Raw genomic sequence first — 110,828 nt, forward strand, 5'->3', positions numbered from 1 at the left:
ACGATCCGCAGCTTAGTAGCGGTGCGCAAGACCCTTATGAGTACTACCCACGCGAATGGGTCACACCTTATGTGGATCGCAGACGCAAAGTGGGTTGGGATCTCTACGGTCTGCTTGGGATCACTAAGGGTGACAAGCTCCGCATGCACCAACAGCACGGTCGCAACTACCGATTTTTCGATGCACCGGTAGGACTGTTATTTACCCTGGATAAAGTGCTTGAGCAGGGCAGCCTGCTCGATTACGGCATGTTCCTCCAAAGCGTGATGGTGGCCGCCCGTGGTCGTGGTTTGCACACCTGCCCACAAGCTGCATTTCTCAAGTACCACAAAGTCATCTCAGAAGTGCTAGGCATTCCAGCTGAGCAAATGCTGGTGTGCGGTATGAGCCTTGGCTATGCCGATCCTGCGTGCATTGAAAACACGTTGGTAACGGCCCGTGAGCCAGTCAGTACTTTTGCCGTTTTTCATCAAAATAATAAGGAGACCTGCCCATGATTACCGGTGCCTACGCAAACGGACTCGATCAGAGTCCAGCGAACCATGTCCCGCTGACCCCCCTCGGCTTTTTGGACCGGGCCGCTCTTGTTCACCCTGAACGCGTCGCTATCATTCATGGTGAGCTGCAGAGGACCTGGGCGCAAACGCGTGAGCGCTGTTATCGACTCGCATCAGCGCTGGTGGGCAGAGGCGTACTCCCAGGCGACACGGTCTCCATCCTTTCACCCAACACGCCGGCGATGGTCGAAGCGCATTTCGGGATTCCGTTATCCGGAGCGATTTTGAATACGATCAACCATCGTCTGGACGCTGAAGGCATCGCTTTTATTTTGCGCCACAGCGAATGCAAGTTGCTGTTGGTCGATTGCGAATACATGGCCGTTGCCTCAGCGGCACTTGATCTACTCGAATTCCGTCCGGTCGTGATCAGTATTCGCGACCATTTGGCTTCTGTGTGCGTCGATCTGGAAATACCCGACTACGAGACACTACTCGCCGAGGGCGACTCGGAATTCGAAGGGGTTTGGCCAAGCAGTGAGTGGCAGCCTATTGCCCTCAACTACACCTCAGGTACCACCGGAGACCCGAAAGGCGTGGTGGTCAGCCATCGAGGTACCTACTTGATGAGCCTATTGCAGATGACCAACTGGCCGCTCCCACGGGCGCCTCGGTACTTGTGGACGCTGCCTATGTTTCATGCCAACGGCTGGTGCTTCCCATGGGCAATTACCGCCGCAGCCGGTACACACGTGTGCCTGCGCAAGGTATCGGCTGAAACGGTGTTCGACGCGATCACCCTTCATCAGGTTGACCATTTCTGTGCGGCGCCCATTGTGATGGCCATGATCGCCAACGCCCCCCACAAGCCAGGGCTGCCCCATTCGGTTCGCGTTTTGACGGCAGGCTCACCGCCCCCCGCAGCGGTACTCGACGCCGTGGTGTCCATGGGATTCGAGGTTGATCATGTGTACGGTATTACTGAAGTGGCTGGCACACCGATCAGCTGTGTCTGGCAGGACGGATGGGATGACCTTCCCGCTCAAGAGAAAGCGAAAATACGGGTCCGGCAAGGCGCCCGCGCAGCAGCTTTCGAGGGTTTGATTGTCGCAGATGCGGAAACATTGCAGCCCGTTCCTCATGATGGCCAGACTACCGGCGAACTGCTGTTGCGCGGCAATACCATAATGATGGGCTACCTGAAAAACGAGACAGCAACGCAAAAAGCATTCGAAGGCGGATGGTTTCATACCGGTGACGTCGCCGTGGTCCATCCAGACGGATACATGCAGATAACGGATCGCTGCAAAGATGTCATCATTTCGGGTGGCGAAAACATTTCTTCCGTCGAAATCGAAGACATCCTCCATGGCCATCCGGCGGTACTTCATGCCGCAGTGGTCGCGCAACCGGATGATAAATGGGGCGAGGTGCCTTGCGCATTTATCGAACTGAAAAATGCAGATCTCTCTCCTACAGAGGCGGACCTAATCGCATATTGTCAGTCGCGTCTGGCACGCTACAAATGCCCAAGTCGAGTGATCTTCATGGAGCTCCCGAAAACGGCCACAGGAAAAATCCAAAAGTTCATCCTTCGCCAACAAGCCGGTAGCCAGGAAGCCATCTTACGATTGGCCTCTAGCGGTTAAAACGTTGTTACCGGCGGTCTTAACAGCGACCACAAATGACGCTGCGTCCAGACCGCCGATCTGAACTTGACCGAGCTCACCTTAAAAAACTGACATCGCACATTCAATCAATGTGCGGTGCACAGCCGCGTCACTCCCCCATGGGGTGGTGCGCGCTGCAGACACCAAAAACAACAACAAATGGTGCATTAGACATGTCAATAAAAAGTGTGACGTCGCTCTCGACGATCCTGTTCACGTGCGCGGCGCCCAACGCCTTCGCGGACTTTATCAGCGACGCAAAGACCAGCCTTGAACTGCGTAACTTCTATTACAACCGTGATTATCGTAACGACGAAGCCCGGCAGTCCAAACGTGATGAATGGGCGCAAGGCTTCATCTTGAATGTGCAGTCGGGGTTTACTGAGGGCACCCTTGGTTTTGGCGTAGACGCGCTCGGCCTGCTCGGGGTCAAACTGGATTCCAGTCCGGACCGAACCGGCTCCGGGCTGTTGGCTTTTGATTCGCAACGCAACGTAAACGATGAGTACAGCAAGCTAATACCCACCGCCAAGGCTCGCCTGGCCGGCAGCGAATTACGCATCGGGGGGCTCAATCCCGTCATGCCTCTGCTGTCCAGCAATAACAGCCGCTTACTCCCGCAAGTCTTCCGCGGTGGAATGCTGGTCTCCAAAGACTTTGAGCCTTTGACCTTCAGTGCGTTACGGATCAATGCTGTAAAGCAGCGTAACTCAACGGACTTTGAATCACTGACCACCTTCGGCTACAAAGCGGTGCAGGCCGACCATTACACCTACCTGGCATTTGACTACAAAGTGTTGCCGCAACTGTCGCTCAGCTACCATGTGGCCGAGTTGGAAGACCTCTACCGTTCGAATTTTTTCGGCTTGAAATTCGAACGAGCGCTGGGCCCCGGATCGGTGATTTCCGACGTTCGTTATTTTGCTGCCAGCGAAACCGGGGATGAGGCGCTGGGTGAAGTGGACAACCGGACACTCAGTACGATGTTCTCCTACCGTCAAAGCGGTCACACAATCGGCCTCGGCTTTCAGAAAGCCTGGGGAGACACGTCCTTCGCCATGGTCAACGGGACCGACACCTACCTGTTCGGTGAGTCACTGGTGAGTACCTTTACCGCTCCGAACGAGCGCGTCTGGATTGCCCGTTACGATTTTGATTTCGCTGCCGCTGGCGTACCCGGGTTAACTCTGGGCTTGAAGTATGTAAAGGGAGACGAAGTCGATCCTGCCCTTTTGGGATCATCCCAGGCAGCCAGTCTGCGAGCCCAAGGTCAGGATGGCAAAGAATGGGAGCGGGTCAGCGATATCACTTACACCATTCAAAGTGGCCCGTTGAAGAACGTGTCGGCACAATGGCGTAACTCCACAAACCGCTCCACCTACGCCGACAGCGCCAACGAAAACCGCCTGATTTTTCGATACACGTTCAAGTTCTAAGCGGCCGTCTGAACGATCGCCGCACGCAGATTCTGCGTGCGGCAAATCCCTAAATCAACACGGCTTGAATTGTGTGCAGCCACGCTGAAGTGGTTGTACCTACTCCATCAGTTTTGTAGAGAATGCAGTTCGTCGCTCCGGGTCAGTAAGCAAAGGAAATTTGTCGATTGGATATCATTAGCGGGGGGGGACACGGCAGATACCATCCTTACCGCGACCTGGGAGGCGCTGAAATCCTCCATAGGTCGGCGCGTCCCCTAGCGTGTTAGCGGTCGAACAAGTTCGTTGGCTGTTCTCTCACGAGGCAGACAGGCGCTCAAGGTGCTCTAGATCGGTGACCAGATGTGCGTAGCGTGGCATCGTATATCGGATCTCGAGCTCCAGAGCCGCTGGAGAAGACGCGGCAACACAGTCTCTCACCACCGTGACATGGAGATCTCTCTGCACGGCGTCACGCAGGGACGAGTCGAGTGTCAAGTCGGCCAATGACCCGGCCAGAATCAGATGCTCTAGGTCATGTGACTCTATCAGCGTATCGACTTCGGGCAGTCCGAAGATGCTCAGGGTCGTGGGACTCGGCAGTACGACGTCGGAAGGGGATGGACCTACGGCCGGCTGGGCCTGGGACGAGTGGGTCGTCACCGGGCGACTGTAGGTGCCCAAATCGTAATAGTCGTGCATCGACTTATCCTCTCGACCTGAGCAGGGAACCTCGCAGGAAATCCTTGCGGACCTGGAGAGCCTCGACAGTTCAAGAGGTCCAGCATACCCCGCGGTTCTGACTGAGCGGTACAGCCGACGACAGGAGGATCATTGCCGGCGTCGATAGTCACCATCAATTCAATGAAGTTCTCATAAAAAATCCGCGGCGTAACATCAGCCCCATACCAAACAACTACACCCCGGAGCACACCATCATGAAACGCCAAATCCTTCTCAGCATCGCTTTCTCGGTTTTTGCAGTTAACGCTTTCGCCGCTACATCTGCTCACCCGGTTGTCGCTGAAGGCGGCTCGGATCGTCTGATTGAAAGTCGTGTGGCTGAGGGTGGTTCCGACCGTCTGATCGAAAACCGCGTCGCTGAAGGTGGTTCGGATCGTCTGATCGAAAATCGTGTTGCCGAAGGTGGCTCGGATCGTCTGATCGAGAAACGTGTTGCCGAAGGTGGTTCGGATCGTCTGATCGAAAACCGCGTCGCTGAAGGTGGTTCCGACCGTCTGATCGAAAACCGCGCTGCATAAATGAATGGCTTTACCGAAGCACTCAACGAAAAGCCCGGCCTGACAAGCCGGGCTTTTTCGTGCACAAAATAAATCGATCCCTGCTTAATGCCTCCGCCGCACCTGTGATACATAACACCTGATTGTGAGTCCCGTACCCAATGAGGTTTGCCCATGCTCCACTCCCCACGCTTACCGCAACTGCTCACCTGCGCCGTCCTCGGTTTACTCGCCTGCAGCGCGCAGGCCGGTGCGCCCTCCCCGGCACCCGATAGCTTGCAACCGCTGCTGGTAACATTGAACGAGCGCCTGAGCATTGCTGATCTTGTGGCGCTGACCAAGTGGGACAGTGGCAAACCGATCCAGGACAGTGCCCGGGAAGCACACGTCATCGCCAACGCCAGGAAGCTGGCCGTTGAGCGCAAACTGGACCCGGACGAAGTAGCCGAACTGATCGCCGCACAGATCGAAGCCAACAAGCTGGTGCAGTACGGGCTGGTGGCCCAATGGCGATCGGCCGGAAAGGCGCCTGACACGCCGCGGCCAGACCTCGCCAATCAAATCCGGCCACAGCTCGATGAGCTGCAAAACCGCCTGTTGCAGCAATACGCCGCCTTCGCGCCCTACCGCAAAGACCCGCAATGCGCGGACTGGCTAGCCAAAGAACGATCCAGCCTGATCAAGGACGGACTGCATGGTCAGGCACTGATACGCGCCACCGGGGAACTGTGCGTCGCTGATCGATGACAAGGTAACCAAACAACAAAAATACAGGAGTTGAAAATGTCTGAACTGAAACTGCATCCCGAAGCCGCAGAATCCCTGAAACAGTGGCACGACATGATCAGCAAGGGTGACTTGAGCGCCTTGCCCGGTTTGTTGGACCCACAGGCGATATTCCGCTCCCCGATGGCTCACACGCCTTACCCGGGTGCAACCGTGGTATCGATGATTCTCAACACGGTCATCGAGGTATTTGAGGACTTTGTCTACCACCGGGAACTGTCGACCGCAGACGGGTTGAGCGTCGTCCTGGAGTTCAGCGCCAACGTCGGCGGGAAACAGTTAAAGGGCATCGACATGATCCGGTTCAATGAACAAGGAAAAATCGTCGAGTTTGAAGTGATGGTCCGTCCCTTGAGTGGCCTGCAAGCCTTGGGCGAGCAAATGGGACAACGCCTTGGCGCTTACCTGGCGGCCAGCAAAGCCTGAAGACGTTGCATCGTCTTGGGCGATGCCTCTGCTCCCGGCTTGATGTTAAATAGAGCGCGTAAAGCAGCGCAACGAGAACACCGATGAATACCCATTTTGAGATTAGTAATGTCCCTGAGCCCAACATTCAGCGCGATGGCAACATTCATTGCGTCGCCCATCAGCCGTCGGTGGTAATAGCATGATCGAGGTCACCGAAGTTTCCATTGCCGAACTGCGTGCTGCGCTCGAGTCAGGCCGAACTACTGCGGTTGAGCTGGTTCAGGCCTATCTCGCCAGGATCGATGCCTACGACGGTCCCGACACGCCCACCGCCCTCAACGCGGTGGTGGTTCGAAACCCCGAGGCGCTGAACGAGGCGCAGGCGTCCGATGCCCGTCGGGCCAAGGGCGAGACGCTGGGTCCGCTCGATGGCATTCCCTATACGGCCAAGGACAGTTATCTGGTGAAAGGGCTCACTGCCGCCTCCGGCAGTCCCGCCTTCGCGAACCTGATTGCTTATCGCGATGCGTTCACGATTGAACGGCTTCGTGCTGCTGGTGCGATCTGCCTGGGCAAAACCAATATGCCGCCCATGGCAAACGGCGGCATGCAGCGCGGGGTCTATGGCCGTGCGGAAAGCCCATACAACGCTGACTATCTCACCGCCCCATTCGCCTCGGGCTCATCGAACGGCGCCGGTACGGCAACCGCCGCCAGCTTCGCGGCATTCGGCCTCGCGGAAGAAACCTGGTCGAGCGGACGCGGCCCTGCATCGAACAATGGTCTGTGCGCCTATACGCCTTCGCGCGGGGTGATTTCGGTGCGCGGCAACTGGCCGTTGACGCCGACGATGGACGTTGTCGTGCCGTTTGCCAGAACCATGGCCGACTTGCTCGAGGTGCTCGACGTGGTGGTGGCGGAAGATCCCGACACCCGTGGCGATCTGTGGCGGATGCAACCCTGGGTGCCGATTCCGAGTGTCGCTTCGGTGCGCCCCGCTTCCTATGCCGAGTTGGCCGTGAAGTCCGATGCACTGGCAGGAAAGCGCTTTGGTGTTCCGCGCATGTACATCAACGCGGATCCCGATGCGGGCACGAGCGATGCGCCAGGCATTGGTGGTCCGACGGGGCAGCGAATCATCACCCGTCCTTCGGTGATCGGGCTCTGGGAAGAGGCGCGCAAGGCACTCGAAGCTGCCGGTGCGGAAGTGATAGAAGTCGATTTCCCGCTGGTGTCCAATTGCGAGGGTGATCGCCCGGGTGCGCCGACCGTATTTACGCGGGGCCTGGTGTCCAAAGAGTTCCTGCATCATGAGTTGTGGGACCTGTCGGCCTGGGCGTTCGATGATTTTCTGCGGGCCAATGGTGATCCCAAGTTGAACCGCTTGGTCGATGTCGACGGACCGCTGATTTTCCCCCACGACCCGGGCACGCTCCCCAACCGGGAGGACGACCTTGCCGCAGGCATGGACGAGTACGTGAAAATGGCCGAGCGCGGCATCACACCGTGGGACCAGATCACCACCGTGCCTGACGGACTGCGCGGACTTGAGCAGACACGTCGAATCGATCTTGAGGACTGGATGGATCGGCTGGGGCTCAATGCGGTGCTGTTCCCGACGGTGGCCGACGTGGGTCCGGCGAATGCCGATGTCGATCCGAAGTCTGCGGATATCGCGTGGAGCAACGGCGTCTGGGTCGCCAACGGCAACCTCGCCATCCGACACCTGGGCGTTCCCACGGTCACAGTGCCGATGGGCGTCATGCCGGACATCGGCATGCCCGTCGGGCTGACATTCGCCGGTCGCGCCTATGACGATTCGACGCTGCTGCGCCTGGCTTCGGCGTTCGAGTCGATCGGAACAAAACGATTGATCCCGCCTCGCACCCCTCCCTTGCCGGTTGGCCAACAATAGAAAGGGCGGGATTGGGGCTTTACACGCTCCAATCCCGTCCACTGGTTGACTGTCGCCCCGGAATTCAGCGCCAACGTCGGCGCAAGAGTCTCAACGTGCGTTTTTCGGCGAAACGCGACGGCCATTCCATGGCACGCCTGGCGGGGAACTTGCGGGCGATGTCCACAAAGGGCGTGACGATCAGGCTATAGAGCGTCAGGTAACGGTCGTGATCCTGTTTGCCAGTGCCGAATTGAATGGGCTCGGGCGTCGAGTGTGTGACGTAGAGCGTACCGAACATCCAGTCCCAGAGTGACAGGTTGATACCGAAGTTCTTGTTGAAGTGTCGAGGCGCGTCACTGTGGTGAATCTGGTGCTGCGCCGGGCTGTTCAGCACATGCTCGACCCTGGGCCCGAATGAAAGCCAGACATGGCTGTGACGCAAATTGGCCGCCAGGGCATTGAGGATCAGGACCATATACGTCACGCCGAACAAGGTGTACCGGCTGACCTCCCCGCCACAGGCGTACCAGAAGACACCGGCAAAAGCGCCGAGGAAGACGGTGTCACTCAGTTTCTCGACCATTTTTTCCACAAAATGAATCCGGCTTGCCGTCGCCGGCACCAGGACGGGCGCGGAATGATGGACTTTGTGGAACGCCCACAGATACCGGGAATGAAAGGCGCGATGGCCCCAGTAATGGATGAAGTCTTGCACCAGAAACACGCCCAGCCCGTAGAGCAGGGAAAGTGAGAGGTTCTCCCCCACCTGCACGCGCGCGCCCCAAAGATTGTTGAAAAACGAGATGTAGTCGCCGGAACGCAGGACGTACGGATCGACCAGGCCAACAATGGGCAGCACCAGCGCGACCTTCAGGATGGCCCGCACGAAGTAGTACCGGTAATCCAGCAGCGCCGAAGGATGAAAATGAACCCGGTGCCCGCCGATGAACTCCCAGAAAGAACGTGCGTCGGTCAGCCCGCGATATTTTCTGAAGCGGTACAGGCTGTAGGCGATGCTGTAGGACACGCAGAGAAACACGATGCTGAAGCGGCCGTTCAGATCAAAAATGCCAAAGAACTGATCCGTGACTGGCTCGATCACCCACTTCATCAGGTAGTCATACAGAAGCGCGAAAACATCCATTAACGGCCCCCTCCGTCAAAAGGGGGGGATTGTAATTCAGATCGTAACCACCGGGTGTTCCGAGCCGAACGAATGCCTTTCGAACGTCACAAAGCCCTATTGCGGCTGAAACGTCTGAAGGTACGCCAACAGATTTTCAATCTTTTCCGGATCGCTGAGCCCCCAGAAAATCATGCGGGTGCCGGGCACCACTTTTTTGGGAGCTTCGAGGTACGCAGTCAGCGTTTCGCGGTTCCAGACAATGCCGGCGGATTTCATCGCATCGGAATATTGGTAATCCGTGGTGCTGCCCGAAGGGCGTCCAAAAATGCCATTGAGCTGCGGCCCGAATGAACCGCGTGCCGACTCCCCGACCTGATGGCAGCCACCGCATATCCGCTTGAACAGTGTCGCACCCGCTTCAGCATCGCCGGCCGCGTGTGCTTGCGCGCCGCATAATCCAGCATTGAGCACCAGGGCCAAGGTGAGTACGGCGGTTTTCTGCATGTTCTGCTCCCAATCAACTGTGGCTTGGCGCAAGTGAATCAACTCGCACCCGGTTGAAACTTCCTCCTGTACGCCGCTGGCAGCAGACCCACTCGCTGGCGGAACAGTCTACGGAACGAATTACCGTCTTCGTAGCCCACGGCGTAAGTAATGCTGTCGAGTGTCATGCGGGTGGATTCAAGAAGCTGTTTTGCCTTCTCCAGACGCAGGGTTTGCAGGTAGGTAATGGGCGTGTAACCGGTGGCCTCCTTGAAGCGCCGTTTGAAGTTCCTGACGCCGAACCCGAATTGCCGGGCGACGTCATCAATCAGCAGCGGCTGTTCGAAGTGTTCCTCCAGCCAGTGTTGAACCCGCAGGATGTCGCCATCCCCATGGTTCTTCGGCAATGACCACATGACATACACCGATTGCTCGCTGCGCACAGCGTCGACCAGCAAGTACTTGCCGCACTTTTTCGCCAGTTCCAGTGAAGCGAACCGGCGCACGAGGTGCAGCAGAAGATCCATGGCGGCACTCGCGCCCCCGCACGTGATCACGCGATTGTCCTCGCAGAGGATCTGCGTCTCCTCCAGACGGACCTCGGCATACCGACGACGAAACAGGTCTGCAAAGGCCCAGTGCGTGGTAGCACGAACGCCATCCAGCAGGCCCGTTTCGGCCAGCATGAACGCCGCCGTACACATCGACGCCACCACGGCACCCTGCGCATGCTGTTGACGCAGCCATGGCCCGTAAGCTGAAAAGGCCGGCAAGGCATCCTTCAAGGTGAAGAGGAATCCGGGGATCAGCACCAGGTCGGTTCGCGGGATCTCGCCGGTGGACAGGTCCACGCGCAACGTCTGCCCTCCCCACGCGGCGACATCACCCCCCTCAAGCGAGGCGATGACCACTTCAAAAGGCGCGCCGGCCGTGTCGGCGAACAGGTTGGCGGCGCTGAGCACTTCCAGGGCCATCGTGGCGCTGGCGGCAGAACATTGATCCGCCAGTAAAAGCGTGACGTGCATATATGATCCAATTGCGCTTTTCGCATGAAAAAAGTCATTTGCGCACCTACCTTACCCGATCCTTCCTCCCTAAAGTGCACCGGTCATTCCATCATCGGCGTACTTATGAATCTCTGGTTCCGACTTTTCCTCATGCTGTTTCGTCGTCCATGGCGCAAGCCGGTTGACGCCCTGGCCACCACCATCGTCCACATGCGCGTCTGGCCGCTTGATCTCGACCTCAACCGGCACGTTACCAATGGCCGGTATTTCACCCTGGCCGATATCGGACGCATGGACTACGTGCTGCGCAGCGGTGCATTCCGGGTGGCGCTGCGTAACAAGGCCGTGCCTATCGTTGGCGATACTTGGGGCAAGTTTCGTCGTGAGCTGAAACTGTTCGAAGCGTTCGAGATTCACACCAGGATGCTTGGCTGGGACCACAAGTGGAGCTTTATGGAGCACCGCTTCGTGAGCAAGGGACGCGTGGTCGGCGTCGTGGTGATGCGGGGTCTGTTCCGCTCTGCCAAAGGCACCGTTCCACCTGGCGAGTACGCCCGGGAACTGGGCTTGGCTGAACAGTCACCGCCGATGCCGGCGTGGCTGACAGACTGGTCGCAAAGCTGCAACGACATGAGCCGTGAGCTGCGAGAGGAAGAAGGACAGCCTGCTCGACGCCCGCAGACCGTCGAATAAATTCGGCGCTCCCGCTATCCGCTGACAGCCTCAAGCGCACGCTCTATCCTGTGCACCCCGAATCTACGCTTGCCACAATTTCACCGGAGACATCAGTGCCGCCCCTGACCGCCCGCGAGGTTTACCAGCAATTGCGCGACGCCGCGCTGGAAGTTCGGCTTCTAAAGCGCCTCGACGAACAACCCGAGCCGGGCCAGGTGCAAGTCGATATCGAGGGCTGGCGTCTGACCCTCGACTTCGACGGCAATCACCTGCGCCACTGCCAACGTTGCCAAAGCCCGGACGGTCGCGAGGGCGTGCTCGACAGTTGGCAACGTTACGGCACCGATCCGGTCAGTTTGCTCAGCGTCTGGGAGCTGGCGCAGATCGAGCGCCTGAGCACAGCTCAGGTGATCAAAAGCGCGGTTTGACCGCTTTCCACTCCGGCTTGTAACGCTGCATCTGTTTCACGTCATCGCGCTGACGAATGCCGCAAGTCAGGTACTGGTCGTGCAGCTTGCCCAGTTGATCGTGATCCAGCTCCAGACCCAACCCGGGCGCGCGGGTGATCTTCACGCAGCCATCGACGATGGGTATTTTGCCGCCCTTGATCACCTCTTCATCCGGTTCCTGCCACGGGTAATGCGTGTCGCAGGCGTAATCCAGATTGGGCACCGCGGCGGCGACATGCGCCATCGCCATCAGGCTGATGCCCAAGTGCGAGTTGGAATGCATCGACACGCCAAGGCCAAAGGTGTCACACATTTTCGCCAGCGCCTGGGTGTCGCGCAGGCCGCCCCAATAGTGGTGGTCGGCGAGGACGATCTGCACGCTGTTCAAAGCAACACTGCGGCGGAACTCATCGAAATCGGTGACCACCATGTTGGTCGCCAGCGGCAGGCCGGTACGCTTGTGCAGTTCGGACATGCCGTCCAGGCCCGGCGTCGGGTCTTCGTAGTACTGCAGGTCATCGCCCAGCAGTTCGGCCATGCGAATCGAGGTTTCCAGCGACCAGTTGCCGTTCGGGTCGATGCGCAACGGGTAACCGGGGAAAGCCTTTTTCAACGCCTTGATGCACGACACTTCGTGCTCCGGCGGCAGCGTGCCGGCCTTGAGCTTGATGCTCTTGAAACCGTTGGCCTCGATCATGCGCCGCGCCTGGGCGACGATCTGTTCTTCGTTCAGCGCCTCGCCCCAACTGTCGGGTGTGTAGGGTGAGTCGACGTGCTGGGCGTACTTGAAGAACAGGTAGGCGCTGAACGGAATCTCGTCGCGAATCGCACCGCCCAGCAAGTCCACCAACGGCACGTTCAACGAGTGCGCCTGCAAATCCAGGAACGCCACTTCGAACGCCGAATACGCATTGCTCACCGCTTTGCTGGCATGGGAGCCGGGCGCCAATTCCGCTCCGGCAATGCTCGCCGGTTTGTTCGCCGCCACCGTGGCCTGCACGATGCGGCGCAGCTGATTGAGGTTGAACGGATCAAGGCCGATCAACTGGTCTTGCAGTTGCCGCTGGATCAGCAGCGCCGGAGCGTCGCCGTAGCTTTCACCCAGGCCAATGTAGCCGTTGTCGCTTTCAATCTCGATGATCGAGCGCAGCGCAAAAGGTTCGTGGATACCACTGGCATTCAGCAGTGGCGGATCACGGAAAGCGATTGGGGTGACGGTGACTCGTTTGATTTTCAAGAGGCTGCTCCCTTTGAACCTGAACTCAAAGCTTGATGACTGATGGATTTTTCAGGTGTTGCGACGTCGCCACGCGGTGCCGTGCGAGCGAAAAAGATCACCACGGCCGCGACCAGTGACGTGGCCGCCAAACCGTAGAGGCCGCCTTCGATGGAGCCGGTTTTTTGCTCCAGGAAACCGAACGCTGTCGGGGCGACGAAACCGCCGAGGTTGCCGATGGAATTGATCAAGGCGATCACCGCAGCGGCGATGCGAGCGTCCAGATAACCTTGCGGAATCGGCCAGAACAATGCCGAGGCGGCCTTGAAACCAATGGCGGCAAAACAGATGGCGACGAAGGCAAAGATCGGCCCGCCGGTGGTGGACATGAACATGCCGAACGCGGCGATCACCAGGGTCAAGGCCACCCAGGCTTGCTGGTGTTTCCATTTGCTGGCCATGGCGGCGAAGCCATACATCGCGATGATCGAAATGATCCACGGAATCGAGTTGAACAGGCCCACCTGGAAGTCGCCGAGGTTGCCCATTTTCTTGATCATGCTCGGCAGCCAGAACGTGGCGCCGTAGATGGTCAGGGCGATGGAAAAGTAGATGAAGCAGAACAGCGCGATCTGCTTGTCGGCCAGCAGCTTGAACATCGACGGCTTGACTGTCTGTGTGGCTTCGCGGGCCTGTTGTTCCAGCGCGATGGCGTCAACCAGTGCGTCCTTTTCTTCGGCGCTCAGCCATTTCGCCTCGCGCGGATGGGATTGCAGCCAGAACCACACGAACCCACAGAGCACGATCGAGGCAAAGCCTTCGATCAAGAACATCCACTGCCAGCCATGCAGGCTGAAACCGCTGACATTCAGCAGCGCGCCGGAGACAGGACCGGAGATCACCGAGGCAATGGCCGAACCGCTGAGGAAAATCGCCATGGCCTTGCCACGGTCGGTCGACGGCAGCCATTGGGTGAAGTAGTAAATGATGCCGGGAAAGAAGCCCGCTTCGGCTGCACCGAGGACAAAACGCAGCACATAGAAGCTGGTTTCGCCGCGCACAAACGCCATGGCCATCGCCGCCGCGCCCCAGGTGAACATGATGCGCGTCAGCCAGGCGCGAGCGCCGTAGCGTTGCAGCAACATATTGGAGGGGACTTCGAAGATTGCGTAACCGATAAAGAACAACCCGGCGCCCAGGCCGTAGGCGGCTGCGCCAATGCCGAGGTCGGTTTCCATGTGGCTGCGCACGAAGCCGATATTGACGCGGTCGATGTAGTTGACGATGAACATCACCACAAACAGCGGCAGCACATGGCGCTTCACCTTGGCCGCTGCGCGGGCGAGCACATTCGGGTCCGGCGGACTCTGGAGGGTATTCAAGGGGCAACTCCCGATCATTGTTTTTTTAGGGACGAGCCGATCATGGACGCGCACATTGATCCCGTCTAATCTAACTTGGCATTCGATTGATACCTGGATTAGATCAATGTTCGAACTGACTCAACTGCGCTGTTTCACCACGGTGGCGACCGAACTGAATTTCCGTCGGGCCGCCGAACGGTTGAACATGACTCAACCGCCCCTCAGTCGACAGATTCAACTGCTGGAACATCACCTGGGTGTCGAGCTGTTTACCCGCACCACCCGCAGCGTCGCCCTGACCGCCGCCGGCCGCGCCTTCTTCATCGAAGCGCAGAACCTGCTGGAGCGCGCCCAGCAAGCCGCCGTCACCGCCCGCCGTTTTGCCGAGGGCGACATCGGCTCAGTCAACATCAGCTTCGTTGGCAGCGCGGTGTATGAATTCCTGCCCAAGGTCATCGCCGAAGCACGGCTCAAACAGCCGCATGTGAAAATCGACCTGACGGAGATGAACACCTACCAGCAGCATGAAGCGCTGCGTGCGCGGCGTATCGATCTGGGCATCGTTCGAGCACCGTTGCTGGAGCCGGGATACGCCACCGAATGTCTGGTGCGCGAGCCGTTTGTGTTGGCGGCGCCGAGCAGTCATCGGCTGGCGAGCGCAGAAACCGTGTCGGTCAAAGACCTTGATGCGCAACCGTTCCTGATGTACTCCCACGCTGCCTACCCGCCGTTCAACGAACTGCTGACCGGCATGCTCCGCTCTGCCCGCGTCGCCCCGGAATACGTGCAATGGCTCGGTTCATCGTTGACCATCCTGGCGTTGGTCAACGCCGGCATGGGCCTGGCCCTGGTGCCTCGCTGCGCCACCAGCGTGGTGTTCAAGAACGTAGTATTTCGCGAAATCGATCTGGGCGAAGGTGTGCAGAGCGAGCTGCATTTGATCTGGCGCGAGAACAATGACAACCCGGCGTTTGCGATGTTGCTGGAAGGCATTCGAAGGGCTGTGCGGGAGGGATGGGGCGTTTGAGTTTGTCGTTGCCTGGCGTTTCTTTGGGCTCATCGACCACGTTGGTCAGTAGCGGCCCTTCGCGACCTACAACTATCGGCCAGAAGCTGCCGGTCATCAGCAGCTGTTACCGATTGGCCTTTTTCAGCGAATCGGGTACTAATTCACCTGCTGTCATGCAGCATTTTTTGGTTCTCGATGCCACCCGTGCCCCTCGAACATCTATGGCAAGGATTAAGGATGAAAAATCAAGCCATACTGCCGACTCCAAGTGGAGTTCTTAGAGCTCTCATTACCGTATCTGGTTATCGCCCGCTCTTCGAAAAAAATGGGTTTGATAAAGACCTCGATGACCAGGCCACGGAAAATCGGCAGGGCAAAAATTTCGATTTACTTGAGGATTGTCAGGAGCAATGGTTTAGCGCCATCCGTGAAGATACGGGTGCCGAATGGAGCATTTTGATCAAGTCGGCATGGAATAGGCACAGCAACCTATTACGCTCTTTGGCGCGCAACACCGATACCACTGGCATGCTTTCGGAGCGTGCCCAACCTGTCGTACTCAGACTGCTGGTGATCCCTGAAATTTCAGGTGCGATTCGGCGGGCGAGCCAGGAGCTACCAATGCTGGATGTACAGCAGTGGTGGGACGCCCCCCTCTACTATTGGCTAAAAGCCGCGAACCTACATAGTAGAATTCCTGAAAAGCAGTTGCTGGAGCGGCTTGCCAATCACTTGGATATAGATGAACGCTCACTAGAACGCTGGCAGCAGGGCGCCACTATTGGCAAAGGGTTGTGGCCCTATCGCGCAACGCTTAAAGCTCTGTTTGCAGGTAGCCACCTGACGGCAAGGCAGGCCGAGCGGCTCACTGGCTGGCTGGTTATGGTAGTGGCGCTGCAATCCTTGCCAGCTGAACTGCGTGATAGCGTCAAACGCGATTTCTTCATGCAAAGTCAGCAGTCACTGAGGACGGAGCAGCAGTTCATTACTTACTTGAAACGTGAAGCAGCAGATCGCCAAAGCCTTATTGAACGCGAGCAGATTGCCCCTGTGCTTAACGATCTAAATAGCTTATTTGCCGATGCAGTAGGCAGCCAACGGCTCATTCGTGATCGTCTCGACTGGCTTGGTGCGCTGTGTGAGCGCGGCACCCCCGCGACTCGCGCTGCCCATAAACATTTATGGCTGGGGTTATCCGCAAGGCTGGCCGCAAATCTTGGAGAAATAGAGCTTGCCCTCAAACTCTATGCTGCGGCATGTAAAGCTGCATGGTGGCGCGCTGGCCCTCACCAGCATGTATTTATCCATGAAGCCCTTTGCTACACCGTTGGAGTGGGTGACCAGATTCAAGCAAACCATTTCTGGGACAAATGCTTTTTGCTGGGCTTGAACGATGCGCCGAAACGGGCGTTGGATGAACAGGGAATGCGCCTTATTTCATTTGAGTTCGAGCGACTGTTTGCGTCACAGAAGGCCAAACGGAAGATTCCACCAGCCATCCGCTTCGAGGTAATGGAAAAGCCATTCGCTCTGTCATCCAGAGATATGGAGAAGCCCAACGCACTGCGCAAGCATGCCGATGGGCGAGTCCGCTATACGCCTCTGATGAATGCAGTGCTACGGGGTGAGCTTGAGCACGTCATAACACTCGTGCAGGCAGGCGGCGATCCGAATGTGTACATACCTGAGTCTGGCGAGAATGTTTTGATCATGGCCCTGCGCCGCGCCGAGGATCGGAAGGATCCTGTCATTTTGCAGTACCTGCTGACGTTGGATATCAGCCCGGAAACAGCCAATCGTCCGGCTTCGACTAAACGTGAAACACCATTGAAGATCGCCATGAATATGGCCGATGCAAAGGTTGTCGAGCGACTTATCGAGCTTGGCGCCGATGTAGAACAAGCCTGTTTCAACTCACCCAGCGCTTTGGTTTATGCCATGGCGCTGCTCAATGACAACATCCATGTGAGTGATCCAGCACAGTTGAAGGCCTATCTTGAGGGGCGTGTTCCGGCCGACGCTTTCGATGCCAAGAACGGTGCCATTCTGGATTGTGAGCTGTCTGCTCAACGCCTGGGCGTACATGCGATGCTTGCGGACCCACGAAAGAAAATGATCTTCAAGGCCGTAGCGCAGTATTACAACCGGACCGCCGATGAGCGTCTTAAGGTGGTCATGACATTGCTGACGAAGGGAGCAGATCCAAATCGACGCTATCCAGACATCAACGGCCATCGCGACCTCTGGACGCCTACCTTGTTCGCCGCACAGCTTGGTGATCTTGATGTTCTCAAGGCCATGATCGAGGCCGGGGGGAACCCCTGGCTTTCGCTAGAAGAGGACAGTCCCGGGGACGAGAAAAATGCGCTTTGGGTCGCTGTCATATACAAGCGGCAAAACGTGATCGAGTACTTGCTGACGCTGTTGCCTGAGCGCGCCACACACTGATCATGCATTTTCGGGTTTTTCTTTCGGCTGGGTGTCGGGCTTCAGCAGACGCCTCTGTTGCATCGTGCGCGCAAAGCCACGTAACAGGGGAACCACCATGTATTTCAGTAAGAACAAGGACATCAACCAACTCGTGCTGGAACTGCTCCAGCTTGGCTGGAGCTATGCCAAAGGGCGGCACTACAAGCTCTTTCCTCCCAATGGCTGCGGCATGGTTATTGTGCCGGGCACGCCTGGGGATCGGCGCGCTTTTCAGAATTTTCGCCGTGATGTGAGGCAACGCCTACGCGGCCATACCGAACGATACCGGCACGCCCGCCAGGAGCTGATGCCATGAGGCCGGTAATCTTGGTTTCACTGGATTGGCGTCGACCACAAGACGGTAAAACCGGATTAGGTAACGCCTCTATCGCTGCGGCTTTGCGCGCAGCGGATGTGCCATTTCAGATCATCGACGCGCAAGTTAATAGCCCAGCTTTCTCACTAGAGCAGGTACTCGCTAGTTTGCTGCAAGCCATCAAGCAGGCTGGCCCTGGCTGCCTGGTTGGCTTCGGTACTTTTGTATGGAACGACTCCGAGGTTCACATCCTGATTAACTTAATTCAGGGCACCGGTGCAGTGGTTATTCTTGGCGGGCCGCAGATCTCTTATATGGCCAGAGGCCAACTGGAAAACACTTACCCGCAAGCGAAGTATTTCGTTCGTGGCCAGGGCGAGATGGCCATGGTTGCACTGGCCTGCGGTACCGCACCCGATGACTGCGGTATCCATGTCGCCGGCACTCCCGATCAGGGCCGCAAGGCAGATCACGATCTGCTGACCTTACCCTCACCTTACCTGTATGAAACAGCTGAACTGCAGAGCAACATCCGCTGGGAAACTCAGCGCGGCTGCCCTTTCAAGTGCTCATTTTGCCAGCACCGCGAGCCAGGCAAGCGCCTCAAACATCAATTGTTCGATGGCCAGCGACTGGAAAAAGAGCTAGCGATGTTTGCCTCCGCGAAGGTGAAGCGCATCTCTGTGCTGGATCCGATTTTTCACAATGATGCAGAGCGCGCCATTCAGATCCTGAGCAGTATTAAAGCGGCGGGTGTAACTGCCCATCTTTCTTTGCAATGCCGCTTCGAGACATGTACCTCGGACTTTCTGGATGCACTCGTGGGACTCAATGTCACCCTGGAGTTCGGACTGCAGACCACAGTAGAGGCCGAATACCGGGCGATCAAAAGGCCCAACCACCTGGATATCGTTTGCAGCCGAATCCGTCAGTTACATGAACGGCAAATAGACTTCGAGGTTTCGCTGATTTATGGCTTGCCCAATCAAACACTGGACAGTTTCCGTAACAGCGTCGATTGGTGCTTGCAGCGGCGAGTGCCTCGGTTGAGAGCCTGGCCACTGATGCTGCTCAGGGGAACACCGCTTTACGAGCAGAAACAGCTTTATGGATTCAGGGAAAGCGACGACCAAGCTATTCCCATTGTGGTCTCCAGCAATAGTTTTTCTGATACTGAGTATGCCGAAATGGCTCGCATTGCCCAGTTGCTGGAGGCAAATTGAAATGGCGGGATTTGTTGCTATTGAGGGCCTCGACGGCGTAGGAAAATCTACGGTACTGAACCGGCTAGCCGAGCTTTTATCAGGCCACGCGATGAGTACACCAGGACCTGCGCTGCGTAGTAGCCGCCAAACAATACTGAAGGCCTTTGCCCATGATGAGCTGGCTAAAGCACTCTTCTATACAGCCAGTGTATCCAGTGAAGGGAGGCAAGCGCGACGCCTAGCGGATCGTGGTGAATGGGTTTTTATGGATCGCTACTGGGCCTCTACTCTTGCCTATGCAAAAGCTCGCGGTGTATCGGCCGACCTGGAGGCTTTGGGCAAAAGCCTGATCCAGCCAGACATCACTATCCTACTTCTGCTCGACGAGCAGGAGCGGCAAAAAAGACTTCATGCTCGTGGCGCAACTGCTGAGGATCTTGAAACCCTGGACCCAAACTTCCGTCAGTGCGTACTCAGCGAGCTAAATGCCCGCGCTGACATAGTTATCGACATTACCGACCTCGACGTAACTGGCGTGTCTAAAAAGTTAACCCAAGCCATCGAGGGGTACTGCCTCTGAGCTGAAACGCCACGAACTATCTAAGGAGCCGGATCGGCTGCTTTGGGTCGATTGGTGCCTGTCGCGAAGGGCTCCACTCGACCCATAGCAGCCTGTCAACGACCGCGGAATAGACCACGAAAACCCCTTGGATGATGGCCAGCGCAGCAGATTGCCAATCTGAACGAAGTTCAAAGAACTGATCTAAGCTCAGCTGCACTAGGGCTCAGCCCTGCAATTGCGACACCGCAGTCCAAATTCTCTGTGCCGACGAGAAAGGAGCTAGCAATGAGCAAAGGATTTCAGTCCGCACCTTTTATCGTCTTGGCGATGGTTTGGCTTGAACCTGGCGTCGCTGCTGATAGCCAGGCAGAACTAGCCAAACAATCCCTGAACCCGGTCGCTGCGCTATACAGTTTGCCGATTCAATACAACTGGAACCAGAAGCTCGGCCCCAGCGGTGAAGGGTATCAGAGCGTTACCAACATCCAGCCGGTACTGCCCTTCAGTCTTAACGAGGAGTGGAACCTGATTTCCCGCACCATCCTGCCCGTCATAGATCAGCATGGCCTAGTCCCCGGCGGGATTGCCGACAAATCAGGTGTGGGAGACACCACTCAAAGCTTCTTTTTTTCGCCTAAACAGCCCACCGCCAGCGGTTGGATCTGGGGAGCAGGCCCAGCCATATTGGCCCCCACCGGCAGCGATGACCTACTGAGCAACGAGCAATGGGGATTGGGGCCGACGGTGGTGGCGCTCAAACAAAGCAATGGCTGGACCCGCGGCATTCTGGCCAACCACATCTGGTCGCTGGAAAACAGCCCGCCGGATGACAAGGACAAGGTCAATCAGACATTCCTGCAGCCCTTCTTCAGCTTTACCACTCATACCTACACCACGTTTGGCATAAATACCGAGTCCACTTACGACTGGCAGACAAAGGAATGGTCTGTGCCGATCAATCTGTTCGTTACCCAATTGTTCAAGGTGGGTCACCAGCCCATGAGCTTACAAATGGGGCCGCGCTATTGGGTTGATAGTCCCGAAAATGGCGCCGAAGGCTGGGGATTTCGAGTCGCGTTTACGCTGTTGTTTCCCAAATGAGTGCCGTATTGAGCAGACGTTTCAAGTGGCCGCTATGGGCCGCTAATTACGATCAACTGTTCTCGAAGCCAAATGTCCCGCAACACCGCCGAGTAAATGTTACGGATACGGAACTGAATCTGACCTGCATCTCGTATTCATCGTGGCGATAAGACGCACAAATAACGGGCACGATCTTAGCTGCGCAAGGAGATGCTGGCTTATTGTGATCTACACTCCCTGGGCGTGTGAGTTTGCGCTTCGCCGCAGGATTTACTTAGTCGCTACTGAAAAAAGTCGGGAGGGTTTCAGGCATTCAGATTATTTTACCGTGGCCATGAAGGCTCACGGTGCCAGCTTGCTCAAAACTAACGAGGTGGAAATGAACAGGAAGTCTAACCGGGGCTGGACAATGGCTGCGGCGGTCGTCGTCGTGGGTTCAACGCTTTTCGCAGGGTGTGCGGGCAAGAACGATCCGATCGCGCAGGCAGACAAGGCGGATGTGGCCAAGGGTGTGCCCGCGCCGAGTCTGGAGCAAACCAAGACGATCGCCGAGGAAGGCTTTATCTACGGCTTGCCGCTGGTCATGAACTACGCCGTGATGAACGAATTCGCGGTGGACTCCAAGTCCAGCCAGTTCAAGGCACCATTTAACCAATTGCACAACGAGCATCGGGTTTCTACGCCCGCCGATACGGCCGTTATTACGCCCAACAGCGACACCCCGTACTCGATACTCTGGGCCGACCTGCGCGCAGAGCCGCTTGTGATCACCGTGCCAGCCGTCTCCAAAAAGCGCTACTACTCGGTGCAACTAATCGACGGCAACACCTACAACTACGGCTACATCGGGAGCCGGGCAACTGCCAGCGCGCCCGGGAGCTATCTGATCGCAGGCCCCGACTGGAAGGGTGCGACACCTCCAGGCATCGAGAAGGTGTTCAACGCCACGACCCCCTTCGCGCTGACGCTGATCCGGACCCAGCTGTTCAATCCGGCCGACATGCCAAATGTCGAGAAGGTGCAGGCGGGCTACAAGATCCAGCCGCTGTCCGCCTTCCTCCATCAACCCGCGCCGCCCGCTGCGCCGAAGATTGCTTTCGTGCCGGCCACCACGGATGGCATTAAGGCCAACTTCTTCGAGTACCTGTCGGCCGCGCTGCAGTATGTACCGCCTTCGGCTGACGACAAGGAAATCCGGGCCAGGCTGGCCAGCATCGGCGTAGGCCCCGGCCGTAGCTTTGAATTCAAAGACCTCTCGCTTGAGCACAAAACCGTGGTCCTGCTGGGGATGAAGGCCGGCGACGAGAAGGTCGACAAGTTTCTCTCGAGCGGAATGAAAAATATCAACGGCTGGAACGTCGGCGCGTTCTTCGGCGACCAAGCGTTCTACCAGTCCGACTGGCTGATGCGTGCCGGCGCCGCAAAGGGTGGCCTGTATGGCAACGACGCCGCCGAGGCGACGTACCCCTACACGCGCACCGACGGTACCGGCCAGACGCTCGATACCAGCAAGCGCAACTACACCCTCACCTTCCCAGCCGGCAAACTGCCGCCCGTCAATGCTTTCTGGTCGGTGACCATGTACGACGGCAAGAGCCAACTGCTGATCAAGAATCCGCTCAACCGCTACCTGATCAATTCGCCGATGCTGTCGGCCATGAAAAAGAACGCGGATGGTTCACTGACGCTTTACATCCAGAAGGATTCGCCGGGCAAGACCAAGGAGTCCAACTGGTTGCCGGCGCCTGACGACACGGCCTATCTGGTGATGCGCCTCTATTGGCCGAAGGCCACGCCACCTTCGATTCTTCCCGCTGGCGAAGGCAGCTGGCAGCCACCGGCGCTGGTGGTATCGAAGTAGTGTGACCCACTGCTGACACTCGCTGTAGGTCGATGTCGGCCAGTGCTGCCTTTTTGCCAATAGCTGCCAATCATATTGGCCGGTCGCTGCCTGAAGCCAAAGGCAAGAAAGCCCGCTCAATGGCGGGCTTCGTAATCGGCTTTTCCTATGGCTCGTGGTCAAAACTCTTGCGGAATTCGTCTTCAAAGCTTTCGACAAGTTTCTTCAATTACGCTTTTCCCGATTTCCGGGCCGGAATAGCTGTTTACTTCCTGGCGGCATAGTTCGGTGGCCTCTCGGGCCTGCATTATTTCCTTGTCTTCCAACCTGTTACTGACAAAAAAACCGAAAGCCAAGTACAAGGTGATGGCGATAATGGTTCCGACGAGGACCTTGCTGACAGGGCCCATTCTCTTTTCTGATGGTAGTGGCCCCCTGGGCGGGATTTGTATTTTCTGCCTGAGGTCGGATTGGCAGTGTTTGCATAAAATGGCTTCAGCCATGATGACTTCCGCGCAGTATGGAGTGTGTAAAAACGCTTCGTCAAAATTGAAGTTTGCGCGTCTATGCGAAATCTGAAAATTATCGGCTGCTCAGCCGAACTGGATTTTGCGTAGAAACGCGATTTTCAGTCCAACACTGGGCTCCAATCGCGCTGAAAAACGTTTTTACACAGCCTCGACCGATAGCGGACGCCCAAACGGCAGAGGAGAGTGAGCAAAATCGCGCCTCCCGCTCTTTCGCCAAGCCTGACGAGGTAGCAACCGGAGAAAATTGGCGCCGAAAGGCCTAGCACCGTTGCTAACGTGTAACCGACTTACCCGTACATGTATAAAAGGCCGTCGATCAGTTCCAGTTCCTGTTGCGTGAAGTGCACGTTGTTAAATCGCCGAATGTCTTCGAGCACACCTCTGATGGGAACTTGCTGCGATGGATCCTGAACGATTTCGATCAGACGTTCGTAATCGGGATCTATTCCCCTGAGGTATTTTTCGATTAGTTCTTTGAGTGATAAACGAGTCTGCTGGTCTGTTAGCACTTTTTATTTCTCCGGCAAAATAGTGACTTCATCCACCGTAATGACAGAGGGATTGCCCGGTTTTGGGATGAGTTGTTGCGAGTCACCCGTTCCGTATTCAGGGGGCGCTTTGGTGTTTGCGATCACTCACTATAGGTGGTGTGGCGTGCGAAACAGGCCAGAACTGTCTGGGCTCAATGTCCATATTCAACGTAGGGGTCCAAGTAGAAACCTTGCGTATCCCAGTTGATTCGATAAATCACTTCTTTCCCTGGCTTGATGTTGGCCGCGACAGTTTTGATCGCGACACCAGCACATAATCCAGACTCGGCGAGCCCGGTGCCGAGGTTCACTTCACCGGCAGGCAAAACGAAAGATGCCTTCTGGCCGGGACCAATCTTGGCTGCGCGCTGACCATCAATGTAGAACACGACGTCACATCCCGCACCGACAAACCCGTCATCACGGAGAATGGTCAGGCGTCCCGGATCTTTCGAACCCTGGCTTTTGAACGCGTACATCTCATTGGCCGGCACTGGCCGCGCTTCAGAAACCCGCATAGGTGATGTTGCGCAACCGCCCAAGGCCAGCAAGAGCGCCCCCGTTGCGATAATCCTACGCATAATTTTTCCCTCCTGAAAAAGGGCGAATGTATCAGAGCGTCATACTGCTTTGCTTCATAAAGCCATTCGCCAAAATCACCATCGCCAAGTACTACCAAGAGTGTCTGCTTTTGGTCGAAAACAGCCCCTCGCGAAGGGCCGTAATCGGCCGCTTGGGCTCTGGTGTACTCGCTTCGGCCTGCATCAGGGCCGAGGGTGTGGATGTTGAGACGCTAGCGGAAATTATCCGCGATGTCGCTGAAACTGCCTGGGATGAGCACATCACGGTCGTCGATGCTTCATACGTGGAAATGGGTAGTGCGTGACCCAAGAGTGGACGGTCGACCTTCGCTCCCGAAGCACGGGCAACTATCGGCCAAAAGCAGCTTCTGACGACGAACCCGGCCGTTGCACAGTGGTCCAAACTTTTGACAGCGTCGCGACTGATCAAAGGCCTTGGGCCTGCTTCATTCAAAAGCGACGCGTTGCAATTCACACACATCAGGGTGCGCCGGATAACGTTCAGTAGGTTCGGATCCTGTCTGGTGCAGGCGCTGACTGCTGCTCCCATCCCTGCTCCCTTACCGGAGTACGAAAATGACTCAGTCAATGCGCTTCTTCCTTTCGATCTTCCTCGCCACAGCATCGTTGGCATCAGCGAGCCTTCTGAACAATGCAGGTGCGGCAACCGCCGAGGACCTGAATGCCGACTCCCGGCAAGCGTTGCAAACGCTTTACAAGACCTCCCCATCTGCCAAAACCATTTCGCAGAATGCCAAAGCGGTGCTGGTCTTCCCGAAAATCATCAAGGCCGGCCTTGTGTTTGGTGGCAGCTATGGCGAGGGCGTGCTGATGAAGGGCTCGCAAGTAGAGAATTATTACAACTCCGTAACGGGCTCCTGGGGACTACAAGCAGGCGCCCAGTCGTATGGCTATGCGGTTTTCCTGATGACCGACAAAGCCGTGGACTTTCTACGTAAAACCAAGGGTTGGGAAGTCGGCGTAGGACCCACCGTTGTAGTGGTTGATGAAGGGGTGGCGAAGAATCTGTCCAGCACGACAGTGAAGCACGATGCCTACGCGTTCATATTCGACCAGCAAGGGTTAATGGCCGGGGTCAGCATCGAGGGAACGAAGATTTCCCTGATCAAGCGCTGAAAGCCTGTCCTTCAAGGGATCTGTCTTTAGACGCGTGCCACGTGTCCCCTCTACCAAGGCGTCTTGTGTACCAGGCAAGACGCCCCTTTTGGACAGGATGCACGGCGAAATTCCTGGATTGTTGAGCGCTATCACCGTCTCGCCAAGAGGGGGCCTGATGAACCTTCTAACCCGATGTAAGGGTGCATGTATTGCTCTGGTGCTAGGCGTGGTTGTGCTCCTGACATTTGTGATTGGCTCCAGTGCTTTGCCGAGGATAGTGCCGGACATGGCTCGCGCGCCCTCTGCGCCAGTGCAACTCGACGGGATAAACGGACCTCTGTCAGCCGAGCGCAGCAAAGCCATTCTCGACCGACTCAAGTCCACCGGCGCAGAGACCAACATCTTCGATGTGCACCTCGCCATCGAAGAATCCATCTCCGGTAGCCCGCTAACGGAAGGAAACAAGGTCGACTTGCTGCAGGACGGCCCCAGCACCTACCAGTCGATGATCAAAGCCATTGAAGCTGCGCGCGACCACATCAACATGGAAACCTACATCCTCGAAGATGATGAAGTCGGTCAGCGTTTCGCCGCCGCACTGATCGCTCAGCAACACAAAGGCGTACAGGTCAATCTGATCCGTGACAGCGTCGGAACCCGTGGAACACCCTCAGCGTTTTTCTCTCGATTGACCGAAGCGGGCATCAAAGTTCTGGAGTACAACCCCATCAATCCGGTGACGGCCAAAGCCGGCTGGGACGTGAACCAGCGCGATCACCGAAAGCTGCTGATAGTGGACGGCCGTATTGCCTTTCTCGGCGGGATCAACATCAGCAGCGTCTATTCGGGGAGCTCGTTCAGCTCACACTCGAAGACGCGTCCCAATGGTGATTTGCCCTGGCGCGATACCGACTTGCGCATCGAGGGGCCGGTGGTGGCGGAGCTGCAGAAGCTGTTCATCGGAACCTGGACGGCCCAGAAAGGTCAACCACTCGAGGCTCGTCACTACTTTCCGCCACCTGAGCGCAAAGGCACCGAGGTGATTCGCGCCATCGGCAGCTCGCCAGATGAGCCGTTCAGCCAGATCTATGCGACGTTGATTTCGGCGCTGCGTAGCGCGCAGACCGAGATATGGCTGGCTAATGCGTACTTTGTGCCCGACCCGCAGCTGCTGGCGGCACTCAAGGAGGCGGCAGCACGTGGCGTGGACGTCAAACTGGTGCTGCCCGGCAGCACCGATTCGTGGCTGGTGTTCCATGCCGGACGCGCCTACTACAACGAGCTGCTGGAGGCCAACGTCAAGCTTTACGAACGCCGTGACGCGCTACTCCACGTCAAGACTGCAGTCATCGATGGCGTGTGGTCGAGTGTCGGCTCCACCAACCTCGACTGGCGCAGCTTCGTGCACAACGATGAAGTCAACGTCGTTGTGCTGGGCACCGGATTTGGGAAAAAGATGCAGGCGGCATTCATGGCTGATCTGGCCAAGTCGAACGAAATCAAGCTGGAAAAGTGGCAGCGCCGCTCGCTCGCTTTGAGAGCCAAGGAGCAGATGGGACAACTCTGGGAATACTGGCTATAAGTCGAGTGTCGCGGTTGCGAATGAGCAACGGAGCGCTGTGTGTTGCGCAATGGAATTGCGAGTAAGGTGCAGTACCTTGTGGTTGTAACTCTCACGTTTCGCAATTCATTCAGGTTGAGAGGTGGACTTCATGAACAACATCATCTACATCGTCGGGTTAGTTGTGATTGTCGTGGTTATCCTGTCGTTTCTCGGGTTTGCATAGAGTCCAAGAGCGTCTCGATTCGTCGATTGTGATCTCGTATTGGCAAGGCTGTACCCCGCATCGCGAGGTACAGCCTGGTCGCGCTTGACCTATTTGGCCTTTAGAAACTCAACCGTTTGCGCCGTGCTCCACAGGGCATTGGCGATGTAGCGATAGTTGATCAGTGCGGCAAGGTAGCCATCACCTTCGGGGGTCGTCGGGCCGGCGGTCGCGTCCCGAACCACGGCCACTTCAAAGCCAAGCTCCAGCAGTTCGCGCAGATGCGACTCGACGCACAGGTTCGCCGCCATGCCCGCCAATATGATTTGCGACACACCGTGCTTGCGCAGCTGAAGCGCCAGGTCATTGGTTTCCGGGCCGTACACCTTGTGCGGTGAAGCAATGATGGTTTTGCCGTCGAGGATGTAGGGCTTGTACTCGGGCATGAAGTCGGCACCGGAGTTCTCGAAACCGTCGAGGGTCAACGGCCCCTTGCGATCGAACATGCAGATGCTGTGCATGACCTTCTCGAGCGGTCCGCCGAAATGCCAGTCGTGGTCACACGGATAGTAGTAGTGCGGCGAAACGGCGACGGTGATGCCGGCGGCCTTGGCGGCGGCGAACAACTCGCCAATGTGTTTGACGGTATCGTGCTCGACGATGCTCTTGCCAAATACACTCCAGCTCACGCCCTCGGGACTTAGGAAGTCGATCTGTGGATCAATGACCACCAACGCGGCCCGTGAAAGGTCAAGCTGCATGCCGGGATCCGGCAGCGCAGGCTCTGCCGGGTCTGCATACTGAGGGGCGATGGTCGTTGGATGGTTGCTCATGACAGTGGACTCCGGTCGACGATAAGAAAAACACGCTGCGCCCATGGCGCCCGGAAGGGGTCTACCATCGGCGAGAACTTCATCCTATTGCCCCGCCCTGCCCCCCTTTTGCCAGGACGTGCAGAGTCTTTACCCGGTCGTCTCTATCATGGATATCCTGTCCGAATTCTTCGAGCGCACCCACCTTCAGGGCCGGCTGTTCTTCTCCGGACGGGTGGATGGCACGCTGGTCCTCGATAAGCCGCCGGGCATGGCGTTCATCCATGTCATCAGTCAGGGCGGGATCGACATGGTTCAGCCCGGGCTACCGAAGCTGTCGATCGCCGAGCCCAGCGTGCTGTTTTGTCCGAGCAGTTGCCGTTACCAGTTGCGCTCCAGTTCGGCACAGGGCGCGGAGCTGATCTGTGCCTCGTTCCAGTTCGGGCGCAACACCCTGCACCCCTTCCCACTCGGCCTGAAGGAAACACTGGTTTTCCCGTTCAAGGAACTGGAGAACCTCACCCCCGTGATCGGCGCGCTGCTCGCCGAATTCCAGGATCAGGCCCCCGGCAGAGTTAAGGCGCTCAATCTGCTGCTCGAGTACATGTTCGTGGTGTTGGTGCGGCACGCAGTCATCGAGCAAAAGATTTCCAGCGGTCTGCTGTATGCCCTTCAGGACGGGCGCCTGAGCGCGGTGTTCAACCGGATCCACCAGGAACCTGAGGCGCTCTGGACAGTGGAGAAGCTTGCAGGCCTGGCGAACATGTCCCGATCAAAATTCTCGGCCTGCTTCACCCAGATCATGGAGATTTCACCGATGGGCTACGTCACCGCCTGGCGAATGAAAGTGGCCCAGGACATGCTCCGCGACGGGGTTCAGATCAAAGTGATCGCCGCCTCGGTCGGCTATAGCTCGCAAGCGTCTTTCTCCAGAACCTTTCTCAACGTGGTCGGCTGGCCGCCGGCCGAATGGCTGAAACGTGATGCGGGCAGGGATTTGCCGCAGGTGACGGCGTACGTGCAGCCAACCCAGCGGTAAAAAATCAACTCTGTGAGTAAGGGTCTGCAGCGTCCTGCCGATAACGCACGCGTTACCGCATCCTCACGTGCCCCAAGGCCCAAGCTGCATTCCTGCACGAGTTGAGGTAACCGGCAGCGGTTGGCTCAGCCTTGTTTCAAATCGAGGCAATAGGTGTAGTAACCCGTGTCGCGCACATAGCCCAAGGATTCATACAACCGTTGCGCGCTGACATTGTCCGTGGCCGTTTCCAGCAGCATGCCTTTGGCGCCGGTCAACAATGCAAAGGCTCGCGCGGTGTTCATCAGCAACGTGCCGACCCCTTGCCCTCGGGCGGCGGGTGTTGTGAAGAGATCGCCGAGCAGCCAGGTGCGATGCGCGTCGATGGAGGAGAACGTCGGGAACAACTGCACGAAACCCAGCGCCTCGCCGCTGGGGGCCTGGGCGAAGAAGATCGCGGATTCGTCCCGGGCAATGCGCTCGGCGATGAACTCGCGAGACTGCGGCAGGTTCGACGGCTGGCCGTAGAAGCCTCGATAGGCGTCGAACAGGCTGGCGATTTTATCGAGGTGGGATGCGTCGGCGCGCAGGGCCTGGATGTCCATGTTGATCGTTTCCTTGCGGATTGGTTTGATGAGCGGGAAAAGGGAAATGTAGATCAAAAGATCGCAGCCTGCGGCAGCTCCTACAAGGGACGGCGTACGCAGGCTGCGATCTTTTTACTTTCCTCCTTAGGCCTTTCAGTTCCGCGCAGGGGCCACCGCCGGCATTGATGTCCTGGCCAGCCCGTAATAAAGAATCCCCGGCACCACCAGACCAACGATCCAGGAAATATCGACACCGCCGAGCTGCGCGACCATCGGCCCGGAATAGAAGTGAGTATCGACGAAGGGCAACTGGATCAATACACCCACGACATACACGCTGATCCCACGCATGTTCCAGCGGCCATAACGACCCGCCGGGTCGGACAATGCCGGGATGTCATAGCGCTCTTTGTTGATGAAGTAGTAATCCACCAGATTGATCGCGCTCCACGGTGTGAAGAAGGTCAACAAAAACAGGATGAAGTACTTGAAGGTGTTGAGAAACGAGTACTGGCCCAGCAGCGCGAGCGTGGTCGATGCCGCGACAATCACCAACACAAACACCATCCGCTGGCGGGCGGAAATCTCCAGACGACTGCGGAAACCGCTGATGATGGTGGCCACGCACATGAAGCTGCCATAAGCGTTGAGCGTGGACACCGTGACCTTGCCGAACACCACGCTCAGGTACAGCAGGGACGCCATCACACCGGTGCTGCCCAACCCGACGATGGTCGCCACCTCGTGACCGCGGAAGTTCACACCGGCCAACGCCGCGGCGAACACCCCCAGGACCATGGACGCCTGAGCGCCCAACACCGTTCCAAGCCCGACGGCAGCGAACGTTTTCCAGGACGAGGTCTTGCTCGGCAGGTAGCGTGAGTAGTCAGCCACATAAGGGCCAAAGGCGATCTGCCAGGAAGCGGATAACGACACCGCCAGCAGGAAAGTACTCCAGCCGAAGTGACGGTTTTCCAGCAACAGACCGATATCGTTGAGGGTCATCAACCGGGTAAACAGATAGACGAAGGCGATGATGCCCAGCACGCTGGCCACCCGGCCGACCAGGTGGATGACCCGGTAACCGAAGATCGTCAGAAACGCGATGCACGAGGCGAAAATCAGAATGCCGGCGCTGTCGCTGACATGGATCAACTGGGCAATCGCCTGCCCCGACAACACCGCGCCGGTGGCGCTGAAACCGAGGTACATCAGGCACACCAGCACAATCGGGATGGCCGCCCCATAGACCCCGAACTGCACACGGCTGGAGATCATCTGCGGCAGCCCGAGCTTCGGCCCTTGCGCCGCGTGCAGGGCAACCACTGCGCCGCCCAGCACCTGGCCGATCAGCAAGCCGATGAGCGACCAGAACACATCGCCGCCCAGCACCACGGCCAGGGCGCCGGTGACGATCGCCGTGATTTGCAGGTTGGCACCGAGCCACAGGGTGAACTGGCTGTAGAGGCTGCCATGCCGCTCGGCCTCGGGGATGAAATCGATCGAACGTGTCTCGATCAGGGGACTTCGCTGCTGACTATCGCTGACCTTGGTCATTACGCTGTTTTCCTTTGAGGCGCTTGTTTTTAGAGTGTGGACTCGAACGCTTAGAACGCCTTGCTGGCACTGGCAACCACAGTGGCCGTGCACAGATCGCCATAACCGTACCAGCTCGTGCATTCGCTTTTCGACAGGTCGGTATCAATGTAGCTAAGGCCCCAAGTCACGCCCACGAAGTCACGGGTCAACTTGGCTTCCCACTCGGTGTAGGCATCGCGGCTTTCACCGTTGGCGGACCAGAACGCCGGGTCTTTGACATCGTTGCGACCCACACGCAGGTCCAGGCCGATCTCGGCCGGCAATTCGATTTTGTAGCTGAGGTAGGTGTAAAGGGTGTCCTGGTCCTCGCCAAAGAAGTTCGGCGTATCGTTTGAGTAGTAGGCGCCGAGCTTCACGCCATAAACGTCAAGGACGGCGTAGACCTCACTCAGGTTGAATTGGCCTTCCTTTGGATAGTCGTACTTGATGTACCCCAGATCGAGGCTGATGGCCTCGGTCGCCTGCCAGTAGTAGCCGGCGTAATACTCGAGTTCCTGCCGCGTCTTGAACTCGCCGCCGAAATCGACGTTCGAGGTCCAGGCGCCAACGTACAAGCCGCTGCTGTGCACCAGCGTGGCGCCGGCCTGAGCCGCCGGATCACCCAGGGTTTGCGAAATGCCACGGGTGCGGTAGTCGCTGAAGACTCCCAGGGTCATGTCCAGGCTGAAGTCATCGTTGAGTGGCAGTGCCTGGGTGGTCAGGGGTGCCAATACAAGAGTGGCAAGGGTCAATACTGAGCGTGCGTTCATACAAGTCTCTTATTTTTATGGAGGTGCGGGTTGTTTCAGGCATGGCGATGCCGAGCCCCTCGCCATACGAGGAGCCAGGCAGTCTTTTGCGTGGTGCGGGTGAACGGAGGGTCAGGACGCGGGCGCGTACACCTCTTTGCCGGCGAAGAAGGTCTTCAGGACCTTGGTGTCGAACAGTTCGTCATCGCTGACCTTGAAGACATCGCGGTCGAGGATGATCAGATCGGCCTGTTTGCCGGGTGTCAGCGAACCAATCTGCTGCTCCAGGCGCAGGGCTTTGGCGGCATTGAGCGTGTAGGCGTAGAACATGGTCTGGCGATCGATGCTTTCCTTGGCATTCAACACACCCAGCGGCCCTTTGCGCGTGCTGGCCTGAGCGATGGCGTTCCATGGATTGGGGCTGGACACCGGCCAGTCACTGCCACCGGCGATGACCGCACCGGCGTTATGCAGGGACTTGGCGGGATACTGATAACCGTAAGCAAACGCGCTGATATAGGGTTTGACGAGCTCGACGGTGTAACTCTCGCCGGTGGCCCACAGCAATTGCATGGAAGCGATCACGCCAAGTTGCTTGAAGCGCGGAAACTCTTTGGGGTTGACCAGTTGCAGGTGGCTGATGCTATGAGCCACCGGTGTCGGGTTGAGTTTGCGCGCGTAGGCAAAACCATTGAGTGACTCACGCACCGCACGGTCGCCAACCGCATGCATGTGCACGATCCAGTCGCGCTTCTCCGCTGCCACGACCAACTCACCGAAGTGCGCGGGGTCGATCAGCAGTTGACCGTTTTTATGGCTGTTCTTGAAGGGAACGATGACCGCTGCGGTCTGCCCCGGAAACTCGAGAACGCCGTCAGCGAATACCTTGATGCCAGGAAAACTCAGGTTGGGTACGCCCTCGAATTTCTTCATTACCTTGGCCAGCACTTCCAGATCGGCCGGTCGACTTTTCGGGTTGGCCAACAGCAGCGCGGCGACGTGGGCATTGAGCTCGCCCTTCTCTGCCAGTTCGCGGTAAAGCGGCAACACGCCGTAACTCTGCTCGGTTGCCTTGAAATCGAACAGCGAATCGCCACTGCCGGCATTCGCCGCCGCGTCCATCCAGGCGGTGACGCCGTATTGATTGTTGACCTTCACGGCCTCGCGGGCGGCTTTCAACATGATCTCGTCGCTGGGCGCGGGGATCTGGCTGCGTACCTGGTCCCAGCGCGACTCGGCAAAATAGCCATTGGGGGTGAAGTCCGTGTCGTGACCCACAAAGCTGCGGTCCTGTTCCGAGAGACCTTTTACCAGTGCCGCGTCGATCTTCAGGCGCTTGAGCATGGCGTTGTTGGCCCATCCGGTGTGCCCGTCAATCCCGCTGAGGACCACCGGTTGATCCGCCCAACGTCCCTGGTTGAAGCGCTGGCCCAGCTCACGGCTCTTGTCCCAATAGGCCGAACTGACCCCGGCGATGCTGATCACGTCACCGGCCCGCGCAATGCCCGCCTGATCCTGTTCGATAATCCACTGTTCAAGCTCCGGCAACGGCTTGACTTCATCCAGCAGATTGGCCCCCATGCTGTTGAAGGCCGCAACCACCGGGTGACTGTGGGTATCAATCATTCCCGGCATCAGCACCTTGCCCGCCAGATCGATCCGTTGCGTGCCGGTGTCGGCCAGGGCGTTGATCTCGGCATTGCTGCCCACTTTGAGAATCTTGCCGTCTTGCACGGCCACTGCCTGGACCAGTCCCTGACCGGGTTCGGCGGTAAAGACCTTGCCGTTGAACAACACAAGGTCAGCGGCGGCCATGGCTTGCACCGAAGAAAAGGCCAGGGCTGCGGCCAACAGGTTTGGAATAAATCGCTGCATCGGAACACTCTCTTGTTTTTATTGGGCAGAACGGGAGGCCGATGCCTGGGACAATGCCTTCGGATCAAGGCCAACGAACGGCGCCTTGGCCCACACGACCTGGCCGCCCACGACCGTCAGCAGCACATTGTTTCGAGCCAACTCCTCCTCGGGCACCTGCATGAAGTTCTTGTCCAGAACGATCAGGTCCGCGAACTTGCCGACCTCGACCGAACCGACGACAGCGTCCAGTTTCAGCTGCTCGGCGGCGTTCATGGTGATGGTGCGCAGCACTTCAGTGCGCGACAGCGCCGGGTCGGCATTCAGCCTGCCCGCATACTTGGGGCCGTAGCTGTGCGGGTTCAGCGGATCACCTGAGCGGGTGACACCGATCTTCAACGCCAGGAACTCGTCGAGCGGGTCGACCGGCCAGTCGCTGCCATACGCCACACGGCCGCCGGCACGAGCGATGCTGCCGGAGGGTTCCATGCGGGCAAATCGCGCCGCCCCCAGATGTTCGTTGGTACCGTCAACCGTTGACGGTGCCTGCTGGGCCCACTGGAAGGACATGTTGGCGGTCACGTCGAGCGCTTTGAAGCGCGCATAGTCGGCAGGGTCCACCGACTCGTTGTGAGTAATGGTTGGGCGGAAGCCATTGCCAGGCAGCTGCTGGCGCAGGTATTCGATGCCGTTCAGTGAGTCACGCACCGCGCGGTCTCCGGTGGCGTGAATATGCGGATCGAGGCCGGCCTGAACGGCCTTCAGCAGCAGCGGGTTGAGTACTTGCGGCGGGAAGTAAAGCTCACCGGTGTTCTTGCCTGGTGCCCACTTCGGCGACGTATCGGTGCCGGCATTGCGCAGGTACGGCGTCAACATTGCACCCGTGTCCGCCGGCGCGTTGATGATGCCGTCCATGAACAGTTTGACGTGGCGCATGCTCACACCCGGCGCCGGTTTCGCTTCGCCCTGATCGTAGGTGGTGGCCATTGCCTTGGCCTCGGCGATGGTTTTGTCCGGGTCGGCAGCCGCGGCCGCAGGGTCGAGTTTGATCGCCAGCAAGGCCCGGGCCGTCAGCTCACCCGACTGTTGCAGGGTGGTAAACGCTTTGCCGTTTTCCGGCCCCGACAAGGCATCGAAGAAACTGGTGATGCCTTGCTGGCGCATGGCGTCGAGCGCCGCGCGGGTCTGATTGAGTTTCTCTGCGTCCGTGGCGGGCGGCACCACGGCGGCCATGGCTTCGGCGGCTCCGTCTTCGCAGATGCCGTTCGGGTTGCCGGCGCTGTCGCGCACGTACTTGCCATCACCGGGATTGGCCGTGTGCTTGTTGATGCCGGCGACCGCCAAGCCGCGAGAGTTGGTCAACACCGTATGGAAGTCGGTGGAACGGACTTGAATTGGGCGATTGGTCTTGAGTGCGTCCAGCGTCGACTTGTCGGCGTCACCGTCGAGTCCGGTCATGCCAATGCGGTCCCAACTGCCCACTTCGAGCCAGACATCGGGGCCTTTGTCCTTGTCGGCATCCAGGCACGCCTGAATGGTTTCCTGGAAAGCCTTGCGGGTCATCGTCTGGTATTTCAGGTCGCACAAGGTCATGGCGCGGCCGCCATCCCCCGGATGCATGTGCGCATCAACGAAACCCGGCATCAGCATGCGGCCGGCCAGATCGATCAGCTGTGTCTGCGTGCCGATGTACGAGGCAACCCCTGCATCACTGCCGACATAAACGATCTTCCCGCCCGTGACGGCGATCGCCTGCTGCACGGAATTCTTGCCGTCGACGGTATAGACATAGCCGTTGCGCATGACCATGTCGGCGCCTGTCGAAGCGTGTGTCTGACACCCCACCAGCGCCACGCAGGAAAATGCCGTTGTCGCGGCAACGACGATAGATAGCCTGGAAAATTTCAACTGCCTCACCTCTATTTTTATAGTTGTGGAAGTGGCCCGGACAGACTGCCGTGCAAGCCCCTGATATGCAGGGCACACGATATAGAGCGCAGCAGAAGTACGGACCTCCACAAATGAGGAGGGGTCAGGCAAATACCGGTCAGTTGAGCAGCAACGCATACTTTGTAGCAGCTGCCGAAGGCTGCGTTCGGCTGCGTAGCAGTCGTGAAGTCAGACTATGCGGTGCACCAGACTCACCGCGCACTCAGGGTTTACGACTGCTGCCTCCGAACGCGGCCCGAACCGAACGCAGGCTTCGCCAGCTGCTACAAGGACTGCGTTATGGCTTAAGGCGCTGCGCTTAATTACGACGTGCAGTTTCCGCAAGCGAAGTCGGCGAACGCAGGGCTGAACCCAGCTCCACTTTGCTCTTCACGCCGAGCTGCAAGTAGCAGTTACGCAAATAGGTGCGCACTGTGGCCGGACTCAGTGCAAGGATTTTGGCAATTTCCTTATAGGAGTGACCGGCGGCGAACAGCATCGCCGCCGTGCGCTCGCGTGGCGCCAGCACCGCCCCGCGCGACTGTGATTCGAGTGACAGGATGACGTGCTCGGCGTTGGGGCTAAGTGTCATGGCAGTGCGACCCAGGCGAATCACACACGGCGCTTTTTGCAGTTGCGCGATGACATCAACGGGAAGCATTGAACCGCTCCACCCGGGCAACTCGCGCTGAATGGCGGTGCACAGACTTGCGCCCACATACAGCAGACTGCCATCCATCCGGGCGACCCCGAAGTCACTCGCCCCGTTGCCCGTGTCGCAGCGAATCATGTCCTGCACCTGAAAGCGCCACAACTGCAACAGATGGTCGCAGAACGCCGAAAACAACCCGGCCTCGCTGTCATTGAAAGCCGGTGCATGAAGGCCACGGTAGAGACAGACGAAGAACATCAAGCCGCTTTCAGGGAGCTCGAACGTGATGCACATCAGGTGGTAGATGTCGTGACGCCGTGCGAAGTCGTTCACCTCCTCACAGGGATCGGTGAACCCACTGTCGCGCACAACTACCCCGGGTTGACTTAAGGTCTCCTGGGAAAATCTGTCGCTGACCGCTACTTTGTGCCATTCGACGGCAAACGACTCAGACAGATTGATCCGTCCGTGCATCCAGCTTTTGGGCGGAGCATTGACGCCTGACGCAGACATCTCGCCCCACCATGCCGAAGCGAAGGGCACCAGTTGGCGGAAGGCCTGCAAGCCGTCGGCGATGAATTGAGATGCCCCGCGGTCTCGAGCAAGCCGACCCAGGTGCAACACGCAACGATTGAACGCTGTCAGCGTGGCCATCGACGCCTTGGCGCCGACCTCATCACCCTCCTCCATTGTTTTTATCCTGTTTACTACATGGCGTATTTTTTCGACGATGCCATAGGCGCGGTTATGGGTCCAGCGAGCGCTATTGTTCCGGCTGTCAGCAAGAATGACTCAAATGCGCTAATTCCGCTAAACCGACCCAAGGGCCGGCACAACACCATCTAATCTGAATAGAGTACAACCACAAACAAGCCACTAGCCTCTTGATACAGGGGAGATGGGATGACCGGAAAAGCAGCGCGCCAATGCTCGTCATGGATCCTGTTCTCCCTGCTCGCCATCAACCTGGCGCTGGCAGCGGGATGTGCAGGCAAAGCTGCGACAGCTCGCTATTCGGCCATAGGTGACAGCTGCTATGCAAAAGCGCTACCCACTGCCGGCGAGGGCGGCCTGGCTTGGGGCTCCACCTTGAACATGGCTCGCAAAAAATCCCTGAATAATTGCATACGCTATGCCGGCCGATCCGGTGGCACGCCCGATACCTGCAAAGTGGTATTGGCGGAGTGCAAAAATTAAAAGGGCGGCAGTGAAGCGGGCCGTTCGGTTCACGGTCAACCACAATGGCTCGACAAACTCCAGGCTACCGGCTGCCCATTATTGATAGCTACCCCGGTACCGAGGATTTTTGCGCTCCGACACTGCCCGCCCTGGCGGCGACTGCAAGTGCCACGCAACACGCCAGTAACGAGAATGCGGCGAATGCGCCCATCACATGTAGATAAGGCAACACGTGATTCCAGGCTCGAGCCACCCCCAGGAAAGCGGCGAATAGCCAACCGCTCATGGAAAGCGCACCCAACAAGGCGAGCCGCGTGCGGCCTGCACTGCGCAGTGCGACGAAGGGAGCCTTTTGCAGCAACGGGAAGCCGACTCGATGCAACAATGCGCCGTTGAGGCTAAGCAGCGCGACGACAGTTACCTTGGCCCAGAGTTTCTGATTGAGCAGATACGCGTCGCCTTCATTGAGATACCCCTCAAGCACCAGCAACAGTCCGCTTGCCCAAAGGGCCAGCAGTGCGAGGCTGACGATCCTCTGAGTTTCATCAAGGTACTCACGCCTCGCCTGGTCCAGTATTTCCTTGCGCCAACTCCAAAGTTTGTGATCTGCCTGCAACACCCTCCCCAGGGCAATACACGTAGCGAGCAGATGACCGTATACGAGAAGCATTTTGAGCATTGCCTTGACCTTATTATTGTTTTGGCGCGGCGTTCCCTGCTTCGCTGAATTGAAAACGAATGATACAAATTTGCAATTGCATTTTCAAGATGAGCATTAATTCATAGGCTGGCACCGACCGTGATATCGGTCTGATTCGGCTTGCTCGATACATATGGATAACCGTATATTCGGATAACCACATGTAGTGAAGACACTTCCATGCTGAACCCTGCCGCCGTATTCAAATGCCTGTCCGACGAAACTCGCACACGGGCCACCTTACTGATCACCCGTGAGGGAGAGTTATGCGTCTGCGAACTGGTCTGCGCCCTGAACGACAGCCAGCCGAAAATCTCCCGCCACCTCGCGCAACTCCGGGCATGTGGCCTGCTGCTGGACCGCCGCCAGGGTCAGTGGGTGTATTACCGGCTCAACCCCGAACTGCCAAAGTGGGTTCGCAGCATTCTTGAGACAACCCTGGAAGCCAACGCCGACTGGCTTGAGGAAAACAGCACTCGACTCAAAGTGATGGGCGACCGGCCTATCAACACTGCCGCCTGCTGCTGACCCATCACCCGTCGAGACTGCTCATGTTTACTGCGTTCGCCATTTTTCTTGTCACCATTGTGTTGGTCATTTGGCAGCCCAAGGGATTGGGTGTCGGCTGGAGCGCCTCCTTGGGGGCTGCCCTTGCACTGATTGCAGGCGTCGTGACGCTGGACGATATTCCACTGGTGTGGGGCATTGTCTGGAACGCCACCGCTACGTTTATCGCGGTCATCATCATTAGCTTGTTGCTTGATGAGGCAGGCTTCTTTCAGTGGGCCGCCCTGCATGTAGCACGCTGGGCCAAGGGCGATGGTCGTCGCCTGTTCGCTTTCACGGTGCTACTGGGCGCAGCCGTTTCCGCCCTGTTTGCCAATGACGGTGCGGCACTGATACTGACCCCCATCGTCATTTCGATTTTGCTCGCCCTGCGCTTTTCCCCAGCGTCCACCCTGGCGTTTGTCATGGCAGCCGGCTTTATTGCCGACACGGCCAGCCTGCCTCTGGTGGTGTCGAACCTCGTCAATATCGTTTCAGCCGACTACTTCGGCCTGGGTTTCAGCGAGTACGCTTCAGTCATGGTCCCGGTCAATTTCGTTGCCGTGGGCTCCACCCTCGGAGTGCTGTATTGGTTTTTCCGTCGTGACATACCCGAACGCTATTCACTGGATGACCTACAAGACCCACGACGTGCCGTGCGAGACCCACTGACCTTTCGCGTCGGCTGGATTGTCCTGGGTTTGTTGCTGATTGGGCTGTTTGCGCTGGAGCCTCTGGGCATTCCGATCAGTGTCATTGCGGCGGTCTGCGCCGCGATGCTGTTCGCCGTTGCGGCGCGTGGGCATGTGATTTCAACCCGACGTGTGTTGCGCGAAGCGCCATGGCAGGTCGTGACCTTTTCGCTGGGCATGTACCTGGTGGTTTATGGGCTGAAAAACGCTGGCCTGACAACCTATCTGACAGTGGCCCTGAACTACTTTGCCGAATTAGGCATCTGGGGCGCCGCGTTGGGGACTGGTTTTCTCACGGCGTTGCTGTCATCCGGCATGAACAACATGCCGACGGTGTTGGTGGGTGCGCTGTCGATCCAGGCCAGTGACGCCACCGGCGTGGTGCGTGAGGCCATGATCTACGCCAATGTCATCGGCTCTGATCTGGGCCCGAAAATCACCCCTATCGGTAGCCTGGCAACACTGCTCTGGCTGCATGTTCTGGAGCGCAAGGGCATCCGCATCACCTGGGGTTACTACTTCAAGGTGGGTGTCGTTCTGACGCTGCCGATTCTGTTCATCACCTTATCTGCCCTGGCCTTGCGCCTGGGCGTTTAGCACCTGCCCGTCTGGAAAGAGGAGTCGCCATGCGCGTTCTATTCATGTGTACCGCCAATAGCTGTCGCAGCATTCTGTCCGAAGCGATGTTCAATCATCTCGCACCGCAAGGTTTCCAGGCGATCAGCGCCGGCAGCTTCCCCAAAGGGCAGGTTCTGCCGCGCAGCCTGACCACGTTGCAAGAGGCCGGGATTGCGATCGACGGGTTAAGCAGCAAAGGCAACGACGCCTTCGAGGCCAACCCGCCGGACATTGTCATCACCGTCTGCGACAAGGCCGCCGGTGAGGCCTGCCCGGTCTACTTCGGGCCGGCCCTCAAGGCCCATTGGGGATTGGAGGATCCATCCGAGGTGAAGGGCGATGAGACGGTCGTCGCCGCTGCATTCCACTCGACGCTTGCACGCATCGAAACACGCTGCCGGGCGTTCCTCGCCCTGCCCTTCGCCCAACTTGACCGCGATGCTCTGAAGCGCGAACTCGACCGCATCAGCACGCTGTAACGGGAGCCCCCATGACCAATCCACTGCCTAATCTCGACGCATCATTGATTCAGCCCATCGCCAGTGACGACGGCAAACACAAGCCACGAATCCTGTTGTTGTATGGGTCAACCCGCGCACGGTCATTCAGTCGGCTGCTGATCGAAGAAGCAGCCCGCCTGCTCGAACACTTCGGTGCAGAAACGCGGATCTTCAATCCATCGGGACTACCGCTACCGGATGACGCACCCGGCGATCACCCGAAAGTTCAGGAATTGCTTGAGCTGATGCAATGGTCTGAAGGACAGGTCTGGTGTTCACCCGAGCGCCACGGCGCCATGTCTGCCGTATTCAAGGCGCAGATTGACTGGGTGCCGCTGGCCCTGGGCGCCGTTCGCCCGACCCAAGGGAAAACACTCGCCGTCATGCAAGTCAGCGGCGGTTCCCAATCCTTTAACGTGGTGAATCAGCTTCGCGTGCTGGGACGCTGGATGCGGATGTTCACGATCCCTAATCAATCGTCCGTGCCGAAGGCTTATCTGGAGTTTGACGAAGGCAACCGCATGAAACCGTCCTCGCTGTATGACCGGGTGGTCGACGTCATGGAAGAACTGGTGAGGTTCACGTTGCTGCTGCGCGAGCGCCCGGATCTGGTTGACCGCTACTCCGAACGCAAAGAGTCAGCGGAAGAACTGACTCAGCGTGTGAATCAACGGTCGATTTGAAAGCAGGGTGTCCGCACCTTGGTAACTAAATGAAGTAATGATTTAAAGCGTTATAACCCGTTGCGACACCGGAGCACGGGTTAACAACCGTCGGTCTGTAAAACCCCCGCCAGAAAGCCCGCGAAAACTTCGTGATCTAGTCTGACTGCACGTTCGGCAGGAGATTTCTCATGTCATTGGCTGAAGAACGAAAACCTCAGCGCCGCAAGGAAACCCGGCTGTTTCTCTTTCTTGTCGTCTGCCTCTTTCCGCTGCTGTCGGTCGCTTTCGTCGGCGGTTACGGTTTTATCGTCTGGTTTTTCCAGATGCTGTACGGCCCACCGGGACCACCCAACTAACTAATAGCCTTTTCTGAAAGCCTATTGGAGCCAGCGCATGGACAAAGCTCTGCATATTGCCAGTCTTGTCGTACTTGCCCGACCTGAATTGTTCGACGCCGTTAAAGCCAACCTGCGTCTGTTGGACGGCTTGGAACTGCATCAGGAAAGTGCGGCGGGAAAACTGGTGGTGGTCCTTGAAGCTGTACACGAAAGTCAGATCCTTCAACGCATCGAACAGATCAACAACTTGCCCGGCGTACTTAACGCGGCGTTGATCTATCACGAACTCCTCGAACCCGAAGGAGATATCGAATGAGCATGTCGCGCCGAGCATTCGTCAAGGCCCAGGCCGCCGCCATTGCAGCCGCCGCTGCTGGCCTGCCGATTATTACCGATGCCAGCAATCTGGTGACCGAAGCAGACATGGTCACCCTGGACTGGAACAAGGCGCCCTGCCGTTTCTGCGGCACCGGGTGCAGCGTGATGGTCGCGACCAAGGACAACCGGGTGGTCGCCACCCATGGCGACGTCAAGGCGGAGGTCAACCGCGGACTGAACTGCGTGAAGGGCTATTTCCTTTCGAAGATCATGTATGGCGTTGATCGCCTGACCCAACCGCTTTTGCGCATGAAGAATGGCCAGTACGACAAGCAAGGCGAATTCCAGCCGATCAGTTGGGAGAAGGCCTTCGACATCATGGAACTGAAATTCAAGGAGGCCTTGAAGAGCAAAGGTCCCGGGTCGGTCGGCATGTTCGGCTCCGGGCAATGGACCGTGTGGGAAGGCTATGCCGCCAACAAGCTGATGAAGGCAGGCTTTCGCAGCAATAACATCGACCCCAACGCCCGCCATTGCATGGCCTCGGCGGTGATGGGTTTTATGCGCACCTTTGGCATGGATGAGCCGATGGGGTGCTACGACGACATCGAAGCTACCGACGCTTTCGTGCTCTGGGGCTCGAACATGGCCGAGATGCACCCGGTGCTCTGGAGCCGGGTCACCGACCGCCGCCTGAGCCAGCCTCACGTGAAAGTGGCCGTGCTGTCGACCTTCGAACATCGCAGTTTCGAGCTGGCCGACATCCCCATGGTGTTCAAGCCGCAAACCGACCTGATGATCCTCAACTACATCGCCAACCACATCATTGAAAGCGGCGCGGTGAACCAGGACTTCATTACGAAACACACCCGATTTGCCCAAGGCGCGGACGACATCGGGTACGGCCTGCGCCCTGACGATCCACGGGAAATGAAGGCAAAAAATGCCGGCAAGGCCAACACCTGGACCGACATTTCCTTCGAACAATACGCAGCATTCGTCAAACCTTACACACTGGAGCGAACCGCCAAAGAGACAGGCGTTCCGACTGAAAGGCTCAAGGCTTTGGCCGAGTTGTATGCCGACCCCAAGCGCAAAGTCGTGTCGTTCTGGACCATGGGTTTCAATCAGCACACTCGCGGCGTCTGGGCCAACAACCTGATCTACAACATCCATCTGCTCACCGGCAAAATCAGCGAGCCGGGCAACAGCCCTTTCTCACTCACCGGCCAGCCGTCGGCCTGTGGTACGGCGCGCGAAGTCGGGACCTTCTCCCACCGCTTGCCCGCCGATCTGGTGGTGACCAACCCCAAGCACCGCGCCATCGCCGAAAAAATCTGGAAGCTGCCCGCCGGCACCATTCAGGAGAAGCCTGGTTTTCACGCGGTAGAACAGAGCCGCATGCTCAAGGACGGCGTGCTCAACGTTTACTGGACCCAGGCCAGCAACAACATGCACGCCGGGCCGAACATCATGCAGGAAGTTCTGCCGGGCTGGCGCAACCCGGAAAATTTCGTGATTGTCTCGGATGTCTACCCTACCGTTTCCGCGCAAGCCGCCGACCTGATCCTGCCCAGCGCCATGTGGGTGGAAAAGGAAGGTGCCTTCGGCAACGCTGAACGGCGTACGCAATTCTGGCATCAATTGGTGACCGCACCGGGGGACGCCAAGTCGGACCTGTGGCAGTTACTGGAGTTTTCCAAGCGTTTCACCACCGATGAAACCTGGCCCGCCGAGTTACTGGCCAAGTCTCCTGAGCACAAGGGCAAAACCCTGTTTGAAGTGCTTTACAAGAATGGCCAGGTTGACCAGTTCCCGGTCGAGCAAATGGAAGCCGGATACAAAAATGATGAAGCCAAAGCGTTTGGCTTCTACCTGCAAAAAGGTTTGTTCGAGGAGTACGCCCAATTCGGTCGCGGCCACGGGCATGACCTTGCCACGTTCGACCGCTACCACAGCGAACGGGGACTGCGCTGGCCGGTGGTGGACGGCAAGGAAACCCGCTGGCGTTACCGCGAGGGGCTCGACCCCTACGTGGAAAAAGGCAGCGAGGTGCAGTTCTACGGCTACCCGGACAAGAAGGCGATCATTTTCGCCCTGCCCTACGAGCCGCCAGCCGAAGCCCCGGATGCCGATTACCCGTTCTGGCTGAGCACCGGGCGCGTCCTCGAACACTGGCACACCGGCACCATGACCCAACGCGTCGAGGAACTGTACAAAGCGGTGCCGGACGCATTGGTCTACATGCACCCCGAAGATGCCAAGGCCTTGAAGGCGCGGCGTGGCAGTGAAGTGAAGTTGATCAGCCGACGCGGTGAGATTCGTGCGCGCATCGAGACCCGCGGGCGTAACAAGCCGCCTCAAGGACTGGTGTTCGTGCCGTTTTTCGATGCCAACAAGCTGATCAACAAAGTCACGCTCGATGCCACCGACCCGATCTCCAAGCAGACCGACTACAAAAAATGCGCGATACGAATCGAGTTGATCAGCGTGGCCTGAGGAGAACCGTCATGCCTTTGCGAATCCTGCCGTTGCTCCTGCTCGCTGCGATTGGCGTGGTGATGGCTGCAGAAGTCAATTACCCCCTCGATGCACCGGGGCCGGATGGGCGCCGGCCCGGTGGCACCTTGACCCAGAGCATGCCGGCCCCGCCCATTGCCAATGAAGAAAACAAGGACCTGAAGCGCGAACGCAATTACCCGGACCAGCCTCCCACCATCCCTCATACCATCCTCGGTTATCAGATCGACAAAAACGGCAACAAGTGCCTGTCCTGTCACAGCCGTGCCAACAGCGCACGGACCCAGGCGACGATGATCAGCATCACCCACTACATGGACCGCGACGGCCAGGCGCTGGCGGCGGTGTCACCGCGCCGGTACTTCTGTAACCAATGCCACGTGTCGCAAACAGAAGTGCTGCCCCTGGTGGGCAACAGCTTCGAAACGATCGACAAGATATTGCAAGACGACGCCAACGCCGCGCAGAAACCCTGAGGAGGCAACATGAAAGCACTGTTCGCCCTGCTTAAGGATTACTGGGGCATTCTGCGTCGTCCGAGTCTCTACTACAGCCTGGGCTTTCTGACACTGGGGGGCTTTATCGCCGGGATCATTTTCTGGGGTGGCTTCAACACCGCGCTGGAGCTGAGCAATACCGAAAAATTCTGCATCTCCTGTCATGAGATGCGTGACAACGTTTTCGTCGAGCTCAAGGACACGATCCACTACACCAACCGATCCGGCGTGCGCGCCAGTTGCCCGGACTGCCACGTCCCCCACGAATGGACCCACAAGATCGCGCGCAAGATGCAGGCTTCAAAAGAGGTGTGGGGCAAGATTTTCGGCACCATCGATACGCGCGACAAATTTCTCATGCTACGGCGCGAGCTGGCCGAACATGAATGGGCAAGGCTCAAGGCCAACGACTCTCGCGAATGCCGTAATTGCCACAACTTCGAGTTCATGGATTTTACCCGCCAGAGCAAGCGCGCTTCTGCCATGCACTCAACTTCTCTGGCCAACGGTGAGGCCACCTGTATCGACTGCCACAAGGGCATCGCTCACAAGCTGCCCGATATGAGCGGAGTGAAAGGCTGGTAAGGATTTTTCGATCCGCCCGCACTTATCCTATCCTTTTATCCAACCAACAACGCCGGTCACCGACATGCCCGCCCCTGAATCCACCCTCCTCGACAGCTGGCATCACAACGCCCAATCCTGGATCGACGCCATCCGCACCGGCGCCATCGAAAGTCGCCTCAAGGTCACCGACCAGGCAATCCTGCTGGCGGTGCTGGGCCGTCAGCCCGAGCGCGTGCTCGACCTGGGCTGCGGCGAGGGCTGGCTGTTGCGCGTGCTGGCTGAACGGGGCATCAAGGCGGTCGGTGTGGATGGCGATGCGACGCTGGTCGAGGCGGCGCGGGCGGCGGGCTCTTCGCCGGTGCATCTGGCGAGCTATGAAGCGTTGGTGGAAGCGAAGGTGGACATCGGCCGCGACTACAACCTGATCTGCGCCAACTTCGCCCTGCTGCACCAGGACATCATCCCGCTGCTCGCCGCCATGAACGCCTTGCTCGCCCCTGGCGGCGCGCTGGTGATCCAGACGCTGCATCCATGGACCGCAGCGGCGGGCGACTATCAGGATGGTTGGCGGGAAGAGACCTTCACTGGATTCAAGGGACAGTGGCAACCCATGCCGTGGTATTTCCGCTCCTTGTCCAGTTGGCTCAATGCGCTGGACATGGCCGGTTTTCAGCTAGCCGTCCTGCAGGAACCGCAGCACCCGCAAAGCCCTGTGCCGCAGTCATTGCTGTTGGTGGCCGAGCAGCGGGGTTCGCGACTCTTCAGTAACTCCCTTCCCGCACCCACCGCCTGACCTCAGCCTGTATGGCATAAGCCGGCGCCTCCACAGCATTGAAATCCTGTGTATACCGCTGGGCAAATCCTTCTACCCCCCACTCCTGATATTGCTGCACATGCTTTAATTCGTGAGCCCAGAGCGCGATATCCTGTTCTGCGGCTTGAGCGTCCCGGAAGAGGATGATGTCGATCAGCGTCACGGCACCGACATCGGGGTTTTGCAGCATGGCAGTGGCGGCGCTGAATTGGCCGTTGTCGCTCACTTTGTAGCGCGCAGTATCGAGGACGCCGGGGTCGTACCAGCGCAGCAGTTGTTCCCGGATGTGCGGTGGAATGGGTTGGATGTCGGCGGTGGCTGCTTCGGCGCGGGCTTGGGTCAGCCACATCGCCAGGGCAGGTGCCGCGATCTGGTAGATGCCATCAGGCACTGGCAGGCAGATGCAGCCGTCCAGACACACTTGTGTCTCGCCCTCTGGGCAGGCGTTGGTCTGGGCAGGCACTTCAAGAGTCAGGCAAAGAACCAACAGCGCCACCAGGCGCGTGGTGATGGGCGACATTGGGCGCTCCAGGGACGGACGCAGCGCAAACATTGGGTCACCATTGATCGGCAATCCGCATGGCTTTAGCGTAGTCCCGAACCAAGCGCCCCAGCGTTAATCCACGACGAACAACTTGGCACCGGTGGTGCTGAAAGATCGATGCCCTTCAGCGTTGCTGCCCACCTGATAGCTCATCCCGGCGGTGAGCGTGAACTGACGACCATCCTCCAGCTCCGTGTGCAACTCGCCTTCCAGACACAACAGGATATGACCTCTCCAGCACCAGTGATCGGCCAGATATCCGGGACTGTATTCAACCATCCGCACACGCGTTGAACCAAACTGGCAGGTTCGCCAATAGGCGCTACCCGTCTGTCCAGCGTACTGAACAGGTTCGACAGTCGACCAATCGGTCGTACCAAAGGGAACAGCCGTTAGATCCATCGTTGCCTCATCAATGAAGGAGTGTCTGTGGACCGTAACCATCCAGCACTACTTTCGATAGACACAGATGCCCCGCATTTATGAGATACAGGCGACCCACTCAAGCATGATAGTCAGAGGCAGCTTTCGGCTGTGGATTCAACCGGTCTTGAACACCGGCGCCATGTCCTCATTAACAAACTGAATATGCGCCGCGCGCCCTCGCGCCTCATCCCGTCTCCCCCTCCCAAGTAGTCCGAAACTCCCACCCCGCTTGGGAGTTTCGGCCGATGCGCAATCACTGGCGCTTAGCCATAGTAGCGATCAAAGGTCAACGGTCAGACCTAGATGACCGCAACTGCCCAGGTAAACGTCATGACTATTCAAGAACAAGATTTGCTGCTGACGAGCGCTCTGAGCGTCGTGGCGACCGGCGAGGACGTTTCGCTGGACGAAACGGCCGGGTTGCAGAACCTCACCGCCACGCCAAGCCCTGCGGGAGACGCTGACGACAACGACATTCTGGTGACCTCCCTGCCCTCGACCTTCGCTACCCGTTTGACTGCACTGGGTGCCGGTACCGCAACGGGTGCAGCGTTGAGTGGCTATACCGGTGCCGTGGGCAACACGGGCAGCAATGCGTTCACCGTCACCGCTGCCCCCGGAGCCAGCATTACCAATATCAGCTTCGTCGACAGCGCTGGTGCACCGCTCAATGGCCTGGACAGTGGACTGGACACCCTCGATGGCACCAGCATCTTTCTCTATACGGATGCGAACAACGACAACATCGTTCTGGGCCGAGCCGGTGGCTCGACCGGCGCGATCGTGTTCGCTGCCTATATCGAAGAAACCGGATCGCCGGTTTCGGGCGGCAAGATCTGGACCGTGGAGTATCAACCGCTCAAGCATCCAGTTACGACGAATCCCGATGATTCGCTCAATCTGCAGGACAAGGTTTTCGTCGGAGTCAGTCAGGACCTGGAATTCAATCTGGCCAATGCGCCTTCCGGTCAGAACCTCTTTCTGATGTTCACGACGGCGAACCCGACAGTTGTCGACGACGGTGGTGTATTGCGGATCACGAATCCCACCATCATCGCCACCGGCAAGGAGCCGGCGAATCAGTCCGGGCTTGACCCCATCGACACGAAAGACGACATCAATATAACGACTGGCGATACGATCAATACCAGCCAGGCCGGTGGCCCGACCACCTTCGGCACCAACAGCCAGATGATTACGGAACAGGAAGGCATCCGCTTTTCGTTCGTCACGGGTGCCAGGCAGGATATGACCATTCCCAACCTGGATCAGAACGAAGCAGATGTTGAATCCAACATCGACTTTACCGCCGTTTTCAATGCGAAGTCGGCCAATTTCGACATCGTGCAGTTGCAAAGCGGCAAGAGTGCTGTCGTAAAAATCAGTGCATTCAACACCGCTGTTGAATCTGGTGCGAGTTTCATCGACGGCTATGCGAATGATTCGACGGTTGCCATCTCCAATGTTCGCGTCATCAACATCAGCACCGGGCAGGTGATCGAGAATTCAAACGGATCGGCGGATGATCCGGCCATTACCATCAGCTTTTCTGGTGGGGTTGCAACCATCACCGGCGTTAAAGCCGGCTACCAGATTGAATACACCACAACGACGGATCACAACCGCGTACTCATCGAGAACGGGGCAGCCCTCGACGCCAAGGGTAATAACCACGCCGACTTTGATATCGGTGGTTTCACGCTGGTCCAGGCCTCTGTCTCGACCGCCGAAATCGGCTCCAAGATGATCTTCGACGATGACGGCCCGAGCGCGGACGTGGTCGATGGCGGCGGCGCAGTGACCATCGACGAGACGGCCGGCAACCAGGATAACGACAGCGACTTGGCGGCGGTTCTGGCGCTGTTCGACACGGAAGTGGTGAACAAGGGCACGGACTTGAATCCAACGGAGTTCGCGATCAGCACCACGCCTTTGGCCACCACGACGCTCAGCAGCTTTGGCCAGGATGTGGCGGGTGGGACGAAAGTGCTGTCGCTGGCGATTGTGGGCGGCGACGGCACCGACTCGCTGCTCGACACCACTGATGGCAAGAACATCATTCTGTTCAAGGAAGGCGATCTGATTGTCGGCCGCTATGACGTCGCCAACGGCCCGGTCACGGTCGCCGATCCGGCGGCGTTCGCGATTGCGCTGCAGCAGGACGGCAACGTAGCGGTCGCGCAGTATGTCTCGCTCACGCACCCCATCGCCGGCAGCACGGCGGCGGCCTATGACGACCGGATCGATCTGACCGGCCTGATCAACGCGGTGGTGACGGTGACCGACGGCGACGGCGACACCAGCACCGACAGCGTGGGCATCGGCGACGACATCAACTTCGACGACGACGGGCCGAGCGCGGACGTGGCCGATGGCGGCGGCGCAGTGACAATCGACGAGACAGCCGGCAACCAGGATAACGACAGCGACTTGGCGGCGGTTCTGGCGCTGTTCGACACGGAAGTGGTGAACAAGGGCACGGACTTGAATCCAGCGGAGTTCGCGATCAGCACCACGCCTTTGGCCACCACGACGCTCAGCAGCTTTGGCCAGGACCAGGAAGGTGCGACGAAAGTGCTGTCGCTGGCGATTGTGGGCGGCGACGGCACCGACTCGCTGCTCGATACCACTGATGGCAAGAACATCATTCTGTTCAAGGAAGGCGATCTGATTGTCGGCCGCTATGACGTCGCCAACGGCCCGGTCACGGTCGCCGATCCGGCGGCGTTCGCGATTGCGCTGCAGCAGGACGGCAACGTGGCGGTCGCGCAGTATGTCTCGCTCACGCACCCCATCGCCGGCAGCACGGCGGCGGCCTATGACGACCGGATCGATCTGACCGGCCTGATCAACGCGGTGGTGACGGTGACCGACGGCGACGGCGACACCAGCACCGACAGCGTGGGCATCGGCGACGACATCAACTTCGACGACGACGGACCGGCGGTGTCAGCCAACAACACGGTGCTGCTCGACGACGATGCGCTCACCGGTGGCAATGCTGGCGGCACGGGCGACGATGCAGACTCGGCTAACACAAGCGGCACTCTGGGCCACGACTTTGGTCAGGACGGGGCCGGCACAGTGGCCTATCTGACCAGCGGAGCACCCGCAGGCTTCACCTATGTGGCCGATAGCACCAGTCTGCTGGTCAAGCAGGGCACGACCACGGTGCTGACGCTGACGATGGTCGCGGCAACGGGCGCCTACACGGTGGTGCAAAACAACCCGATCCTCCATGTGGCGGGCCTGACCGAGAACAACCAGGCATTCACCATCAACTACCGGGTGACCGATGGTGATGGCGATACGGCCGATGGCACGCTGGGGATCAACGTCGATGACGACACCCCGGTCGTAACGGCCAAGTCGAATCTGGTCTACGCGAACTCCAGCAACGGGACGTCCTTGACGGATGAAGGTGGAACGGGCGTCTACGCTTACTCGATTGGCGCAGACACGCATGTGGCACCTTACAGTGCGACGAACTCCGACTTCCTGTCCGTGGCCCTCACGGGTGTCACGGTGGGTACGAACCCCATCACCAACAAATTGGTGACGTGGGCCTCGGAGACTGATAGCCAGGCGGTGTTCAACGTGGGTTTCACCTACGTGTCCAACAATCCGGCGCAGGGAGCGACCACCAACGCCACCGGCACGCTGACCTTTGACAAGGTGGCTGACACCTATACCTTGCTGCTGGATCATGAGATTGAGAGCTTCAGCATCCTGAACACCTCGACGCCTGGTAACCCGCTCCAGGGCTATGCGCTCAACTCGGCCACGACCGTGGGATCGAACCCTCCGGTCTCGGTGATGACGCTTGCCAGCAACTTCTTTGTGCAGTTCGAGGGATTCGGCGTGAATAACGGGACGCCCCAAACCTTCGCTTACGACACCACCACAGGTTTGTTCTCGAATGATCGACGGTATGTCACGGTCTCATCGGATTCGATTGGCGCTGCCAGCGACACGCTCCAATCGGACGAGGTGATTGATCTGGACTTCTACAAAACAAATCCCCAGGGGTTCACCGCTTCTAGCGCGGACAGGGCCACGAGCAAGGCGATCTTTCTCGAGTTCACACAGGCGGGCATTGGCGCCGGCAAAGACATGCTGGTGGTATTGAAGCTGGTTGATGACAATGACCCCACTCATACAATCAATCGGACCTTCATTGTTGGAAACTCAGCCAGTAATGACGACGTTCTCAATGACAGTGTGCCCACCTACGGATTCGTGGCTCAGGCACAAAACGGCATCGTGGTCTTCGAGAGCAATGACTACAACTTCACCGGAGAACACTACTCGATCCAGGGCGCGCAAGTGGTGACATCGACCCAAAACACAACCGGAACCGGGTATCAGCTCAATGGGGCCATCGACAATCCCGCGACTCCGGGGGTTGAGGGTGCAACACCCAATGCCCAGATAGCGTTCGGCGGCGCCACGACTGAGGGGAATAACGAACCCATCAAGATCGTCAACATCGGCTTCGTGTCCACGGCGACACCGGACGCCCACCTGACCTTCGATGTGGCGGTAGCGGATGCCGACGGTGATGCGACGGTTACGCAAACCCTGGACGTGACGATTGTTGGCGACCACCACGTGACGGCCTCAACGGGTGCGGACACATTCGTGATCGCCGACACCGACGTCGACGGGCTGCTCTCCATAGGCTTGACTGTCATCGATGGCGGCTTTGCCACCGGCAGTGACTCGCTCAACTTCACGGTGCCGGGCTCGGTGGCGAACTACACCGAAGTGCTGGCACCGGTCACCAACCTGGCGGCATTCACAGCCGCCGCCGATATCGCGCTGGACGGCACGAAGAACTACTACTTTGGCGTCGTTGGAGGCGACGGCTACCTGGCATTTGACGCCGACGGCAACGGTATCACCACCATCATCCAGTTGGTCGGTGTGACCGACATCGCAAGCACTGACATTGTCTGAATGCCGCTGTAGGCACACGGCCTGGCTCCCGCGAGGGGGCCAGGCCGTTTTCATTGGGCTGCTTATTCCTGAGCCAACGAGGCCAGACGAGCGTCCCGGGCTCAAGGGGCGAAGCCTTTGACGCCAGGCACACCCACGCCGCAAAACAGCATCTGGCGCTGCAGCACATCAAAACTATTGGTTCAGGGTGTTTTGGGTTGGGCAGATGCTATTGCCGGGCTTGCCGGGCACAGGAACGGGTTTGTCCCCTGCCCGATGACGGCGTGCGCCGTGCCGTGGCGCGCATCAGTCAGTCCGATTGCGCCCAAGTGGACTCGGGCGGTTCTTCGTTGTTGGTGAGCCCGTGCTTCTGCGCGTACATCAGCAAGTCGATGCGGTTGATCAGATTAAGCTTTTGATAGATGTTGCTGAGGTGGTTGTGCACGGTGTGCTCGCTAATGCCCAGGCGCCCGGCGATGCACATGTATTTGGCGGACGGATCCCCCACGATGGCGCGAATCAGTTCCCTCTCACGCAGCGTCAGCCGCGCCTGTTTAGCCTGCTCCAAATTGCGTTTCAAGGGTATATGCCCGGTCGCGGCATAGCCGGAAAGCCCAACGGCCCAGGATCTATTCAGTCCGATGTCGCGATGGTGGACCGTGACGATGGCGCGGATGATCGATTCCGTGGGGTCTTCCGCCAGCACGATGCCGCGTGCACCCGCTTCTATCGCCTGGGCAACGGGGACGGTTTCGTACAGGCCCTTGAGTACCAGCACTTTCATTTCGGCGCTGCGGGCGAGTCCCGCCACGACCGCCAGCGGGTCCAGCGCATCTGGAAAGAAACTGAAAAAAATGACATCGGGACGCAACTGATCGGCAAGATCCAGCGCATTGGTATAGGTGGTGGCCTGGCCACTCACCTCCATCCGAGGCTTCCTCGCATTGATCAAATCGTGAAGGCCCCTGAGAACGAGGGGACGACAATCGATCAGCATCACGCGTATTGGTTTTATGTGGGTCGTCATTACTTTCCTGACTCCCTTTGAAGATGAACGATGGCCTCCACCCACTGACCCTCCTGGATCAGCAGATTGCTCATCTGGCCAAGCGATTGAAGGACCGATGCGAGTGCCGACTGGCCTTGACGGTGCCCGCCCGGGTATTCGGCCCTGGGGACACGAGTCCACCAGTTGCACCGGCAGGGTTGCGGTTGCGGACCCTTCCAAAAGCCGGGTAAAGCCATCGAGACAACATAAATAGGAATAACCATCAATAGCTTGCGCATGATGATGTGCTCCCACGAGCCGCTCAACTGAGTCTAGGCCAGCCCGGCGCGTTGCCAGCCCGCCCAACCGCCAGTCGTCGATTCAAGCCTCATGCGGGTAGCCCGGCCGATACTCCCAAGAGGTCTTCAACCCTAGAAAATCAGGGTCTTAGGCTCGCAGGGGCGTCCTGCGACCAAAGTCTGCTTCCGATCAAAATCGTCAATTAACCGACGAATGGCGCACGCACAAGCACAGCAGTAACACTGACGTCAATTTGCCGGCTAAATCTGCCTCGCCGAGTCCCCCACGAGCCAGACCTAGGCGAAATCACCTGGCCGCTCCCTTCCTGTGGGTTAGCAATAGCAACTGGCGCCCGCCAGAGCGTATGCGTCCGGCAACGTCATGGATTCGTGTGCTGGAACATGGTGAGAGGGACATGCATCGAAAAACCAACCGGCAGCGTCCAGTCGGGACGGGGACAAAGTCGGTATTGCCTGAAGGATCAGGGGGACACAACGCCTTGACTGGAACTGTCGGGGCTTAACCAGGTATTAACGTTTTCGACACTCTCGGCAGGCGGCTTTCCCGCCCAGCGATTGAGCGTGAAGACATTGGTGACGAAGTCGTATTGCGTCTTGAGCAGGTCACGACGAGCCCGGAATTCGTTGCGTACGCTGGTCAGTACATCGACGGCATTGACCATTCCGTAACTGAGTGCTTTCTCTGCCGCCACTCTGGACAGCTGTGCCGAGGCCAGGGCATTGCGGCTCGCACTGATCTTCTCTGCGCTCGAGTTGGCGGTCAGGTAAGCGCTGGTGATCTCCTTGACCACCCGGCGCTGGACCGATTCCAGTTGCTGCTCGGCGGTAATCTGATCCTGGTAGAGCCCACGCACCCGCGCCGAGGTTGATCCGCCGCTGTACAGCGGCACTTGCACGCCAATACCGGCGACATAACTGTCGGTGCGCGGCGCCTGGGTATTGTTGTAGCCCTCGTTAGTCTGCTGCGCGCTCAGCGTAAGGCTCAGGGTCGGATAGTGCCCGCCCTTGCCGCTGCGCAACGCAGCGCCCGCCGCTTCGACGCCGCTTTCATTGGCCTTGAGTGCCGGGTTTTGCGCTACACCCTCGCGCACCCAGGTTTCAAGACTCTGCGCCGACACCCGTAATTGCACATCATCGCGAATCCGGTTGAGCTTCTCCTTGACCGGCCGGCCGACGATCTCCGCCAGTGCCTCGCGACTGATACTGGCCTGGTTCCGGGCATCCAGTTCCTGCGCCGCCAGCAAATCTACCCGGGCCTTGAGGTCGAGCTGATCAGTAACCATTGCCAACTGCTTTGCGTACAACGCATTGACTCTGTCCAGACTCTTTTGCGTGGTTTGACGCTCCGCTTTCACCAACTCCAATTCATCCTCGGCCGCCAACGCGGCGAAGTAACGCTGCGCCAAGTCCACTGTGGCCTCGGCCTGCGCTTCCAACGCTTCCGATTCGTTCTGCTTGGCCTGGCTTTTGAATTTTTGGTAGTTCTCCCACGCGGCCTTGTTGTAGAGGTACTGACGCAGCACCAGGCTGTAGTTTTCGCTATCGTAACTGCGCTGCACCAACTCGTTCTCCTGATGAATCCGATTCGTCCCTGCATTGAGCGAGACTTGCGGCAACAGCGCTCCGAAGGCCTCGCGCTGATGCTCCTGGCCCGCCTTCGCTCGCGCATACGAGGCCAATATGCGCGGGTCTTCCAGCCGGGCCTCGCGATACAGCTGCATCAGATCGGTGGAAAATGTCGAGGCACTGACCCCGGTCGGCGTCGGCGCAGAGGTTTGCGCCCAGGCAATATCGGTGCCCAGTACCAGCATGAGCAGACCACCGGGCAACACTGCAGGCACTCGCACGATCATTCCTCGATCATCGATTGAGCGATGGCATTGCGGGCCGGCTGCATCAGGTATTGCAACAGCGTGCGTTGCCCCGTGATGATCAACACATCCGCGGGCATCCCCGGCAGTAATTTGCGTTCACCCAAGGTGCGCACACCGGCTTCGGTGACCCGGACCCGGGCCAGGTAATAGGCAGTCCCGGTCTTTTCGTTGATCAGCCGGTCCGCCGAGACACTGCTGACTTCGCCTTCGATCACCGGCGTGGTCGCACTATTGAACGCGCCAAAACGGATATCGGCACGCTTGCCGATGGCGATGCGATCGATATCGACCGGCGCCACCTGGGCCTCTATGACCAGTTCTGAAACCGAGGGAACAATGTCCAGCAGCGGTGTCGCCGGGCGCACGACGCCCCCAATCGTATGCACCGTCATACCAATCACCATACCGGCATCGGGTGCGCGGATGACGATGTGGTTGAGCCGGTCCTCCAAGGAGGAAGCTTTCTCTTGCAGGTCATAAATTTTGGTCTGAACCTCGGCCAATTGTTTGACGACGTCGGCATTAAAGTCTTTATCGATTTGTAGCATCTGCAACTGTGTTTCATTGATCTGCAGGCGAGTCTTGGTAATGGTGGAACGGTGGTCGACCATTTCGGTCCTGAGCATTTCCAGCTTGCGCTGTTGCTCAAGCAGACGTTGTTTGTCAACGAACCCTTGCGACAGCAGGTCGGTCAACTCAACTATTTCCCCACTGTAGGATTTATCCAGATGGCCCTTGGCACCGATCATCGCCCCCATCCCCTTGATCTGTTGATTCAACTGACCCATGCGCTCTTGCAGCACCGATATCTGGCCCAACCGTGATCCCCGTCGCGCGTTGAATACCTGGGTTTCGCCCTGGCGCGCTTCAGCACCTCGCAGACTATCGGGACCGGTCATCCTGCCAAAGTCAATCACCGACAGATTGTCCCGCTCAGCCCGAAGCCTTGCCTCCATGGCTCTAGCGGCAGCGAGCTGACTTCGGGTCATCTCGTATTCGAATCGCAACTGGGCATCATCGAGAATAATCACCGGGTCATCACGCTTGACGATGTCACCGTCATGGGCCAACACCTCTTTGACGATGCCACCTTCGAGGTGTTGTACCGTTTTTCGGTACGCCTGCACGGTGACCACGCCAGGCGCGTAAGCCGCGCCATCGAGCGGCGCGATTGCCGCCCAGGTACCAAACACGCCGAAAGTCGCCAATACAATGCCAAAACCCAGGCGACGTATTTTTCGATCGGATACCGCCAGGTCGGCGAAACTATCTATTTGACGACTGAGAATCGTATGGTCCATCGACATCGCCCTTGCTGGTAGCGACCGAAGCCATGCTGGTGCCTGCTTGCATGGCGTGCTTTTGTACCTGCTGTTGCTGCGCGTTGAGTTCGGCCAGCACTTGCTCGCGTGGCCCAAAGAGGCTGATAACCCCACCATTCACCACCATGAGCCGATCAAGTTGGGACACGATGTTGGTTCGATGGGTAATTACAAAAAGGGTTGCACCTGTCAGCTTGAGCTGCTGAATGGCCATCGCCAGGGCGCGATCACCGACTTCATCGAGATTGGAATTGGGCTCGTCGAGAATAATCAGCCGCGGGTTGCCATACAGGGCGCGGGCCAGGCCAATGCGTTGGCGCTGCCCTCCCGACAGCATGACGCCATCGCTGCCAATGACGGTGTCATAGCCATCGGGTAACAGCAGAATCATTTCGTGAACGCCAGCCATCCTGGCCGCCAGAACGACTTTCTCGGAGTCGACCTCGGCGAAGCGGGCAATGTTCTCGCTGATGCTGCCTTCGAACAATTCAATGTCCTGGGGCAAGTAACCTATATACGGCCCAAGCTCATGTTTGTCCCACGCGCTGATGTCCGCACCATCGAGCCGGACCACGCCATGCTGCGGTGCCCATACCCCCATCAGTGCCCTGGCCAGAGTGGACTTGCCCGCGGCACTTGGACCGATGATTCCGACAACGCAGCCGGCAGGTACGCTGAAACTTATGTTTTTGATGATCGGGGTGTTCGAGCCAGGTGCCGTAACTACTAAATTCTCCACCTGCACTTGCCCCTTAGGCGCAGGCAATGACATACGTTCGGGCTGAGCCTGTTGTTTGTCGAGGATGTCCTTGAGACGGCGGTACTGCGAGCGGGCCGCAATAAAGCCCCTCCAGCTGCCGATGATCAGATCGATGGGGGCCAATGCGCGCCCTAGCAGCACCGACCCGGCAAACACCAGGCCTGCCCCCACCTGATGGTCCACGGCCAGGTATGCCCCCAGACCGAGGATCAGTGATTGCACCAGGATCCGGAAGGTCCTGGAAAGCGTGCTGATGATGGCACCTCTATCGCTCGCCTGGGCCTGCAGCAACAGGACATTTCTTTGGCGACGCCCCCAACGGTCCATCAGGGTTTCAAGCATGCCCATGGACTCGATGACTTCAGCGTTGCGCAGATTTTTCGTGGTGTAGAGCGTCGCGCCAATATGCTCCTTGTTAGCCTGAGCAAGTGTCGGCCCCGTCAGCCTTTCATTGATAAACGCGAACAATAACAACAACAGCGCACTGCCCGTCGCCACCCAGCCAAACCAGGGGTGAAACATGAACATCACAGCGATATAGATAGGCAACCAGGGCGCATCGAAAAAGGCGAACAATCCATTACCGGAGAGAAACTGCCTCAAGCCCGTCAAGTCGTTGAGCGACTGGGCCGAGGCATCCATGCCGCCACTGTCCAGCGCCCGTTTGAAACTGGCCTTATAGACCTGGCGACTCAGCAACACATCCAGCCGGGTACTGACCCGAACCATGATGCGCGAACGAACCCATTCCAGGGAGCCGAGCGTGACCACCAGCCCGGTCATGATCAGCGTCAGCATTGCCAGGGTCGTCATACTTCCGCTAGTGATCACTCGCCCATACACCTGAAGCATATAGAAGGTAGGAACGAGCATTAGCGCGTTGATGAAAAAGCTGAAAAAGCCAACAGAAATAAGGCTGTCTCTACAGGCTTTCAAAGCATTTTTCAGACTGTTTTCAGGTTCGTTTCGCATTGAAGCTCCTGCACGAGAAGCCATCTTTTGTGGAGCTTAGATCACGCCGAACGACTGTGTGCAGCAATTGGCCGGATCGCCTCGGGCAATGAGCATTACCTCTACAACCCGGCGGTGAAACGCACGCAAGGTACCAGCGACTTCGTAGTCAAGATGCTTTAGGACGCGTGCTGTCGCCGCCAAAGCGGGCTGGCGAGATGTATCTGGTGCATGGTTACCTGGCCAGCGCCGCGTTCATCGTGCGCCCTCCTTCGCTTATGACAATCCGATTGTTGGAACCGACAGCTTGTACTTCGTCGACCAGGCGTGTGGGTGGTGGAGGCTCAGGTGAGGGCGGCCAAGTGCCACTCCTTTGCCAAGCGCTGTCACCGCTTAACGTGCACATTAGGTCCGACAGGCCCAAACGATTTAGCCAATCTGTTGCGTCGACCGGTTGAATCCACAGTCGATTGCTGCCCTTCGCCACAGACGGCAATCGGCAATCGGCCCAGAAACGGACATCGAGATAGCAAACTTCAAAGGGGCCGAACACTGAGACCGTTGGCTATCTAAGTAGCGGCCCCCTAGAACTTTTCCCTATTTATCTGTCTATGTGGATAGGCACATCCGGTCGATAAGCGCGAACCCGCAGGCTTCCCGCAGCCAGATGGCCACACGTCCGATTGTCAATCAGAGGTTGTCTTCGCTCATGAAATTCCATGACCCACGGATGCTGCTCATCGGCCTGTTCGCGTTCGCGGCAGTGGGCTCGGCATCAGCAACACAGATGAAGACCTCAACCCCTGATTTCGCAACTGAAGTCACAGCCGTTCAGGCTCCTGTCCAGGCCGCCGGCAACCCTTGGCCGACCTTGGCCAGTATAGCCGGCAAGCAGCCAGGGCCGTTGCTTGCCCATGACGACCGATACTGGCATGACGACCGTTGGCACGATCGTAGAGACGATTGGCGCCGAGACGACTGGCGTAGAGATCAGTGGCGTAGAGAGCAAGCCCGCCGAGAAGCTGAACGTCGTGATTGGGAGCGCCACCACGATCGGGGCATGCGGCACCGCTACGAGGACGATCGCCGCTACTATCGTCGCTAGTGCGAAGCCACGGGATTATCCGCCTGCAACACCTGCGACTTAACCGGCCCGAAGGACACTCAGAAACTCAACCGCGTACCAGGTAGGCTCCTGACGGAACTCGATGTCGCAGCTTCTTGCACTTGCCGGGTGCGGGCTGATGCCCGGGCGGGCGATCAGGAAACCAGATTCGGCATTTACCCGGTGGCGGCCAATGGCCGCGGGGGATCTCAACCTCATCGTACGCGGGCTCTGGCTCGACGAAAGCCACTGGCAATTCTCCTTCAGGCAGTGGCCTGCCAGCCGTCGGCGAATCCGATACGGTCTCTGCGTTTGCGCTAACGAAGGTGCCAGCGTTGGATTGTTCAGCAGCGGCCATTTCTGCTTCGCGGCGCCTTTTGGCCTCTTCTTCGAGCCCCTTCTGTACTGCGACCAGGTCCTCTTTGGCGTTGGGTGAGGTATTCGAAGCCTTGGCCTGCTGCGCCGCCTGGATCAATTGGAAGTTGCGGTTGCGTAACTCGACGTTAGGACCAACCCGCATGTTCGAGCGCGCCGCCAACGTTTCAGCCTGCTGGTACTCCCCCTGCTGAAGACGCAACACACCAAGGTAATGCAGCGTCGCGGGATTGTTCGGCTGGATATGCAGGGCACGCTCCAGAGTGGCAGCGGCTTGGTCCAACTGACCATTTTCATACTGCCGCGAGGCAGTTTCGATTAGCGTGGTTGATGCGCTGTTACTTTGCGAGGGCGCTCTTCGCTCGGCAGCAACCGAGCAAAGCGACGCGACGGCGCAGAACGCCAGGAGGAGACCCGGCAGAAAATTCTTGGTTGGCATCAGGGGGCGAACTCGGATGATCTCGGACGGCACTGCCGTAAAACAGGCCACCAGCGCTGCTCGGCATCGCCGATACAGGGCCCCTGTTGACCTGGTCAGTACCCTGAAGTTCCCGCTGCAACGACCACCCCACCCTGTCGATTCACGACTCGCCGTCAACAAGTCTCACTCTGTGGCAGTCAGACGGTCCAAGTTTTTGACCGCTTGATGAGCGAACATCAATCGGCATCAGGGGCTGACCGGACTCGTTGTCTATCAGCACAGAACGCGTCTCCTGCGGCTCGAACAGAAAACGTTCGCCCCACTGCCGCATGCTGACCACAACCGGAAAGATCTCCCGTCCTTTGTCCGTAAGGACGTACTCCTTGTAGGCGCTTCCATCTGACGCCGGTCGAACGTCGAATACCCCGACTTCGACCAACGATTTCAGTCGCGATGCCAGAATATTTTTGGCCACGCCCAAGCTCTTTTGAAATTCACTAAACCGGCGAATGTCATCAAAAGCGTCGCGGATGATCATGAGCGACCAGCGATCCCCAATTGCCTCCAGTGTCCTTGCTACCGGGCATTCGCTGCGTTGCGGTGAAGCGTCTTCGATCATCTTATTTGACCTTCCGGAATGTGGATTTGCCAAGTCTGTCCACCAGCTCGGTGCAATGTGGTTGCAATTTGAAACCTGATACAGCAACAATTGAATCTAGTCCTTAATTGAAACCAGTTTAACGCCAGGGAGGTGTACATGACAGCAGATGCCGACTCAGCCACCAAACGGTTCTCCAGGCAGCCTTCAGGATTGCTGCATTCGGATACCGGAGAAAACAGCAGGACCGACCGGTCTCCGGGGCTTTCCCCGTCGCTCACGTTATTGTTTTCTGTCACCTGCGCACTTGCAGTAGCCAACGTTTACTTCGCGCAACCGTTACTCGATTCAATGGCTCAGAGCTTGGGTGTGGCCTCATCAATGATCGGAGTTGTCGTGACTGCTACTCAGGTTGGTTACGCGTTGGGGTTGCTGTTCATCGTTCCACTGGGCGATTTGGTAAACCGTAAACGGCTGATTTTGACTCAAGTGATGCTGTCTGCGGTTGCACTCGCGGCGGTCGGCGCAGCACAGCAATGGCTGGCCCTGTTGGGTGCCATGATCGTGATGGGCTTACTGGCAGTGGTTGTTCAAGTACTTGTGGCATACGCCGCCGTGTTGGCAACGCCATCACAACGGGGGCAGGCAGTGGGAACCGTAACCAGCGGAATTGTCCTGGGCATTCTTCTGGCGCGGTTTACCTCTGGCCTGATTGCGGACATCGCGGGCTGGCGCGCCGTTTACTTCGTGTCCTCAGGACTTATGCTGACCATCGCGGCGGTGCTGTGGAAAGTGGTTCCTGTCACGGCGCCGCCACGGCACCAAGACTCCTACCTGTCGCTCATAAAGTCGCTCTTCAAACTGTTCATCACCGAACGCACTTTACGCGCCAGGGGCCTTCTGGCCTTACTGATCTTTGCCGATTTTTCCGTGCTGTGGACATCCATGGTGCTGCCGTTGAGCGCCCCGCCGCTGTCGCTTTCACACACGGCTATCGGCATGTTTGGATTGGCCGGCGTCGCCGGCGCCCTTGCTGCCAGAAGAGCCGGTCGCTGGGCCGATCAAGGTTTGGGACAACGAGTTACCGGCATTTCGCTGGGGCTCCTGACGCTTTCCTGGCTGCCCATCACTTTTGCCGAAACGTCACTGATAGCGCTGGTCTGCGGTGTAGTACTGCTCGACTTTGCGGTGCAAGCAGTACACGTCACCAACCAGAGCCTCATTTTTGCCGCACGACCCGACGCCCAAAGTCGCATGGTCGGCGCATACATGTGCTTCTACTCGGTCGGTAGCGCGCTGGGAGCCGCAGCCGCGACCCAGGTTTACGCGCTTTGGGGCTGGATAGCAGTAAGCCTGCTGGGCGCCTTGATCAGCGCTACTGCCTTGGTTCTGTGGTTTCTCACGTTTCATTTTTCAACGACCCATCAAGGAAGATCAGCATGAAAGCCAAACACCTCCTACTCGCCATCTCGATGACTGCCATATGGGGCGTGAATTTCTCGGTTATCAAACTGGGGCTCACCACCGTTGACCCATTCATTCTTGCCGGCATTCGCTTCACGCTATGCGCGCTCCCGGCGATCTTTTTCATTCCGAAACCTGATGTGCAGTGGCGCTACATCATTGGTTACGGCCTGGTCTTCGGTATCGGACTTTGGGGCGTCGTTAACCTTGGCATCAAGTCTGGTCTTTCCGCAGGCATCGCTTCGCTGGTGCTTCAGTTGAGCGCGTTTTTCACCATCCTGTTGGGCTCATGGATATTCAAGGAACACATTTCCCGCTTTCAGTACGCGGGCATGGGTCTCGCTCTGTGTGGTTTGTTGAGCATCGTCTCCATCGTTGATGGGACAGTAACGACGGCCGGGCTGATCCTGGTGCTGCTGGGAGCGGTCGCCTGGAGTGCGGCCAACGTGATCAACAAAAAAGCCAGGACCACGCAGGTCTTCGCTTTCCTGGTGTGGTCGAGCGCGTTTTCACCCATCCCACTTTTCGCGCTTGATTACGCTGTTAACGGCTCGACGGGGTACAGCGCATTGGTGAATCAACTCGACTACCGCGCCGTCCTGTCGATCCTGTTCCAGGTATACCCCAATACACTGTTCGGCTACTGGGTGTGGAACTCACTTCTGAAACGATATCCCGTGTCTACCGTTGCGCCATTGTCGTTGTTGGTGCCGGTATTCGGTCTGCTCGGTTCAGTCATGATTTTCAATGAGACCCTGTCACTTAACAAAATCGTTGCAGTCGTTTTCATCGTGTCGGGTCTTGGCGTCGGTTTATATGGACAGCGCGTCCTCAGTGCGTTGCTCAAGCGATCTGACCGATGCCCATCGTGATGTAACAGCACGAGCTGGAGACCTTCTGAACACTGCTGAAGCCCGGGGTGGCTTTCGTGCTCAAGCTTGAGCAAGAAGACACCATAGATTCAGTCGATATGGATGACTGGCTAAGGGGTCGATGGTTGTCCTTCGCGACAAGCAACTATCGGCCAAGAGCGATCGTTGGTGACGGGGGCTACGAGCTCGGCTGTCGGTGCCGGGCATAGAGTATTGAACCACCCAGTCCCGACGTTCCTCTAGTTTGCAGTTCAAACGTATCCGGATACCCCTTGATCAACTCACTGAGCTTTTTATAACCATGGGTGCGAGGGTCGAACTCAGGTCTCAATTTGCTGATGTTGGTGCCCAGCGCACCCAAGTGAGCCCAGCCGTCCTCATCGGCAATGTCATCCAAGATCTTTGCGATAAAACTTACTGGTGCCTTGGGTAGCTTTTTTACTTCGGGCGTACTGGCGACTTTGACGACCTCGATTTCGGCGGGTGGCTCAGGTTCGGGTCGACCATGTCCATTGCTTGCAGCAACAAGCACTTCACCGCGCAGCAATTCGGTATAGATGAACTTGTCACAGGCCGACACGAACGGTCTCGGGGTTTTTTCTTCACCAAATCCGTAGACCGTCAAACCTTCTTCTCGTAACCGCGAAGCGAGGCGGGTGAAGTCACTGTCGCTCGAAACCAGGCAGAAACCGTCGAAGCGTCGGGTGTAAAGCAGGTCCATTGCGTCGATGATCAAGGCACTGTCTGTTGCGTTCTTACCTTTGGTGTATGCGAACTGTTGGATAGGCTGAATCGAATGGTCGAGTAGCACCTTTTTCCATCCACCCAACTGAGGGCCAGTCCAGTCGCCATAGATCCGCTTGACGTTGGCGACGCCGTACTTGGCGATTTCTTCGAATAAACCTTCGACAATTGCTGCGGGAGCATTGTCGGCGTCGATTAACACTGCCAAGTGTTTTTGCGTGGGAGTGGGTGCGTGGATGGCCATGGGTCGTCCTTGAGTTGAGGACTTCAACATACCGTTAAATCACGGATGAACAAAGGGATCACCGCTTCGCGCTAAAGAGCGTGTTTTGCCAACGGCTACGGGTTTGCGGTGATGTGCAAAGCGGAACCGATTAGCCAATGACTTTTAATCGACCGATAGCAGTCGATGGTCAGAGGCTGCGTAGGGTCCAGAGTGTGTAAAAACGTACGTCGAGGTGCATCACATCCAGCTAGCAAGCTGGGCCAACCGGCGGAACGCTCTGACGATACCTCGATGTAGTGTGTGTTGTGGGCTTCAAAACCGCTAAGAAACCGTTCGCGCGCGCGCACTGGATCAAATCGCCCAACACGCTCCAGACTTTCGCGCATAGCCTCAATTCGAATGGCTACAAGATTGTCCAAGTCGCGTTGTTGAGCCAGGACCAAAACGACTGGGGAATTTTGATTGGAGAGAAAATCGACAAGCTCAAAGCTCAGATGAAAGAGTTACGCGGTTTTACACACTCTGGGCCAATAGGAGACACCCGAAAAGCACCCTTGTGGCCAATAGCAAACTCTTGTGATTATCCTGCGACCCTTCGTCCAGACTTACTCGGGGGGTGCATCTCAAGTTCAGGATCGCTCGCAGTTTCATATGCGCGACGTCCCGCCTTAATATGAGTCAGCTGAAAGGGCGCATAAGGGGCCTTTGGCAAGAAACCTTTTAACCAAGATTTGGTTTGAGGATTTCCCACGCCTCGGTAGTAAAGCGGTAGCTCTTGTCTGCTTGAAAAACAATCACGCCTTCCTCAGCCAGTCTCTTCAGTACTTCACGCACACTGACAATCGTCAGATCAGCAGAACACGACTCTAAATAGGCACGCACCCCACACACACCGATTGCGCGTCCCTCCAGCGTGGCCAAGACCAGTGCGTTGATGACTTTAATACGGAAAAGACTCGTGCGCAGTCCATGGAAACGGAGCAGCTCACGGATATGACCGTTCGCACTGCGATCAGACACGAGGGTCAGTGGATGGGTCGTTGCCTGGAACGGACGACGTTTAACTACGGAGGACAGGTCGTGGTTTAACAACATGCAAATACTCCTGTTCAGGAATGCAGGTCAGGGCAGCAACGCTCAATAGTCGCTACCCCTTCCCGTCCTTCTCAAAAATCGACCGTGGCCGATAACTGCAAGGTGCGCGGATAACCAGGCGAAAACGCGCCGTAGGAGGCGACACCCGACCAGTACTCACGATCGAACACGTTCTGTACGGTGGCGCGGAACGTCGTCGGTCGACCTTCGATTTTGGTGGCATAACGCGCGCCGGCATCGAAGCGAGTCCAGGAATCCAGCTCTTGGGTGTTTGCTTGATTGACGTATTGGCTGTCGGTGTAAATTGCACCGCTGGTGAGGGTAAAGCCCTCAAGCCAAGGCGTGTCCCATTCCGCCCACAGGTTGGCTTGCACGTCTGGCACGCCTACCGGTTTGTTGCCGCGATTTGCGGCAGTGGCCGAATCGGTCAACTCGCCATCGAGCAGCGTCACGCCCCCCATCAAGCGCGTGCCCGGTGCCACTTCGCCGAACATGCTCAACTCGATACCGCGGTTACGCTGTTCGGCTTGCACCGAAAACACGTTGCCGGCGCCGATTTCGCCACTCGGTTTTTCGATCTGAAACAACGCCAGCGTGGTCATGAACGTGCCGTGTTCATACTTGACGCCGATTTCATGCTGCTTCGATTCGTAAGGTGCGAACGTCTCGCCGGCGTTGGCCGCCGAGCCCGGTGCGATATCGCCTTTGCTCAGGCCTTCGACGTAGTTGTAGTAGAGCGAAACGTCTTCCCAGGGCTTGACCACCACGCCAACCAGCGGGGTCGTGGCACTGTCGTTATATTTCGAGCTGACCGAGCCTGCCGCGTTGTAATTACGTGACTCGATGTCTTGTCGACGCACACCCAGGGTCAACTGAAAGCGGTCATCAAGCATGGACAGCGTGTCGGTCAACGCGACACCGGACAAATCCGATTCGGAAATGCGCAGCACCTTGGGCGAGTTGATAAATTGCTTGGGCACTTCCACCGGATGGTAGATGTTCGAACGCACTTCAGTGCCGTTGTTGATCCCTCGGGACAGCTCATCCTGGTACTGGGTCGCCATCAGCGTCGTCGTGTGGGTGACGGGACCGGTTGCGAACACTCCGCGGATCCCGACGTCGGCGGTAGAGCGGTCGACGTTGAATTTGTAATACCCGGGAATGTTGCTGGTATCGCCGGCCTCATTGATGATTCTCGGCACCTGGTCGGACATCCGCTTGACGTCTGACTTGCCGCCCCCCGCATGGGCAAACACGGTGACCGCATCACTCAGGTCATATTCGCCGCCCAGCAATGCCGACTGCTCTTTCGTATCTGACCAACCCCAGTCCTGCGACACATTGGTCCGGCCATTGGGTGCGGAGGGAATATCAATGCCAGGCGCGACAGTGAATGGCCTCGACGGTGCATCGAAGCTTTCTTTCTGGCTGATGTAATCAAGGTTCAAGCGCAGACGTTCGCCTCGATAATCCAGCGCGATGGCACCGATCCCCAGGTCTCGGTGCTGATCATCAACGGCAGTGTCACCGCCTTGCAGGTTGCCGTTGAAGCGCACGCCAAACTGGTTTTCTTCACCAAAGCGCCGGCTGACATCCAGATGACCACCGACTTGGGAGTCCGAGGCGTAACTGGTGGTAAGACGGGTCAGGTCTTCGTCCAGTGGACGTTTGGGCACGATATTGATCACACCACCGACGCCGCTGTTTGGCGAAATGCCGTACATCAGGGCGCCCGGTCCCTTCAGCACTTCGACACGCTCGGCATAGTCGGTGAATACCCGGTAGTTGGGCGCCACGCCATACACGCCATCGAACGCCAGTTCGCCCAGGTTGCCTTCACCGACCGGAAAGCCACGGATGAAAAACGAGTCTACGATGCCACCCGTCTGCCCGGTGGAGCGTACCGAAGGGTCACGTTCCAGCGCATCGGCCACAGTCACCGTTTGCAGGTCGGCCAATGTCTTGGCGGTGTAACTGGTCACGCTGAACGGAGTGTCCATCACGTCTTTGTTGCCCAGCATGCCCAGTCGGGCACCGCGCGCAACCTGGCCACCGGCGAAAGCTTCCGGCAATGCGGTCGGACCGCCGTAGCGGGCGTTGATGTCAGTGGTACCGAGGGTCAGCGTATTCGTGCTGTGTTCGGCCGGTGTCGCGGCCGGAATGTTCGAGGTCTTGTCAGCGGCAACGTCCTGTTGCTCGGGGGCGGCAGCCCAGGCGTTGGCGCTTCCTGCGACCAAGACAAAATTCAGCATGGCGGTACGAATGGCGAGTGTTAACACGCGCTCACCGCAAGGACGACTGACAACAGGCATGACGTGAGGATCCTTTTCAAACAGGGAAAATGGTAATCACTCCTATTGCCAGTCGATATGCGAAAAAGTATCACTCTCAGTAAATTTTTTTTGCTGCTGTGCTGCCAACGCTAGGCATACAGGCGTTCCAGCGGTATCGCGATCACCGGCAGCGCCGGGTCAAACGCGTGCCGGGTGGTCTTGTACGGAAAGATCTCACCCCGGGCAATTGTGGTGAAAATCCGCGCCACTTCGAACGCCTGCCCGGTCTGCCAATGCCGCACACACACCCGCGGATCGGTGTAATCGAGCTGGATGCAAGGCACCCTCTTCAATCCCAATTGCAATGCCGCGTTGAACCGGTGATTGCCGTCCATCACGATGCCCTGCGAGCGCTCGACGATAATCGGCTCCAGCCAATGCCCCGCTCGTACTATCGACTCGCGCAGCAACGTCACGTTGGCAGGGTCGACCTGCTCGGACTGCAGCACTTCACACAGCGGCCGCAATGCAATCTGATAACCGTGTTCCATGGTTGATCTCCTGATTCGCCGGGGCTTCAGCAAGCGTCTGCGTTGGCAATCGGCGCGTATTGGCGGGCCACATCGAGCAGACGCTGGGCGTGTTCGATCAGCGGCAGATCAACCATCTCGCCGTCCACTTGCACCGCATGACTGCCCGTGGCCACGGCCCTCATCACACGATCGGCCCACGCCAATTGTCGCGAATCCGGCAGGAAGGCGCGCTGAACCGTGACCAGTTGCGAGGGATGGATGCACAGCTTGGCGCCGAACCCCAACGAACGCGCGTAATGGGAGTCCTTGGCGACCACCGCCAAATCGCTGATCGCCGGCGTGACGCCGTCGATCGGCGACGGTAAATCCCCTGTGCGCGAAGCCAGCACGATGCGGTTTCGGGCGAAGAGAAACGCTTCGGGAATCTGGCTGCAGTTGATATCCAGGGAGAAATCCAGTGAGCCGAACGCCAGGCGTGCCATTCCTGGAACCGCGGCAATCGATTCCACCTGCTGCAAACCTTTGGCCGTCTCGATGATCGCGATGATTTTCAGTTCCGGTTGCCACTTCAGCAAACGTTCGACGACCTGGGCCATTGCCTCGGGGCATTCTGCCTTGGGCAGGAAAATTCCGTTGCAACGCTCGGGATAGCGCATGTCGCTTAACCAGGTCAGGTCTTGGCGAAAGAGCATGCTGCTGACGCTATTCAGGCGGATGTAACGCTCGCAGGAAACCCTCGGCGTGCTCTCCTGCCATGCCCAGATGGCTGCCCGGGCGGCGGCTTTGCTGTCCGGATGAACGGCATCCTCGAGGTCGAGAATGATGGCGTCAGGCCCCGCTTCGACGGCTTTGGAAAAACGTTCGGGGCGGTTGCCTGGCACGAACAGGTAGCTGATCGCGGGTGGAGTTTTGCTGCTGAGTCGATCGGATGTCATGGCGTTACTCCTTGGCGTGAATCGTTGTGAATCTGGAAAAAAATCAGGCCCTGTCAGCGGCGAAATTCCGCGCCTGCCTGTGGCTTCTCGTAACACCCTGTAACGCCTTATCCATCAAGGTATTACGGGGATTTTTTAAATAAGACGAGCGCGTACTTGAGCGTGTAAATACACGTTCATTCATTCGCCCTGCGCAGGTCGTTATTCAAAAATATTTGAAAACCTTACTTGATAATCGTTCCCGTTCGCAATATTGTTCACGCCGCCAAGAGGAACTATCCTCGCTTCAAAGCACGTCATCAGTAGCAATGGGCACTACTTGCCGGTAATGGCACATGAGTGTCATTTACTGGTCACTTACACAGGCTGGCTATCAACTGGTGGCCAATCAGAACATCCGCACAAACCTTATGGAATGGGGTTCTCATGCAATTGTTTTGTGAACCATTTATTACGATCCGCGCTATAAATCCATCTTCAGGTTTCGCGCGACATCCGCCTCCGACGCCTTTAAAAACTCGTAACTGACGAGCAAAAATACTGTTTCCGTCGATAACTGCTTGTTGTCGAATATCAATGGTCACGTTCTATTTCGAGCCAAAGGGTTAACGATGCCTGCCATTAATACGCAGCCTGTTGAACAGCGAATTGAAGTTCATCATCCCGAGATGCTAAAACCGCTTATCGACCTTGTTATTACCACATTAATCAACCATTTTCCGGGCACACTTTCAGATCTGGTCAAACAATATGGCTCACCGTTAAATCTGGTCTGGCCACATGCTTTCGAGTTGAATACCAAGGCGCTGCAAACGGTGTTGAAGCAGCACAATGTGCGTCACGCCATCTTCTACGGCGCCAAGGCCAACAAGTCCCAGTGCATGCTGAGCGCTGCGGCGAATTCGGGTATCGGTGTCGATGTTTCGAGCATTCATGAGCTGGAGGCAGCGCTGCGAGCCCGTACGCCAGCGGCAAAGATCTGCGCGACCGGCCCGGCCAAAACGGCCGTTTTTCATCAAGCGCTGATCAGCGCAGGCTCACTGATTTGTGTGGACTCGCTGGAGGAATTCGATCACCTGAAAGCAGTGATCGAATCCCTGCCACACCCCGCAAAAGCACGGGCTTTACTGCGTTACAGGCCTGCAAGCTGCCCCAAGAGCAGATTTGGAATGGGCTTTGAGAACTTGCTTGAATGCCTTCAACGGCTGGCCAGGCAACCTGATAATTTTCACTTCGAGGGTTTCCATTTCCACTTGGGCGGTTACGGATTCGAATCCCGTGCGCAAGCCTTCCGCGAGGTCACCGGGTTTGTCGAGGCAGCCCGTGAAATGGGCTTGAATCCGCAGATGATCGACATCGGCGGAGGCCTACCGATTCGTTACGTCGAGCCTCAGGCCTATAGTCGATTTTTACAGAACGAGAATAAACCTGAGCATTATTACAACCATGTAGTGCCCGACTCTTATTATCCCTATGGCAGTGAGCTGACAGCGCCTCAATGGTTGACATTATTCCTCCAGGCCGACCACTCGCCCGGACTGTCTATTGCTAACTATTTGAACATGCAAAAAATAACGCTGGGACTGGAGCCCGGCCGAAGCCTGGTGGATCAGGCGGCTATTTCATTGTTTCGCGTCACACGTACAAAAAAACTGGCCGACAACAAAATCGTCATTTTTGTTGAAGGCAGTAGTTTCAGCGCCTGTGAAACCTGGTTCTCATCGGAGTACCTCGTTGATCCGATACTCATCAGCACAAACGAACTACCGCACACACCGACGCAAGCTTATATCGCTGGACATAGCTGTCTGGACGATGACGTCATTACCCATCGCCTGATCAACTTTGGCACCACCCCCCACGCAGGCGATTTGTTGATTTACGTTAATACTGCCGGTTATCAGATGGACTTGCTGGAAAACGAGTTTCATCGCCATCCCCTGCCCCGGCGCTTGATGGCGACCTGTTGTACGGAAGGTAACTATGCATTTTCACCTGACTACTAAAGGGAATAATTGAAATGATATTGAATAAAGTTTCTGATCTTATTGGCAATACGCCAATGTTGGGTATTGATGTTCCGGATACCGACGCCAGGCTGTTACTCAAGATTGAAAAGAACAACCCCGGCGGCAGCATCAAAGACCGCATGGCACGGAACATGGTGCTGGCGGCACTCAAGTCCGGGCGCCTGAAACCCGGCGGCGTCATCGTCGAGTCGTCGTCCGGCAACACCGGCATTGGCCTGGCCATGGCCGCCGTCGAATTCGGCCTGCAGTTTATCGCCGTGGTCGATCATCACGCGGCTCAGGACAAGATCGCAGTGATGAAGGCGCTGGGCGCCGACATTCGATTCGTTAAAGGCACCTATCGCGAAGACGAAGTGGCGGTGGTCGAGCGCCAACGGCTGGCGGCTGAACTCGCGACCGACATTCCCGGTGCCGTGTTCATGAATCAATCCGACAACGCCGCCAATGCGGGTGGTTACAGTGATTTCGTCCGCGAAACGATTGCTCAGGTGCAAGGCTCTATCGGTGCCTACGTCGGTTGCGTCGGTACTGGTGGTTCGATGACCGGTATCGCCCGTGGTTTGAAACTGCACAATCCCGACACCGTGACCGTTGCGGTAGAACCGGCCGGCTCCATTGTCTTCGGCCATCCCGGCTATCCCTACTATCAGTCGGGCACTGGCACTCCGGCCGGTGACACGGTCGGCCTGGTGCTCGACTACAGCTGCATCGATCTGGGCGTGCAGGTCACCGATTCCCAAGCCTTCGAAACCGCCCGCTACATCGCCCGAAACCTGGCGCTGTTGGTGGGTGGCTCGACCGGCGGTGCAATTTTCAAGGCACTGGAGCTGATCCACAAAGGCGTGCTGACCGGCAATGTGGTCGTGCCGATCGCCGATGGCGGCGAAAAGTACCTGCACACCGTGTTCGACGATAAATGGCTGCAAGAACGTGATTTGCTGGATCCGAACGTCTCACCGCAACTGGATGCCTGGCTGGGCAAGACCCAATGGCTGGACTCCGTTTCCACGCCGCTGCAATTAAGCGTCGCATGACCCACCCATCACACAGGAACGCCTCTCGATGAATCTGTTGAAAGTCGCCATCTGTGGTGGCGGCAGGACCGGCCATCTCAACGCCATCCTGTTCAAGCAGCTGCCCAATGTTCAGGTTTCGATGCTTACCAGCAATCTGGAGATCATCGAACAGCACGCTCGTCACACGCCGATGCAGGCCTTGTTGCCGGATGGCTCGACACTGGACGCCCGGCTGGATCGGGTAACCACCGATGCCAGGACTGCCGTTGAGGATGCCGACATCGTCATCATCACCGTGCCCGCCCATGCCCGGCCGCAAACCTTGCAGGCCATCGCACCGCATTTGAGTTCGAGCAAACCGGTGTACGTCGGCGCGATTCCGGGTTTTTGCGGTTTTGACTGGCTGGCCGAGGCCGCGCTGGCCGATCGCCCAAACCTGGTGATCTGGGGGATGAAGGACGTCCCGCACACCGCATTCGAGCTTACCCCCGGGCGCTCGATCAAAATGGGCGGTGGTAAAAGCCGGTTGTATGTGGCGACGCATGCTCGGGAGTCGCAAGAGTCCCGTCAACGGCTGCAGGAAATGCTCACCGCGTTGTACGGCCCTTGCGTGACGATGCTCGACAATTACCTGGAAATAACCCTGACGCCGGGCAACCCGATCATGCACAGCTCGGTGATCTACGGGCTGATCGGTCCCTTTGGCCAATGGCATCGCAAAATCTTCCCGCAACGCATGTGCTGGTGGACCGAGTGCCCGGAACTGGGGGCCTACTTCCTGGAACGCATGGATCAGGAAAGCCAGGATCTGTGCGCCGTCATCAGCCAGCGCATGGGCATCGACCTGTCATCGGTCAAATCCTTGAAACAAGAAATTGTCGAGGCCTACGGCGAACAGATCCGCGACCAGAGCAGCATGCTTTCGATTCTGCGCACCAATCAGGCCTACAACGACATCCTTGCCCCCATGGTGCCAGCCGACGGCAACCGCGCCGGCTACGTGATCGAACGCGAGAGTCGTGCCTTCAACGAAGACGTTGCCTACGGCCTGGTGCTGCTGGTGGAAATAGCCAAACGCTTTGAACTGAAGGTGCCCTACATCGAGGAAGTCTTGCAGTGGAGCGTTGCCTACATGCAAGGCCTGCGCGATTCGGCGCTCGACTACTTCCCAAGCCACTGGCCACGCACGGCATGAGCCGTGGGCTTGATCTCTTTCTTTAATTTTCGACGAGCAGACAGCTGATATGGATGACTTCAAGACACTGATCGCCTACTCCCGCAAAAACGCCATGCGACGCTTGATTCGTTGCCTTTTTGCGGAAAACATCCTCGATCGTTCGGCCCTGAGCTTTGCCGCTGAAGGGAACCAGGCCACCTACCCGCTGAAGGATGCCCGCGCCCACCTGTTTTTCTCCGACATCGCCAAGGGCCCGGCCGATACCGTGGTCAATGACGGTGATGTGGTGCTGTTGACAGACGAAGGCGTACGCCAGGTGATCACCAGCCATCAGGATATGTTGGATGTGTTGCGTGACAGCTTCGACTTCAAGCCGACCGACGAAGGCGTGGCCGGGCTCAAGGCCGACATGGAAAACAGCCTGACCAACGACGCCCACGCCCGTCAGCATCGCCAGCAATGGAACGAGCGACTGGAGCAGGCTGCCAGGGATCAGGGTCTCAACAGCTTCACCGACTACCTGCGCCAGCATGCCAATACCAAAGACGCCGCCATCCTGCTGGACCAGTGGGGTTCACTGGAAGGCCATCCGTATTACCCGACGTGGAAGTCCCGTCCGGGCCTGACCAATGCCGAAGTCGAGCAACTGTCACCCGAGTTCAACGCTCAGGTACCGCTGCGCATCGCATCCTTGCGTACCGAGCATTCGAAAAGCGAAAGCATGCCGCACGTGACTGGTTACCACGACTGGTTCGCCAGCAACTTCCCGGCGCAATGGGAACAATGGAAAGCCTCACTCAACAGCAAAGGGCTGGATGAAACCCAGTGGCTGCCACTGCCGATTCACACCTGGCATTTGCAGGCCTATGTGCTCAAGACGTTTGCTGCGGAAATCGAAGAAGGCATCCTGATCACCGACGGCCCGGACATCCAAACCCTGCCGACCATGTCCTACCGCACGATGATGCCGGTGCTGGACAATTGCGCACCGCTGATCAAATTGCCGATCGCCGTGTGGATGACCAGCGAACTGCGCAGCCTGCAAGCCAAGTCGATTCACATGGGGCCTCGCATCAGCGCAGTGATCACCAGGATTCTGGAGGCCGAAAATGGCTTCGAACAACGCCTGGAAATCTTCCCGGAAGAAATCGGCGTGCGTTATAAAAACGCGATCACCCAGGACGATAATCCCGGGCGCCATCTCTCAGTGGTCTATCGCGCCAGTCAGCAAGCGTTCGAACGCAGCGACAATTGTCTGCCGATTACCGTGGCATCACTGTTCACTCGGTTGCCCGGCAGTGGCCGGCCGTTGTTTACCGATCTGATCGAGCGTGATGGCGCAAGGGCCAATGCTGATCAGGTGGAAAGCTGGTTCCGCGAGTACGCCAAAGTGGTCACCCACCCAGTGGTAGCGATCTATCTGATGTATGGCATCGGGCTCGAAGCGCATCAGCAAAACACCATGGTGCTGTTCTCCCCCGATGGCAAAGCACGTAGTCTGCTGATCCGCGATTTCGGCGATGGCAGGACTTACGCTCCGCTACTGGAAGCACGTGGCTACACCCTGCAGCCGCATGTGCAGCCGGGTATTTTGCCGACGGTATTCTCAGGCGATATCGAACCGGTGCGCATGTTCGTGCTGGACGCTGCGTTCCTGACGCATCTGCATGAAATGGCCCTGTGGTTGACCAAGGAATACGGATTGAACAACACGAGGTTGTGGGAGGTACTGCGCGAGGAAACCGATCTTGCATTCGCGGCCGTACGCGACCGTGTCTCGCCAGATCTGTGGGAAGTCGAACGTCAGGCGTTTGTGGAAGATCCATGGCCCACCCGATCGTTGTTGCGCATGCACTTGATGCAGTACTCCAACTATCGTTTGCAACACACCCTGACCAACCCGCTCGCTAGCGTTTAACCACTGAGGCTGACTCATGTCCCATGCAGGTGCCATCCAGGGTTCTAAAGTAAGAATCCTGATTTATCTTCTATTTGCGATCCAGCTTGTGTCCATGGGCGCGATGGAAATGAGTGGGCCCTTCTGGCCCGTCCACCTGCGTGGGCTGACCTCCTCGGAGTCGGTTTTCAGCTTCGCCAGCATCGCCGTGTACGTCGGGCCGATGCTGGGCATTATTCTGACCAGTGCATTCTGGGGTCGTATCGGTGATCGCTACGGCCACAAGTTGATGATGATCCGCGCCCTCGCCGGTTTATCGTTGACGCAGCTTGGGCTGGCACTCTTCAGCGACATCTGGGTCATTCTGATCCTGCGTTTTCTGCAAGGCGCTTTCGCCGGTTACATCGCGCCGGCACAAGCTTATGGCGTCAGCATTGAAGCCCCTTCGCGGCGCGCACGGCTGTTTGCCATCCTGCAGATTTCCACCAACGTCGGCTCGTTGCTCGGCGCTGTCGTAGGCGGACTGATCCTCGACTACGCGACGTTCTTCTGGATCAACATCATTGCCTCGGCACTGTGCGCTGTATGCACCGTGGTGGCGGCCGTTACCTTGCCCGATGTACCGCCGGTGAAGAAAACACCGGTCGCGGACAAAGCGACACCGGCCAGTCACTCGGGCAGCCTCTGGCAAGGTTCACCGTTATTGTCGTTACTGGGCGTGATGGGCATTCTGCTGCTGGCGCGAATGCTGCCGCAGACCTCCTTCTCGCTCTACGTCAGCTCGGTGTTCGAGGTCAGTAACTCGGTGGTCGGCCTGTGCTACGGCTTGTTGGCGCTGGGTTTCATTCTTTCCGCAACGGCCTGGTCGCGTTATTTCGAACACCGCACTCAGCAGGAAACCTTGCACCTCATTACCTACGTCGTCATCGGCTGCATCGCCCTGACCGCGGTAGCAGGTGTCACGCACAACCCCGTGGTGTTTGTCATCGCCTACTTCATCTGGGGTGTGCTGCTGGGGGCCACCACGCCAGTTCTCATGGCGCTGATCTCGAAAACCGCCGATAGCTCACAACAGGGTCACGTGCTGGGGATTGCCCAGGGCACCGCACAATTCGCTTCGATTGCGGGGATCTCGGCCGGTGGTTTGCTCAGCCAGGTCTATGGCTTGCAATACACCTACCTGTTTGTTTGCCTGGCCTACGGGGTGGCACTGATCCCGATTGTCGCGCTGCGTTACTGGCCTGCGCAGATGCAACCGAGTCATGCCCCGCCCGGGGATTGATCAAGGAGTCTGGCTTTGAACATTGAACAACTGCGCGCCGATACGCCCGGTGTCGCACACCTGATCCACTTCAACAATGCCGGCGCGGCACTGATGCCCGAGCCGGTGATCGAGGTCATGACCCGCCACATTCAGCTAGAGGCGAGCCTCGGCGGTTATGAAGCGGCCGGGCAACAGTCGGCCGAACTGGACAATGTCTATGGCGCCATCGGCCGCCTGATCAACGCACGGTCTGACGAAATCGCGGTGATCGAAAACGCGACCCGCGCCTGGGACATGGCGTTCTATTCGTTGCCCTTGCAACCCGGGGATGTGGTACTCACCTCAACCACCGAGTACGCCGGCAACTACATTCCCTACCTGCAGTTGAAAAAGCATCGCGGCATTGAAATCCGCATCATCCCCAATGATGAGCAAGGCCAGGTGTCGCTGCCGGGCCTGAAAGACATGCTCGACGATGATCGCGTCGCATTGATCTCCCTGCCCGTGATCGCCACCAATGGCGGACCGGTACAACCCATCGAGCAGATCGGCGCCCTCGCTCGGGCCGCCGGCGTGCTGTTTTTGCTGGATGCCTGCCAAGGTGTCGGACAAATGCCGATCGACGTGCAAAAAATCGGCTGTCACATGCTCGCTGCCACCAGCCGAAAATATTTGCGTGGGCCGAGGGGAATGGGATTTTTGTACGTTGAAAGGTCTCTTTGCCAGAACCTGGAGCCGGCCTTTCTCGACCTGCATGCGGCGTCCTTGCTGACATCCGACACGTTCAACATTCGCGCCGACGCACGACGCTTCGAGAACTGGGAGTGCAACGTCGCCGCCAAACTGGGCCTCGGTGCAGCGGTGGAATACGCGCTGGCTCAGGGCATCGAACCGATGTGGCAACGGATTCAACAACTGGCCAGTCACTTGCGTCATCGACTGGCGGACATTCCGGGCATGACACCGCGGGATTTGGGGGCTATCAAATCGGGCATCGTGACATTCACCCACCAGAACAGCAGCGCCGCGCAGGTCCAGCAATGGCTGGCAGGCCAGGAAAAACGCATCAATGTCACCACCTCGACGTTCCGCTCGACCCTGCTTGATATGCAGCACAGAGACTTGGCGGAGGTCAGCCGCGCCTCACTCCATGCCTACAACACCGAGGCCGAAATCGACACGATGATCGAAGCACTGATCCGGCTGCCACGCGGCTGAGGGAGACCTAATCGCTGCTTGCGTCATAGCCGCTTTGTAATCTAGCATTGGGAATACTTCTCAATTGCATGAAAGTCTGCAGCCATGAGCGAAACCCTTTCCGCGAACAATGACGATCACCTGCGCGCGATCGAAGCCCTGTACAGCGGCCATCACGGCTGGCTGTATGCGACGCTGAGAAAAAAACTGGGGAACGCCATGGACGCGGCGGATCTGGCACAGGACACCTTCACCCGCATCCTCGCCTCCCGGGTCACTGTCATCGAACAACCTCGCGCGTACCTGAGCTGCGTGGCCAAGGGAATCCTGATCAACTGGTACCAGCGCAAGGCACTGGAACGTGCCTATCTGGATGCCCTCGCCCATGTGCCCGCTCCCGAAGTACCTTCGCCCGAATTGCGTTTCATGGTGCTGGAGACCCTGCACGAAATCGATGCAATGCTCGATTCCCTGCCGCCCTTGGTCAAACGTGCGTTCCTGCTCTCGCAGATCAGCGGCCTGAAATACGACGACATCGCCGAGCAACTGGGCGTGTCACTGATCACCGTCAAACGCTACATGAAGCAAGCCTTCGTGCAATGTCTGTTGTTGGTGGAGTAAATGCTTAGTCGCCGCCAAGAGCCGCATCCCGATCACCAAGCCCTTGAAGAAGCTGCAGACTGGCTGATGCGCTTGAGTGAGGGCGAACTCAGTGACACTGAACGTGCCGAATGGGAATGCTGGAAAGTCAGCACGCCCGAGCGGGGTCGTGCCTGGGGGCGCGCGCAGTTATTGCAGAGCAAATTCGGCGGCCTGCCACCGTCACTGGCGATGTCGGCACTGGATCGCCCAAGTAGCCCGCAACGTCGCGCAGCGATGGGCAAACTGGCGATGATTCTGGCGATCCTGCCGGCCGGTTGGGGCGGTTGGAAGCTGGCAGAATCCCAACAGTGGTCGGCCGACTATCGCACGGCTGTCGGTCAGCGACGCGAATTGACCCTGGCCGACGGCTCGTACATCACCCTGAACACCGATACGGCCATCGACGTACTGTTCGATGCCCACCAACGGCTCATCCACCTGCGCGAAGGCGAGATACTGGTGCAGACCGCTCCGGATATTTCCCCGCTGACGCGGCCTTTTCTGGTCAGCACCCGCCAGGGCCGGATGCAGGCACTGGGCACACGGTTCACCGTTCGAGAACTGCAGTCGCGCACTCACCTTGCTGTGCTGGAAGGCGCGGTGCAGGTCGAACTCGCCGACAATCGCCAGGGATCACCATTAATCATCAATGCCGGACAGCGCACCGACTTTTCGGCCGACTATTTTGGCCCGGTCACCGCCACCGATCGCTACATCGGCGCCTGGACCCAAGGCATGTTGATGGCCGACAAGATGCGCCTGGCCGACTTCGTCACCGAACTGACCCGCTATCGCCGTGGCTTCGTGCGCCTCGATCCGGCGATCGCCGATCTGCGCATTTCCGGTGCCTATCCGATCAGCGACACCCAGCGCACGTTGAACATGTTGGCACAGACCTATCCGATCCTCGTCAGCGGCCACTTGAATGGCTACTGGATCATGCTCTCTGCGGCCTGAGCCAAAAAAAGTGCACACAGGTGATACTTTTTTTGATCTCGACTGGCTACGGAGAAGAAGAATCTTTTCGTCCTGTTTATAGGCTCATCCATTCATGTTCGCTGCACGCCTCCTGCGCCCGGATCGTCAGTTCAGCCCAGTTTTTCGCAGTGCGGTGCTAAGCCTTGTCCTGATCGGTGCCATTTGCCCGTTTGCCTTAGCCGTCGTGCCTGCGCAACTGGATTCTGTCGCGGTCCGTGCCTATGACATTCCTTCCGGCCCCCTTGGTGCGACCCTGTCGAGCGTTGCCGTGGACGCCGGCATCGCGCTGTCGTTCCAGCCATCGCTGACCGAAGGCCTGATCAGTCCCGCACTGACCGGCAATTACTCCACCCAGGAGGCGGTCTCCCGCTTGCTGGAGGGCAGTGGCCTGGACATGGTGTTGCGCCGCGACGGCAGCTACACACTGGTGCAGCGCCGGGTGACGCTGGATGAAACGGCCATCATCGGCACCGACAAACGTGCCGACGCCCTGCCACCCGTGTATCCCGGCGGGCAGGTCGCCAACGGCGGGCGCCTGGGCATCCTGGGCAACACCGATGTGATGGACGCGCCCTTCAGCGTCAGCACCTACACCTCGACGCTGATCAAGGATCAGCAGGCCGTCACCGTCGGCGATGTGCTGGAACGCGATTCATCGGTGCGCTCCACGGGTCAGACGGGAGGCATCGTCGACTCGTTTTTCATCCGTGGTTTTCCGGTTGGAGAAGGTAACCTCGGTGAACTGGCGTTCGACGGCGTGTACGGCGTGGCGTCCAACTACCGGGTGTTCACCGAATACGCCGAGCGCATCGAGCTGGTCAAAGGTCCCGGCGCCCTGCTTTACGGCATGTCGCCCAACAACGCTGTCGGCGGCGTCATCAACGTGGTGCCCAAGCGCTCCCTCGATGAAGACCTGACTCGTTTCACCGCCAGTTATGCCATGGATTCGCAGATCGGTGGCCACCTCGATGTCAGCCGACGCTTTGGTGAGGAACGCCGGTTCGGCGTGCGCATCAACGGCAGCACTCAGCAGGGCAACACAGCGATCGACGATCAATCCCGTCACGTCAATATCGGCGCCATATCCCTCGACTATCAGGGTGAACGCCTGCGAACCACCCTTGACTGGCTCAACCAGAAAGAACGCTTCGACGCCGCCTCACGGCCGTTCCTGATCGCCCCGGGCGTGGACATTCCCTCCGCCGCCAATGGCCATACCAACGTGAGCCAGGCATGGGGCTGGTCCGAAACCCGTGACAAATCGGCCCTGCTCAGCGGCGAATACGACCTCAGCGACGCATTGACCGTGTTCGCCCACGCTGGCGGTGGAAAATCGGACGTCGCACGAATGTCCGACCAAACGCCGACCATCATCAACGCGGCCGGCGACACCTCATCGGTTCCCGGCTATTACAAATTCGAAGTCGAGCGTTACACCGTCGACGCCGGTGCACGCCTGCGCTTCGACACCGGGCCGATCAGTCACAGGGCAGCCCTGCAGGTCAGCCGTTATCGGGATGTACTGTCCCGGGGGATCATTTCCGGACCGCCCATCCTGTCGAATATCTATCACCCGGTGGATCGCCCGGAACCCGCCATCCCCAAGCCGGACACGCCCAAAGTGTCCGAGAGCGAACTGACCGGCGTGGCCCTCGCCGACACGCTGTCGGTGCTGGATGAGCGCATTCAGGTAACGCTCGGCCTGCGCAAACAGAACATCAACTCCGATAACTACAACGCGTCCGGCACGGTCACCACCTCTTACGACGACGGCAAAACCACGCCGCTGTTCGGTGTGGTGGTCAAACCCTGGGACCACGTTTCGTTCTATTACAACTATGTCGAAGGCCTTAGCAAAGGTGACATCGCGCCCTCCGCCGCGTCGAACGCCGGCGAGATCTTTGCCCCTTATGTCTCCCGGCAGCAGGAACTCGGGGTCAAGGTCGACTACGGCACCTTCACCTCGACACTTGCCCTGTTCCAAATCAAGAAACCCAGTGGCGAACTGGTATCCGGTGTTTTTTCGGTGCAGGGCGAACAGCGCAACCGCGGGCTGGAACTGAATGTGTTCGGCGAAGTCGCCCCAGGCACACGGCTGCTCGGTGGCGTGACCCTGCTCAATGCTGAACTGACCAAAACCGGGGTTGCCGCCAACCGTGGCAATAAACCGGTCGGCGTGCCGCAGGTGCAGGCCAACCTCTGGGCCGAATGGGATACCTCGTGGGTCGAAGGCCTGACGCTCACTGGTGGGGCGATTCATACCGGGAGCCAGTACGTGAACCAGGCCAACACCCAGCAACTGGATGACTGGACCCGCTTCGATGTCGGCGCACGTTACACCACCCGCATCGATGAACGACCGACCACGTTTCGCGCCACCGTGCAAAACGTGCTCGACCATGAGTACTGGTCGGGCGTTGCCTCCTACGGCGCGTTCTCCCAAGGTTCACCGCGCACCTTATTACTGTCGGCGACTGTCGATTTCTGAAACGTTCAGCCCGGCAGCGGTGTAAGCCGTTGACCGATCTGACTTTTGCAAAGGCTTTGACCATGGTGACTTTTGATCGACGCAGCCACGCTTTCGCTGCGCTGCTACTGGCGGGTCTGCTGAGCCTGGCAGTGTTTTTCCTTGCCCCGCGCAGCGTGCTTGCCGCTGAAGCGGATCCGGCGCTCACCGAGGTAACCGATCTGCTGGGGCGCAAGGTCAAGGTGCACTTGCCGCTCAGACGCGTCATTCTCGGTGAAGGCCGGCAGCTGTATCTGGTCGCCGCACTGGACACACAAAACCCCATCGAGCGCATTGTCGGCTGGCGCAAGGATCTGATCCAGTCGGACCCGGATACCTACGGCGCCTACCTGCGCAAATTCCCCGACATCGCCAGGATCCCAACCTTCGGCGGGTTTGAAGATGGCACCTTCGATATCGAGCAGGCCATATCGCAGCGCCCGGACGTGATCATTCTCAATATCGAGGCGCAACATGCCACCGAAGATGCGCGCTATATCGAGAAGCTCGACGCCTTGGGCATCCCGGTGGTTTACGTCGACTTTCGCAACAACCCGATCCAGAACACCGAGCCGACCATGCGCCTGTTCGGCCAACTGTTCGGCAAAGAGCAACGCGCCGAAGCCTTCATCGATTTTCGCAACCAGCAAATTCGCCGCGTCACCGACGTCATCGAGAAACAACACCCGCCCCGCCCCAGTGTGTTCATTGAGCGCATTGGAGGCTATACCGATGATTGCTGCCTGAGTTTCGGCAACGAGAACTTCGGACTGTTCGTCGATATGGCCGGCGGCAACAACATCGCCCGCCGCATCATTCCCACCACGTTCGGCCAGTTGAACCCCGAGCAAGTCATCGTCTCCAATCCGGCGCATGTCGTCGTCACGACCGCCAACTGGGAAGCCTTTGCACCCGGCGGCCATTGGGTCGGTGTCGGCCCGGGCGCGGACATGGCGCAAGCCAGGAAAAAACTCGCCTGGTACACCCAGCGCCCGGCCTACGCCGGTATCAAGGCTCAGGACGATCAAGCCTTTCACGCCATCTGGCATCAGTTCTACAACAGCCCCTACCAGTTCGTCGCCATCCAGCAATTGGCGAAATGGTTCCATCCGACACTGTTTGCCGATCTGGATCCGGACGCGTCATTTCGCGAATTGCATGAGCGCTTCCTGCCGGTGCCGTATGAGTCCGGTTACTTTGTCAGCTTGCGCCAGCCTGAGGTAAAACCATGAGTTCATTGACCGACGCCGTGGTCGTCCAGCGCGAAACCTATCGTCGCCTGGTGCTGCGTAAACGCCTGATTCTCCTCGGGCTGGTGATCTTGCTGTTGTGCAGCGTATTGCTCGACCTGGCTCTGGGGCCGGCGAGTTACAGCTTGCGCGAAGTGCTCGGCGCACTGTTCTCGCCAGACAGCGCTTCACCGCAAGTGCGCGTGGTGATGTGGGACATCCGCCTGCCGGTGGCCCTGATGGCCGTCGCCGTCGGCGCGGCGTTGTCGCTGGCTGGCGCCCAGATGCAGACGATCCTCAACAACCCGTTGGCCAGTCCGTTTACGTTGGGCATTTCCGCCGCCGCCAGTTTTGGTGCGGCGTTGGGGCTGGCGTTCGGTGTCGCGCTGTTCCCGCTGGCAGCGCAGTTCATGGTGCCGTTGAACGCGTTCATCATGGCCATGTTGTCGGCGCTGTTGATCCACTTTTTGAGCATGCGTCGCGGCGTCACCGCCGAAACCATCGTGCTGCTCGGCATTGCGCTGGTGTTCACGTTCAACGCGCTGTTGGCGCTGGTGCAGTTCTTCGCCACCGAGCAAGCCGTGGCCGCCGTGGTGTTCTGGACGATGGGAAGCCTGACCAAGGCCACCTGGCCGAAGCTCGGGGTGATCTGCCTGGTCATTCTGATCACCCTGCCGATCTTCGCCAAACGCGCCTGGGCCCTGACTGCCCTGCGACTGGGCGATGACAAGGCCGCCAGTTTCGGCATCAACGTGCGCAGCCTGCGATTTCAGACGCTGATCATGGTCAGCCTGCTCGCCTCGTTTCCGGTGGCCTTTGTCGGCACCATCGGATTCATCGGGCTGGTTGGCCCGCACATCGCCCGCATGCTGATTGGTGAAGACCAACGGTTCTTTTTGCCGGCCTCGTTGCTGACCGGCTCATTGATTCTGTCGGCGAGCTCTGTGGTCAGCAAAACCCTGATACCGGGCGCGATATTCCCCATCGGGGTCGTCACCTCGCTGATCGGCGTGCCGTTCTTCATATCCTTGATTCTCGGCGGGAAGAAAAATTCATGGTAACGCTTCAACTGGAGAATCTCGGTGCCCGCTACGGCCAGCGCGAGATCATTCGCGGTGTCACGACCGCGACTTTTTTCGGCGGTCAGGTAGTCGCGGTGGTCGGGCCCAATGCCGCAGGCAAGTCGACATTGTTCAAACGCATGGCCGGGCTGATCGATGGCCCCGGGCAGGTCATTCTGCAAGACTCAAAAAAAGGTGCACAGGGCATCAGCTATATGCCTCAGGGTTTGAATGCCAGTGCCCGGCTGACGGTCTACGAATCAGTGCTACTGGCGCGTAAACAACTGACACCGGGCTGGGTCGTACACGACGACGAATTGAAACTGGTCGACGAGATTCTCGCGGCGTTGGGCATCACGGGACTATCGTTCCGCAACCTCGGCGAATTGAGCGGAGGTCAGCAACAATTGGTCTCGATCGCACAAACGCTGGTGCGCGAGCCGGAAATCCTGCTGATGGACGAACCAACCAGCGCCCTCGATATGTATCGGCAGGTGCAGGTGCTGGACTTCATGCGCAAACTGGCCCGCAAACGCGAGGTCATTGTGTTCATCGCCATCCACGACCTGAACCAGGCACTGCGCTTTGCCGATCAGGTGTTAGTTATCGCGGACGGCACCACTCAAGGTAGCGGCCCAAGCAACGAGGTCATTACCAAACAAATGCTGCGCAACGTATACAAGGTTGAGGCGCGCATCGAGCAGTGCAGCCGCGGGCTGCATCACATACTCATCGACGATATCGTTTGATACTTTAGCCAGTTAAGGTCAGGTCTTAGGGTAGTAGTGCGATAGACGAAACTCGTATAGCGAAGCTTTTCAGCAGCTGATTTGTCTTCGTTATCCCCCAAACAATGGTTGAACGGAGCATCCATTCCACTTATCCCACTCCCTAAAGCTTCGCTTGCCGATTGCAGTTCTTTGCGACAGGCAGCAATCGACCCAAGCTGCCGTTGACCAAAGGCAGAAATCGACCATGAGGAGACACTTGCTGCCTGGCTTGATCAGAATCTCCATCGGCACCGGACCTTCTCATGCTGATTGTCTGCGCCAGGTGCCGGGTGATGTGCCGAACTGGCGTTTGAATGCGCGACTGAATGCAGCTTCGGATTCGTAGCCAACTGCAAAGCCGATTTGCGCCACATTACCGCGACCTTCGCGCAGGTGTTGAGCCGCCACGTGCATACGCCAGAGCGTCAGGTATTGCATCGGTGGCTGTCCGACCAATGCCGTGAATCGCTCCGCGAATACCGAACGCGACATGCCCACTTCAAGCGCCAGGGCTTCTGCCGTCCAGCCCTCGGTTGGACGAGCATGGAGCAGCGCCAGTGCGCGCCCGATCTGCGGATCCCGCAAACCCGCCAGCCACCCGCGCCGTTCAGCGGGGAGGTTCGCGACATACTGGCTGACGGCTTCGACGAACAGTAATTCGGATAGCTTGGCGATGACCGTTGTCGAGCCGACGCGCCCCGCCGCGATCTCACTGACCGCGAAACGGAATGAGCTTTCAATCCAGGCCCCCGAAGCCGTCGCGCGCACGTCTAACTTCAATAAGGCTGGCAGCGAAGAAAGCAACGGACTGAACGGTGTTTCAGAGCCGAGGAATCCGCACAATAACTGTGTGGCCTCGCCGCCCCCGCCGTACTTGATTCGTGAAATGCCGCCGACTTCCGGTGGCTGAATAACGTCGCGCGCCGACATGGGCGCAATGCTTAGATCACTGCCAAAAGTATGAATGTCGTTGCGAGGAAGCAGAATGAGTTCGCCTGCCCGTACGTCGAGGGTGGCGCCATCGTCGATTCGCAATTGCATGTGCCCCGCCGCGACAAAATGCGACGCAATGATATGCCGAGGTGCCGCCAGGAACGGTTTGCAATCGTCTGCAGAGATTCTTCCGCTGATGCACCAGGGCGCAGTGAACTCCGCCTCGAGGAAGACCCCTCCAGACAGCCGAATCACACGCAAGACATCAGATAGCGCATCCAACAATTGCCAGCCCTCCTTTCCGGAGTCCGGAGCATGTAATCAGGCGCACTGGTCATTCACCGCCTGAACTGCGAGGCCCAGATTAGCACCAACGCGGACACAGTGATCGAGGCGATCCCCAGATGCTTCACCACTGGTCATTGACTCCCGCGTTAACCGTAATTGGCCCATTCCAACTTGACCACGCAAGCCGGAGATCAACATGAACACCGCAGCGACCCTACCCAGCTCAGATTCAGGCAACGCCGCCCGTTATGCTCAAATCGTCAGATCATCGAAGAAAGCGGAATGGCAGATCGATCGCGATTTGCTACAGGACCGCAGCTTCGACTTCTCGCGCAAATTCTTGCCCGACGGACTATCGCGGATCGACCGCCTGACCTTTCTCGCCGCGGACGAGGCGCGCCTGCTCAGCCAGATTCAGGGCCGAACCTATGCGTATATCTTTGGCCTGGTCGAGCGCTTTATCAGTGCCAAAATGCTCGATCAAGGTCGGGCCCATGTCTTTGACGATCAGCTCGCACTCGAAGCGCTCGTGCGCTTTTCCAACGACGAGATCAAGCATCAGGAGCTGTTCCGGCGCATTGAGACGATGATGGGGTCGCAATTGCCAGCGGGATATCGTCAAGTTGCCGATCCAAACGATGTGGCGCGCGCGGTACTGGCGGCCAGCACCTGGTCGGTGTTGGCGCTGACCTGTCATATCGAGCTGTTTGTTCAGACGCATTACGTGCAAAGCATCGCCCCGCGCGAGGAGTTGTGCCCACTGTTCAAGGACGTCTTCAAATTTCACTGGAAGGATGAAAGCCGGCACGTCGTACTCGATGAACTTGAATGGGAGGCGGAGCACGCGAAACTCTCCCCGGCCGAGCGCGACCAGGCAGTGAACGATCTGATTGCACTGGTGGCGGCCGTCGATGGAATCCTGCAGGCACAATCGGCATCCGATGCCGACTACTTCATTCGAAATATTTCACGATCGTTCAGTGTCGATGAGACCGTGCAAATCAAAGCCTGCGTGCTGAGCGCCTACCGCTGGCAATACATTATCTCGGGCGTGCAGCATCCACACTTTGGCCGGCTGCTTACGCGCATGACAACTCCAGCACAGTTGTCCAGGGTTCAGACCGCACTGGCACCCATCATGAGCAATTGATCGACAGGGGCCGGCCGACTGCGCGTCGGCCGCGCGGCTATGGGATGACGTGCTGAGAATGATTGATTGAGGATGGCAGCCATGACGATTCCGATGTGGATGCTGCTTGGATTTGCGACCTGGACTTTGCTGCTGTTGATGGCAACCGTCGGGGTGTATCGCTGGGTCAGAATCTTGTTTTCGAATGTTCCGATTGCTTCTTTCCGAAGCGATCAGCTCGAAGGCGAGGATTGGTATCGGCGAGGGATAAGAGCGCACGCGAACTGTGTGGAAAATCTGCCTGTCTTTGGCGCCATCGTATTCGTGATTTCAGCCCTTGGTGTCGACGGCCCCGCAGTGAACTACTTGTCCATAATCATCCTGATCGCTCGCGTGTGCCAGTCTCTGGTTCACGTATCCCATGTGCAAACCGATACGTTCGTGGCGGTTCGGTTTACCTTCTTTTGCGTGCAGTTGGTCTGTTTTCTCGCGCTCATTGTTGTAGCCGCTTATTACGGCGTATGAAGACCCAAACCAGGGGCGATTTTTTCGTACAAACCCTGCACCGTGCTCACGCCAGCAGCTCGGTGATCCACCGGGCCTGCCGGGTGATGTCTTGCACCTTTTCTTCCGGCACGGCCTGCCGTGCACGGGCGAAGTGGGTCAGGGTCTTCTGCTTCTCGCGCAGTATGCGCTGCCACTTGATCAGGAACGCCGGGCTGCGTGCCTGCATCTGCAGCGGGCCGAAGTACAGCTCCTCGGCGGTGTACGTCACCGGCCCGGCGCGCTCGGCGACGATGATCTCGTAGTCGAAACGGTTTTCCCGCAGCAGTTCCTCGCAGAGGATGTGGTAGCCATTTTCCATCAGCCATTGGCGCAGTGGCTGCTCGCCGCCATTGGGCTGCAGAATCAGGCGCTCCTGGCCGCTCAGGCGCGCCTTGCCGCTGTCGAGGATGTCGCGGATCGTCTCGCCGCCCATGCCGCAGATGCTGATCGCCGTGATCCCGTCTCCCGGCTCGATCGCCGCCAGGCCATTGGCCAGGCGCACGGTGATCCGCTGGTCCAGGCCGTTCTCTCGCACGGTGCGTTCGGCCGAGTGGAACGGCGTCAATGCCACCTCGCCGGCCACCGCCGCCACGATCGCGCCACGGCGCATCAACGCCACCGGCAGGTAGCCGTGATCCGAGCCGATATCGGCCAGGCGCGCATCTGCTGGCACATGCGCCGCTACACGCTCCAGGCGCTGGGACAATGTCTGTTCGTTCAACCGCCGTTCCTTTTTCAGTGTCCGCATCAGGTCGATATCAGCAGGTAGCCCAGGCAGGCTGCCCCGCCGGCAGAAATTATAGGCTGTTTAGTTTTTTGGCACAGAGAATGCTGTGTGGCCCTGGACATCGCCTTTCCGGCCTTGCCCGCCAGCGTCACCATCAAGACTGGCGAGCGCAACATGATGAGCTATCTTCTCAAACCAGTGCTTGAGCGTATTGACAGCTCCTTCAAGGAACAATGAAATGGTCCGTCATTGCCTGTACTTCTGCCTGCTGTCGCTGTCCCTCCCGACCAGCGCCATGGACCTCAAACAAGCCTGGGATCTGTTGCAGTACCAAGGCCCCGTCTATCGCGCCGCCGTGCATGAAAAAGAGGCCGGCGCGCAAAACCGCGACATCGGCATGGCCGGCCTGCTACCGCAGATCAATGCCTCGGCCTACGACAACAAGGTCAATGGCACCCAACGCCAGAGCGGCGTCGAAAGAGATCTCGACTACACCTCCAAGGGCGCTAACGTGCGCCTGCGCCAACCGCTGTTCAACAAACAGAAGATGGCCGAGTACCGCCAGGGCAAGCAGCGTGCCGACTACAGCGTCGCGGTGTTCGATGCCAAGAGTCAGGACACCGCAGTGCGCCTGGCTGAAAGCTATTTCGACGTGCTCTTGGCCAGCGAAACCATCACCCTTGCCACGTCCAAACTGAAAGCCTTCGACGAGCAACTCGCCTCGGCGAAACGGCGCATGGAGTTGGGGGCCGGCACCATCACCGACATCGACGAGTCGGCCGCTCGTCGCGACCTCGCCGCGGTTGAGCTGATCGAAGCGCAGGACAACCTGGTCAACGCGCGCCGCAAGCTTGAGGAATTTATCGGTGAAACCCCCGAATCGCTGACCACCTTGCGTCCGAGCTTCGATACACCACCGTTGCTACCGAGCAACCTGCAAGACTGGTTAGTCAAAGCCCAGACCGACAGCCCGCTGATCCATGCGAGCCGTCATAGCAGCGACCTCGCCGAAGAAGAAGTGAAGCGCGCCAAGGCCGGCCACTGGCCAACACTGGATTTCGTGGCCGGCTACACCGCGGGTGATAGCCAATCAATCTCCGAGTTGAATCAACGTAACCGCTACGGCTCAATCGGGCTGGAAGTAAACTTCCCGTTGTACAGCGGTGGCGGCACTAGCGCGTTGACACGCCAGGCGAGTGCCAATAGCTATAAGGCCCTGGACGAACTTGACGCCACGCGCCAGGAAGTCATCACCGGTACCACCCGTGAGTATCAAGGCGTACAGAGCGGCGCCCAACGTATTCACGCGCTGGAGAAGGCAGTGGAGTCCAATGAACGCTCACTGGCTTCGTCACGCAAGGGCTTCAAAGAAGGAGGCACCAGCACCAACTCGGACGTCCTCAATGCCGAAGAGCTGCTGTTCGTTGCGCGCCACGATCTGTTCGAGGCCAAGCTTCACTACTTGATGTCGCGCCTGCGCCTGGCCTCTTCGGTGGGCAGTCTGGGTGACGACGATATCGACCACATCAACGACTACCTCGGCCCGGAACTGTTGGTTACCCACTGACGTTCACCTGCGCGGCACTTCTACAACGTGGTCGGCAAAACCCGGGCACGCAACAGCGTCCTCTTTTCGGGACCGTGTAAGCGTCAACGGGGGCAAGCCCCTCACCACCATTATCGGCTCAAGGCATCAGGTCCAGCGCTAACGTCTCGTCTTTCGCTCGCTCGTCGTACCAATGCTTCAAAGATTCAGGCAAGTGGCCTTTCCAGCCCGGCACATTGGTGTAGTAACGGGCTCTCAAATGGCTTTGCTGATCGGCAACCACCAGTAGCAACCAAAATCGGCTATCCGGTGCGCTCGCGAAGATCGCAGCGTTGATCGAGCCTAAACCGCGTATCCACATTTCCGTGACTTGCGCCTCCGGCAAGTCGCCCGACGTGTCGCCTGTCACCCTCGAACTGCTACTCGCCAGCAATCGCTGATAGTCGTCCTTGAGTAATTGCCGCAGTGCGTCATCCTCCTGCCGTGTGCGCACCAACCCCACGCTGAGTAAATCGTTGTCCAGTGCCAAAGACTGCTCCGACGCCACATAACGTCCGGCGTAATACACACCCATGCCGGCGCCACAATCGGCAGCGTCGCCGCTCTGTGTAACGTCGAGTACGCCGTTGATGGCTTTGAAATCCAGGGTGCAGGCTCCCTCGGCGTAATGCGCCTGAGTGCCGTCGAGTGTCGCGATACCGTTCAGCTCGCCCATGTTGGCGCCGTTCGTGGCCGAAACGTCGAACGTAATGTGAGTTGAATCCTTGCGTGTGGTTTTCAACTCGGCCCCCGTCGCAACGCCCCACGGAATCAGTTGCCAGGAGGCATCCCAGGTAAACGGCTTGGCAGCGTGGCCGAGTTCAACGAGGCGCATCTGGTACTGCTGGCGCAGACAGCTGAGGTTGTCTGCACATTGATTGCGTTGTTTCAGCCACTGGCGTTGATCCGCTTTCAGCGACTTGGGGTCGACGACCTTGGGCAGCGTCGAACTCCAGAGTGCGCCCAGTTTGCGGTCAAGGTCCGACGTGTAGGGGTCGGCGCAAATGGCCTTCTCACTGGGACTGACGGCGCTGTCGCAGTTGAAGCTGCTGGCGTGGGCAGCAGCGGACAAGAGGACAGGCATCAACAGGAAAGCGTAAGGGGTATTGAAACGAGAGGACCTTGAGGGCATCGGCAGATTCCATTCTTTTGGCGGCGCCAGTATGCCCAAGTCCATGAGCGCGGGCATTTTTATAACGGTGGCTCGGTGGGACCCGAGGTGAACACGTCAAAACGGGGGCGGGCCCCCGCTACATGTTCGGGGTAGTTTCAGATATGGATTTCGCTGGTGGGGATAACGTCGATCCGTGCCACAGGCCCCGTCAAGTGCGCCAGGTCTGCGTTGTGCTCGGTGATGATGTCTTCGGCGGCAAGGTTGCCGTTGTCGACGGTGGAATGCGCATCGGCGGCGAGCACTACGTCATAGCCCAGGTTCAGGGCCTGGCGGACAGTGGTGTTGACGCAATAGTCGGTTTGCAGCCCGCAGATGATCAGGCGGTCGGTGCCCAAATCCTGCAATTGGGCTTGCAAGTGGGTCCGGTAGAACGAGTCTCGATTGGTTTTTCGCACGCGAAGGTCTTGCGGCGAAGTCTTCAGGCTTTTGGCCAGTTGCCAGCCTTCGGAATCGTGTTGCAGCAGGTCGCCCTTTTCTTCGTGCTGGATGAGGATGACCGGGATGCCGGCAGCGCGAGCCTTGGCGCTCAGGTCGTTGATGTTCTCGATAACGCGTTTGATCTCAAAACATGCGTACTCGCCAGTGCACAGGGCTTGCTGGACATCGATGATCAGCAGTGCGGTAGCCATGGTCCCGTCCTTGAAAAGTCAGTGGATCAGGGGACGAAAATAGATCCGTCCCCTTTTAAAAACAACCCTCAATAACCGAGCGATAACCCAGTATTACGACGCGGATCGTTCGCCCCATAGAAACGGTTTTTGCCGACCGGTTTGCCTTCCAGCGACGGTGCGCCGACCAGAATCGCCGCCACATGGTTGGCGTCCTGTGGCCCGGCAAACTTGTGCCCCCAACTTTCGAGCATCTTCACCGTATCGGGACTGGTGGTAAAGGTCTCAAGGTTGGTCTCTTCCGGCAACCACTGCTGGTGGAAACGCGGTGCATCGACCGCTTCCTGGATGTTCATGCCGTAGTCGATCACGTTGAGTATGGTCAGTAAGGTCGCGGTGATGATGCGACTGCCGCCGGGGGTGCCAACCACCATCACCACTTTGCCGTCCTTGGTGACGATGGTCGGGCTCATGGACGACAGCGGTGCCTTGCCGGGAGCGATGGCGTTGGCCTCCCCTTGCACCAGACCGTACAAGTTCGGTACGCCGATTTTCGAGGTGAAGTCATCCATTTCGTCGTTGAGGATGACCCCGGTTTTGCTGGCCATGACGCCGGCGCCGAACCAGTCGTTCAAGGTGTAGGTCACCGACACCGCGTTGCCCCATTTGTCGACGATGGAGTAATGAGTAGTGTTGCTGCCTTCATGGGGCGCTACGCCGGGTTTGAGCTCGCGGGACACACCGGCCTTCTGCGGGTCGATGGCGGTGCGGATTTTGGTGGCGTAGTTTTTATCCAGCAGATGGGCAATCGGGTTCTTCACGAAATCCGGGTCGCCCAGGTAGCTGTTGCGGTCCACGTAAGCATGACGCATCGCTTCGATCTGGTAGTGCATGCTCTGGGCCGAGTGATAGCCCAGGTCTTTCATCGGATAGCCTTCGAGAATGTTCATGATCTCGCAAATCACCACGCCGCCAGAGCTTGGCGGTGGCGCTGAAACCACGTGGTAGCCGCGGTAATCGCATTCAATCGGGGCCAGTTCGCGGGTCTTGTATTTGTCGAGATCGGCCTGGGTGATGATGCCTTTGTTGGCCTGGCTGGCGGTGACGATGGCATCGGCCACCCAGCCTTTATAGAAGCCGTCGGCGCCGTTCTGGGAGATTTCCCGCAGGGTCTTGCCGAGGTCTTTTTGCACCAGTTTCTGGCCGACCTGCATCGGCTCGCCGTTGCTCAGGAAGATCGCACCGGAATCCTTGATGTCCTTCTTGAACACGTCAGTGGCGATTTCCAGCAACTCGACATCGCCCTGCTCCAGCACAAAGCCGTCTTCGGCGAGCTTGATGGCCGGGGCGATCACTTCCTTGCGCGGTTTGGTGCCGTATTTCTTCAGCGCCAGTTCCATGCCGGACACGGTGCCCGGCACGCCAACGGCCAGATGGCCACGGGTGCTCAGGTCAGGGACGACATTGCCCTCCTTGTCGAGGTACATGTTGGCGGTGGCGGCCAGCGGAGCTTTTTCGCGGAAGTCGAGGAAGGTTTTGCGCCCGTCGGCCAATTGAATGGTCATGAAACCGCCGCCACCCAGGTTGCCCGCCGCGGGATAAACCACCGCCAGCGCATAACCGACCGCTACCGCGGCATCGACGGCGTTGCCGCCATTCTTGAGCACATCGACGCCCACGTGACTGGCCAGATGCTGGGCGGTGACGACCATGCCGTTTTCGGCTGCAACCGGCGCCACGGAGGCCGCGTAAGCACTGAGGCAGCTGAGCGCCAATGAGGTCGCAATCAGCGATTTGGCAAAAGGTTCGAACTTCATGAGTCGGTCTCTTTTTGTTTTTAGGCTCTGTAAAAAAACAGAGGGAAGGCCTCAAGAGCAGAGGCAAGTATGGCTGGGATTGCGTATTGTGCCTCCCCGTCGAGGCAGTATGCTTGGCCTCTGCTCAGCACTTTTACGGAGTCCACCGGCATGAGTTACACCTTCATCACCCTCGCCACGCCGGTGGGCGAGTTGAAGCTGGTCGCGAACGGCTCACGACTGGCAGCCATCCTCTGGGAAAACGACAAACCCGAGCGGGTGCGGCTTGGGCCGATGCGTGAGGCGCCGGATAATCCGATCCTGATGCGCACCGCTCAGCAGCTGCGGGAATACTTTGCGGGCTCGCGCAATCGTTTCGACCTGGAACTGGATTTTGCCGGGACGGAATTTCAGAAGAAGGTCTGGGCAGCGCTGCTGACCATTCCGTTTGGCGAGACCCGCAGTTATAGCGAGATAGCCCGGCAGATCGGCAATCCCGGTGCAGTGAGGGCGGTGGGCGCGGCGAATGGCAAGAACCCGATATCGATTGTTGCGCCATGTCATCGGGTGATTGGCGCTTCGGGGAAGTTGACGGGGTTTGCCGGTGGACTTGAGGCGAAGGAGCAGCTGCTGACGCTGGAAGGTTGCGAATGGTCAGGGGTTAACAGGACGGGCGATTTGTTCTGATCAGGCGTAACGCGACCTGTAGCAGCTGTCGAGCCTGCGAGGCTGCGTCCGACTGCACAGCAGTCGCAAATTCAGGCGCCACGGTTTATCCGGAACAGCGCAGTGAATGGTTTTACGACTGCTGCGCAGCCGGACGCAGCCTCGCAAGCTCGACAGCTGCTACATTGATTAGCCCGCGACGAAGATGTTTTTCATCGCCGCATACTGCAGCAACATGATGGTCTTCGCATCGCAGATCTCCCCGCGATAAAACGCCTCAAGTGCGTCGTCGAATTTCCATTCCAGCACTTCCAGTTCCTCGGTCTCCTCCTCCAGTCCGCCGCCCTCGCTGACCTTCGAAGCGGCATCGTACTCAGCGATGAAGAAGTGCAGCTTTTCGGTCACTGAGCCGGGGCTCATATAGGCTTCGAACACCTTGTGCACGTGGTGCACGCGATAACCGGTTTCTTCCTCCGCTTCTTCGCGGATGCGCTCTTCAGGCGCCGCACCTTCGAGCAGCCCCGCCGCGACTTCGATCAGCAACCCATCGTGGCCGTTGACGAACACCGGCAATCGGAATTGCCGGGTCAGCACGACGGTTTTCTTTTCACGGTTGAACAGCAGGATCGCCGCACCGTTGCCACGGTCATAGACCTCGCGGGTCTGGCGTTGCCATTCTCCGTTGTTGCGCTGGTAATCGAAGGTGATTTTCTTGAGCAGGTACCAGTCGTGGGACAACACCTGAGACTCAATGAGGTTGACCCGCTCGGCTGTGTTCGACATGACAATGCATCTCTTTTTTCGTCAGAAGGCGCACATCTTAGGCTAAAACGAAAGCCTGGCGCTAAGACAGCTGAGCCTTGTATTCCTTCTCATACTGACCCGCCAGCGTCTCTTTCTGTTTGTCGTCGAGTAGCTTGCCGGCCATCTGGAAGAACTTCTGCTCTTCCTCTTCCAGATGGTGATTAACCTTCTCGGCGAGCTTCTTCGCGACCGCCAGCCACGCCGGGCTGGACATCTCGGTCTCGTCCAGTTCCTCCATCATTTCGTCCATCTCGTGATGTTCTGAAATGGCATGGCGGCTGAGGTCGACGCCATTATCAAACTCCATTAGCGGGATGTAGAAGTGGCGCTCTTCAGCGGTTTCGTGGGCCTGAAGTTCGGACTTGAGTTGCTTGTAAGCCTCGACCCGCTCGGGGGTGTCGCCGCTGGTCTGGATCAGTGCATCGGCGTAGGTGCGTTGGCGGTCGTGGCTTTCGCGCAAGGCTTCGAAAATATTCACGGAGGATCCTCATAGGCCGCGTTCTGGAATGACGCTGTTTAGGCTAGACATCTGCGCGCGAACGACGGTTCCACCTGAGAGCTGGAACAACGACCCGTTGCCGCGATAGGCTTGGAAATGTTTTCCACCCTGGCCATAAGGAAATAGCTGATGACCCTGCAAATAGAACGGTCGCAAAACCCCACGGATGAAGAGCGCCAGGCGATCCTGCTGCCGTTGCGCGCCTATAACGCCGCAAAAGCCGGCGTCTCGACGCAGGAGCCCGTTGCCTTGCTGGTGCGTGACGATAGCGGCGAGATTCTCGGTGGGCTTCACGGTCGAGTGTTTTACCAATGGATGTACATCGACCTGCTGTCGGTACCGGAGCAAGCCCGGGGACAGGGCATGGGCACGAAGCTGATGCAGATGGCTGAAGACCTGGCACGGGAAAAGGAATGCATCGGAATCTGGCTCGACACCTTCGACTTCCAGGCGCCGGAGTTCTACAGGAAGCTCGGCTACAGCGAGTTAGGCCAGATTGCTGACTACCCGCCGGGCCACAAGCGCTTCTTTTTCCAGAAGCGCCTGATCAATAGCTGAACGACTTACAAACAGGTCGCCAACGCCGCCAGTCGGCGCTTGGCGACAAAGTCGTCATGCTGCGCGTAATAATTCAGCACGGTGGCGGAAGCGTCAGTCTTCACGTCCACAAAGGACTCCGCCGAGCGCGTGTAAACGGTGGTGCCGCCCTTCTCGCCAGGCTGCAAATACGCGCCAGCATCGACACCGAACACAGCCTCATCCTGCCAGGAAAACTGCACACACTGGGCGACGACTTTTTCCGGTTTGTCCGACGTCAGGGTTTTGTACGGGGTTCCCGTGCGGGCGTCGTTCATCGCCGAGCCCGCGCATCCCGCCAGCAACGTTACGGCCAGCGCCACCATCAGAATTCGCATTGCGTTCGCTCATCAAGAAAAAGCGGACTGTATCACCGCGGCACGGCGTATCGTTCTGCTTTACTTCATTTATACCGCGACACCGAGTGACGATTCGCGCACCCTGTCGCGCCATTAACACCGCATCGCCCGTTTTTCCGGGCTCATTTTTTGGAAAGGCCATGACACCCAACGCCGAATATTACAAACCGACCGCTGAATATGCCGACAAGCTGATCAGCCAGATCGGTCAGACGCCGTCCTGGATTGCCAAGCGAATTGGCGTCACCGACAAGCGGATTCGTTACATCCTCGACGGCGAAAGAACCGTCAAAGGTGAAACCACGCCGATTCAAATGACGTATCCCGAGCAGTTTGCCCTCGAATGCCTGGCAGCAGCGGCCAAGGCCAGCAAGAAGCAGTCTTCGTAACCCAGCCTCAAGGAGCGACCATGGCGGCAACCGAACAGCAACACGAGCAAGCGCTGAAGAAGTTTCTCGATGAGCGCCCTGAACTGCGCGTCGAACTCGACAACCTCAACCCGCTGTTGGCTCAGGCCAAGGGCGAGACCGCGGCGCAGTACCGCGAGGAGCGCTTGCATGAAGCCTTCGAAGCCGAGGCCGAGCGCCTGGGATTGTTTGCCTGGGAGCTGACGCTGCAACTGACCGCCGCGACGCCCGAGGACTATCAGGCACAGCGCCTGGAAGTGCACAAGGAAGTGGCCGAGATGGCCGGCATGGACTGGCTGGAGTATTGCGAGTTATATGGATTGAGTAAGTGACCATGCCGGTCGCTGCCTGAGGACGACCTTCGCTGATGTTGCCATCCCTCTCCACTGACCGCGCGAGCCCAGGCCATCTGCATACCCGCAAATGGCGCGGACGCATTGGCATGTCGCTGGTGGCCAGCCTCTCGGTGCTCGCGGGCATGACCGACGCCATTGGCTTCATGGCCAGCGGCGATTTCGTCTCGTTCATGAGCGGCAACACCACCCGCCTCGCCGTCGCCATCAGCGACGGCGACCTGGGCCTGACCTTGCGCCTGGTGATCCTCGTCGGCACCTTCATCGTCGGCAACGCCTTGGGGATTGTCGTCAGTCGCCTCGGCGGCCGTCGGGCGCTGCCCTTGCTGCTGTGCATCGCCACGCTGCTCTGCGGCGCCGCCGCTTGGCCCTACGACGCGCAATTGCCAGCGCTGCTGGCCGCGATCATCGCCATGGGCATGCTCAATGCCGCCGTGGAAGAAGTGAACGGCCTGCCGGTCGGCCTGACCTACGTCACCGGCGCCCTGTCGCGCTTCGGCCGTGGCCTGGGACGCTGGATGCTCGGCGAACGGCGCAACGGTTGGCGCGTGCAACTGATCCCCTGGACCGGAATGTTTGCCGGCGCGGTACTCGGCGCAGTGCTGGAACATCATTTTGGGCTCAGGGCGTTGTTTGTCAGCGGTCTGCTGGCCGGCGCAGTCGGGCTGCTGTCGCTAAAAATCCCCCGGCGCTGGCAGTTGGGTTATATGCCGCGCTGAATTGGGTGGTGTCTGTCAGGCCGCCTTCGCGAGCAAGCCCGCTCCCACATTGAATCGCATTCCATTTGGTAGAACTCGGTCAAATGTGGGAGCGAGCCTGCTCGCGAAGGCGGCGACTCGGTCCCAAGGGAAAACCCATTTAGCCGCCCCGGCGATAAAGCTTTATCATGGCCGCAGTTTTACTGATCGAGTCCGTCATGAAGTTCGCCATCGCGCTGTTTTCCGCCGCCCATGCGCCCTCCTCGCGCCGCGCCTTGCTGTTCGCCCAGGCCGCGCTGGCCGGCGGGCATGAGATTGTCCGGCTGTTTTTCTATCAGGACGGCGTCTACAACGCCTCCGCAAGCGTGGTCACGCCGCAGGATGAACAGGACTTGCCCAAGCAATGGCGCAATTTCGTCACCGAACATCAACTGGACGGCGTCGTGTGCATCGCGGCCGCCCTGCGTCGTGGCGTATTGAACGAAGAAGAAGCCGGGCGCTATCAGCGTGAAGCCGTTGCGGTGGGCGCGCCGTGGGAATTGTCTGGTCTGGGCCAGTTGCACGACGCGGTGCAGGACGCCGACCGCCTGATCTGTTTCGGAGGCGCGTGAGATGGCTAAATCCTTGCTGATTATCAGCCGTCAGGCGCCCTGGTCCGGGCCGAGTGCGCGCGAAGCGCTTGACATCGTGTTGGCCGGCGGTGCCTTCGACCTACCGATCGGCCTGCTGTTTCTCGATGACGGGGTGTTCCAGCTCGCCGCGAAACAGGATGCCAAGGCCCTTCAGCAGAAGGACCTGAGCGCCAACCTGCAAGCCTTGCCGATGTTCGGTGTCGACGACCTGTTCGTCTGTGGCGACAGCGCTGCAGAACGGGGGCTGGACCCGGCCGGTTTATCGCTGGAAGAAGCCCAGGTGCTGACCGCTCACGAAATCACCGCACTTATTGACCGTTACGACCAGGTGATCACCCTCTGATGTCGACTTTGCATGTGTTGTCTCATTCCCCGTTCGGCGACGATCGCCTGACCAGTTGCCTGCGCTTGATGGGCGCTGACGATGCGCTGCTGCTGACCGGCGACGCGGTTTATGCGTTGCAACCAGGCACTGCGCCGTTCAATGCGCTGAACGCCCGCAATCTGAAACTGTTGGTACTGGCCGAAGACGCCCAGGCTCGCGCGCTGGAGATTCCTGACACGGCCAAGGCCATCGATTACCCGGCCTTTGTCGAGCTGTCGATTCACTACGACAAGGTCAACAGTTGGCTATGAACTCCCTGACGGTCGGCGCACGCGCCATCGAGTTGGACAAGGACGGTTTCCTGGTAGAACTGAGCGACTGGTCCTTTGAGGTGGCCAGCGCCCTGGCCGCCGCCGAAGACATCGAGTTGAGCCCCGAACACTGGGAAATCCTCGAACTGCTGCGCAGTTTCTATGCCGAATTCCAGTTGTCGCCGGCCACTCGTCCGCTGATCAAGTACACCGCGCTGAAGCTGGGCCCGGACAAGGGCAACAGCCTGCACCTGAACCGACTGTTCAAAGGCACCCCTGCCAAACTCGCCGCGAAACTGGCGGGCCTGCCCAAACCGACGAATTGCTTATGACCGACTACCCAGCGCTGACCCTCGAAACACCCGCCGAACACCCGTTCGCCCAGTTCGTGCGCATCCTCGGCAAGGGCAAACGTGGCGCCCGCGACTTGACCCGCGAGGAAGCCCGCGAAGCGATGGGCATGGTGCTCGACCACAAGGTCGAAGACACCCAGCTCGGCGCATTCCTGATGCTGTTGCGGCACAAGGAAGAAAGCGCTGAGGAGATGGCAGGTTTTACCGAAGCGTTGCGCGAACGTTTGCAGACACCGGCATTAAATGTCGATCTGGACTGGCCAACCTACGCCGGCAAGAAGCGTCATCTGCCGTGGTATCTGCTGGCGGCCAAGTGCCTGGCGCAAAATGGCGTGCGCGTCTTCATGCATGGCGGCGGCGCGCACACGGCGGGTCGGCTCTATAGCGAGCAATTGCTGGATGAGTTGAAGATTCCGTTGTGTCGCGACTGGCAGCAGGTCGGCGAGGCACTCGATAACGGTGGCCTGGCCTTCATGCCGCTGGTCGATTGGGCGCCCCAACTTCAGCGCATGATCGACCTGCGCAATACATTGGGCCTGCGTTCGCCAATCCATTCCCTGACGCGGATTCTCAATCCGTTGGGCGCTCGCTGTGGCCTGCAAAGCATTTTCCACCCCGGTTACCAGGCGGTGCATCGCGATGCCAGCGGTTTGCTCGGCGATACCGCGATCGTGGTGAAAGGCGACGGCGGCGAGATCGAGATCAACCCGGACGCCGACAGTCACTTGTACGGCACCACTGGCGGCGAAAGCTGGGACGAGGAATGGCCGCAGCTGTCGGCTCAACGGCACGTCAAACCGGCCACCCTCGATCCCGAGCATTTAAAAGCCGTGTGGCGTGGCGATGTGGTCGACAGCTATCCGCAAATGGCGTTGATCTCGACCATGGCCCTGGCCTTGCGCGGCCTCGGCCAAACCCGCGAACACGCCTTCGAAACTGCCCAGCAGTATTGGGACGCTCGGGACAAATCGATTTAACCGATCATAAGCGCCCAACCTTTGCGCTTTTTTATCGAACCTATGCGAATAGACTCCTCTCCAACGCTTATTGGTTGAGGAGTCTTGAACATGGGTTTGTTAGTTGAAGGTCGCTGGCATGACCAGTGGTACGAAAGCGGCAAGGACGGTACGTTCCAGCGTGAACAAGCGCAGCGTCGTAACTGGCTGACCGCCGACGGCAAGCCTGGCCCGACCGGTGTCGGTGGCTTTGCAGCCGAGGCCGGTCGGTATCACCTCTACGTGTCCCTCGCCTGTCCATGGGCTCACCGCACACTGATCCTGCGCAAGCTCAAAGGCCTCGAAAGCCTCATCGACGTCTCGGTGGTCAGTTGGCTGATGCTGGAAAACGGCTGGACTTTCGATCAGAACCTCGGATCGACCGGGGACAAGCTCGATCACTTCAATTTCATGCACCAGCGCTACACCGCCGATACCGCCGACTACACCGGCCGCGTCACCGTGCCGGTGCTCTGGGACAAACAGCAAAATCGCATCGTCAACAATGAATCGGCGGAGATCATCCGCATGTTCAATAGCGCCTACGATGATTTGACGGGCAATGACCTGGACTTCTACCCGGCGCCGCTGCGGGGCGAGATCGATGCGCTGAACGAACGGATTTATCCGGCGGTGAACAATGGCGTGTATCGCGCAGGATTTGCCACGTCACAGAAGGCTTATGAAGAAGCGTTCGACGGGTTGTTCGAGGAGCTTGATCGGCTGGAACAGCTGTTGGGCGCTAATCGTTACCTGACCGGCGAATACCTGACTGAAGCTGATATTCGGCTGTTCACCACGTTGATTCGCTTTGACGCCGTGTATCACGGCCACTTCAAGTGCAACCTGCGGCGGATTGCCGATTATCCGAACCTGTCGAATTGGCTGCGGGAGATTTATCAGTGGCCGGGGATTGCCGAGACGGTGGATTTTGAGCACATCAAGAATCACTACTATGGCAGCCACAAGACCATCAATCCGACCGGGATTGTGCCGAAAGGGCCGGCGCAGGAATTCACAGCGCCGCATGATCGCGAGCGGTTGAGCGGGAAAGGGGTTTGGCGCAAGAACCAGGTTTGATCCTAAGCATTTGGTGGTTTTGAAGGCCCCTTCGCGAGCAAGCCCGCTCCCACAGGGGATTTGTGAACGACACAAATCAAATGTGGGAGCGGGCTTGCTCGCGAAGGAGGCGACTCGGTCTCTAGACTTGTGCCTGAGCGCCCTCGAACCACGCCAGTTTCTCGCGCAATTGCACCACTTCACCAACAATCACCAGCGTCGGCGCATGCACTTCATGCTCCGCCACCAGACTTGGCAAATCCGCCAAGGTGCCGGTAAACACCCGCTGATTGACGGTGGTGCCCTGCTGGATCAACGCCGCGGGCGTATCTGCTGCGCGACCATGTTTGATCAACTGCTCGCAGATGATCGGCAAGCCCACCAGCCCCATGTAAAACACCAGGGTTTGCGCCGGCGCGACCAGGTCGGCCCACGGCAAATCGGTGGAACCGTCCTTGAGGTGCCCAGTGACAAAACGCACTGACTGCGCGTAGTCGCGGTGCGTCAGCGGAATCCCGGCATACGCCGCGCAACCGCTGGCCGCGGTGATACCCGGTACCACCTGGAACGGGATGCCATGGGCCGCCAGTTCTTCGATCTCTTCACCGCCGCGACCGAAGATGAACGGATCACCGCCCTTCAACCGCACGACCCGCTTGCCTTGCTTGGCCAAATCCACCAATTGCTGGTTGATCTGATCCTGCGGCACGGCGTGATCGGCGCGACGCTTGCCGACGTAAATCCGCTCGGCATCGCGACGGCACAAATCCAGAATTGCGGGCGCCACCAAGCGGTCATACAGCACCACATCGGCTTGCTGCATCAGACGCAAGGCACGGAACGTCAGCAGGTCGGGATCACCCGGGCCGGCGCCCACCAAATAGACTTCGCCCGTTGCATTCGGTGCTTCACCGGCAATTTTCGCCAGCATCAAACGCTCGGCTTCGGCGCCCTGCCCGGCCAGTTGCCGGTCGGCAATCGGCCCCTGGAACACATCTTCCCAGAACGCCCGACGCTGCTGCACATCCGGAAACAGGCGTTTGACCTGACTGCGGAACCGCGCTGCCAGGCCGGCCAGTTGACCGTAGGTGGAAGGAATCCAGGTTTCCAGTTTGGCCCGAATCAACCGCGCCAGCACCGGCGCATCGCCGCCGCTGGAGACCGCAATAATCAAAGGAGAACGGTCGACGATCGCCGGGAAAATCACGCTGCACAGGGCTGGCGCGTCCACCACATTGACCGGCACACAACGCCGATGGGCATCAGCGGAGACTTGTGCGTTCAGCGGTTCGTCGTCGGTGGCGGCGATGATCAGCCCGCAACCGTCCAGGTCCGATTCAACGTAACCTCGGACTAAACACTCTCCACCACTGCCGGCAACCAGTTCGCGCAGTTGCGGTTCGATTTCAGGTGCGACCACCCGCAGCAGCGCACCGGCTTCGGCCAGCAGGCGGGATTTGCGCAAGGCAATCTCCCCCCCGCCGACGACCAAGACACGACTGCCGCGAAGGTTATGGAACAGCGGCAGATAGTCCATTTAGCCGATGACCTCAAGGCCACCCATGTACGGTTTCAGCACGTCCGGCACACGGATCGAACCGTCGGCTTGCTGGTAGTTTTCCAGCACCGCCACCAGGGTACGACCGACCGCCAGGCCGGAACCGTTCAGGGTGTGCACCAGTTCAGGCTTGCCGGTTTCCGGGTTGCGGAAACGCGCTTGCATGCGACGGGCCTGGAAATCGCCGCAGTTGGAGCACGACGAAATCTCGCGGTATTTGTCCTGGCTCGGGATCCACACTTCCAGGTCGTAGGTCTTGACCGCGCTGAAGCCCATGTCGCCAGTGCACAGCGCAATAGTGCGATAAGGCAGCTCGAGCAATTGCAGGACTTTTTCGGCGTTGGCCGTCAGGCCTTCCAGCGCTTCCATCGAGGTCGACGGCTCAACGATCTGGACCATTTCAACCTTGTCGAATTGGTGCTGACGGATCATCCCGCGCGTATCGCGTCCCGATGCACCAGCCTCACTGCGGAAGCAAGGGGTGTGGGCGACGAACTTGATCGGCAGCAGTTTCGAATCGACGATTTCGCCAGCGACGATGTTGGTCAGCGACACTTCGGCGGTCGGAATCAGGTACAGATCGGCTTCGCCTTCGCGAGTGATCTTGAACAGGTCTTCTTCGAACTTCGGCAGCTGACCCGTGCCTTGCAGCGCCGGCGCTTGAACCAGATAAGGCGTGTAAGCCTCTTCGTAACCGTGTTCGCTGGTGTGCAGGTTGATCATGAACTGCGCCAGGGCGCGGTGCATACGAGCGATCGGGCCGCGCAACAGGGCGAAACGGGCACCGGACAGTTTGGCGGCGGTTTCGAAGTCGAGCCAGCCGAATTTCTCGCCCAGGGCCACGTGATCCTGAACCGGGAAATCGAACGCGGCCGGGGTGCCCCAGCGGCGCACTTCGACGTTGCCGTCTTCGTCATCACCGATCGGCACGGATTCGTGCGGCAGGTTCGGGATGCCGAGCAGGATTGAATCCAGATCGGTCTGGATCCCGTCCAGCTCGACTTTACCGGCGCTCAATTCATTCGCCATGCGCTCGACGTCGGCCATCAACGGTGCGATGTCTTCGCCGCGCTGCTTGGCCTGGCCAATGGATTTGGAGCGCGCATTACGGTCAGCCTGCAGTGCTTCGGTGCGGGTCTGGACGGTCTTGCGCTGTTCTTCCAGCGCTTCGATGCGCGCAACATCCAGCGTGTAGCCACGGGATGCCAGGCGGTCCGCTACGTCCTGAAGGTTGCTACGTAACAGTTTGGAATCGAGCATGTCGGTCTCTCGTTATCAAAGTTTGGTCAAGGACAGGCCAGCCCAGGTAGCGAGCAGCCCGCCGAATACGCTGATGGCAGCATAGACAAAAGCCAGCGGCATTTGCCCGGTTTCCAGCAGGCGCACCGTATCCAGTGAAAAGGATGAAAAAGTCGTCAGCCCCCCGAGGAAGCCGACCATCAACCCGGCGCGCACCTCCATCGGCACCTCCGGGCGTACTAAAAACAGACCGTATAGAACGCCGATCAGCAAACAGCCGACGATATTAACGGCCAGCGTCGCGGTATAGAAGTGCCGCGGCCAATTAGCGTTGATCCAGTTACCAGTGGCAAAGCGCAAAAGCGTTCCGGCGATACCGCCCACAGAAACGGCAACGATCAAAGGGATCACTATTTTCTCCGCTGCCGGGGGCTGAGACGGTCAAGTTGCGCCAGGTGATTGAGCTTTTCGCCGATCTTCAGCTCCAGACCACGCGGCACCGGCTGATAGAACGGTTGTGGCTCGAGTTCTTCCGGGAAATAGTCTTCGCCAGCGGCGTAAGCGTCCGGCTCATCGTGCGCGTAACGGTATTCGTCGCCATAACCCAGTTGCTTCATCAGCTTGGTTGGTGCGTTGCGCAGGTGCAGCGGCACTTCCAGCGAACCGTGTTCGGTGGCGCTGCGCATCGCGGCTTTGAAGCCCATGTACACCGCGTTGCTCTTCGGGGCGCAGGCCAGATAAGTAATGGCCTGGGCCACTGCCAATTCGCCTTCGGGACTGCCGAGGCGCTCCTGCACCTCCCACGCCGCCAGGCACAGGCTCAAGGCGCGGGGATCGGCGTTGCCGATGTCTTCGCTGGCCATGCGCACCACGCGCCGGGCCAGATATAACGGATCGCAACCGCCGTCGATCATCCGTGCAAACCAATACAGCGCGCCATCGGGGTTGGAGCCGCGCACGGATTTATGCAGCGCAGAGATCTGGTCGTAAAACGCTTCACCGCCCTTGTCGAAACGCCGGCGGGTATCTCCGAGCAGGCTTTGCAGCAGGTCAACGCCGATCTCGCTGTTGTCTTCAGCCAGGTCCGAGGCGTTTTCCAGCAGGTTGAGCAGACGCCGGCCATCGCCATCGGCGGCCGACAGCAGCATCTGGAAGCCTTCATCGCTGAGGGTCAATTGCCGCTTGCCCAAACCACGCTCTTCAGTCAGCGCGCGATGCACCAGTTTGCGCAGGGCCGCTTCGTCGAGGCTTTTGAGCACGTAGACGCGAGCCCGGGAGAGCAGCGCATTGTTGAGTTCAAACGAAGGGTTTTCGGTGGTTGCGCCGATGAAAATCAGCGTGCCGTCTTCAACGTATGGCAGGAACGCATCCTGCTGAGACTTGTTGAAGCGATGCACTTCATCGACGAACAGGATGGTCCGCTTGCCGTACTGCCCGGCCTGCTGCTTGGCGATTTCCACCGCCTGACGGATTTCCTTCACGCCGGCCAGTACCGCCGAAACCGTTTCGAAGTGCGCATCCGAGACTTCCGCCAGCAGACGCGCCAGTGTGGTTTTTCCCACACCCGGCGGGCCCCAGAAAATCATCGAGTGCAGGGCACCCTGCTCCAGCGCTTCGCGCAAAGGCTTGCCGCGAGCGAGCACGTGTTCCTGACCGACGTACTCGTCCAGATTGGCCGCACGCAAACGGGCGGCCAAGGGCTGAGCAATCGGGGCACTGCGAAACAGGTCCATCACGTATTGTTAAAACCTCACTTATTGCGCAGTACTCATGCGTGGCGAAAATCCTGTGGCGAGGGAGCTTGCTCCCGCTGGACTGCGCAGCAGTCCCATTTTTGGGGGCGCTTCGCGCCCCAGCGGGAGCAAGCTCCCTCGCCACAAAAGCTCACTCCTACAGGTATTGCGTTTTATTCCTGGATCACGTCCGCACCCTTGGGGATGTCGAACTTGAACTTGGACGCAGGAATCGGTTCGTTGGCTTTCACACCGGTGAACAGGATGTTGGTACGCTGACCGACGCTGTCGATCATCTGCATGTCGTTGACCAGGCCATTGCGGAACGATAGGCGCAGGCTGTCGAACAGGGTGTCCTTGGTTTTCGGCTTCAAGGTGAAGTCGATCACGCCACCGGCTTCCTTGGCGCTGATGTCGAAGCTCTGGCTGATCTTGGACACGTCACCGGACAGCAGCAACGCCGGAGTCTGGGTCAGGCGCTGATCGAGGTTCTTGATGGTGGCCTGCTCCAGGTCCGGATCCCACAACGTCACCTTCTTGCCGTCGGAGACCATCGTTTGTTCCGCCGGGGCATTGGTGTGCCAGTAAAACAAGCCAGGACGCTGCAAGGACATTTCACCCGCGGTTTCCTGCAACCGGGTGCCGCTGCCGTCGAGGGTCAGCTGGGAGAAACGCGCGGTCAGGGTCTGGGATTTTTCCAGCAATTGGGTCAGACGCGCCACGTCCTTGTCATCGGCGTGGGCCGAGAGCGTGGTCAAAGCCAAAACCGGCAGCAACAGCATGCGGATAAGACGCATGGGAGTCCTCATAACATTCGTGGGGGTGCGATGGCGCGTCATTACGCCACCGCGTTTCAATCAATTCAGTCGCGTACCGGGCCCGGAGCCAGGACTTCACGCGAACCGTTGGTGTTCATGGACGTCACGACCCCGGCCATCTCCATGGCTTCGATCATGCGCGCGGCGCGGTTGTAGCCGATTTTCAGCTTGCGCTGAACCGCAGAGATGGACGCACGACGGCTTTCCAGTACGAACTGCACCGCTTCGTCGTAAAGCGCGTCGGATTCACTGTCTTCGTCGCCGCCGCTGCCGCCTTCAAAGCCGCTACCCGGCTCTTCGACACCGGCGAGAATCTCGTCGTTGTATTCCGGCGCGCCGCGCAGTTTCCAGGCTTCGACCACCCGGTGAACTTCGTCATCGGACACAAAGGCCCCGTGGACACGAATCGGCAGACTGGTGCCCGGCGGCATGTAAAGCATGTCACCGTGGCCCAGCAGTTGTTCGGCGCCGCCCTGGTCGATGATGGTCCGGGAGTCGATCTTGCTCGACACCTGGAACGCCATACGCGTCGGAATGTTGGCCTTGATCAGACCGGTGATCACATCAACCGACGGCCGCTGGGTCGCCAGGATCAAGTGGATACCGGCCGCACGCGCCTTCTGGGCGATACGGGCGATCAGTTCTTCAACCTTCTTGCCGACGATCATCATCATGTCGGCGAATTCGTCCACCACCACGACAATCGTCGGCAGCTTGGTCAGCAGCGGCGCTTCGTCGTGAATGCTTTCGCGCTTGTACAACGGATCGGTCAACGGCGTACCGGCGTCCTCGGCTTCCTTGACCTTGGCATTGAAGCCCGACAGGTTACGCACGCCCATTTTCGCCATCAGCTTGTAGCGACGCTCCATCTCCGCCACGCTCCAGCGCAGGGCATTGGCGGCGTCCTTCATGTCGGTCACGACCGGGCACAACAGGTGCGGAATGCCTTCATAGATCGACAGCTCAAGCATTTTCGGGTCGATCATGATCAGCTTGGCGTCTTCCGGGCCGGACTTGAACAGGATCGACAGGATCATCGCGTTCACGCCCACCGATTTACCGGAACCGGTCGTACCGGCTACCAGCAAGTGAGGCATTTTCGCCAGGTCGGTGATGACCGGCTTGCCACCAATGTCGTGACCCAGTGCCAAGGTAACCGGCGACTTGAAGTTGTCGTACTCGGGGGTCGACAGCACTTCGGAGAAACGCACGATCTGCCGGTCTTCGTTAGGAATCTCGATACCGACGGTGGTCTTGCCGGGAATCACTTCCACCACGCGCACGCTGGTCACGGCCAGGGAACGTGCCAGGTCTTTCGCCAGGTTGGAGATGCGGCTGACCTTGACGCCGGCCGCTGGCTGGATTTCGTACCGGGTAATCACCGGGCCCGGGTGAATCGAATCCACCGAGACTTCGACACCGAATTCCTTGAGCTTGATTTCCAGCAAGTGGCCGACGGCCGCCAAGGATTCAGGCGAGTAATTGAGTTGTTTCTTCTCTGCCGGGTCGAGTATCGAGATCGGCGGCAAGGTGCCTTCGACGGCGCTGTCGACGAACAATGGCGCCTGTTTCTCTTTTTCCACGCGCTTGCTGGGAGCCGCAGGTTTGGGCGGAGCTGGCGCAATCACCGGCGGCACCTGCTTCTCGCGGTCCGACATGTGCTTGCTCAAGGCTTGCTCGCGTTCGATCAGGCGCTCCTTGACCTTGGCCTGCTCGCGTTTGTCGGTGACGGTCGGCGCCACCACGTCATGCACGCGATCATCGACTTCACGCAACTGCGCAACCAATTGTTTGCGCTCGACTCGGGCCGCCCACCAGCGGTTGGCCGCGCCCTGGAACAATTCGAACAGGTCGAGGGTGATCTTGCCGGTGAGGTCCATCACTTTGAACCACGACAGGTCGGTGAACACCGTCAGGCCGAACAGGAACAACGCGATGAACAACAGCGTACTGCCCTGGATATTCAGGGCGTTCCTGGCCAGATCGCCAAGGCTTTCGCCTAGCGCGCCGCCAGCGCCGGCCGGCAGACCGGTCGCGGCGTGGAAATGAATATGGGCCAGGGCCGCGCCCGACAGCACCAGAAACACCAGGCCGATCAGGCGCCAGGAGAACAGCCAGCCGCTCCACTCCCACTGTTCGTGGCGTTGACGGAAGATTTGATAAGCCTTGATCGCCAGCAACAGCGGGAAGATGTAGGCGAAGTAACCCAACACCATGAACAGGATATCGGCGCTGTAGGAGCCGACCGGTCCGCCGAAGTTCTGCACATCGTCGATCTTGCTGTTATGACTCCAGCCCGGATCGTCCTTGCCGTAGGTCAACAAGGCCATCATCAGGAACAGGCACAAGCCGCCGATGGCGATCAATGCACCTTCCTTGAGCCGGTAGTGCAATTGCTGGCGCCAGAGCGGAACGACTGTTTTTGGTGCTGCGGTGGATTTCTTCAAAACGCTTCTTTTCCTGCGCCTGTGGCGCGTCCATCTGTTGATTGACTATAAAAAACTGCCCAATCCAGGCAGGCAAAAAAGATAACAGGTGTAACTGGGACTACTTTTAACACTACGCTCCGGTTTTTATAAACACGGCGCGCAGCGCTTATTTTATTACAAGCACTGTAACAGGCAGGCATTGTACGGGTTTGTTCGTCCGATGCCATGCTTGAAACCCAAGGTGTAGCATAGCCAACAGCACATAACGCGCGGTTCAATTTGAGCATGCATTCTCTTTTGTGACAAAGGCTTATGAGGTGTTTTTATGAGCGAAGCGAAGCATTCCCGCCTGATCATTCTGGGTTCCGGCCCTGCCGGTTACAGCGCAGCCGTTTATGCCGCTCGCGCCAACCTTAATCCCGTTGTCATTACCGGCATACAGGCAGGTGGCCAGCTCACCACCACCGTCGAAGTCGACAACTGGCCCGGTGATGTCGAAGGCCTCACCGGCCCGGTGCTGATGGAACGCATGCAAAAACACGCCGAGCGCTTTCACACAGAGATCGTCTACGACCACATCCACACCGCCAAGTTGCAACAGCGCCCGTTCGAACTCATCGGCGACAGCGGCACTTACACCTGTGACGCGCTGATTATCGCCACCGGCGCCTCGGCGCAGTACCTGGGTCTGCCATCGGAAGAGACATTTGCCGGCAAAGGGGTGTCGGCCTGCGCGACGTGCGACGGTTTCTTCTACCGCAATCAGGTGGTCGCAGTCGTTGGCGGCGGCAACACGGCAGTTGAAGAAGCGCTGTACCTGTCGAATATCGCCAAGGAAGTTCACCTGATTCACCGGCGCGACAAGTTGCGCTCGGAGAAGATTCTGCAAGACAAGCTCTTCGAAAAAGCCGCCAAAGGTAATATCCGCCTGCACTGGAACCAGAATCTGGATGAAGTACTGGGTGATGCCAGCGGTGTGACCGGCGCCCGCTTGCGGGACAGCCACACTGACGAAACCAGTGAATTGCCGCTGACCGGCGTGTTCATCGCCATCGGCCACAAACCCAACACTGACCTGTTCGAGGGTCAGCTGAAAATGCGTGCCGGCTATCTGCTGGTCAAGGGCGGCAGCGAAGGCGACGCTACCAGCACCGAAATCCCGGGCGTGTTTGCCGCCGGTGACGTAGCCGATCACGTTTACCGCCAGGCCGTAACCTCTGCCGGGGCCGGCTGCATGGCCGCGCTGGACGCCGAGAAGTATCTCGACGACATTCCAGTCGTTTGACGGCACACTTCACGGTGGGCCCACCCGCCCATCAC

The 110,828-nt window shown here is 58.4% G+C and carries 107 protein-coding genes and 2 pseudogenes (1 of these 109 only partly in view); 64 read left to right on the forward strand and 45 right to left on the reverse strand.

Annotated features, from left to right (window positions below):
• The 3 genes from KGB23_RS07280 to KGB23_RS07290 form a co-directional block, all read left to right on the forward strand.
• Positions 1 to 497, forward strand: partial view of a nitroreductase gene (locus KGB23_RS07280; RefSeq protein WP_223430485.1) — the 3' portion only. 253 nt of this gene lie to the left of the window's left edge; 497 of the gene's 750 nt are visible here — the last part of the coding sequence; its start codon lies off the left edge, out of view; it ends in the stop codon at positions 495 to 497.
• Positions 494 to 2,146: an AMP-binding protein gene (locus KGB23_RS07285; protein WP_223430486.1), complete on the forward strand. Its 1,653-nt coding sequence runs from the start codon at positions 494 to 496 to the stop codon at positions 2,144 to 2,146. The genes KGB23_RS07280 and KGB23_RS07285 overlap by 4 nt, the downstream gene beginning before the upstream one ends.
• A 194-nt stretch (positions 2,147 to 2,340) precedes the next feature.
• On the forward strand, positions 2,341 to 3,603 hold the full coding sequence (locus KGB23_RS07290; RefSeq protein WP_223430573.1) for an OprD family porin: 1,263 nt from the start codon (positions 2,341 to 2,343) through the stop codon (positions 3,601 to 3,603).
• 297 nt (positions 3,604 to 3,900) lie between these two features.
• Here the strand turns inward: KGB23_RS07290 and KGB23_RS30360 are convergent, their stop codons facing one another.
• Positions 3,901 to 4,284 (reverse strand): isochorismatase family protein, encoded by a 384-nt coding sequence (locus KGB23_RS30360; RefSeq protein ID WP_223430487.1) that lies wholly within the window; start codon positions 4,282 to 4,284, stop codon positions 3,901 to 3,903.
• Positions 4,285 to 4,520: 236 nt separating this feature from the next.
• Here KGB23_RS30360 and KGB23_RS07300 point away from each other — a divergent pair, with 236 nt between their 5' ends.
• From KGB23_RS07300 to KGB23_RS07315, 4 genes are all read left to right on the forward strand, one after another.
• Positions 4,521 to 4,844, forward strand: a complete 324-nt coding sequence (locus KGB23_RS07300; protein ID WP_223430488.1) for a hypothetical protein — start codon at positions 4,521 to 4,523, stop codon at positions 4,842 to 4,844.
• A 153-nt stretch (positions 4,845 to 4,997) separates the two neighbouring features.
• Entirely contained in the window at positions 4,998 to 5,570 is a 573-nt protein-coding gene (locus KGB23_RS07305; RefSeq protein WP_223430489.1) for a chorismate mutase, read from the forward strand.
• A gap of 36 nt (positions 5,571 to 5,606) precedes the next feature.
• Positions 5,607 to 6,035: a nuclear transport factor 2 family protein gene (locus tag KGB23_RS07310; protein WP_223430490.1), complete on the forward strand. Its 429-nt coding sequence runs from the start codon at positions 5,607 to 5,609 to the stop codon at positions 6,033 to 6,035.
• A gap of 181 nt (positions 6,036 to 6,216) precedes the next feature.
• On the forward strand, positions 6,217 to 7,932 hold the full coding sequence (locus KGB23_RS07315) for an amidase (protein WP_223430491.1): 1,716 nt from the start codon (positions 6,217 to 6,219) through the stop codon (positions 7,930 to 7,932).
• A gap of 64 nt (positions 7,933 to 7,996) precedes the next feature.
• Here the strand turns inward: KGB23_RS07315 and KGB23_RS07320 are convergent, their stop codons facing one another.
• From KGB23_RS07320 to KGB23_RS07330, 3 genes are all read right to left on the reverse strand, one after another.
• The gene (locus KGB23_RS07320) at positions 7,997 to 9,058 is read right to left on the reverse strand and encodes a sterol desaturase family protein (RefSeq protein WP_223430492.1); all 1,062 of its coding nucleotides are present in this window, start codon (positions 9,056 to 9,058) and stop codon (positions 7,997 to 7,999) included.
• Between the two features lie 96 nt (positions 9,059 to 9,154).
• Entirely contained in the window at positions 9,155 to 9,544 is a 390-nt protein-coding gene (locus KGB23_RS07325; protein ID WP_223430493.1) for a c-type cytochrome, read from the reverse strand.
• A gap of 38 nt (positions 9,545 to 9,582) precedes the next feature.
• Entirely contained in the window at positions 9,583 to 10,548 is a 966-nt protein-coding gene (locus KGB23_RS07330; RefSeq protein WP_223430494.1) for a GlxA family transcriptional regulator, read from the reverse strand.
• Positions 10,549 to 10,653: 105 nt separating this feature from the next.
• Between KGB23_RS07330 and KGB23_RS07335 the strand changes: the two genes are divergently transcribed.
• Together KGB23_RS07335 and KGB23_RS07340 are read left to right on the forward strand one after the other, a co-directional pair.
• Positions 10,654 to 11,223 carry an acyl-CoA thioesterase gene (locus KGB23_RS07335; RefSeq protein WP_223430495.1) on the forward strand — a complete coding sequence of 190 codons (570 nt, stop codon included), beginning with the start codon at positions 10,654 to 10,656 and terminating at the stop codon, positions 11,221 to 11,223.
• Positions 11,224 to 11,318: 95 nt separating this feature from the next.
• Entirely contained in the window at positions 11,319 to 11,633 is a 315-nt protein-coding gene (locus KGB23_RS07340; RefSeq protein ID WP_223430496.1) for a hypothetical protein, read from the forward strand.
• Here the strand turns inward: KGB23_RS07340 and KGB23_RS07345 are convergent.
• Both KGB23_RS07345 and KGB23_RS07350 read right to left on the reverse strand, forming a co-directional pair.
• Positions 11,617 to 12,891 (reverse strand): glucarate dehydratase family protein, encoded by a 1,275-nt coding sequence (locus tag KGB23_RS07345; protein WP_223430497.1) that lies wholly within the window; start codon positions 12,889 to 12,891, stop codon positions 11,617 to 11,619. The two genes, KGB23_RS07340 and KGB23_RS07345, sit on opposite strands and share 17 nt — an antisense overlap.
• A complete protein-coding gene (locus KGB23_RS07350; protein ID WP_223430498.1) occupies positions 12,888 to 14,252 on the reverse strand; it encodes an MFS transporter in 1,365 nt (454 codons plus the stop codon). The genes KGB23_RS07345 and KGB23_RS07350 overlap by 4 nt, the downstream gene beginning before the upstream one ends.
• A 106-nt stretch (positions 14,253 to 14,358) precedes the next feature.
• Here KGB23_RS07350 and KGB23_RS07355 point away from each other — a divergent pair, with 106 nt between their 5' ends.
• From KGB23_RS07355 to KGB23_RS07385, 7 genes are all read left to right on the forward strand, one after another.
• The gene (locus tag KGB23_RS07355; protein ID WP_223430499.1) at positions 14,359 to 15,261 is read left to right on the forward strand and encodes a LysR substrate-binding domain-containing protein; all 903 of its coding nucleotides are present in this window, start codon (positions 14,359 to 14,361) and stop codon (positions 15,259 to 15,261) included.
• Between the two features lie 219 nt (positions 15,262 to 15,480).
• Positions 15,481 to 17,691, forward strand: coding sequence for an ankyrin repeat domain-containing protein (locus KGB23_RS07360; protein WP_223430500.1), 2,211 nt, complete (start codon positions 15,481 to 15,483; stop codon positions 17,689 to 17,691).
• A 97-nt stretch (positions 17,692 to 17,788) separates the two neighbouring features.
• Entirely contained in the window at positions 17,789 to 18,028 is a 240-nt protein-coding gene (locus tag KGB23_RS07365; RefSeq protein WP_223430501.1) for a hypothetical protein, read from the forward strand.
• Positions 18,025 to 19,251 (forward strand): B12-binding domain-containing radical SAM protein, encoded by a 1,227-nt coding sequence (locus tag KGB23_RS07370; RefSeq protein ID WP_223430502.1) that lies wholly within the window; start codon positions 18,025 to 18,027, stop codon positions 19,249 to 19,251. Before KGB23_RS07365 ends, KGB23_RS07370 begins: the two co-directional genes overlap by 4 nt.
• 1 nt (position 19,252) lies before the next feature.
• Positions 19,253 to 19,813, forward strand: a complete 561-nt coding sequence (locus KGB23_RS07375) for a dTMP kinase (RefSeq protein ID WP_223430503.1) — start codon at positions 19,253 to 19,255, stop codon at positions 19,811 to 19,813.
• A gap of 267 nt (positions 19,814 to 20,080) precedes the next feature.
• Positions 20,081 to 20,896: a transporter gene (locus KGB23_RS07380; RefSeq protein WP_150656222.1), complete on the forward strand. Its 816-nt coding sequence runs from the start codon at positions 20,081 to 20,083 to the stop codon at positions 20,894 to 20,896.
• 391 nt (positions 20,897 to 21,287) lie between these two features.
• A complete protein-coding gene (locus tag KGB23_RS07385; protein ID WP_223430575.1) occupies positions 21,288 to 22,739 on the forward strand; it encodes a DUF1254 domain-containing protein in 1,452 nt (483 codons plus the stop codon).
• Between the two features lie 182 nt (positions 22,740 to 22,921).
• On the opposite strand, the gene KGB23_RS07390 is transcribed toward KGB23_RS07385, so the two are convergent.
• Together KGB23_RS07390 and KGB23_RS07395 are read right to left on the reverse strand one after the other, a co-directional pair.
• A complete protein-coding gene (locus tag KGB23_RS07390; protein WP_223430504.1) occupies positions 22,922 to 23,221 on the reverse strand; it encodes a hypothetical protein in 300 nt (99 codons plus the stop codon).
• A gap of 709 nt (positions 23,222 to 23,930) precedes the next feature.
• Complete coding sequence (locus KGB23_RS07395; protein WP_223430505.1) at positions 23,931 to 24,359, reverse strand: hypothetical protein; 429 nt, start codon at positions 24,357 to 24,359, stop codon at positions 23,931 to 23,933.
• Between the two features lie 26 nt (positions 24,360 to 24,385).
• Between KGB23_RS07395 and KGB23_RS07400 the strand changes: the two genes are divergently transcribed.
• The 3 genes from KGB23_RS07400 (at position 24,386) to cls (ending at position 27,060) form a co-directional block, all read left to right on the forward strand.
• Positions 24,386 to 24,664 (forward strand): hypothetical protein, encoded by a 279-nt coding sequence (locus KGB23_RS07400; RefSeq protein ID WP_223430506.1) that lies wholly within the window; start codon positions 24,386 to 24,388, stop codon positions 24,662 to 24,664.
• A 271-nt stretch (positions 24,665 to 24,935) separates the two neighbouring features.
• Entirely contained in the window at positions 24,936 to 25,496 is a 561-nt protein-coding gene (locus KGB23_RS07405; protein ID WP_223430507.1) for a YSC84-related protein, read from the forward strand.
• Between the two features lie 268 nt (positions 25,497 to 25,764).
• Positions 25,765 to 27,060 carry a cardiolipin synthase gene (cls, locus tag KGB23_RS07410; RefSeq protein WP_223430508.1) on the forward strand — a complete coding sequence of 432 codons (1,296 nt, stop codon included), beginning with the start codon at positions 25,765 to 25,767 and terminating at the stop codon, positions 27,058 to 27,060.
• 294 nt (positions 27,061 to 27,354) lie between these two features.
• Here the strand turns inward: cls and KGB23_RS07415 are convergent, their stop codons facing one another.
• The gene (locus KGB23_RS07415; protein ID WP_223430509.1) at positions 27,355 to 28,077 is read right to left on the reverse strand and encodes a cysteine hydrolase; all 723 of its coding nucleotides are present in this window, start codon (positions 28,075 to 28,077) and stop codon (positions 27,355 to 27,357) included.
• A gap of 148 nt (positions 28,078 to 28,225) precedes the next feature.
• Between KGB23_RS07415 and KGB23_RS07420 the strand changes: the two genes are divergently transcribed.
• Positions 28,226 to 29,095 (forward strand): AraC family transcriptional regulator, encoded by an 870-nt coding sequence (locus KGB23_RS07420; protein WP_223430510.1) that lies wholly within the window; start codon positions 28,226 to 28,228, stop codon positions 29,093 to 29,095.
• Between the two features lie 125 nt (positions 29,096 to 29,220).
• On the opposite strand, the gene KGB23_RS07425 is transcribed toward KGB23_RS07420, so the two are convergent.
• From KGB23_RS07425 to KGB23_RS07450, 6 genes are all read right to left on the reverse strand, one after another.
• Positions 29,221 to 29,679, reverse strand: coding sequence for a GNAT family N-acetyltransferase (locus KGB23_RS07425; RefSeq protein ID WP_223430511.1), 459 nt, complete (start codon positions 29,677 to 29,679; stop codon positions 29,221 to 29,223).
• Positions 29,680 to 29,814: 135 nt separating this feature from the next.
• Complete coding sequence (locus tag KGB23_RS07430; protein ID WP_223430512.1) at positions 29,815 to 31,218, reverse strand: purine-cytosine permease family protein; 1,404 nt, start codon at positions 31,216 to 31,218, stop codon at positions 29,815 to 29,817.
• 50 nt (positions 31,219 to 31,268) lie between these two features.
• Positions 31,269 to 32,009 carry a TorF family putative porin gene (locus KGB23_RS07435; RefSeq protein ID WP_223430513.1) on the reverse strand — a complete coding sequence of 247 codons (741 nt, stop codon included), beginning with the start codon at positions 32,007 to 32,009 and terminating at the stop codon, positions 31,269 to 31,271.
• A 111-nt stretch (positions 32,010 to 32,120) separates the two neighbouring features.
• Positions 32,121 to 33,863, reverse strand: coding sequence for an amidohydrolase (locus KGB23_RS07440; protein ID WP_223430514.1), 1,743 nt, complete (start codon positions 33,861 to 33,863; stop codon positions 32,121 to 32,123).
• Positions 33,864 to 33,881: 18 nt separating this feature from the next.
• Positions 33,882 to 35,750: an amidohydrolase gene (locus KGB23_RS07445; protein ID WP_411741488.1), complete on the reverse strand. Its 1,869-nt coding sequence runs from the start codon at positions 35,748 to 35,750 to the stop codon at positions 33,882 to 33,884.
• 340 nt (positions 35,751 to 36,090) lie between these two features.
• Positions 36,091 to 37,113 (reverse strand): helix-turn-helix transcriptional regulator, encoded by a 1,023-nt coding sequence (locus KGB23_RS07450; RefSeq protein ID WP_223430516.1) that lies wholly within the window; start codon positions 37,111 to 37,113, stop codon positions 36,091 to 36,093.
• A 213-nt stretch (positions 37,114 to 37,326) separates the two neighbouring features.
• On the opposite strand from KGB23_RS07450, the gene KGB23_RS07455 reads away from it, so the two are divergent.
• Positions 37,327 to 37,620: a hypothetical protein gene (locus KGB23_RS07455; RefSeq protein WP_223430517.1), complete on the forward strand. Its 294-nt coding sequence runs from the start codon at positions 37,327 to 37,329 to the stop codon at positions 37,618 to 37,620.
• A gap of 88 nt (positions 37,621 to 37,708) precedes the next feature.
• On the opposite strand, the gene KGB23_RS07460 is transcribed toward KGB23_RS07455, so the two are convergent.
• Positions 37,709 to 38,281: a hypothetical protein gene (locus tag KGB23_RS07460; protein WP_223430518.1), complete on the reverse strand. Its 573-nt coding sequence runs from the start codon at positions 38,279 to 38,281 to the stop codon at positions 37,709 to 37,711.
• A 201-nt stretch (positions 38,282 to 38,482) separates the two neighbouring features.
• Here KGB23_RS07460 and KGB23_RS07465 point away from each other — a divergent pair, with 201 nt between their 5' ends.
• The 10 genes from KGB23_RS07465 to KGB23_RS07510 all read left to right on the forward strand — a co-directional run bounded on the left by KGB23_RS07465 (position 38,483) and on the right by KGB23_RS07510 (position 46,356).
• Positions 38,483 to 38,830 (forward strand): metalloregulator ArsR/SmtB family transcription factor, encoded by a 348-nt coding sequence (locus KGB23_RS07465; protein ID WP_150656234.1) that lies wholly within the window; start codon positions 38,483 to 38,485, stop codon positions 38,828 to 38,830.
• Positions 38,831 to 38,853: 23 nt separating this feature from the next.
• Positions 38,854 to 40,137 carry an arsenic transporter gene (locus KGB23_RS07470; protein WP_223430519.1) on the forward strand — a complete coding sequence of 428 codons (1,284 nt, stop codon included), beginning with the start codon at positions 38,854 to 38,856 and terminating at the stop codon, positions 40,135 to 40,137.
• Positions 40,138 to 40,166: 29 nt separating this feature from the next.
• On the forward strand, positions 40,167 to 40,637 hold the full coding sequence (locus KGB23_RS07475) for an arsenate reductase ArsC (protein ID WP_008154752.1): 471 nt from the start codon (positions 40,167 to 40,169) through the stop codon (positions 40,635 to 40,637).
• A gap of 11 nt (positions 40,638 to 40,648) precedes the next feature.
• On the forward strand, positions 40,649 to 41,341 hold the full coding sequence (arsH, locus tag KGB23_RS07480; RefSeq protein WP_223430520.1) for an arsenical resistance protein ArsH: 693 nt from the start codon (positions 40,649 to 40,651) through the stop codon (positions 41,339 to 41,341).
• Between the two features lie 170 nt (positions 41,342 to 41,511).
• On the forward strand, positions 41,512 to 41,679 hold the full coding sequence (gene napE, locus KGB23_RS07485; protein WP_223430521.1) for a periplasmic nitrate reductase, NapE protein: 168 nt from the start codon (positions 41,512 to 41,514) through the stop codon (positions 41,677 to 41,679).
• A 37-nt stretch (positions 41,680 to 41,716) separates the two neighbouring features.
• Entirely contained in the window at positions 41,717 to 41,977 is a 261-nt protein-coding gene (locus KGB23_RS07490; RefSeq protein ID WP_223430522.1) for a chaperone NapD, read from the forward strand.
• Positions 41,974 to 44,478, forward strand: coding sequence for a nitrate reductase catalytic subunit NapA (gene napA, locus KGB23_RS07495; protein WP_223430523.1), 2,505 nt, complete (start codon positions 41,974 to 41,976; stop codon positions 44,476 to 44,478). Before KGB23_RS07490 ends, napA begins: the two co-directional genes overlap by 4 nt.
• A gap of 11 nt (positions 44,479 to 44,489) precedes the next feature.
• The gene (locus KGB23_RS07500) at positions 44,490 to 44,975 is read left to right on the forward strand and encodes a nitrate reductase cytochrome c-type subunit (RefSeq protein ID WP_223430524.1); all 486 of its coding nucleotides are present in this window, start codon (positions 44,490 to 44,492) and stop codon (positions 44,973 to 44,975) included.
• Positions 44,976 to 44,984: 9 nt separating this feature from the next.
• A complete protein-coding gene (locus tag KGB23_RS07505) occupies positions 44,985 to 45,581 on the forward strand; it encodes a cytochrome c3 family protein (RefSeq protein ID WP_223430525.1) in 597 nt (198 codons plus the stop codon).
• A gap of 64 nt (positions 45,582 to 45,645) precedes the next feature.
• Positions 45,646 to 46,356 (forward strand): class I SAM-dependent methyltransferase, encoded by a 711-nt coding sequence (locus KGB23_RS07510; protein WP_223430526.1) that lies wholly within the window; start codon positions 45,646 to 45,648, stop codon positions 46,354 to 46,356.
• Here KGB23_RS07510 and KGB23_RS07515 read toward each other — a convergent pair.
• Together KGB23_RS07515 and KGB23_RS07520 are read right to left on the reverse strand one after the other, a co-directional pair.
• Positions 46,325 to 46,897: a DUF4157 domain-containing protein gene (locus KGB23_RS07515; RefSeq protein WP_223430527.1), complete on the reverse strand. Its 573-nt coding sequence runs from the start codon at positions 46,895 to 46,897 to the stop codon at positions 46,325 to 46,327. The two genes, KGB23_RS07510 and KGB23_RS07515, sit on opposite strands and share 32 nt — an antisense overlap.
• A gap of 96 nt (positions 46,898 to 46,993) precedes the next feature.
• Positions 46,994 to 47,323 carry a DHCW motif cupin fold protein gene (locus tag KGB23_RS07520; protein ID WP_223430528.1) on the reverse strand — a complete coding sequence of 110 codons (330 nt, stop codon included), beginning with the start codon at positions 47,321 to 47,323 and terminating at the stop codon, positions 46,994 to 46,996.
• Positions 47,324 to 47,677: 354 nt separating this feature from the next.
• On the opposite strand from KGB23_RS07520, the gene KGB23_RS07525 reads away from it, so the two are divergent.
• Positions 47,678 to 52,306 (forward strand): beta strand repeat-containing protein, encoded by a 4,629-nt coding sequence (locus KGB23_RS07525; RefSeq protein ID WP_223430529.1) that lies wholly within the window; start codon positions 47,678 to 47,680, stop codon positions 52,304 to 52,306.
• A gap of 289 nt (positions 52,307 to 52,595) precedes the next feature.
• Here the strand turns inward: KGB23_RS07525 and KGB23_RS07530 are convergent, their stop codons facing one another.
• From KGB23_RS07530 to KGB23_RS07545, 4 genes are all read right to left on the reverse strand, one after another.
• Positions 52,596 to 53,312, reverse strand: coding sequence for a LuxR C-terminal-related transcriptional regulator (locus KGB23_RS07530; protein ID WP_223430530.1), 717 nt, complete (start codon positions 53,310 to 53,312; stop codon positions 52,596 to 52,598).
• Between the two features lie 742 nt (positions 53,313 to 54,054).
• On the reverse strand, positions 54,055 to 55,440 hold the full coding sequence (locus KGB23_RS07535; RefSeq protein WP_411741489.1) for a TolC family outer membrane protein: 1,386 nt from the start codon (positions 55,438 to 55,440) through the stop codon (positions 54,055 to 54,057).
• Between the two features lie 2 nt (positions 55,441 to 55,442).
• A complete protein-coding gene (locus KGB23_RS07540) occupies positions 55,443 to 56,768 on the reverse strand; it encodes an HlyD family type I secretion periplasmic adaptor subunit (RefSeq protein ID WP_223430531.1) in 1,326 nt (441 codons plus the stop codon).
• Positions 56,734 to 58,521: a type I secretion system permease/ATPase gene (locus tag KGB23_RS07545; RefSeq protein ID WP_223430532.1), complete on the reverse strand. Its 1,788-nt coding sequence runs from the start codon at positions 58,519 to 58,521 to the stop codon at positions 56,734 to 56,736. Before KGB23_RS07545 ends, KGB23_RS07540 begins: the two co-directional genes overlap by 35 nt.
• Positions 58,522 to 58,777: 256 nt before the next feature.
• Here KGB23_RS07545 and KGB23_RS30125 point away from each other — a divergent pair.
• Together KGB23_RS30125 and KGB23_RS07555 are read left to right on the forward strand one after the other, a co-directional pair.
• Positions 58,778 to 58,852, forward strand: a pseudogene (locus KGB23_RS30125) (hypothetical protein); the annotation flags it as partial.
• Positions 58,853 to 59,209: 357 nt separating this feature from the next.
• A complete protein-coding gene (locus tag KGB23_RS07555; RefSeq protein WP_223430533.1) occupies positions 59,210 to 59,605 on the forward strand; it encodes a hypothetical protein in 396 nt (131 codons plus the stop codon).
• Between the two features lie 67 nt (positions 59,606 to 59,672).
• Here the strand turns inward: KGB23_RS07555 and KGB23_RS07560 are convergent, their stop codons facing one another.
• Positions 59,673 to 60,419: a tetratricopeptide repeat protein gene (locus KGB23_RS07560; RefSeq protein ID WP_223430534.1), complete on the reverse strand. Its 747-nt coding sequence runs from the start codon at positions 60,417 to 60,419 to the stop codon at positions 59,673 to 59,675.
• Between the two features lie 142 nt (positions 60,420 to 60,561).
• Positions 60,562 to 61,020 carry a winged helix-turn-helix transcriptional regulator gene (locus KGB23_RS07565; protein ID WP_223430535.1) on the reverse strand — a complete coding sequence of 153 codons (459 nt, stop codon included), beginning with the start codon at positions 61,018 to 61,020 and terminating at the stop codon, positions 60,562 to 60,564.
• A 138-nt stretch (positions 61,021 to 61,158) separates the two neighbouring features.
• On the opposite strand from KGB23_RS07565, the gene KGB23_RS07570 reads away from it, so the two are divergent.
• Both KGB23_RS07570 and KGB23_RS07575 read left to right on the forward strand, forming a co-directional pair.
• Positions 61,159 to 62,442, forward strand: a complete 1,284-nt coding sequence (locus KGB23_RS07570; protein ID WP_223430536.1) for an MFS transporter — start codon at positions 61,159 to 61,161, stop codon at positions 62,440 to 62,442.
• A complete protein-coding gene (locus KGB23_RS07575) occupies positions 62,439 to 63,335 on the forward strand; it encodes an EamA family transporter (protein WP_223430537.1) in 897 nt (298 codons plus the stop codon). The genes KGB23_RS07570 and KGB23_RS07575 overlap by 4 nt, the downstream gene beginning before the upstream one ends.
• Before the next feature lie 178 nt (positions 63,336 to 63,513).
• On the opposite strand, the gene KGB23_RS07580 is transcribed toward KGB23_RS07575, so the two are convergent.
• From KGB23_RS07580 to KGB23_RS07605, 6 genes and pseudogenes are all read right to left on the reverse strand, one after another.
• The gene (locus KGB23_RS07580; protein ID WP_046046772.1) at positions 63,514 to 64,323 is read right to left on the reverse strand and encodes an NYN domain-containing protein; all 810 of its coding nucleotides are present in this window, start codon (positions 64,321 to 64,323) and stop codon (positions 63,514 to 63,516) included.
• Positions 64,324 to 64,577: 254 nt separating this feature from the next.
• A pseudogene (locus KGB23_RS07585) lies at positions 64,578 to 64,748 on the reverse strand (GNAT family N-acetyltransferase); the annotation flags it as partial.
• Positions 64,749 to 65,025: 277 nt separating this feature from the next.
• Positions 65,026 to 65,400 carry a fe2+ zn2+ uptake regulation protein gene (locus tag KGB23_RS07590; RefSeq protein ID WP_223430538.1) on the reverse strand — a complete coding sequence of 125 codons (375 nt, stop codon included), beginning with the start codon at positions 65,398 to 65,400 and terminating at the stop codon, positions 65,026 to 65,028.
• Positions 65,401 to 65,471: 71 nt separating this feature from the next.
• The gene (locus tag KGB23_RS07595; RefSeq protein ID WP_223430539.1) at positions 65,472 to 67,712 is read right to left on the reverse strand and encodes a TonB-dependent receptor; all 2,241 of its coding nucleotides are present in this window, start codon (positions 67,710 to 67,712) and stop codon (positions 65,472 to 65,474) included.
• 110 nt (positions 67,713 to 67,822) lie between these two features.
• Positions 67,823 to 68,224: a ParB N-terminal domain-containing protein gene (locus KGB23_RS07600; protein WP_223430540.1), complete on the reverse strand. Its 402-nt coding sequence runs from the start codon at positions 68,222 to 68,224 to the stop codon at positions 67,823 to 67,825.
• A gap of 26 nt (positions 68,225 to 68,250) precedes the next feature.
• Complete coding sequence (locus tag KGB23_RS07605; protein WP_223430541.1) at positions 68,251 to 69,141, reverse strand: HpcH/HpaI aldolase/citrate lyase family protein; 891 nt, start codon at positions 69,139 to 69,141, stop codon at positions 68,251 to 68,253.
• A gap of 611 nt (positions 69,142 to 69,752) precedes the next feature.
• On the opposite strand from KGB23_RS07605, the gene KGB23_RS07610 reads away from it, so the two are divergent.
• The 12 genes from KGB23_RS07610 (at position 69,753) to KGB23_RS07665 (ending at position 84,887) form a co-directional block, all read left to right on the forward strand.
• A complete protein-coding gene (locus tag KGB23_RS07610) occupies positions 69,753 to 71,147 on the forward strand; it encodes a Y4yA family PLP-dependent enzyme (RefSeq protein WP_223430542.1) in 1,395 nt (464 codons plus the stop codon).
• Between the two features lie 14 nt (positions 71,148 to 71,161).
• Positions 71,162 to 72,205, forward strand: coding sequence for a PLP-dependent cysteine synthase family protein (locus KGB23_RS07615; RefSeq protein ID WP_223430543.1), 1,044 nt, complete (start codon positions 71,162 to 71,164; stop codon positions 72,203 to 72,205).
• A gap of 28 nt (positions 72,206 to 72,233) precedes the next feature.
• Positions 72,234 to 73,382 carry an NAD/NADP-dependent octopine/nopaline dehydrogenase family protein gene (locus tag KGB23_RS07620; protein ID WP_223430544.1) on the forward strand — a complete coding sequence of 383 codons (1,149 nt, stop codon included), beginning with the start codon at positions 72,234 to 72,236 and terminating at the stop codon, positions 73,380 to 73,382.
• Positions 73,383 to 73,431: 49 nt separating this feature from the next.
• Complete coding sequence (locus KGB23_RS07625; RefSeq protein WP_223430545.1) at positions 73,432 to 75,282, forward strand: IucA/IucC family protein; 1,851 nt, start codon at positions 73,432 to 73,434, stop codon at positions 75,280 to 75,282.
• A gap of 16 nt (positions 75,283 to 75,298) precedes the next feature.
• Complete coding sequence (locus KGB23_RS07630; RefSeq protein ID WP_223430546.1) at positions 75,299 to 76,543, forward strand: MFS transporter; 1,245 nt, start codon at positions 75,299 to 75,301, stop codon at positions 76,541 to 76,543.
• Between the two features lie 15 nt (positions 76,544 to 76,558).
• Complete coding sequence (locus tag KGB23_RS07635) at positions 76,559 to 77,743, forward strand: aminotransferase class V-fold PLP-dependent enzyme (protein WP_223430547.1); 1,185 nt, start codon at positions 76,559 to 76,561, stop codon at positions 77,741 to 77,743.
• A gap of 84 nt (positions 77,744 to 77,827) precedes the next feature.
• Positions 77,828 to 78,343, forward strand: coding sequence for a sigma-70 family RNA polymerase sigma factor (locus tag KGB23_RS07640; protein ID WP_223430548.1), 516 nt, complete (start codon positions 77,828 to 77,830; stop codon positions 78,341 to 78,343).
• Positions 78,344 to 79,321 (forward strand): FecR domain-containing protein, encoded by a 978-nt coding sequence (locus KGB23_RS07645; protein ID WP_223430549.1) that lies wholly within the window; start codon positions 78,344 to 78,346, stop codon positions 79,319 to 79,321.
• Positions 79,322 to 79,415: 94 nt separating this feature from the next.
• A complete protein-coding gene (locus KGB23_RS07650; RefSeq protein ID WP_223430550.1) occupies positions 79,416 to 81,830 on the forward strand; it encodes a TonB-dependent receptor in 2,415 nt (804 codons plus the stop codon).
• A gap of 62 nt (positions 81,831 to 81,892) precedes the next feature.
• Positions 81,893 to 83,080 (forward strand): ABC transporter substrate-binding protein, encoded by a 1,188-nt coding sequence (locus KGB23_RS07655; RefSeq protein WP_223430551.1) that lies wholly within the window; start codon positions 81,893 to 81,895, stop codon positions 83,078 to 83,080.
• A complete protein-coding gene (locus tag KGB23_RS07660) occupies positions 83,077 to 84,138 on the forward strand; it encodes a FecCD family ABC transporter permease (protein WP_046046860.1) in 1,062 nt (353 codons plus the stop codon). The genes KGB23_RS07655 and KGB23_RS07660 overlap by 4 nt, the downstream gene beginning before the upstream one ends.
• Positions 84,132 to 84,887, forward strand: a complete 756-nt coding sequence (locus tag KGB23_RS07665; RefSeq protein ID WP_223430552.1) for an ABC transporter ATP-binding protein — start codon at positions 84,132 to 84,134, stop codon at positions 84,885 to 84,887. The genes KGB23_RS07660 and KGB23_RS07665 overlap by 7 nt, the downstream gene beginning before the upstream one ends.
• Positions 84,888 to 85,169: 282 nt before the next feature.
• Here KGB23_RS07665 and KGB23_RS07670 read toward each other — a convergent pair whose 3' ends face one another.
• Complete coding sequence (locus tag KGB23_RS07670; RefSeq protein WP_223430553.1) at positions 85,170 to 86,126, reverse strand: AraC family transcriptional regulator; 957 nt, start codon at positions 86,124 to 86,126, stop codon at positions 85,170 to 85,172.
• Positions 86,127 to 86,325: 199 nt separating this feature from the next.
• Between KGB23_RS07670 and KGB23_RS07675 the strand changes: the two genes are divergently transcribed.
• A complete protein-coding gene (locus KGB23_RS07675; protein WP_223430554.1) occupies positions 86,326 to 87,279 on the forward strand; it encodes a diiron oxygenase in 954 nt (317 codons plus the stop codon).
• An 81-nt stretch (positions 87,280 to 87,360) separates the two neighbouring features.
• Complete coding sequence (locus tag KGB23_RS07680) at positions 87,361 to 87,783, forward strand: MAPEG family protein (RefSeq protein WP_223430555.1); 423 nt, start codon at positions 87,361 to 87,363, stop codon at positions 87,781 to 87,783.
• Between the two features lie 46 nt (positions 87,784 to 87,829).
• Here KGB23_RS07680 and KGB23_RS07685 read toward each other — a convergent pair whose 3' ends face one another.
• Positions 87,830 to 88,525, reverse strand: a complete 696-nt coding sequence (locus tag KGB23_RS07685) for a tRNA (adenine(22)-N(1))-methyltransferase (RefSeq protein WP_317851611.1) — start codon at positions 88,523 to 88,525, stop codon at positions 87,830 to 87,832.
• Between the two features lie 114 nt (positions 88,526 to 88,639).
• Here KGB23_RS07685 and KGB23_RS30130 point away from each other — a divergent pair, with 114 nt between their 5' ends.
• On the forward strand, positions 88,640 to 88,768 hold the full coding sequence (locus KGB23_RS30130; protein WP_263288554.1) for a hypothetical protein: 129 nt from the start codon (positions 88,640 to 88,642) through the stop codon (positions 88,766 to 88,768).
• A gap of 1 nt (position 88,769) precedes the next feature.
• A complete protein-coding gene (locus KGB23_RS07690; RefSeq protein ID WP_223430557.1) occupies positions 88,770 to 90,098 on the forward strand; it encodes a TolC family outer membrane protein in 1,329 nt (442 codons plus the stop codon).
• Between the two features lie 118 nt (positions 90,099 to 90,216).
• Here the strand turns inward: KGB23_RS07690 and KGB23_RS07695 are convergent, their stop codons facing one another.
• The 3 genes from KGB23_RS07695 to ggt form a co-directional block, all read right to left on the reverse strand.
• Positions 90,217 to 91,200, reverse strand: coding sequence for a lysozyme inhibitor LprI family protein (locus KGB23_RS07695; RefSeq protein ID WP_223430558.1), 984 nt, complete (start codon positions 91,198 to 91,200; stop codon positions 90,217 to 90,219).
• Between the two features lie 185 nt (positions 91,201 to 91,385).
• Positions 91,386 to 91,919, reverse strand: a complete 534-nt coding sequence (locus KGB23_RS07700; protein ID WP_223430559.1) for a cysteine hydrolase family protein — start codon at positions 91,917 to 91,919, stop codon at positions 91,386 to 91,388.
• Between the two features lie 68 nt (positions 91,920 to 91,987).
• Positions 91,988 to 93,715, reverse strand: coding sequence for a gamma-glutamyltransferase (ggt, locus tag KGB23_RS07705; RefSeq protein WP_223430560.1), 1,728 nt, complete (start codon positions 93,713 to 93,715; stop codon positions 91,988 to 91,990).
• 150 nt (positions 93,716 to 93,865) lie between these two features.
• Between ggt and KGB23_RS07710 the strand changes: the two genes are divergently transcribed.
• Positions 93,866 to 94,381 carry a methylated-DNA--[protein]-cysteine S-methyltransferase gene (locus KGB23_RS07710; RefSeq protein ID WP_223430561.1) on the forward strand — a complete coding sequence of 172 codons (516 nt, stop codon included), beginning with the start codon at positions 93,866 to 93,868 and terminating at the stop codon, positions 94,379 to 94,381.
• A 168-nt stretch (positions 94,382 to 94,549) separates the two neighbouring features.
• On the opposite strand, the gene KGB23_RS07715 is transcribed toward KGB23_RS07710, so the two are convergent.
• Together KGB23_RS07715 and KGB23_RS07720 are read right to left on the reverse strand one after the other, a co-directional pair.
• Positions 94,550 to 95,143, reverse strand: a complete 594-nt coding sequence (locus tag KGB23_RS07715; RefSeq protein WP_095129015.1) for an NUDIX domain-containing protein — start codon at positions 95,141 to 95,143, stop codon at positions 94,550 to 94,552.
• Between the two features lie 61 nt (positions 95,144 to 95,204).
• Complete coding sequence (locus KGB23_RS07720; RefSeq protein ID WP_134422604.1) at positions 95,205 to 95,642, reverse strand: hemerythrin domain-containing protein; 438 nt, start codon at positions 95,640 to 95,642, stop codon at positions 95,205 to 95,207.
• A 150-nt stretch (positions 95,643 to 95,792) separates the two neighbouring features.
• Between KGB23_RS07720 and KGB23_RS07725 the strand changes: the two genes are divergently transcribed.
• Positions 95,793 to 96,221, forward strand: coding sequence for a GNAT family N-acetyltransferase (locus tag KGB23_RS07725; protein ID WP_223430562.1), 429 nt, complete (start codon positions 95,793 to 95,795; stop codon positions 96,219 to 96,221).
• Between the two features lie 5 nt (positions 96,222 to 96,226).
• Here the strand turns inward: KGB23_RS07725 and KGB23_RS07730 are convergent, their stop codons facing one another.
• Complete coding sequence (locus KGB23_RS07730; RefSeq protein WP_008154821.1) at positions 96,227 to 96,577, reverse strand: hypothetical protein; 351 nt, start codon at positions 96,575 to 96,577, stop codon at positions 96,227 to 96,229.
• Positions 96,578 to 96,738: 161 nt separating this feature from the next.
• Between KGB23_RS07730 and KGB23_RS07735 the strand changes: the two genes are divergently transcribed.
• The 9 genes from KGB23_RS07735 to KGB23_RS07775 all read left to right on the forward strand — a co-directional run bounded on the left by KGB23_RS07735 (position 96,739) and on the right by KGB23_RS07775 (position 101,752).
• Positions 96,739 to 96,987: a hypothetical protein gene (locus tag KGB23_RS07735; protein WP_008154823.1), complete on the forward strand. Its 249-nt coding sequence runs from the start codon at positions 96,739 to 96,741 to the stop codon at positions 96,985 to 96,987.
• Between the two features lie 20 nt (positions 96,988 to 97,007).
• Entirely contained in the window at positions 97,008 to 97,337 is a 330-nt protein-coding gene (locus KGB23_RS07740) for a DUF6388 family protein (RefSeq protein WP_095129012.1), read from the forward strand.
• A gap of 35 nt (positions 97,338 to 97,372) precedes the next feature.
• Positions 97,373 to 98,077 (forward strand): YoaK family protein, encoded by a 705-nt coding sequence (locus tag KGB23_RS07745; RefSeq protein ID WP_223430563.1) that lies wholly within the window; start codon positions 97,373 to 97,375, stop codon positions 98,075 to 98,077.
• 197 nt (positions 98,078 to 98,274) lie between these two features.
• Positions 98,275 to 98,667, forward strand: a complete 393-nt coding sequence (tusD, locus tag KGB23_RS07750) for a sulfurtransferase complex subunit TusD (protein ID WP_223430577.1) — start codon at positions 98,275 to 98,277, stop codon at positions 98,665 to 98,667.
• 1 nt (position 98,668) lies between these two features.
• Complete coding sequence (tusC, locus tag KGB23_RS07755) at positions 98,669 to 99,031, forward strand: sulfurtransferase complex subunit TusC (protein WP_150656267.1); 363 nt, start codon at positions 98,669 to 98,671, stop codon at positions 99,029 to 99,031.
• Positions 99,031 to 99,324, forward strand: a complete 294-nt coding sequence (gene tusB, locus KGB23_RS07760; RefSeq protein ID WP_223430564.1) for a sulfurtransferase complex subunit TusB — start codon at positions 99,031 to 99,033, stop codon at positions 99,322 to 99,324. The genes tusC and tusB overlap by 1 nt, the downstream gene beginning before the upstream one ends.
• Positions 99,321 to 99,656, forward strand: a complete 336-nt coding sequence (locus KGB23_RS07765) for a TusE/DsrC/DsvC family sulfur relay protein (RefSeq protein ID WP_033057029.1) — start codon at positions 99,321 to 99,323, stop codon at positions 99,654 to 99,656. Before tusB ends, KGB23_RS07765 begins: the two co-directional genes overlap by 4 nt.
• Positions 99,653 to 100,654: a glycosyl transferase family protein gene (locus KGB23_RS07770; protein WP_223430565.1), complete on the forward strand. Its 1,002-nt coding sequence runs from the start codon at positions 99,653 to 99,655 to the stop codon at positions 100,652 to 100,654. Before KGB23_RS07765 ends, KGB23_RS07770 begins: the two co-directional genes overlap by 4 nt.
• Positions 100,655 to 100,744: 90 nt before the next feature.
• Positions 100,745 to 101,752 (forward strand): glutathione S-transferase family protein, encoded by a 1,008-nt coding sequence (locus KGB23_RS07775; RefSeq protein WP_223430566.1) that lies wholly within the window; start codon positions 100,745 to 100,747, stop codon positions 101,750 to 101,752.
• 121 nt (positions 101,753 to 101,873) lie between these two features.
• On the opposite strand, the gene cysG is transcribed toward KGB23_RS07775, so the two are convergent.
• From cysG to KGB23_RS07810, 7 genes are all read right to left on the reverse strand, one after another.
• Complete coding sequence (cysG, locus tag KGB23_RS07780) at positions 101,874 to 103,268, reverse strand: siroheme synthase CysG (RefSeq protein WP_150656271.1); 1,395 nt, start codon at positions 103,266 to 103,268, stop codon at positions 101,874 to 101,876.
• Complete coding sequence (gene serS, locus KGB23_RS07785; protein ID WP_150656272.1) at positions 103,269 to 104,549, reverse strand: serine--tRNA ligase; 1,281 nt, start codon at positions 104,547 to 104,549, stop codon at positions 103,269 to 103,271.
• 15 nt (positions 104,550 to 104,564) lie between these two features.
• On the reverse strand, positions 104,565 to 104,939 hold the full coding sequence (gene crcB, locus KGB23_RS07790) for a fluoride efflux transporter CrcB (RefSeq protein WP_223430567.1): 375 nt from the start codon (positions 104,937 to 104,939) through the stop codon (positions 104,565 to 104,567).
• Positions 104,939 to 106,261 (reverse strand): replication-associated recombination protein A, encoded by a 1,323-nt coding sequence (locus tag KGB23_RS07795; protein WP_008029505.1) that lies wholly within the window; start codon positions 106,259 to 106,261, stop codon positions 104,939 to 104,941. Before KGB23_RS07795 ends, crcB begins: the two co-directional genes overlap by 1 nt.
• Positions 106,262 to 106,434: 173 nt before the next feature.
• On the reverse strand, positions 106,435 to 107,058 hold the full coding sequence (lolA, locus tag KGB23_RS07800; RefSeq protein WP_223430568.1) for an outer membrane lipoprotein chaperone LolA: 624 nt from the start codon (positions 107,056 to 107,058) through the stop codon (positions 106,435 to 106,437).
• 65 nt (positions 107,059 to 107,123) lie between these two features.
• On the reverse strand, positions 107,124 to 109,526 hold the full coding sequence (locus KGB23_RS07805; RefSeq protein WP_223430569.1) for a DNA translocase FtsK: 2,403 nt from the start codon (positions 109,524 to 109,526) through the stop codon (positions 107,124 to 107,126).
• Positions 109,523 to 109,795 (reverse strand): hypothetical protein, encoded by a 273-nt coding sequence (locus KGB23_RS07810; protein ID WP_150656275.1) that lies wholly within the window; start codon positions 109,793 to 109,795, stop codon positions 109,523 to 109,525. Before KGB23_RS07810 ends, KGB23_RS07805 begins: the two co-directional genes overlap by 4 nt.
• Before the next feature lie 38 nt (positions 109,796 to 109,833).
• Between KGB23_RS07810 and trxB the strand changes: the two genes are divergently transcribed.
• Positions 109,834 to 110,793, forward strand: a complete 960-nt coding sequence (trxB, locus tag KGB23_RS07815; protein ID WP_223430570.1) for a thioredoxin-disulfide reductase — start codon at positions 109,834 to 109,836, stop codon at positions 110,791 to 110,793.
• The last annotated feature ends 35 nt before the right edge of the window (positions 110,794 to 110,828 follow it).

Origin of the sequence: Pseudomonas sp. GL-B-26 (assembly GCF_019947405.1) — a bacterium.
GTDB lineage: Bacteria > Pseudomonadota > Gammaproteobacteria > Pseudomonadales > Pseudomonadaceae > Aquipseudomonas.

Coding starts and splice junctions, on each gene's coding strand:
- KGB23_RS07590 (WP_223430538.1), bottom strand. CDS start 65,400: ATGTTGTTAAACCACGACCTGTCCTCCGTAGTTAAACGTCGTCCGTTC.
- KGB23_RS07320 (WP_223430492.1), bottom strand. CDS start 9,058: ATGGATGTTTTCGCGCTTCTGTATGACTACCTGATGAAGTGGGTGATC.
- KGB23_RS07770 (WP_223430565.1), top strand. CDS start 99,653: ATGACCGACTACCCAGCGCTGACCCTCGAAACACCCGCCGAACACCCG.
- KGB23_RS07385 (WP_223430575.1), top strand. CDS start 21,288: ATGGCTGCGGCGGTCGTCGTCGTGGGTTCAACGCTTTTCGCAGGGTGT.
- KGB23_RS07455 (WP_223430517.1), top strand. CDS start 37,327: ATGACCGGAAAAGCAGCGCGCCAATGCTCGTCATGGATCCTGTTCTCC.
- KGB23_RS07560 (WP_223430534.1), bottom strand. CDS start 60,419: ATGCCAACCAAGAATTTTCTGCCGGGTCTCCTCCTGGCGTTCTGCGCC.
- KGB23_RS07450 (WP_223430516.1), bottom strand. CDS start 37,113: ATGGAGGAGGGTGATGAGGTCGGCGCCAAGGCGTCGATGGCCACGCTG.
- KGB23_RS07695 (WP_223430558.1), bottom strand. CDS start 91,200: ATGCCTGTCCTCTTGTCCGCTGCTGCCCACGCCAGCAGCTTCAACTGC.
- KGB23_RS07400 (WP_223430506.1), top strand. CDS start 24,386: ATGTATCAGAGCGTCATACTGCTTTGCTTCATAAAGCCATTCGCCAAA.
- lolA (WP_223430568.1), bottom strand. CDS start 107,058: ATGCGTCTTATCCGCATGCTGTTGCTGCCGGTTTTGGCTTTGACCACG.
- KGB23_RS07360 (WP_223430500.1), top strand. CDS start 15,481: ATGAAAAATCAAGCCATACTGCCGACTCCAAGTGGAGTTCTTAGAGCT.
- KGB23_RS07500 (WP_223430524.1), top strand. CDS start 44,490: ATGCCTTTGCGAATCCTGCCGTTGCTCCTGCTCGCTGCGATTGGCGTG.
- KGB23_RS07630 (WP_223430546.1), top strand. CDS start 75,299: ATGTCCCATGCAGGTGCCATCCAGGGTTCTAAAGTAAGAATCCTGATT.
- KGB23_RS07725 (WP_223430562.1), top strand. CDS start 95,793: ATGACCCTGCAAATAGAACGGTCGCAAAACCCCACGGATGAAGAGCGC.
- KGB23_RS07745 (WP_223430563.1), top strand. CDS start 97,373: ATGTTGCCATCCCTCTCCACTGACCGCGCGAGCCCAGGCCATCTGCAT.
- KGB23_RS07335 (WP_223430495.1), top strand. CDS start 10,654: ATGAATCTCTGGTTCCGACTTTTCCTCATGCTGTTTCGTCGTCCATGG.
- KGB23_RS07370 (WP_223430502.1), top strand. CDS start 18,025: ATGAGGCCGGTAATCTTGGTTTCACTGGATTGGCGTCGACCACAAGAC.
- KGB23_RS07505 (WP_223430525.1), top strand. CDS start 44,985: ATGAAAGCACTGTTCGCCCTGCTTAAGGATTACTGGGGCATTCTGCGT.
- KGB23_RS07655 (WP_223430551.1), top strand. CDS start 81,893: ATGGTGACTTTTGATCGACGCAGCCACGCTTTCGCTGCGCTGCTACTG.
- KGB23_RS07740 (WP_095129012.1), top strand. CDS start 97,008: ATGGCGGCAACCGAACAGCAACACGAGCAAGCGCTGAAGAAGTTTCTC.
- KGB23_RS07730 (WP_008154821.1), bottom strand. CDS start 96,577: ATGCGAATTCTGATGGTGGCGCTGGCCGTAACGTTGCTGGCGGGATGC.
- KGB23_RS07525 (WP_223430529.1), top strand. CDS start 47,678: ATGACTATTCAAGAACAAGATTTGCTGCTGACGAGCGCTCTGAGCGTC.
- KGB23_RS07470 (WP_223430519.1), top strand. CDS start 38,854: ATGTTTACTGCGTTCGCCATTTTTCTTGTCACCATTGTGTTGGTCATT.
- cls (WP_223430508.1), top strand. CDS start 25,765: ATGGCTCGCGCGCCCTCTGCGCCAGTGCAACTCGACGGGATAAACGGA.
- KGB23_RS07555 (WP_223430533.1), top strand. CDS start 59,210: ATGAAATTCCATGACCCACGGATGCTGCTCATCGGCCTGTTCGCGTTC.
- KGB23_RS07620 (WP_223430544.1), top strand. CDS start 72,234: ATGAATCTGTTGAAAGTCGCCATCTGTGGTGGCGGCAGGACCGGCCAT.
- KGB23_RS07595 (WP_223430539.1), bottom strand. CDS start 67,712: ATGCCTGTTGTCAGTCGTCCTTGCGGTGAGCGCGTGTTAACACTCGCC.
- KGB23_RS07515 (WP_223430527.1), bottom strand. CDS start 46,897: ATGTCGCCCATCACCACGCGCCTGGTGGCGCTGTTGGTTCTTTGCCTG.
- KGB23_RS07465 (WP_150656234.1), top strand. CDS start 38,483: ATGCTGAACCCTGCCGCCGTATTCAAATGCCTGTCCGACGAAACTCGC.
- KGB23_RS07530 (WP_223430530.1), bottom strand. CDS start 53,312: ATGACGACCCACATAAAACCAATACGCGTGATGCTGATCGATTGTCGT.
- KGB23_RS07330 (WP_223430494.1), bottom strand. CDS start 10,548: ATGCACGTCACGCTTTTACTGGCGGATCAATGTTCTGCCGCCAGCGCC.
- KGB23_RS07440 (WP_223430514.1), bottom strand. CDS start 33,863: ATGCAGCGATTTATTCCAAACCTGTTGGCCGCAGCCCTGGCCTTTTCT.
- KGB23_RS07575 (WP_223430537.1), top strand. CDS start 62,439: ATGAAAGCCAAACACCTCCTACTCGCCATCTCGATGACTGCCATATGG.
- KGB23_RS07420 (WP_223430510.1), top strand. CDS start 28,226: ATGGATATCCTGTCCGAATTCTTCGAGCGCACCCACCTTCAGGGCCGG.
- KGB23_RS07765 (WP_033057029.1), top strand. CDS start 99,321: ATGAACTCCCTGACGGTCGGCGCACGCGCCATCGAGTTGGACAAGGAC.
- KGB23_RS07565 (WP_223430535.1), bottom strand. CDS start 61,020: ATGATCGAAGACGCTTCACCGCAACGCAGCGAATGCCCGGTAGCAAGG.
- KGB23_RS07625 (WP_223430545.1), top strand. CDS start 73,432: ATGGATGACTTCAAGACACTGATCGCCTACTCCCGCAAAAACGCCATG.
- KGB23_RS07325 (WP_223430493.1), bottom strand. CDS start 9,544: ATGCAGAAAACCGCCGTACTCACCTTGGCCCTGGTGCTCAATGCTGGA.
- KGB23_RS07435 (WP_223430513.1), bottom strand. CDS start 32,009: ATGAACGCACGCTCAGTATTGACCCTTGCCACTCTTGTATTGGCACCC.
- KGB23_RS07290 (WP_223430573.1), top strand. CDS start 2,341: ATGTCAATAAAAAGTGTGACGTCGCTCTCGACGATCCTGTTCACGTGC.
- KGB23_RS07365 (WP_223430501.1), top strand. CDS start 17,789: ATGTATTTCAGTAAGAACAAGGACATCAACCAACTCGTGCTGGAACTG.
- KGB23_RS07390 (WP_223430504.1), bottom strand. CDS start 23,221: ATGGCTGAAGCCATTTTATGCAAACACTGCCAATCCGACCTCAGGCAG.
- napA (WP_223430523.1), top strand. CDS start 41,974: ATGAGCATGTCGCGCCGAGCATTCGTCAAGGCCCAGGCCGCCGCCATT.
- KGB23_RS07665 (WP_223430552.1), top strand. CDS start 84,132: ATGGTAACGCTTCAACTGGAGAATCTCGGTGCCCGCTACGGCCAGCGC.
- KGB23_RS30360 (WP_223430487.1), bottom strand. CDS start 4,284: ATGCACGACTATTACGATTTGGGCACCTACAGTCGCCCGGTGACGACC.
- KGB23_RS07570 (WP_223430536.1), top strand. CDS start 61,159: ATGACAGCAGATGCCGACTCAGCCACCAAACGGTTCTCCAGGCAGCCT.
- KGB23_RS07710 (WP_223430561.1), top strand. CDS start 93,866: ATGAGTTACACCTTCATCACCCTCGCCACGCCGGTGGGCGAGTTGAAG.
- KGB23_RS07510 (WP_223430526.1), top strand. CDS start 45,646: ATGCCCGCCCCTGAATCCACCCTCCTCGACAGCTGGCATCACAACGCC.
- KGB23_RS07810 (WP_150656275.1), bottom strand. CDS start 109,795: ATGCTCAAATTGAACCGCGCGTTATGTGCTGTTGGCTATGCTACACCT.
- KGB23_RS07395 (WP_223430505.1), bottom strand. CDS start 24,359: ATGCGTAGGATTATCGCAACGGGGGCGCTCTTGCTGGCCTTGGGCGGT.
- KGB23_RS07305 (WP_223430489.1), top strand. CDS start 4,998: ATGCTCCACTCCCCACGCTTACCGCAACTGCTCACCTGCGCCGTCCTC.
- KGB23_RS07300 (WP_223430488.1), top strand. CDS start 4,521: ATGAAACGCCAAATCCTTCTCAGCATCGCTTTCTCGGTTTTTGCAGTT.
- KGB23_RS07540 (WP_223430531.1), bottom strand. CDS start 56,768: ATGGACCATACGATTCTCAGTCGTCAAATAGATAGTTTCGCCGACCTG.
- KGB23_RS07430 (WP_223430512.1), bottom strand. CDS start 31,218: ATGACCAAGGTCAGCGATAGTCAGCAGCGAAGTCCCCTGATCGAGACA.
- KGB23_RS07285 (WP_223430486.1), top strand. CDS start 494: ATGATTACCGGTGCCTACGCAAACGGACTCGATCAGAGTCCAGCGAAC.
- KGB23_RS07640 (WP_223430548.1), top strand. CDS start 77,828: ATGAGCGAAACCCTTTCCGCGAACAATGACGATCACCTGCGCGCGATC.
- ggt (WP_223430560.1), bottom strand. CDS start 93,715: ATGAAGTTCGAACCTTTTGCCAAATCGCTGATTGCGACCTCATTGGCG.
- KGB23_RS07735 (WP_008154823.1), top strand. CDS start 96,739: ATGACACCCAACGCCGAATATTACAAACCGACCGCTGAATATGCCGAC.
- KGB23_RS07605 (WP_223430541.1), bottom strand. CDS start 69,141: ATGACATCCGATCGACTCAGCAGCAAAACTCCACCCGCGATCAGCTAC.
- KGB23_RS07795 (WP_008029505.1), bottom strand. CDS start 106,261: ATGGACCTGTTTCGCAGTGCCCCGATTGCTCAGCCCTTGGCCGCCCGT.
- tusC (WP_150656267.1), top strand. CDS start 98,669: ATGGCTAAATCCTTGCTGATTATCAGCCGTCAGGCGCCCTGGTCCGGG.
- napE (WP_223430521.1), top strand. CDS start 41,512: ATGTCATTGGCTGAAGAACGAAAACCTCAGCGCCGCAAGGAAACCCGG.
- KGB23_RS07650 (WP_223430550.1), top strand. CDS start 79,416: ATGTTCGCTGCACGCCTCCTGCGCCCGGATCGTCAGTTCAGCCCAGTT.
- KGB23_RS07375 (WP_223430503.1), top strand. CDS start 19,253: ATGGCGGGATTTGTTGCTATTGAGGGCCTCGACGGCGTAGGAAAATCT.
- KGB23_RS07600 (WP_223430540.1), bottom strand. CDS start 68,224: ATGGAACACGGTTATCAGATTGCATTGCGGCCGCTGTGTGAAGTGCTG.
- KGB23_RS07610 (WP_223430542.1), top strand. CDS start 69,753: ATGCCTGCCATTAATACGCAGCCTGTTGAACAGCGAATTGAAGTTCAT.
- KGB23_RS07315 (WP_223430491.1), top strand. CDS start 6,217: ATGATCGAGGTCACCGAAGTTTCCATTGCCGAACTGCGTGCTGCGCTC.
- KGB23_RS07355 (WP_223430499.1), top strand. CDS start 14,359: ATGTTCGAACTGACTCAACTGCGCTGTTTCACCACGGTGGCGACCGAA.
- tusB (WP_223430564.1), top strand. CDS start 99,031: ATGTCGACTTTGCATGTGTTGTCTCATTCCCCGTTCGGCGACGATCGC.
- KGB23_RS07690 (WP_223430557.1), top strand. CDS start 88,770: ATGGTCCGTCATTGCCTGTACTTCTGCCTGCTGTCGCTGTCCCTCCCG.
- KGB23_RS07520 (WP_223430528.1), bottom strand. CDS start 47,323: ATGGATCTAACGGCTGTTCCCTTTGGTACGACCGATTGGTCGACTGTC.
- KGB23_RS07715 (WP_095129015.1), bottom strand. CDS start 95,143: ATGTCGAACACAGCCGAGCGGGTCAACCTCATTGAGTCTCAGGTGTTG.
- tusD (WP_223430577.1), top strand. CDS start 98,275: ATGAAGTTCGCCATCGCGCTGTTTTCCGCCGCCCATGCGCCCTCCTCG.
- KGB23_RS07660 (WP_046046860.1), top strand. CDS start 83,077: ATGAGTTCATTGACCGACGCCGTGGTCGTCCAGCGCGAAACCTATCGT.
- arsH (WP_223430520.1), top strand. CDS start 40,649: ATGACCAATCCACTGCCTAATCTCGACGCATCATTGATTCAGCCCATC.
- KGB23_RS07775 (WP_223430566.1), top strand. CDS start 100,745: ATGGGTTTGTTAGTTGAAGGTCGCTGGCATGACCAGTGGTACGAAAGC.
- KGB23_RS07580 (WP_046046772.1), bottom strand. CDS start 64,323: ATGGCCATCCACGCACCCACTCCCACGCAAAAACACTTGGCAGTGTTA.
- KGB23_RS07380 (WP_150656222.1), top strand. CDS start 20,081: ATGAGCAAAGGATTTCAGTCCGCACCTTTTATCGTCTTGGCGATGGTT.
- KGB23_RS07615 (WP_223430543.1), top strand. CDS start 71,162: ATGATATTGAATAAAGTTTCTGATCTTATTGGCAATACGCCAATGTTG.
- KGB23_RS07425 (WP_223430511.1), bottom strand. CDS start 29,679: ATGGACATCCAGGCCCTGCGCGCCGACGCATCCCACCTCGATAAAATC.
- KGB23_RS07475 (WP_008154752.1), top strand. CDS start 40,167: ATGCGCGTTCTATTCATGTGTACCGCCAATAGCTGTCGCAGCATTCTG.
- KGB23_RS07645 (WP_223430549.1), top strand. CDS start 78,344: ATGCTTAGTCGCCGCCAAGAGCCGCATCCCGATCACCAAGCCCTTGAA.
- KGB23_RS07700 (WP_223430559.1), bottom strand. CDS start 91,919: ATGGCTACCGCACTGCTGATCATCGATGTCCAGCAAGCCCTGTGCACT.
- KGB23_RS07675 (WP_223430554.1), top strand. CDS start 86,326: ATGAACACCGCAGCGACCCTACCCAGCTCAGATTCAGGCAACGCCGCC.
- cysG (WP_150656271.1), bottom strand. CDS start 103,268: ATGGACTATCTGCCGCTGTTCCATAACCTTCGCGGCAGTCGTGTCTTG.
- KGB23_RS07460 (WP_223430518.1), bottom strand. CDS start 38,281: ATGCTCAAAATGCTTCTCGTATACGGTCATCTGCTCGCTACGTGTATT.
- serS (WP_150656272.1), bottom strand. CDS start 104,549: ATGCTCGATTCCAAACTGTTACGTAGCAACCTTCAGGACGTAGCGGAC.
- KGB23_RS07545 (WP_223430532.1), bottom strand. CDS start 58,521: ATGCGAAACGAACCTGAAAACAGTCTGAAAAATGCTTTGAAAGCCTGT.
- KGB23_RS07405 (WP_223430507.1), top strand. CDS start 24,936: ATGACTCAGTCAATGCGCTTCTTCCTTTCGATCTTCCTCGCCACAGCA.
- KGB23_RS07490 (WP_223430522.1), top strand. CDS start 41,717: ATGGACAAAGCTCTGCATATTGCCAGTCTTGTCGTACTTGCCCGACCT.
- KGB23_RS07415 (WP_223430509.1), bottom strand. CDS start 28,077: ATGAGCAACCATCCAACGACCATCGCCCCTCAGTATGCAGACCCGGCA.
- trxB (WP_223430570.1), top strand. CDS start 109,834: ATGAGCGAAGCGAAGCATTCCCGCCTGATCATTCTGGGTTCCGGCCCT.
- KGB23_RS07680 (WP_223430555.1), top strand. CDS start 87,361: ATGACGATTCCGATGTGGATGCTGCTTGGATTTGCGACCTGGACTTTG.
- KGB23_RS07310 (WP_223430490.1), top strand. CDS start 5,607: ATGTCTGAACTGAAACTGCATCCCGAAGCCGCAGAATCCCTGAAACAG.